This is a genomic window from Lysobacter sp. 2RAF19, from assembly GCF_052115395.1.
Taxonomy (GTDB): Bacteria; Pseudomonadota; Gammaproteobacteria; order Xanthomonadales; family Xanthomonadaceae; genus Noviluteimonas.
The window spans coordinates 676560-791902 of sequence record NZ_JBFRGO010000001.1 but is presented as its reverse complement, the minus strand read 5'-3'; the positions used below and the strand labels follow the sequence as shown (position 1 = coordinate 791902).

Sequence of the window (115343 nt, the reverse complement as noted above, 5' to 3'; positions counted from 1 at the left end):
CTGCTGCAACTGGTGTGCCTGACCGCGATGGAGCCGCCGGCGCGTTTCGAACCCACCGCCGTGCGCAACGAGAAGATCAAGGTGCTGCGTTCGCTGCGCCGCATCGGGCCGGGCGAGGTGCAGACCGAAACGGTGACGGGCCAATACACCTCCGGCGCCGTCGGCGGCAAAGTCGTGCCGGGTTATGCGGAAGAACTCGGCCGGCCCAGCCGCACCGAAACCTTCGTCGCATTGCGCGCGCACATCGACAACTGGCGCTGGTCCGGCGTGCCGTTCTACCTGCGCACGGGCAAGCGCATGCCGCGCCGCGCCACCGAGATCCACCTGCAGTTCCGCGCCGTGCCGCATTCGATCTTCGATCCGCGCGCGAAGATCGCGCCCAACGCGCTGACCATCCGCCTGCAGCCCGAGGAACGCATCGAGCTGCGCCTGATGAGCAAGACGCCGGGCCTGGATCGCGCGGGCCTGCAGTTGTCGCAGGTCGCGCTGGACCTGGACATGCACGAGGAATTCGCCGCGGCCTCGCGTCGTCCTGCCTATGAGCGCCTGTATCTCGACGCGCTCGAAGGCGTCGGCACGCTGTTCGTGCGCCGCGACGAAACCGAAGCGGCGTGGGAGTGGGTCGATGCCGTCATCGACGGTTGGCGCACGAACGACATCTCCCCGAAACCGTATCCCGCCGGCACCTGGGGCCCGGCCAGCGCCGTGGCGATGACCGAACGCCACGGACATACCTGGCGCGAGTGATGGGCTGGGTCGAACACGATTACCGCGATCCGGACGCGCTGGCCAAGGCGCTCGCGCAGACGCTGCACCTTGCGTGCCGCGATGCGATCGCCGCACGCGGCCGCGCGGTGCTCGCGCTTGCCGGCGGTCGCACGCCGTTTCCCGCGTATCGCGCGCTCGCATCGATGCCCCTGGATTGGGCGAGCGTCGTGCTGATGCCGAGCGACGAACGCTGCGTGCCGCACGATCATCCGGCGTGCAACGTCGCCGAGTTGCGCAATGCCTTCGCCGACGCACGCGGGGTCGTCATCGAATCGCTGACCACGCCCGATGGCGATCCGGCGCGTTCGGAAGCACACGCGCGCACGCGCCTGGCCGCGTATCCCGACGCGTTCGATGCGATCGTGCTCGGCATGGGCCAGGACGCGCACACTGCCTCCTTGTTTCCCGGTGCGCCGCAGTTGCACGCGGCGCTCGACCTCGACAACGCAGCCGACGCCCTACGCGTCGACCCGCACCCCCTCCCACCCGAAGCGCCCTTCCCGCGCATCAGCCTGACCCTGTCGCGCCTGCTGCGCACGCGCGCGCTGCACCTGGCGCTCACCGGCCAGGCCAAGCGCGATGTCCTGCAGGCCGCGCGCGCATCCGGCAACATGGCGCGTCATCCGGTCGCCGCGCTGGCCGAAGGGCAAGCGACCGTGCAAACGCATTGGAGTCCCTGATGATGCATCCCGTCGTCGCCCGCGTCACCGAACGCATCGTCGAACGCAGCCGCACCACGCGCGCCGATTACCTCGCGCGCATGGCGCAGGCCGCGGCCGATCGCGAAGGCGGGCCGTCGCGGCAACGCCTGAGCTGCGGCAATCTCGCGCACGGCTTCGCGGCCGCCGGCGACGACAAGCCGCGCCTGCGCGGCGGCAGCGCCGGCAATATCGGCATCGTCACCGCCTACAACGACGTGATCTCCTCGCACCAGCCGATGGAGCAGTACCCGACGCTGATCCGCATGGCCGCGCGCAATGCCGGCGGCAGCGCGCAGGTCGCCGGCGGCGTGCCGGCGATGTGCGATGGCGTGACGCAGGGCCGCACGGGCATGGAGTTGTCGCTGTTCTCGCGCGACAACATCGCGATGGCCACCGCGGTCTCCCTCTCGCACGACATGTTCGACGCGGTGCTGTGCCTGGGCGTGTGCGACAAGATCGTGCCGGGCCTGTTGATCGGCGCGCTGAGTTTCGGCCACCTGCCGGCGATCTTCGTGCCGTCCGGGCCGATGCCGCAGGGGCTGACCAACAAGGAAAAGGCCGCGGTCCGCCAGCGTTATGCGGAAGGCAAGGCCACGCGCGAAGAGTTGCTCGATGCCGAAGCCGCGTCCTACCACGCGCCGGGCACCTGCACGTTCTACGGCACCGCCAATTCCAACGAGACGATGATGGAAGCGATGGGCCTGCACATGCCGGGCACCGCGTTCGTCAATCCCGGCACGCCCTTGCGCGATGCGCTCACCGTCGCTGCGGCGGAGCAGGCGCTGCGCATTTCGAAGCTCGGCGACGACTATCGTCCGCTGTGCAAGACCGTCGACGAACGCGCGATCGTCAACGCGATGGTCGCACTGGCGGCCACGGGGGGATCGACCAACCATGCGATCCATCTGGTCGCGATGGCGCGCGCGGCCGGTGTGCGGATCGATTGGGACGATCTGGATGAACTCTCGCGCGTCACGCCGCTGATCGTCCGCGCGTATCCCAACGGCGCGGCCGACATCAATCATTTCCACGCCGCCGGCGGCATCGGGTTCGTGCTGCGCGAGTTGATCGACGCCGGCCTGGTGCACGCCGACATTCCCTGCGTGCATGGCGGCGACCTGCGGCAGCAGGCGATGGAGCCTTGGCTGGATGGCACGACGCTGCGCTGGCGCGAAGGCCCGAAGGATTCGCTCGACCTGACCGTCGTGCGCCCGGTCGCCGATCCCTTCGACAAGGAAGGCGGCCTGCGCCGCGTGCAGGGCAACCTCGGGCGCGGAATCGTGAAGATTTCCGCGGTCTCGCCCGAATACCGGAAGATCGAAGCGCCGGCGCGCATTTTCGAATCGCAGGACGATTTGTTGGTGGCCTTCAAGGCCGGCACCTTGCAGGGCGACCTGGTCGCCGTCATCCGCGGGCAGGGCCCGCGCGCCAACGGCATGCCCGAGTTGCACAAGCTCACGCCGACGCTGGCGGCGATGCAGGATCGCGGGCAGCGCGTGGCCTTGCTCACCGACGGGCGCATGTCGGGCGCATCGGGCAAGGTGCTCTCGGCCATCCACGTCACGCCCGAAGCGGCCGATGGCGGGCCGATCTCGAAACTGCGCGACGGCGACCGCATCCGCATCGATTCCGATGCCGGCACGATCGATGTCGACGTCCCCGCCGCGGAGTGGGACGCACGCGAAGTGCAACACGGCGACCTGCGCGCCAACCGCGTCGGCTTCGGCCGCGAGTTGTTCGCGATGATGCGTGCGCAGGTCGGTACGGCGGAGTCGGGCGGCAGCGCCTTGTTCCTCGATGAAGACCGGAGCGCGCGATGACGTCGGTCGCCCTGGTCGCCGACATCGGCGGCACCAACGCACGCTTCGCGCTGACCGATCTCGACGCGCCCACGCCTGCACTGCGCGAGATGCAGGCGCTGAAGGCTTCGGAATTCGCGAGCCTGGAGCATGCGATCGAGCATTACCTCGCCTCGGTCGGCGTCGCGCCCAAGCGCGGCGCACTCGCGGTCGCGAGCCCCGCCGACACCGACGAGATCCGCCTGACCAATCGCGCGTGGTCGTTTTCGCGCTCGGCATTGCAGCGCACGCTCGGGTTCGACGAATTGCGCGTCATCAACGACTTCGGCGCGATCGCGTGGGCCGTGCCCGCGCTGACGCAGGCCGATCGCGAAACCCTGCACGGGCCGGTCTCGGGCCCCTTGCATGGCCCGGTCACCGTGATGGGGCCCGGCACCGGGCTGGGCGTGGCCTTGCTCGTCGGAAGCGATGCGCATGGCTGGCATCCGGTCGAAACCGAAGGCGGGCACGTGACCTTCGCGCCCATCGGCGACGAAGAGCAGGCGATCGCGCGCTGGCTGACCGCATTGCACGGCCGCTGTTCGAACGAGCGCGTGTTGTGCGGGGCGGGCCTGGCGCAAATCGATGCGGTGTTGCGCGGCATGGCCAACGACATCGGCGCCAAGCCGGCCCTGCGCGATCCGGCGGTGATCGTCGCCGCGGCGCTGGAGGGCCACGACATGGCTGCGCGGCGTGCGTTGGCGCGTTTCTGTTCCGTGCTCGGCAGCGTGTCGGGCGATGCGGCGCTGATCCATGGCGCGCGCACGCTGGTGATCGCCGGCGGCATGGTGCCGCGCTTCGTGCCGTTCCTGCGCAGCAGCAATTTTCGCGAACGATTCCTGGCGAAAGGGCGCTTCGTCGCCTATCTGGAAGGCATCACCATCCACGTGATCACCCATCCGCAGCCGGGCTTGCTCGGCGCGGCGACCGCTTTGCGGGCGAGGGCGGGAGGCAACGCATGAACTGGACCAACGAAAAACGCATGGCCGCGGCCGACGCGATCCTCGACGCGGCCCCCGTCATGCCCGTGCTCACCATCGCGCACCTGGACGATGCCGTGCCGCTGGCGCGCGCGCTCGTCGACAACGGGTTGCCGGTGCTCGAAATCACCCTGCGCACGCCGATCGCGCTGGAAGCCATCGCACGCATCGCGCGTGAAGTGCCCGATGCGATCGTCGGCGCGGGCACGGTGTTGCGTGCCGACGACCTGCGCGCGATGGTGGATGTCGGCGCGCGTTTCGCGATCGCGCCGGGTTCGACCGATGCCTTGTACGAAGCCGCCGCGCAATCCCCGATTCCCTTCATTCCCGCGATCGCCACGGCGAGCGAGTTGATGCGCGGGCTCGAATTCGGGCATGCGCGCTTCAAGTTCTTCGCGGCCGAATCCTCGGGCGGCATCGCGGCCCTGAAGGCCTTCGCCGGGCCCTTCGGCCATGTGAAGTTCTGCCCGACCGGCGGCATCGATGCGGCGAAGGCGCCGGCCTACCTGGCCTTGCCGAACGTTTCGACCGTCGGCGGTTCCTGGATGGTGCCGAAGGCCGCACTCGACGCGCGCGACTGGACGACGATCGGGCGCCTGGCCGCCGAGTGCACGCGCCTGCGAGGCGCGTAAGTCTTCCCGAACTCCTACAGCGCGCCGCGGCATCCACCGATGCCGCGGCGTTTTCGTTTGCGCGAGGCTGGCGCCAACATCACAGGGAGCGTGACATGCGCATCGAAGCGGTCCACATCGGCATGAAGGAACCCGAACTGCGCGCCGCCCTCGGTGCGCCGTACCGCGTGCAGCTGGCAGGCGCGTCGATGATCTACCGCTGGCAGGACGCGCACGAAGAGGCGCAGGCGTGCCAATGGTTGCGCGTGCGCCTGAAACGCGTGCGCGGGCAGGGCCTGGCGAACGCGGTCGTGGATGAAGTCGTGGGCCGCTGCGATGGGGTTGCGATCGCGATGCCGTGAGCCTCGACATCGCGCGCCCAAAAAAACCCCTGCCGGAGGGCCGGCAGGGGTGGAGGGTCACACGGTCTCGCGTTTGATGCGTTGGATCAGAACTTGTAGCTCACGCCCAGCAGGTAGGTGCGGCCCCACTCGATGTTCTCGAGCGGGCGGTCCTTGGAGGTGGTGTAGGTGCGGTACGGCGCGTTGGTGAGATTGCTGGCCTGCAGGAGCATGGTGAAGCCCTTCAGTGCCGAACCCTCGCCGAACGCGTAGCTCACCTGCGCGTCGGTCTGGTCCTCGCCTTCGACGAACCGCAACGTGCGCTCGGCGGCGAAGTTGCTGATCTCGCCGATGAAGTCCGAACGCCAGCGCTGGTTGATGCGCGCTTCGAAGCCGCCGTGCGTGTAGTACGCCGTGAAGTTGTACACCTCGTCCGACAGGCCCGGCAGCGAGATGTCCTGCGAACCCACGCTCGACACGCTGCCCGGATCCGGCGGGATCGAGATGTTGCTGTCGAAGAATGACGCGCTGGCGACGACGCCGAAGCCTTCGGCCGCGTCCCAGAACAGGTCCAGCGGCAGCGAGGCCGTCAGTTCCAGGCCCTGCAGGTAGCCGCCCTTCGCGTTGTACGGCGCGGTGAAGCTGCCGATCGGCGTGGTGGGCTGCGGGGTGAGGTCGGGCGTGATGAAGGGCGTGAAGTCGTACGCGCGACGCTCGGTGTAGATGTAGGTCACCAGGTCCTTGTAGAAGGCCGCGGCGGACACGTAACCCTTGGTGCCGTCGAAGTACTTCTCGTAGGAGACGTCGTACGCGTTCGCGCGCCACGGATCGAGCAGCGGGTTGCCGCCCGAGCCGACGACCGTGCCGATGTCCGGGCCGCCGGTGGCGACGCCGAATTCGAACGAGGAGCGCAGCTGGTCGAGGCGGGCGCGCGCAACCTGGCGGGCGGCGGCGAAGCGCAGCGTCTGGTCGTGCGAGAACGAGAACGCGAGGTTCAGACTCGGCAGCCAGTCGGTGTAGGTCTTGCCATTGCCGTACGGGATGCGGTTCTGGCCGGCCGGCTGCGAGGGATCCCAGTAGTACGAATCCGACGACTGGTCGGTGTGCTGCATCTGGATGCCGACGTTGCCGCGCACCGGGATCGAGCCCCAGGTCGTGTCGATGTTGCCGCGCAGCCAACCGGAGGTGATGTCTTCGTTGATCGTCCAGGCCTTGCCGACCAGGTACGACGCGTCCTCACCCGGGTTGAAGGTCATGTAGCGCGCCACGGCGCCCGGCACGTTCCAGGACGGCACGTAGCCCACGCCGGCGAAGGTCAGGTCGACCAGGCCGTACTGCAGGTCCGGTGCGATCGTGGTGACGCCCTGCGGGCCGAGGTTGATGTTGCCTTCGGGCTGGCGCTTGTCCTTCTCGCGCGTGGCGTAGTTCGCGCCGACGTCCCAATCCGAGAACATGCTTTCGAGGAAGGGCGAGGCGAAGTTCAGGTTGAACTTGGCGCTCTTGAGTTCATCGACGACCTTCGGCGTCTTGCCGTAACCCGAACCGTAGATCGTGTTGGCGAGGAACAGGCTGTTGGAATCGGAGTAATCGCGGCCCGGATGGATCGTGGCGAAGCCCGATTCGGGGAAGTTCAGCTGCAGCGTGTCGAACGACGGGTTCGGCAACAGCTGCGTATTGTTTTCCAGGCTCAGCTCGTCGCGGTGCGACTTCGACCAGCTGATGTCGGTGGTCAGGTTCACCCGGTCGTTGAGGCGGATCGCATTGGCCCAACCCACGCCGTCGATCGTGTCTTCGCGCTTGTTGTACATGCCGCGCACGAGCGGGTAGGCGTTGGTCAGCGTGCCGCCGACGAGGGTGCCGTTGCCGTTGACGTTCGGCGTCCACACCTGCCCGACGGGATTGCCGTTGTAGTTGAAGTTCGCCTCGAACTGGTTCGCGGTGTCTTCCTGCACGGCCGAGGTGTGGAAGATGTCCAGCGTGGAGGTCCACTCGCTGATCGGCGCGAACTGCACGGTGGCCATCGCCGCGTTGCGGCGGATGTAACCGGTGCGGCGCAGCGCCTTGCCGCCGTCGGTGACGAAGGTGTTGTCCGGCACGCCGTTGCGGTTGATGTTGGCCGCCGCATTGGTGCGCGTCCACGGCTCGTACAGGCCGGTCTGCTCTTCCTGGATCGGAATGTCCGAATGCGAGAAGCCCAGCGCCAGGCCGAGGTCGCCGCCGGCCATCTGCGTGATCGCGCTGGCGTTGATGCGGTTGCCGTCGCCATCGGCGTTGGCCGCCGAGCCGAGCGAGTTGCGCTGGTAACGCGCGCTGAGCGCGTACACCGGCTTGTCGAAGTCGAGCGGGCGCACGGTGCGCATGTCGATGGTGCCCGACAGGCCCTGGCCCACCAGCGCGGCGTCCGGCGTCTTGTAGACGGTCACGCCCGCCATGAGTTCGGAGGGGTACTGGTCGAATTCGACCGAGCGGTTGTCGCCGGTGCTGACCATTTCGCGGCCGTTGAGCAGCGTGGTCGCGAAGTCGGGCGACAGGCCGCGGACGCTGATCACCTGCGCGCGTCCGCCGACGCGTTGCGCGGCAAGGCCCGGCAGGCGCGAGATCGATTCGGCGATGGAGATGTCGGGCAGCTTGCCGATGTCTTCGGCCGAGATGGCTTCGACGATCGAGGTCGATTCCTTCTTGATCGTGTTGGCTTGCTCGATACCGACGCGGATGCCCTGGACGGTGACCGTCTGGAGCTGCTTGGCCTGTTGCTTGGCGGCCAGTTGCTCCGGCGTTTCCTTTTCCTGCGGCTTGGCTGCGGTGTCGCTGGTGGTGCTGGTGGTCGACTGCGCCCAGGCGCCCGTCGCCAGCATCATCGTGGCCGACGCGAGCGCCACGCTGAGCAGGTTGCGTTTCAGATGCTGCATTTGGTCCCCTCCGAAAGATGTTTTCCCCGTGACGGATGGTAGGCGCAGGGCCGGGGCCGCCGACGTTTTCTGCATACGTATTCATTACGGCCGCTTGTCGGGCCATCCGCGCCGGTGTCGCGATGCGTGGAATAGTCCGGACCACGCCTTCCTCGCCCGACCTCGCCCCATGCATTCAGCTCCACGCTCGCCTCGCACCGCGCAGTTACGGGCCCCGGCCCGGCTCGGGGCATGGCTGGCGTGCGTGCTCGCGAGCGCGGGGACGGCCTGGGCGGCGGCGCCGCAACAGGGTCCGCAGCACATTCCCTCGCCCGACTGGCGCGACCAGGTCCTGTATCTGTTGATGATCGATCGCTTCGCCGATGGCGATCGCAGCAACGACGACCAGCACGCCGGCGAGTTCGATCCCGGGGACGGCGCCAAGTGGAGCGGTGGCGACCTGCGCGGCGTGACCGAACACATTCCCTATATCAAGGCGCTCGGCGCGACCGGCGTGTGGATCACGCCCCCGGTGGCCAACCAGTGGTGGAGCCCGCGCGCGCACTACGGCGGTTACCACGGGTATTGGGCGACGGATTTCTCGAAGGTCGACGCGCACTTCGGCACGCTCGCCGATTACCAAGCCCTCGCGCGCGCGCTGCACGGCGAGCAGATGGTGCTGGTGCAGGACATCGTGGTGAACCACACCGCGGATTTCTTCCGCTACGAAGAGGTGCCCGATCCGGCCGATCCCGCGCGTGGCCTGTCCTTCGTGCGCGACACGCAGGGGCAGGGCGCGCCGACGCAGACGCCGTTCGACCGCAACGATCCGCGCGATCCGGCGCAACGCGCGCAGGCGATCTATCACTGGACGCCCGACATCCGCGATTTCGGCAGCGACACGCAACGCCTGACCTGGCAATTGGCGGGCCTGGACGACATCGATACCGAATCGCCCGAAGTGCGCCGCGCCTTGCGTGCCACCTACGGGAACTGGATCCGCGACGTGGGCGTCGACGGGTTCCGCGTCGACACCGCGTTCTACGTGCCGCCGGCGTTCTTCGTCGATTTCCTGCACGCCGACGATCCGCAGGCGCCGGGCATCGCGCAGGTCGCGAACGCGACCGGGCGCAAGGAGTTCCATGTCTTCGGCGAAGGTTTCGCGCTCGACAAGCCTTTCGACGACACGCAATCGCGGCGCATCGATGCCTATATGCGCATGCCCGACGGGACGCGCGCGTTGCCGGGCATGATCGACTTCCCGCTCTACGGCACGGCGCTGGATGTCTTCGCGCGCGGCGCGCCGACGGCGCAACTGGGCGATCGCATCCGCCGCCGCATGCAGGTGTTCGCCGATCCGTGGCGCATGCCGACCTTCCTCGACAACCATGACGTGGACCGCTTCCTCGCCCAAGGCGACGAGACGGCGTTGAAGCAGGCGCTGTTGATGTTGATGACGCTGCCCGGCATTCCCGTGATCTGGCAGGGCACCGAGCAGGGCTTCACGGAAATGCGCGGATCGATGTTCGCGGGCGGATACGGTTCGGGTGGCCACGACAACTTCGATGTGTCCTCGCCGCTGTACCAGTACCTGCAGCGCGTGATCGCACTGCGTCGCGGCGACACGCTCTTTTCGCGCGGCACGCCGACGGTGTTGCGCGAAAACCGCGTGGGCCCGGGCCCCATCGCGTGGCGCGTGCAGGGGCCGGACGGCGCCATCGCGATCGTGGCGATCAATACCGCCAGCCACAGCGTGTTGCTCGACAACCTCGACACCGGCGCGGCGCCGGACTCGGCGCTCTCCACGGTATTCGCCGTCGATGCGGAGATCCCGTCGATCGCCGTCGACGCGCACGGCCGCGCGACCGCGCTGTTGCCGCCGCGCTCGGGCGTGGTGTGGAAGGCGCTCGGCGCATGGGCGCCGCCGTCGATCGGCATGCGCCCGCCGACGATCGATCCCTTGCCGCAGGACCTGTTCACCGACGACTTCACCGTGCGCGGCACGTCGATCGGTTCGGAGCCGGTGCGGATCGTGATCGACGACGATGCGGTCCACGGCCGCGTCGTCACGCCGAAGGACGGCCACTGGGAAGCGCTGATCGATACCACGCGCATGATCGACCCCGAAGTCGAACACGCCGTGGTCGTCTACGAGAGCGCGACGAAGAACGCGAGCGAACGCCGAACCTTCAAGGTCGCGCGCCCCTGGAAGCTGGGGGTGTTCCTCGACGATCCGCAGGGCGACGACACCGGCCCGGCTGGGCGCTACACCTATCCCACCGATGCCGGTTATGCGGACCATCCGGGCGACATCGAACATGTCGCGATTTCCACCTCGGGCGGCGCGATGCAGATCGTGCTGCGCATGCGCGCGCTATCGACGGCGTGGAATCCGCCCAACGGGTTCGACCACGTGGCGTTCTCGATCTTCATCGACCTGCCGAAAACACGCGGCGGCGCCACCGCGATGCCGCTGCAGAACGCCGTGCTTCCCGACGGGATGGAGTGGGACGTCCACCTGCGCGCGAACGGGTGGACGAACGCCGTGTTCTCCGCCAGCGGCGCGTCGCCGACCATCGAAGGCATGCCGATCACGCCGGCCGCGCGCATGCGCGTGGATGCGAAGGCGCGCACGATCACCTTCACCCTGCCGCCCACGACGCTGTTGCGCGCGAACGACCTGGAAAACGCGCGCGTGTACGTGACGACCTGGGACTACGACGGCGGCTGGCGCGCGCTCGCGCCGCAGGCCGGTCCGCATGCCTTCGGCGGTGGCGACGCGACGCGCGATCCGCGCGTGCTCGACGCCGTCGGCCCGCTCAAGATTCCGTAAGCACACCGCACACCCTGGGGGAAAGATCGAATGAATACAGCCGCACCCGCGATCGAACAGCACGCCACCATCCGCGTGTTGTTGATCTCCGCCTGCGCCGCATTGGGCGGCTTCTTGTTCGGCTACGACACCGCGGTGATCAACGGGGCGGTCGACGCGATCCGCGGTGAATTCGGATTGAGCGCGACGGCGACGGGATTCGCGGTGTCCTGCGCCCTGCTCGGTTCCGCGCTGGGCGCGTGGTACGCAGGGCCGCTGGCCGATCGCTTCGGGCGCGTGCACACCATGCGCGTGGCGGCGGCCTTCCTTGCCGTCAGCGCGCTGGGGGCGGGGCTCGCGTTCGGCGTGTGGGACCTGATCCTGTGGCGCATCGTGGGCGGTATCGGCGTTGGCGTCGCGTCGGTGATCGCGCCGACCTACATCGCCGAGGTCTCGCCGGCGCACGTGCGCGGACGCCTGGGTTCGATGCAGCAGCTCGCCATCGTGCTCGGCATCTTCGCTTCGCTGCTCACCGATGCCTGGCTGGCGAACAGTGCGGGCGGTGCGGCGCAGCCCTTGTGGTTCGGGCTGGGCGCGTGGCGGTGGATGTTCCTGGCGGCGATCGTGCCGGCGCTGATCTACGGCGTGCTCGTGTTCGGCGTGCCCGAATCGCCGCGCCATCTCGTCGCCAAGGGCCGGCTGGAGCAGGCCAAGCGCGTGTTGCGCGATGTGCTCGACATGAAGAGCGAAACGGCGCTGGAGGCGAAGGTCGCCGATATCCGCGACAGCCTGCGTTCGGAGGTCGTGCCGCGCCTGTCCGATCTGCGCGGGCCGCGCATGGGGCTGTTGCCGATCGTGTGGGTGGGGATCCTGTTGTCGGTGTTCCAGCAGTTCGTCGGCATCAACGTGATTTTCTATTACAGCGCGACGCTGTGGCATTCGGTCGGGTTCAGCGAGGCCGATTCGTTCGAGATCACGGTGGCGACGTCGGTGGTCAATGTGTTGGTGACCCTGGTGGCGATCGCGTTGGTCGACAAGGTGGGGCGCAAGCCCTTGTTGTTGGTCGGATCGGCGGGGATGGCGGTGACGTTGGGCGCGATGGCGCTGTGTTTCGCGAATGCGGTTGCGACGGCCGATGGGCTGTCGTTGCCGGCGCCCTGGAACATGGTGGCGTTGGTGTCGGCGAATTTGTACGTGGTGTGTTTCGGGTTGAGTTGGGGGCCGATGGTGTGGGTGTTGTTGGGGGAGATGTTCCCCAATCGGATTCGGGCGATTGCGTTGGCGGTCGCGGCTTCGGCGCAGTGGATCGCCAACTTTGTGATTACGGCTACGTTTCCGGGGCTGGCTGAGGTTGGGTTGGCGTTTGCCTACGGGTTGTATGCGGCGTTTGCGGTGGTGTCTTACATCTTTGTGTATCGCGCGGTTCGTGAGACCAAGGGGATGGAGTTGGAGCAGATGACGGGGTGAGTGCGTAGTAGAGCGCGCTCGAAACCGGGCTTGCGCGTCGCCCGAACGTGGGGAGTTCCAAACTTTTTTGGGAAAAAAGTTTGAAACTCCCCACGCTGGGGCATCACCTTGCGGGTCGCTTCGATCAGGAGCTTTTCGCCCGAGCGGTCATTGGGGGCTGCAAAGCTAGCTTTGCAGGTCGCCGATCATTTTCGGGGGAATGCCCACTGCAGGAACTGGGCCAGCATTTCTGCCCACGAGGATTGGCGGTGAATGCCGCCCTCCAGTTCTACGACTTTGACGTCGTTGTTGCCGCGTTTGCGCAGTAGCATGGCCACGTCTTTCGCGTCGTCGATCACGTCGATGACGCCGTTCTTGTCGCGGTCGCTGTCTTCTTCCTTGGTTCCTGCCGCGAAGTACGCGCGCAGGCCGTGCTTGGGCGGGGAAGTGGCGAGGAGGTTTTGTGCGATGCCTGCCTTGTTGTCGTTCGACAGCCAGAACGAGGGGGAGAAGGCGCCGATCTGGCCGAAGACTTCGGGGTAGTTCCAGCCGAGGGAGAAGGCGTTGATGCCGCCGAGGGACCAGCCGAGGATGGTGCGGCCGTTTGCGTTGGGCTGGGTGTTCCAGTGGGTGTCGACGTAGGGGATCAGTGTGCGGACGACCCATTCGGAATAGGCCTGTGCGTTCGCGCCGACGGGGCCGTATTTCGTGGGTGCGATGACGCTTTGTGCCTTGGCGCGGTCGGCGAGGCCGTAGCCGGCCATGCGGTCTCGCGGCATGTGGATGGCGACGAGGATGAAGGGGGCGACGTCGTTGCGCAGTTTTTCCATCGTGTCGCGGACGTGGACGTCGGGCAGGTCCTGGCCGTCGTCGAGGTAGAGGACGGGGTAGTGCTTGTTCGTGTCGTAGTCGGCGGGGCGTTGGATGTCGACGGTGATGTCTTCGTCTTCCGGCAGGTGTGCGGGGAGGTGGATGGTCAGCAGGTCGGGGAGCACCTTGCTCTCGGGCTGCACGAACACCACGGCGGTGCGCGGGGGGATCGTGAATTGGCCCGTTGCTTTGTCGAAGCGGGCGTCGCGGGCGCGTTGGTCGCCGGCGGTCGGCGAGAGGTGGACGGGGTGCAGGATCCAGGGTTCGCCGCGTGAGGCGGGCAGGATGACGGTGCGCGCTTGCGTGGCGGCGTTGAGGAAGTACTGCACGGCGGGGAAACGCGCGCCTTCCAGGCCCTTGCCGTCGATGCGGGCGGCGATGAGGTCGGGCGTGTTCGTTTGCGGGAACGTGAGTCTTGCGATGACCGCGTCGCGGGTGGGCAGGCGGAAGAGGGTCGAGCTCGCGCGGATGCGCAGCAAATCGCGGAAGGCATCGCGCATGAAGGCGATGTCCTGCGGGCGTGCGCCCTGGCCGTTGTCGCGATAAGACCAGTCGAGGTGGTTCGCCGCGTCGCCGGAGTCGAAGCTGTTTCCATCGAGTTTCTTCGAGCGCAGCACGTCGATGCCTGCGTGGAAGTAGGCGATGCCCTGGCTGAAGGCCGTGGTCGCGGTGCCGAGCAGTTGCACGCGCGCGCGTTCGTCTGGCGGCGTGTCCTTCGGCAACTTCAATTGGTCGATGTCGTACAGCGTCTGGTTGTCGTGGTTCTCGACGTAGTTGACGACTTCGCCGGGTTGCGTTGCGTAGCCCGCGGGTTGGCCGTGATAGTCGATGTTCGACAGCGGTCGTCCGTCGAGCAGGTAGTCGCGCAGCGTGCCCGCCAGGCCCACGCGCACCATGTCGACGTTCGTGGGGTTGGCGCCACCATTGATCCAGCCCTTCGATTCGACCAGTGCAGGCATCTTGTCGCCGGGGCCGCCGCCGCGCACGGCGTCGCGTGCGCGGTCGCTGAAGGTCGCGATGCCCGAGCCACCGAGCGAAAGTTGCGAGGCCTGCACGAACCGCTTGCCGTCGGCGACTTCGCCGAAGTTCCAGCCTTCGCCGATCAGCGGGACATCGTGGCCGGTCGCGGTTTTCAACGCACGCTGCAAGTCTTCCATCGCCGCGCGGGGTTGGTGGCCCATCAGGTCGAAGCGGAAGGAATCGATGCCGTATTGCGTGGCCCACAGCACGACCGAGTCGCGCATGAGCTTGGCCATCATGCGATGTTCGGTGGCGGTGTTCGCGCAACAGGTCGAGGTCGCGAGCGTGCCGTCGTCGTTGTAGCGGTGGTAATAGCCGGGCACGATGCGATCGAGCACCGACCACGGCGCCTGGCCGGCGGCCATCGTGTGGTTGTAGACCACGTCCATGCCCACGCGCAGGTTGGCGGCGTGCAGCGCCTGCACCATGCGGCGGAATTCGACGATGCGCGCGATGCCGTCCGCATCGCTCGCGTAACTGCCTTCGGGTGCGTTGAAGTGGACCGGGTCGTAGCCCCAGTTGAAGCAATCGTGCGCGGCGTCGCCATTGGGATCGCAATCGCGCTCGGGAACGGTCGCGAAGTCGAACACCGGGAGCAAGTGAATGTCGGTCACGCCCGCGTCGGCGAGTGCGCGCAGGTGGCGCATGCCGGCCGATTGCGTATCGGTGAATGCGAGGTACTTGCCGCGATGCGCGACGGGAACGGTGGCGTCGTCGCGCGAGAAATCGCGGACGTGGAGTTCGTAGATCACCAGGTCGGTTTGAGACGCGATGCGTTTGGGCGTCGCTTTCGGGTCCCAGCCTTCCGGTTTGGTGGCCGCCGAATCCAGGTCGACGTACAGGCTCCGCGTGCCGTTCGCCGCGAGCGCAACGGCGTAGGGGTCGGTGACGCGTTGGCGGACCAGGTTGTTACCGACCACGACGTCGACCAGGTACAGGTAATACGTGCCTTCGCGCAGGGGCACATCGGCGCGCCAGCCGCCGGTGCGTTCGTCGCGTTGCATCGCATGCAGGGCCGTCGATGTCGAACGCGGGCCGTCGTACACGCACACGGCCACGCTTCTCGCGGTCGGGGCCCACAGCACGACGCCCTTCCACGAAGCACCCAACGCGAGCGATTCGGCCGCATCGCCGTATTTCGCGTCCAGCTCGACAGGCGAAAGTGTTTCGTCGGCCAGCGGGTGCACGCGCGTGGCGAGCACCGTCGACGGCGCGGGATCATCGCAATCGGCGCGCGTCGGCAACGCAGCGAGCGCGGGCCCGGCGCTGCACGCGACGCAAAGCGCCGCGAGCGCTTTCAGAGCGCGGCGTACACCACGCCGCGCGGCGGCAGCAGCAGGCGCCCGTCGCGGATCGCCCCGGCCGTCGTGCCCGGGGCTTGCAACGGCGTCGCCCCGCCATGCTCGGGAAGTGTCCATTCGACCTCGGCGTCCGACAGATTGAAGGCGACCAGCATGGACTGCGCCGCGTCACGGCGGACGAAACACAGGATCGGCTCGGGCGCATCGAGGAAGGCGATGGCGCCGTCCACGAGCGCGGCCTGCTGCTTGCGCCACTGCAGGAACGCACGCGCGCCGTTGAGCACCGAGCCGGCGTCCGCCGCCTGCTTGGCGACATTGATCGCGCGATGCGCCTCCGGCACGGGCAACCACGGCTTTTCGACCGAGAACCCGCCGTTGGGCGCATCGGACCACGGCATCGGCGTGCGGCAGCCGTCGCGGCCCTTGAAGTTCGGCCAGAAGGTGATGCCGTACGGATCCTGCAGATCTTCGAAGGCGACCTCGGCTTCGGTCAGCCCGAGTTCCTCGCCCTGGTACAGACAGACCGAACCGCGCAGCGAACTCACCAGCGCAATCAATTGCCCGGCCAGCGCCGCATCGTCCTTGCCATTGCCCCAGCGCGACACCGCCCGCACGACGTCGTGGTTGGAGATCGCCCAGCACGGCCAGCCATCGGGCATCTTCGCTTCGAGCGTTTCCACGGTCATGCGGATGTAGGCCGCACTGCGATCGTCGGTCAGCAATTCGAAGCTGTAGCCCATGTGCAGGCGTTTTTCACCGACGTACTCGGCCATCGTCGCCAGCGAGTCTTCCGAAGAGATCTCGCCGAGCGAAGTCGCGCCGGGATAACGATCGAGCAGGGCGCGCAGGTCTTCGAGGAAGCGCAGGTTTTCCGGCTGCGTGTTGTTGTGCCAGTGATACTGGAACGCATACGGGTTGTCGGCGCTGAAGCCGCGGCCGGTGCGCAATTCGGCGGGCTTGGGCGGGTTGTCGCGCAGCTTTGCGTCGTGGAAGCAGAAGTTGATCGCATCCAGGCGCAGGCCGTCGACGCCGCGGTCGAGCCAGAACTTCACGTTGTCGAGCGTCGCCGCCTGCACGTCCGGGTTGTGGAAGTTCAGGTCGGGCTGCGAGGCGAGGAAGTTGTGCAGGAAGTATTGGCCGCGGCGCGGTTCCCAGCGCCATGCCACGCCGCCGAAGATCGACAGCCAGTTGTTGGGCGGCGTGCCATCGGGTTTGGCGTCGGCCCACACGTACCAATCGTGCTTCGGGTTGGCGCGCGAAGTGCGGCTTTCGGTGAACCACTGGTGCTCGATCGAGGTGTGGCTGAGCACCTGGTCGATCATCACGCGCAAACCCAGCGCATGCGCCTTGGCCAGCACGCGGTCGAAATCGGCGAGCGTGCCGAACAAGGGATCGACCGCGCGATAGTCGGCGATGTCGTAGCCGAAGTCGGCCATCGGCGATTTGAAGAACGGCGAGATCCAGATCGCGTCGACGCCGAGGCTGGCCACGTAGTCCAGTCGATCGAGGATGCCGGGGAGGTCGCCGACGCCGTCGCCGTCCGTGTCCAGGAAGCTGCGCGGGTAGATCTGGTAGATCACCGCGCCACGCCACCAGCGATTGTTGTCCATGCGTTCCCTCGAAATGCCTGCTGCGCGCGTGCGGTTCCCGACGCAGCGCCGTGCGCCATCTTCCACGGCACGGGCGGAGCCGCGCATTGAATACGTTTGCAGGCGGGCCGTCCATCCGAAGGTCGCTCGACTACCATGGGGCAACGAAAGGGGGGCGCATGGCCGGTGGGTTACCGCGGGGCTTGGCAGGAGTGGCGGGCTGCCTGGTGGCATTGCTCCCGGCGCTCGCCATGGCCGGCGCCCCGGCGATGGAAACCCGGACGGCCAGCGCGGAATTCGACCGCCTGTTCGTGCTCGCGCAGACCGAATTGGAGAAGGACAAGGTCGACGCGATCACCGACTGGTCGTTCAACGATCAGAAACCGTACCCGTGCGTGTGTTTCGAAACCGGCGAGAAGTGGCATTACGTGTGGACGCGCGATCTGTCGTATGCGGCGGACCTGGCGTTGGCGCGGCTGGATCCGGAGCGGACGAAGACCTCGTTGCGGTTCAAGCTGGGCGCGGTGCGCAACCCGAAGGTCGCCGGCTACGACAGGCCCGGGTTCCTGGAAGTCGCCCAGGACACCGGCTCGGGCGGGAGTTGGCCGGTCAGCACCGATCGCGTCGCCTGGTTCCTCGCCGCGCGCCACCTGGTGGACGACGCGGCCTTCCGGGGCGACGTCGAGCGCGCGCTCTTCGGCACGTTGATGGCCGATCGCACCTTCGCGTTCGATGCGCGGATGGGCCTGTATCGCGGCGAGACCTCCTTCCTGGACTGGCGCGAACAGAACTACCCGGCGTGGACGGCGAAGGACACGACCTTCATCGCCGAATCCTTCGCGCTGTCGACCAACGTGCTGCATTACCAGGCGCTGCGCCTGGCCGATCGCCTGGACCGCGAACGGAGCGGCCGCGCGCTCCCCGGGCATTACACCCACGAAGCCGACGCACTGCGCGATGCCATCAACCGCCACTTCTGGAATGAAGACCGCGGCATGTACATGAGCTACATCGGCACCGCGTTCCATCCGGTGCCGGTGGAGAGTTTCGACCTGTTGGGCACGTCGCTGGCGATCACCTCCGGCGTCGCGCCGTCCAATCGCGCGCAACGCGCGCTGGCGAACTACCCGGTCGCCGAACTCGGAAGCCCGGTCATCTGGCCGCAGCAGCCCGATACGCCGATCTACCACAACCGCGCGATGTGGCCCTTCGTCAGCGAGTACGCGCTGCGCGCCGCACGCACCACGCGCAACCCCGAACGCATCGTCTTCGAGATCCGTTCGCTGATGCGCGGCGCGGCGAAGGCCGGTTCGAACATGGAGAACTTCGAACTCACCACGCAAAGCGTGCATTTCGACGACGGCAAGCTAAGCGGGCCGGTGGTGAATTCGCCGCGACAACTGTGGTCGGTGGCCGCGTACCTGGACATGGTGATGCGCGGCGTGTTCGGCGTCGAAGACGACGGGTCGGTGCAGCCGATGATTCCGGCGCAGTTGGTGCCGGACCTGTTCGGCGCGAAGGACAGCATCGTGCTGGAGCTGCCCGAGCGCAGCATCGTCCTGCGCAAGCCGAAGTCGCTCGGCAATGCCACGCTCCTGGTGGGCGGAACGCAGCGCACGGAGGGACGGCAGACCATCGTCGATCTCGTGCCACGCGACGTTCCCGTGCAGCGGCTGCATCGCAACGGCGCGCAATTCGCACCCCCGCAGCCGCAGGCGCCGCAACCGGTGCGCGACGGTGATGCCTGGGCAATCGCCATGGCGGCGGGCACGGTGCTTTACGCCGACGGAAAGCGCGTCGAACGAGTCGATGGCGATACGTCGATCAAGGTGCCGGTAACGGGTGTCTCGCAGTGTTTCAGCGCGACGCGCATCGCCGACGACATCGAATCGCTGCCGTCCCGCACCACCTGCGTGGGTCCCTCGCAAACGCTGACCGGCGATTGGCCGCGGACCTGGAAGGTGCCGAAAACCGGCCGCTATCGCGTCACGCTCCGCTATCGAAACGCCAACGGCCCGATCAACACCGGCATCACCGCCGGCGTCAGAACCCTGAAGCTGTCGTGCAGCAAGAAGAGCGATTGCGATGGAGCGCGCTTCGGCAAACTCGTCCTGCCGCACAACGAAGCGCAGACCGATTCGACGTCCGCCGTCTTCGAAGCGAAGGCCGGCGCCGAATGCAGGTTCAGCATCGGGGGCGGCACGAACATGAGCGACCTGGATCACTTCATCCATTACACCGGCGGAAAGGGCGGGGCTTCGGGCCCGCTCAATCAAGCCGATATCGGCACGCTCACGATCGTGCCGCTACCCTGAGTTCCCACGAGGACACCCCGCGATGACCGCGACGCCCACCGCCAAGCCGACGCTGAGTTTCTGGCAGATCTGGAACATGTGTTTCGGGTTCCTCGGCATCCAGTTCGGCTTCGCGCTGCAGAACGCGAACGCCAGCCGCATCTTCCAGTCGCTCGGCGCGTCGATGGACGACATCCCGATGCTGTGGATCGCCGCGCCGCTGACGGGCCTGATCGTGCAGCCGATCGTCGGATATCTGTCGGACCGCACGTGGACGGGGCTCGGGCGGCGACGGCCGTATTTCCTGGTCGGCGCGGTGCTCGCGTCGATCGCGCTGTTCGCGATGCCCAACTCGCCGGTGCTGTGGATGGCCGCCGGCTTGCTGTGGGTGCTCGACGCGTCGATCAACGTTTCGATGGAACCCTTCCGCGCCTTCGTCGGCGACCAGTTGCCGGTGAAGCAACGCGCCTCCGGTTATGCGATGCAAAGCTTCTTCATCGGCGTGGGCTCGGTCGTCGCGAGTTTGCTGCCGTTCCTGCTCGCGAAGCTGGGCGTGTCGAACACGGCCGGCCCGGGTGAAGTGCCGGCGACCGTGCATTACGCGTTCTACTTCGGCGGCGCGGTGCTGCTCTTCGCGATCGGGTGGACGATCTTCAGCACGCGCGAATACCCGCCCGAGCGCCTGCAGGCATGGGATGAAGCACCGCCGATCGCCCCGCGCGTGCGCGTGGCCACGCGCATGCGCAAGTCCGCGTTGGCGTGGCTGGTCGCCGGCCTGGCGTTCATCGCCGCCGTTGCGACGCTGGGCTGGGCGCGCGAGTTGTATGTGCTCGGTGGCCTGGTCGCGGGTTACGGCCTGGCGCTGTTCGTTCGCACCACGCTGCAGCGCGGTGGCGGTTTCGCGAACATCATGGACGACCTCTACGACATGCCGCCGACGATGCGGCAGCTCGCGGTGGTGCAATTCTTCTCGTGGTTCGCCCTGTTCGCGATGTGGATCTACACCACCGGCGCGGTGACGCAGGTGCACTTCGGCAGCAGCGACACGACGTCGGCCGCCTACAACGAAGGCGCGAACTGGGTCGGGGTGTTGTTCGCGGCCTACAACGGCTTCGCGGCCCTGGCGGCGATCGTGATTCCGTGGATGGTGAAGCGCTGGGGCCTGCGCACGAGCCATTTGATCAACGCAGTGCTCGGCGGCCTGGGCTTGTTGTCGATCGCCGTGATCCGCGATCCGCACTGGTTGCTGCTGTCGATGGTCGGCGTGGGCTTCGCGTGGGCCTCGATCCTCTCGCTGCCGTACGCATTGCTGTCCGATTCCTTGCCGGCGGGAAAAATGGGCGTCTACATGGGCATTTTCAATTTCTTCATCGTCATCCCGCAGTTGGTCGCTGCGAGCCTGCTGGGCTTGATGCTGAAACTGTTCTTCGGCAACCACCCGCTGTATGCCCTGGTGATCGGAGGCGTGAGCTTGATTGTCGCCGGCGTGTGCGTCCTGCGCGTGCGCGAACCGGCACCGCGCGTGGCCGCGGCGGTGTCGCCGTGAGGCGCGCGCTGCTCGCCCTCGGAGTGATCGCGTTGGCCGGCTGCGCGCCGTCCGCGCCGCCCGCTGCGCCCGCGAAAAAGGCCGAAGCGCCCAAGCCCGTCGAGTACTACGGCACCAACGAACCCTTCGCCGCCGACGCCGTCTATTTCGTCCTCACCGATCGCTTCGTCAACGGCGACAAATCGAACGATCACCGCAACCAGGGCAAGGGCCCCGCGCTGCACACCTTCGATCGCCCGGTGCCCAACGCGCCGAAAGGCAAGTCGGACAACATCGGCTATCTCGGCGGCGACTTCCGCGGGGTGCTCGACAACGCCGACTACATCAAGGACATGGGCTTCGGCGCGGTGTGGATCTCGCCGATCGTCGACAACCCCGACGAGGCCTTCACCGGCGGCCAGCCGGTGAAGTGGGGCGGCATGTGGACCGACAAGGGCAAGACCGGTTACCACGGCTACTGGGGCGACAACTTCTACAAGCTGGACGAACACCTGCCGAGCAAGGACCTGGATTTCCGCGGCCTGACCAAGGGCTTGAGAGCGCACGGCTTGAAGACCGTGCTCGACATCGTGCTCAACCACGGCTCGCCCGCGTACACGATGCCCAAGGCACAGCCGAAATACGGGCAGATCTTCGACAAGGACGGCAAGCTGATCGCCGACCACATGAACCTGCCGCCAGAGAAGCTGGATCCCAAAAATCCGCTCAACGCCTTCTACAACACCAAGGGCGGGCTGGCGCAGTTGTCGGACATCAACGAGAACGACCCGCGCGTGCTCGAGTATTTCGTCGGCGCGTACGAACAGTGGATCGGGCAGGGCGCCGACGCGTTCCGCGTCGACACGATCGGCTGGATGCCGCATCCGTTCTGGCACAAGTTCACCACGCGCATCCGCGAGAAGCATCCGGGCTTCTTCATGTTCGGCGAGGCTTTCGACTACGACGCCAACAAGATCGCCGAACACACCCTGCCCGAGAACGCGGGCGTAAGCGTGCTCGATTTCCCCTTGCAGAAAGCGATGGGCGAAGCCTTCGGCAAGGCGCAGCTGGGGTTCGAGCGCATCGACCAGGCGCTGTACCTGACCAACGGCCCGTACGCGAATCCGTACGACCTGATGATCTTCTACGACAACCACGACATGGCGCGCCTGGACGCGACCGACGACGGCTTCGTCGACGCCAACAACGCGCTGTTCACCCTGCGCGGCACGCCCGCGGTTTACTACGGCTCGGAAACGGGCTTCGAACGCGGCACCGCCGAACACCAGGGCAATCGGAACTATTACGGCCAGGAACGCGTGGATGCCGCAGCGGGCAGCCGCATCTATCGCCAGTTGCGCCGCATCGCGAACCTGCGTGCGCAAACGCCGGCGTTGCAGCGCGGATTGCAGGTGAACGTCGAAATGCAGGGCGACCGTGCGGCGTTCTATCGGGTGCTGCAGCAGGGCGGGACGGCGCAGATCGCGCTGGTGCTGCTCAACAAGGGCAACGCACCGGCGGCGTTCAGCGTGCGCGCGTCGCTGCAGCCGGGACACTGGAAACCGGCGTTCGGCGGCACGGCGATCGAGGTTCCGCGCGGCGGAACGCTCGATGCGACGGTCGCGCCGCACGATGTCGCCGTGTTCCTGCTCGATGCCCCCGTGGACGATCCGACCTTGAAGACCGAGCTCGACCGCGCCATGTCGCGCGCGCGTCGCCACGTGGGGACGTGATCAGGATCCGCTCATGCGACGCCGCAGGACGAACTTCCTCGCGGCTTTGCGCAGGGGCCACAGCGTGGATTTGTAGAGCGCCGACAACACGCGCCGCGAGCGCGGAATGCGCCAGCCGAAGCCTTCGTCGATCGCGTTGATGCAGGGATTGCAGAGCCCGCAGGGCTGTCGGTCGCGCTTGGCGCGGTGGCAGAACCAGGTCAGGCCCATCAGCTTGTCCCAGCCGTTGCGGCGCGCGGTTTCGATCATCTGCGCGCGCGTGGTGTCGATCAGCGTGAAGGAGAACGCGCCGAACACCAGGTAAGCGTCGTGGTTCGGCGCGTCGGCGAAAATCCGCCGCGTCGGATAACCGCGCGCCGTGAGGAAGGGCTCCGACAGATTGTCGAACAGCACCACGCCCGCGCCGTGGACGTGCCGCGCCCGTTCGGCGCCGATTTCCACGTCGTCCTTTCCGTGTTGCTTGCAGTAGCGCGCAAGCCAGGGGTACTGATTGCCGACGCCATGCACCGCGCAAAGCCGGTCGCCGGCGGCCTGGATCTCGGCGTCGGGCGCGATGTCGGCGACCTCCGAGATTGCCGTGGGCCTCAACAAGGTGCGCGTTTCGGGATGCGCCTGTGCGAGGGCCTCCCGGATGCGGTCCATCGTTTCGACCTCGATCTGCGTGGACGCGCGCGTGCGGTCCAGCAGATAGATCGGCGCCACGGGCAAGCGAAGTTCGAGCAGCAGGTACAGCACGCGGAAGGTGGAATCCCATCCACCGGTCCAGAAGATTTCGACGGGCTGCTGCGTCTGCTGCATCGATCAATACCGCTGCTTGACCTTCTTCGCCGGCATGCCGCGCGGCGGCAAGGGTTTCTCTCCGCGTTCCTCGACCAGGCGGAAATCGATCTTGCGATCCTCGACGCTGGCCTTCAGCACGACGATGTCGGCGCGATCGCCCAAGCGGAACTCTCGCCCGGTGCGTTCGCCCTTGAGCGTCTTGCGGATCGGATCGAAGTGGTAATAGTCGTTGGGCAACTGCGTGACGTGGACCAGGCCGTTGACCTTGGATTCGTCGAGTTCGATGAACAGGCCGAAGCTCGTCACGCCGCTGATCGTGCCGCTGAATTGCCCACCGACGTGTTGTTCCATCCACGCGGCGCGGTAACGCTCGTCGACTTCGCGCTCGGCCTCGTCGGCACGGCGCTCGCGCTCCGAACATTGCAGGCACAGCGCCGCCATCTCGTGCTCGCTGTACTTGAAATCCACCGCCGTGCCGCCGGCCAGCGCGTGCTTGATCGCGCGATGGAGCAGCAGGTCGGGATAGCGGCGGATCGGTGAAGTGAAATGCGCGTAGGCATCCAGTGCCAGGCCGAAGTGGCCAAGGTTCTCGGCCGCGTAGACCGCCAGCGACTGGCTGCGCAGCAACACCGATTCCAGCAAGGTGGCATCGGGGCGCTCGCGGATCTTCTTCAGCAGCGCGGTGAAGTCGCGTGGTTCGACCTTCGACCACGGCGGCATCTTGAGCGCGAATTCCTTGAGGAATTCCAGCAGGTCGGTGTACTTCTGTTCCGGCGGCTTGTCGTGCACGCGGAACGGTGCCGGGATCTTTTTCTTCAGGATGTAGCGCGCGGCTTCGACGTTCGCCGCGATCATGCATTCCTCGATCAACATGTGCGCGTCGTTGCGCTGGAGCATGCCCGCTTGCGTGACTTCGCCCTGCGGGCCGAGCACGAAACGCACTTCGGAGGATTCGAACTCGATGGCGCCGCGCTTGCCGCGCGCCTTCTTCAACACCTGGAACAACTGGTGCAGGCGCTGGACCTGCGGGAGTTGTTCGCCGATCACCTGCAGGGCCTCGTCGCGCAATTCGGGCAACGCGGTTTCGTCGATCGCGTTCCAGACCTGCGTGTAGGTCAGGCGCGCGTGCGAGTTCATCACCGCTTCGTAGAACTTGGACTTGGTGACCTGGCCTTCGCGATCGATCTGCATGTCGCAGACGAAGCACATGCGGTCCACGCTCGGCTTCAGCGAGCAGATGCCGTTGGACAGGGTTTCCGGCAGCATGGGAACGACGAAGCCGGGGAAGTACACCGATGTCGCGCGCAACTTCGCTTCATCGTCGAGCGGCGTGTCGGGGCGCACGTAGTGCGAGACATCGGCGATGGCCACGACCAGGCGGAAGCCATCGCGCGTGGGTTCGCAGTACACGGCATCGTCGAAGTCTTTCGCATCTTCGCCATCGATGGTGACCAGCGGCAGCTTGCGCAGGTCGACGCGGCCCTGCGTCATCGATTCTTCGACGACGAGCGGGACGAGCGTGGCTTCGGCCAGCACTTGCGGCGGGAATTCGTGCGGGATCTCGTGCGCGTGGATCGCCGCTTCGACCGCGAGCGAGGCCGTCAGCTTGTCGCCGAGCACCGCGAGGATCTTGCCGATCGGCGGGCGTTGCGGATCGGGCGCCTGCACCAGTTCGGCGACCACCAGTTGGCCGGGCTTGGCATCGCTGGTTTCGCCCGGCGGGATGAGCACGTTGCGCTGGATGCGACGGTCGTCGGGCACGACGTAACCGATGCCGGCTTCGACCGTGTATCGGCCGATCAGGCGATTGAGGCGACGTTCGAGCACTTCGACGATCGCACCTTCGCGGCGACCGCGACGATCCATGCCGGTGACCGAGGCGAGCACGCGATCGCCGTGCATCACCTTGCGCATCTCGAAGGGCGGCAGGAACAGATCGTCGGCGCGCGCGCCCGCATCGGGGCGCAGGAAGCCGAACCCGTCGGGGTTGGCGATCACCACGCCCGGGATCAGGTCCATGCGCTGCGCCGGTGCGTAGGAACCGGTGCGGTTCTGCAGCAGCTGGCCGTCGCGCACCATTGCGCCCAGACGCTTGCTCAGCGCGTCGAAGCGGTCGGGTTCGGTGAGCGAGAGCTTTTGCGCGAGCGCATCGGCATCCATCGGGCCATCGTTGGCTTCGAGGATGCGCAGCAACATTTCGCGGCTGGCGATGGGTTGGTCGTAGCGGGCCGATTCGCGCGCGTGGTGCGGATCGCGATTGGGCGCCGGCCGTGGCGGACCGGAACGCGAAGGCGGTGCGCCACGCAGCGGCGGCGGCGGGGCGGGCATCCAGCCGGGGCGTTGCGCGGCCTTGTGTTTCGGGGCACCGGGCTTGGCGCCCTTGGGCGCACCGGCGGAATTCGGGGTCTTGCCGCGGCTGCTGCCGCGCTTGCTGGGGGGTTTGGCCATGCGCCCATGGTCGCACGCCCGTTCATGTCGGGACCGTCAACGCCCGGCCCTTCACACGACGGCCCCGGCCCTGTCATCCTCGCCCGCTATGGGGAAGAAGCCGAAAGCCACCTCCGTCGACATCGCCTACCACGCCGGCGTTTCGCAGGCGACGGTCTCTCGCGTGTTGCGCGGCAGCCCCCTGGTCAACATCGAAACGCGCAAGCGGGTGGAAGCGGTCGCGCGCGAACTCAACTACAAGGTCGATCGCCACGCCTCGAGCCTGCGCACGCAACGCGCGGGTTGCATCGCGTTGTTGCTGTTCGAAGATCCCACGCCCGACGAATCGCACATCAACCCGTTTTTCCTGTCGATGCTCGGCTCGATCACGCGCGCGTGCGCCAGGCACGGGCAGGACCTGCTGGTGTCGTTCCAGCAGTTGTCCAACGACTGGCATGCCGATTACGAAAACAGCATGAAGGCCGACGGCCTGATCCTGCTGGGCTACGGCGACTATCTGCTGTACCAGAGCACGCTGGAAAGCCTGGTGGAGCAGGGCACGCATTTCGTGCGGTGGGGCGCAGTGCTGCCGGGGCAACCGGGCGTCTCGATCGGCTGCGACAATTTCCACGGCGGGCAACTGGTCGGCGAACATCTGTATGCGGTCGGGCGGCGCAAGGTCGCCTTCCTCGGCGATGCGAGCACGCGCTATCCGGAATTCTTCGCGCGCTATCGCGGCTGCGACGTCGCCTTGCACGACCTGGGCGTGGGCATGGACCCGGCCTTGCAGGTGGATGCGGAGAGCTCGGAGGACGCCGGCTACGCAGCGGCGCGCACCTTGCTCGAACGGGGCCTGCCCTTCGATGCGGTCTTCGCGGCGAGCGACCTGATCGCGATCGGCGCGATGCGTGCATTGGCCGAGCAGCGCTTACGCATTCCGGACGATGTCTCCGTGGTCGGGTTCGACGACATCCCGATGGCGCGCTTCGCCAACCCACCGTTGACGACGGTGTACCAGAACACGCAGCGCGCCGGCGAAATGCTGGTGGAGGCGCTGCTGCGGCAGATCCGCGATGAGCCGGTCGAAAGCCAGATGATCCCGGCGAGCCTGATTGTCCGGAAGTCGAGCGGCAGTGTTGCGCTCGTGGACGAGATCACGGAATAAGGTCTTCGCGTCGCGCACGTTTCGTGCGCGCAACACAGGCAAAAGCCGTCGGATGCGTCCTTCGCGACCTTCCGCCGCAAGACGTTGCCCGTTCGGGCAACGTGATCGGAAAGGGCTCGAATGCCCCAAGTGTCAATGTCGATTCGTCCCGCGAACCCGTAGCGTCCTCGGCAATTCCCCGGGGATAGTGCGATGAATCATGTCTTCCGTGTCATCTGGTCGCGCGTGCTCGGTGCGTGGATCGTCGTTTCGGAACTGGCGCACTCGCGCACCGCAGCGCGTCGCACGCTGCGTCGCGCTGCAGTGCCCTCGCTGCTCGCATTGGCCTGCGCACAGGCGCATGCGACCGATATCTGGTGGGACGGCGGCACCGTCAACGGCGGCAACCCGGCGGCCAACGCCAACGGCGGCACGGGCACCTGGGACACCGCGCTGACCAACTGGGACAACGCACTCACTGGTGGCGCGAGTGTCGCGTGGGTCAACGGCGACAACCGTGCGTTCTTTCCTTCGAACGGCACCTATACCGTCACGCTCGGCACTGCGATCACCGCCGGCGACCTGCAGACAATCGGCGGCAACGTCACGCTGACCGGCAACACACTGACGCTGACGGGCACGCCGGTGCTGGATGGCGCGGGCACCCTGACGATCGCTTCGACGCTCGATGGCACATCGGGTCTGACGAAATCCGGTGCCGGCACTGTCGACCTGAGCGGCACGAAGACATTGTCGGGCGCGATCGATGTGTCGGCCGGCACCTTGCAAATCAGCGGCTCGGCGTGGAACGGTGCCGGTCCGGGCACCGTCACCGTCCGTAATGGCGCAGCCCTGAACCTCTCCGTCGCGAATGCGCTCGGCAGCAATACATCCGCGGCGCGACTCGTACTGGAAGGCGGTGGTCGCATCAATGCCATCGCCTCGGCGGTGTACGCGTACGACACGACCCTCACCGGCGGCGCGCCGTCGATCGCCAACAGCGCCACGTGGAACGGCAATTTCGTGCTGACGGCGCCGACGACGCTGACGTTGAGCGGCGGAACCTACGGCGGCAGCCTCGCCAATACCGGCGCCAACGTCTTGTCGCTCACGACGGGCGCCGCTGGTGCGATTCTCAACGGCAACAACACGTACAGCGGCGCGACGACCGTAACGACCCAGTTGCGTTTGGCGAGCGCGACTGCGTTGTCGCCGAACACGAACGTCGTGCTCGCCGGCAGCAGCGTCGGCAACGGCGTCATCGAACTGGCCAGCACCAATCTGTCGATCGCGCTCGGCACCGGCGCCGGGCAACTGCAGTTCACCAACACCGGCGGCTTCCGTTCGATCGGCGGCAATCGCACCGTCACGCTCAACGGCGGCGCGGGGCTGACCTGGGGCAGCGGCAGCTTCGTGCCCGCGGCCAACACCTTCTACCTCGGTACCGACGGTGCGTCGTCGCTGACCTTCGTCAATCCGATCGACCTGGGAAGCGCATCGCGCACGATCGCGCTCGGCACCGGGACCGGCCCGTTGCACGCGGTGATGTCCGGCGCGCTGTCGGGCGCAGGCGGCGGGCTCAATGTCACGCGCCAGGCGGGCAACGGCGTACTGGAACTTTCCGGCGCCAACACCTACACGGGGCAGACGAGCGTCGGCCCCTTGGTCAACCTGATCTTCGGCAACGCCAATGCCTTGCCGGGTGGGCAAGGAGCGACGGGCGGCATCAGCAATCTTTCGCTGCAGGGCGGCGTCGTGTTGCTCAAGCCGAGCGCCGGCGACTTCCTGCGCGGCACGGGCACCGGCGCCAGCCAGGTGCAGTGGACCGCCAGCGGTGGCTTCGCCGCGCTCGGCGGCGACCGCACGATCAACCTCGGCGGTGCCGGCGGCGTCGTCACCTGGAACGCGGCCAATTTCGTGCCGACGGGCAGCCAGCTGATCCTCGGTTCGACGCTCGCCGATTCGATGGTCACCTTCGTCAACCCGATCGCACTCAACGGCGCCACGCGCAGCCTCTTCATCGCCGACGGCACCGCCTCGCTCGACGCCACGATGACCGGCGCCATCTCCGGCGCCGGCGGCCTGCAGCTCGACGGATCGGGCGATGTGCGACTGTCCGGCGTGAGCGCATTCACCGGCACGGCGTTCCTGGGCGCGACGGCCGGCGCCAGTTCGAGCGACAACCAGAATGTCTTCGTTTCGACGATCGGCAACAGCGGCGTCAACGGTAACCTCGGTGCGGGATCGACCATCGCCCTGAGCGCGCACAACGGCAGCCTGACCTACACCGGTGCCGGTGAATCGACGGATCGGGCGTGGACGATCGGTGGCCGCAATACGTCGACCCTGAGCATCACCAACAACGGCACCGGTGCGCTGACGCTCACCGGTGCGTTCACGAAGGATGCCACCGGCGCGTCGAACCTGATGCGCTTCAACGGCACCTACGCGGCCGGGACCAACATCGTCGACGGCTTGATCTCCGAGTCCAGCGGGACGCTCAGCGTGATATTCAACGGCGCCTTCAACCACTGGAAGCTCACCAACGACAACACCTACAGCGGCACGACGACGCTGCAGAACATGGTCCTGGAAGTCGACGACCTTGCGAACGGCGGCATCGCCTCGAGCATCGGCGACAGCTCCAACGCCGCGACGAACCTGGTCTTCGCGAACGGCAACTTCGCCGCGCCGACGACGCTACGCTACACCGGCGCCGGAGCCACCACCGACCGCAGCTTCCGTTCGCCCATTTCGTCGGGCGCCGTCTTCGCCATCGATGCCAGCGGCACGGGCGCCTTGATCTGGAACGGTAGCCTCGATGGCAGCGGCAGCTCCGTCAACAATCTGTTCCTGCGCGGCACGAACACCGGCGGCAACACGTTCGCCGGCACGCTGACCGACAACAACGCCGCCAACGCGTGGGTCGCCGATCTGATCAAGGCCGACGCGGGAACGTGGATCCTGTCGGGCAACAACAACGCACAGGCGCTCGGTTACGCGGGCAACACGGTGCTCAACGACGGTTTGTTGCGCCTGGATTCCGCCGGTGCCATCACCGGCGGCCTGGGCACCACAAGCATCCACGGTGCGACCGGCTCTGCGCAGCGCAGCAGCCTGGTGGTCTTCGGAAACGCGGCGATGGGCCCGTCGGTCAACGGCGGCGTGCTCGGGTTGACCGCCGCGAGCGGCGATTTCCTCCGCGGCCTCTCGACGGCAAACACCGCGTTCCTCAGCAACTCCGGCACCGCCGGCAATGCCGACGACGACACCTACGTCCAGGGCGTGCGCTGGATCGGCAGCGGCGGCTTCGCCGCGTTCGGTGGCACGCGCACGGTGAACCTCGGGGGCGCAGGGGCCGGCGTGACATGGAATACCGGCGGCTTCGTTTCCACCGGCCAACGCCTGATCTTCGGCGACGCGAGCGCCGACGGAACGCTGGTATTCGCCAACGCGATCGCGCTCGCATCGGCCGTGCGCGACTTCGAAACCCGCGACGGCAGCGCCGACATCGACGCGGTGCTGGCCGGCACACTCACCGGCACGACCGTAAGCGGCGTGCACAAGACCGGCACCGGCACGCTCGCCCTGGACGCGAACAACAGCTACAACGGCGTCACCACCATCGATGCCGGCCGCCTGATGGTCGGCACCGGCGGCGCGACCGGCACGCTGGGCGCCGGCAGCGTCACCCTTGGCAATGGCGCGACCCTCGCGTTCAACCGCAACAACGCGCTGTCGGTGGCGAACACGATCACCGGCGCGAACGGCACGCTCTCGCAGATCGGGACCGGCACGACGACACTCTCCGCCGCGACCAACACCGTGGGCACCACGCAGGTCGCCGGCGGCACGCTCGCTGTCACCAACACCCTGGTGTCCGGCGCGTTGCAGATGGGCGCAGGCACGCTGACGGTGAACGGGACGATGCAGGCGACGGGCGCGACGGCGGTCGCGGTCAGCGCAACCGCAGGCACCGACAGCCGCATCAACGTCAATGGCACGCTGCGCGCCACCGGCGACCTGGGCGACGGCAACGACACGCTCGACGTCACCGGCACGCTCGACACCGGCGCCGGCATGCTCACGCTCGGCGACGGAACCGACACCCTGGTCGTGCACGACAACGCGGTGGTCGGCAACGTCGATGGCGGGCTCGGCGTCGACACCCTGAACACGAACATCGCGACGACGGCGCACGTCAACGCGCTGACCGGTTTCGAAACGCTGCTGAAGACCGGCGCGGGCGTGCTGCAAATCGGCGGCGCTTCGAACTTCGACACCGTCTTCGTCAACAACGGGCGCCTGCACGTGCAGGCGGGCGGCAGCATCGTAGGCGGCGGCTCGGGCGCGCTGCAGGCGACGGTCGCCAATGGCGCGCGATTGACCGTCGACGGCGCCTTCGGCTGCAGCGCGGGCGACGACAGCATCACGGTGTCGGGGCAGGTCGACGGGACGGGCACGCTCGACCAGTGCGGCGGCGACGATACGCTCACGCTGCGCGATGGCGCGGCGATCACGATGTCCGGCCCGATTTCCGGCGGCGGGCAAACGCTCGGCGACCGCGTCGTCCTGGACAACGCGCTTGCGGTCACGCTCGGGTCGGGCACGGTCACCGGCTATGAATTCCTGACCAAGCAGAACACCGGCACCGCGACGCTCACCGGCACGCACGTTTACGGCAACGGCGCGACGATCCTCGGCGGCACGCTCGACGTCGACGATTCGTTGACCACCGCGTCGATCGCGATGAACAACGCATCGTCGCTGCACGTGGACGGCACGGTCGGTGCGAATGCCGGTGGCGCGCTGGCGCTGACCGGCGACGGCGGCGCGCAGGCGATCACCATCGCCGCCGGCGGCACCCTGCACGCAAACGGCACGCTCGGCGATGGCGCCGACACGCTGGATGTCGCGGGCACGCTCGACACGGGTGCCGGCACGCTCGCACTGGGCAACGGCGACGATGCGCTGATCGTGCACGACGGCACCGTCATCACCGGCGGCGTCGACGCCGGCGCGGGCATCGATACGCTGACCGCGGACATCGCGACGACGGCGACGCTCGGCACCGCAGCGGGCTTCGAATCGCTCGCCAAAACCAACACCGGCACGCTGATCCTGGCGGGGCCGGGTACATCGTCGTTCAATTCCGTGTCGATCGCCTCGGGGCTCCTGCGTGTCGATGCGGGCGCGAGCGTGGTCGCGGCCAGCGGCGCACTGGCCACGACCGTGAGCGCCGGGGCGACGCTGCAGGTCGACGGCAGCTATGGCTGCGGCACGGGCGCGGACACGCTGGACATCGCAGGCGCCATCACCGGCAGCGGCAACATCAATCAATGCGGCGGGGACGACACGCTGACGCTTCACGACGGCGCGGTCCTTGCCATCGCCTCACCGATCTCGGGCGGCGCGGAGGTCACCGGCGATCGCCTCATCCTCGACAACGCGAGCGCGATGACGCTAGACGGCGCGCCCATTTCCGGCTACGAGCTACTGCGGAAGCAGGGCGCGGGTGTCGCGACCTTGACCGGCACGCATGTCTACGCCAACGGCACCACGCTCACCGGCGGCACGCTCGACGTCGATGGTGTGCTGGCGACCGCGTCGATCGACATGCAGGGCGCGACGACGCTCGACATCGATGGCACCGTCCAGGCCGGCACCAGCGGCGCAACCCCGATCGCGCTCACCGGCGACAGCGCCGTGCAGACGATCACCGTCGCGGCCGGCGGGATCCTGCGCGCGAACGGCACGCTCGGCGACGGCGACGATCGCATCGACATCGCCGGCGTGCTGGACACCGGCGCGGGCACGCTCGCGCTCGGCAACGGGAACGACACCTTCGTCGTGCACGACAACACCGGGCTGCTCGGGACCGTCGATGCCGGTACCGGCGCCGACACGCTGGAAACCGACATCGCCGGCACGGCGCAACTCGGCGCGTTGCTCGGCTTCGAAGCCCTCGACAAGCAGGGCGTCGGCACGCTGATCATCGCCGGGCCGGTTGCGTCGGCGTTCGATTCGGTCCGGGTGTCGCGCGGCACGCTGCGCGTGGGAAGCACCGCCAGCGTCGGCTCGGCGACGATGTCCGCGCAGGTCGATGCCGGCGCGACGCTGGCGGTGGATGGTGCATTCGGTTGCGGCACGGGCAGCAACACGCTCTCCATCGCAGGCACGGTGACGGGCCTGGGCACGATCGACCAATGCGGCGGCGACGATCTCCTCGTTCTGGCCGATGGCGCGGTGTTGTCCGGCGCCAATCCGATCAGCGGCGGCGGGCAGGCGCTCGCCGATACCGTGCGCCTGGATATCGCCGGCGCATACACGCTCGATGCGTCGGACATCATCGACTACGAACGCCTGGAAAAGACGGGCGCGGGCACGGCGACGCTGACCGGCTCGCAGGTGTACGCCTTCGCAGGCGTTGGCGGGGGCACGCTGCGCGTCGACGGAACGCTCGGCGCCGGGGCCATCAACCTCGCATCCAATACCGAACTCGCCGTCACCACCGGCGGTCGCGTCCAAGGCGCAAGCAGCGCGGCGACCGTGATCACCGGCAGCGCCGGTTCGGAAACGATCACCGTCGACGCCGGCGCGACCCTCGTCGCGAACGGCGACCTCGGCGATGGCGACGACGTGCTCGACGTCGCCGGCACGCTCGACACCGGTGGCGGCACGCTGCTGCTCGGCGCAGGCGACGACCGCGTGCGCATCCACGACACGACCGTGCTGGGCGCGGCGATCGTCGACGCGGGTGCGGGCAACGACATGCTCGACGTCAACGTCGCGACGACGGTGACGCTCGGCGCGACGACGGGCTTCGAATCGCTCGGCAAATCGGGCATCGGCACGCTGGATGTCCTGGGCGCCAATACCTTCTCGACCGTCGCCGTCGACGCCGGATTGCTGCACATCGCCGCCGCCGGCAGCGTGCAGGCGAATACCCTCACGGTCGCCGCCGGCGGCACGCTGGGCGTGGACGGCACCTTCCTCGGCACAACCGGCAACGACACCGCGACGATCGCGGGCACGGTGAGCGGCAACGGCACCGTCGATTTCGGCAACGGCAACGACGTCGTCACCCTGACGGACAATGCCAGCGTGCTCGCGAACGGCTTCTCCGGCGGCGCGGGGAACGACGCGTTGCTGGTGAACACCGGCGCGTCGAAGACCACGACGATCGAACGCACCTCCGGCTTCGAAACCCTGCAGAAGAACGGCACCGGCACGCTGGTCTTCGGCGACCAGGCCGAACTGGCGAACGTCGCCATCAATGCCGGCACGGTGCGCGTCGATGGCACCGTCACCGGGATCGCGGGCAACGCGTTCGACACGACGCTGGCCGCCGGCGCCACGCTCGACATCACCGGCTCCTATGGCTGCGGCGCCACCGACGACAGCGTCACCGTCGCAGGCAAGGTGACCGGCAGCGGCACCATCGACCAATGCGGCGGCAACGACACCCTGCGCATCCAGGACGGCGCGGACTTCGCGTCCTTCGCCGGCACCATCGACGGCGGCGCGGACACCCTCGGCGACACCGTGCAGTTGGACAACGCGAGCGGCCTGACCTTCGGCGCGGGCGCGGTGCTGAACTACGAAAACCTGGTCAAGACCAACACCGGCACGACCACGCTCACCGGCACGCAGACCTACAGCGGCTCCACTTCGTTGCAAGGCGGCGAGGTGGTCGTCGCGGGCACGCTGCAAACGCCGACGCTGGCGATGGGCGACGACACGACGCTCAGCATCGAAGGCATCGTCGAAGGCCTCGGCGGCATCGCCGCGGCGCTGACGGGCAGCGCGGGCGCGAACACGATCACCGTCGGTGCCGGCGCCACGCTGGTGGCCACCGGCACGCTCGGCGATGGCGACGACCTGCTCGATGTCGTCGGCACGCTCGACACGCAAGGCGGCGCGATCACCCTCGGCGATGGCGACGACACGCTGTTGATCCACGACGGCAGCGTGGTCGGCCAGGTCGACGGCGGCGCGGGCCACGACACCTTCGGCACCGACATCGGCACGAGCGCGACGCTCGGCGCGGTGAACGGCTTCGAAGGCCTGGCGAAGTCGGGCGCCGGCGTGTTGCACATCGACGGCCCGGGTGTGTCGGATTTCGCGGTCGTCGACGTCCTCGCCGGCACGCTCGACATCGGCGCGGCCGGTGGCTTGCAGGCGACTGCGGGCGGCACGCTCGAAGTCTCCGTCGCCAGCGGCGCGACGCTGCACGTCGACGGCCAGCTCCTCGGCGGCGCGGGCGACGACACGCTGGCGCTCGGCGGTACGCTCTCGGGTGCGGGCACGGTGGCGCTCGGCGCGGGCGACGATCGCCTCGTGTTGTCCGATGGCGCGTCGCTGGAGCGCATCGTCGACGGCGGCACGCAGACCACCGGCGACACGGTCGTGTTCGACAACGCGGTCGACACGAGCTGGAACCTGTCGGACGTGGTCGACTTCGAATTCCTCGACAAGCAGGGCGCCGCCACCACGACCTTGACGGGTGCGAGCGCGTTCGATGCAACGCGCGTCCTCGGCGGCACCTTGCGCATCGATGGTTCGCTCACCACCGCGAGCGTGGCGCTTGCCGATGATGCGACGCTTTCGGTCGGCGGCGGCGTCGCGGGCGCGGGCGGTGCGGCGATCGCGTTGACCGGCTCGGCCGGCGCGAACACCGTCGTCGTCGATGCCGGCGCCACGCTCGCCGCCAGCGGCGACCTCGGCGCAGGCAACGACGTGCTCGACGTCGCCGGCACGCTCGACACCGGTGCGGGCCTCGCGCTCGGCGACGGCGACGACCGCTTCGTCGTCTACGACAACACCGTGATCGTCGGCGGCGGCATCGACGCTGGCCTGGGCAACGACATGCTCGACGTGAACGTCGGCCCGGGCTTCCTCGTGCCGCTGCCGGGCCTGGCCGGGTTCGAATCGCTCGGGAAATCGGGCGCCGGTACGTTGCAGATCAATGGTCCGTCGGACTTCCTCACCATGCATGTGTTCGGCGGTGTCCTCGACATCGCGGCCGGTGGATCGGTGCAAGCCGCCACGACGCAGATCGATGCGGGCGCCACGTTGCAGATCGACGGTGCGTTCACCGGCACGGCGGGCGACGACAGCCTCGTCATCGGCGGCACGGTCGCCGGTGCGGGCACGCTGACGCTCGGCGATGGCGCCGATCGCCTCACCGTGCTCGACGGCGCGGACCTCTCCGGCCTGCTCACCGCCACCGACGGCGGCGCGGGCACCGACCTGCTCGAAACCGACATCGCGACGTCTGCATCGCTCGGCGGCATGCTGGGCTTCGAATCGCTGCTGAAGACGGGCGTCGGCACGCTGCACGTCGACGGGCCTGCAGCCTCGGCATTCGAAAGCGTCAACGTGCAGGCCGGCACGCTCGACATCGGCGCAGCGGGCGCGATCGACGGCGTCGCCAGCACGACCGTGGCGCAAGGCGCGACGCTGGTCGTCGATGGCGCGTTCACCGGCACCGCGAACAACGACACGATGGTGGTCGCGGGCACCGTCAGCGGCGGCGGCACGATCAGCCTCGGGGCGGGCGACGACACGCTGACCCTGCTGGACGGCGCGGATCTCTCGCAATTGCCGAATCCGCTCGACGGCGGCGCCGGCCTGGACACCATCGACGCACAAGTGCAGACGGGCACGGTCGCGCTCGCGCCCACGGTGAATTTCGAAGGCCTGTCGAAAACCGGCGCGGGCACCCTGGCGCTTGCGGGCACGCAGGCGTTCGATACCGTGCAACTCGTCGGCGGCACGCTCGACGTCGCCGAAGGCGGCACGCTCACCAGCGCCGATACGTTCGTCGGCACCGGCACGACGCTGGAAATCCGCGGCGCGTTCACCGGCATCGCCGGCGACGACCGCTTCTTCGCCGCGGGCACCGTGAACGGCGCGCTGGATTTCGGTGCCGGCAACGACACGGTCGAATTCGCGCAGGCGACCATCGACGCCGCGACGATCGCCGGCGGCGCAGGCAACGATCGGCTGCTGTTCCGCGGCATGACGATCGATGCGCCGATCACCGCGACCGGCTTCGAACGCACTGAACTGCTCGACGGCAGCGCGATGACCCTGTCGACGCCGATGGTCACCGGCACGCTCGCGATCGATGCGACCTCGATGCTCGACGCGCGCGCCGGCGCGCGCATCGACGGTGCGCTGGAGAACGCGGGCCACCTCCAGGTCGGCGCGAACCGCCTCGCGATTTCGGGCGACTACACCGGGTCGAGCGGCAGCCTGCTCGACGTCTTCGTCTCACCCGGCAACGGCAGCGCGGGCGGCCTGGAGATCGGCGGCAACATCATCGGCACGACCGGCGTGCGCTTCACGAGCGACGGCACGGATGCGATGACGAAGAAGCTGCGCGTCATCGACAGTCCGAATGACACGCCCGGCGACGGCGGCTTCGTCGCCGCGGAGGCCGACGCCGACGGCCTGGTGCGCCTGGATGGCACGCCGTGGCTGTGGGCCTTCGGCCAGGACCAGGCCGACCGTGCGTGGTATCTGACGACGACGCAGGAAGAAGTCGTGCCAGAGATCCCCGGCGTCGCCGTGCTGCACACCATCGGCGGCCTGCCGGTGCGCGATGCCACGCAACGCGTGTTCGGCCGCCTCGACGACGCTCGTGCGCATGACGACTGCCGCGTGCAGGACGATCGCGACGCCCGCGCCAAGGCCGAGCTCGCGACCGACTGCAACGGCTTCTGGATGGCCGTGTCCGCCGACGAAACCAACGTGACCAAGGGGCGCGGTTACGCCTTCGACGGCGACATCAACGGCGTGTACATCGGCGCCGACACGCAGATGCGCGACACGGGCGAACGCACGCTGCGTGCAGGCTGGGTGCTCGGCTACATCGACGGCAACCACTGGACCGACGGCAGCGTCGCCGGCACGGGTCCGGTGGGGAAGGGCGAAGCGAACATCCGCACGCATACGCCGATGGCCGGCTTCTACCTGGGCAACACCTGGAAGAACGATATGTGGGCCGACTTCGTGCTGTCGGCTTATCTGCACGACGCGGATGTGTTCACGGACGGCTCGCACGACGAATTGCGCGGGAATACGCTGTCGGCGTCGACCAACGTCGGGCGCAAGTTCGCGATGGGCGATACCTGGACCCTCGCGCCTGAAGTCGAAGTGGGGGTCGACGCCGTGCATTGGCAGGACCGCCATGACTTCAACGGCATGGACCTGAATCTCGCCGACGGTCTGCTCGGTCACGCGCGCACCGCGGTGCGGGTGGAGCGCGACATCGAGATGAAGTCGGGTATGTGGCGGCCGTGGGTGTTGGTGGGTGTTGCGGACACGATCGGTGAGCCGACGGTTGCTGCGTCGGTGCTGCGCATGGATACGTCGGAGACGATGCAGAGCTATGCCAACCACGATCTGGGTTTGCAGGCGACGGTGGATGTCGGTGTGTCGGCGAAGTTGCGGATGGGGGCGACGGCGTTCTTGTCGCTGTCCTATGCGCAATCGCTGGAGGGTACGCATGTCGATCGTCGCGGGGCGGACGTGGGGGTGCGGTGGACTTGGTGATTGCGGAAAGCCCGCTCGAAACCGATTAGCGCGCCGCCCGAACGTGTGAAGTTCCAGATTTTTTTGGGAAAAAAATCTGAAACTCCCCACGCTGGGGCATCACCACTCGGGTCGCTTCGATCAGGGGCTTTCGCCCGAGCCGTCATTGGGGGCTGCAAAGCAAGCTTTGCAGATGGCCGATCGTTTTCGGGAAGCGTCAGGCAACATCACCCGCCAACGCATGCTGCGAAAACCGCGCCCGGTAATCCGTGGGACCGACGCCTAGCTGCCGCTGGAATGCACGACGCAACGCTTGCTCGTCGACATAGCCGGCCTGCGCGGCGACGGCCTTCAATGGCAGCGCGGTTTCCTCCAGGGAGCGGCACGCGGCTTCCAGGCGCATCGCGTCCACTGTCTTCGCCGGTGTGCGCCCGACGTTCGCCGCATAGGTGCGCGCGAAGGTGCGCGGGCTCATGCCCATGCGTTCGGCGAGCAGTTCCACGTGCAGGTCGCCGCGGAGGTTGGCGGCCATCCATGCGTGCAGGTCGGCGAAGCGTGCGTCTTTGCTGGTCTGTGCTTTCAAGGGCACGCTGAATTGGGATTGGCCGCCGGCGCGTTTCACGAAGACCACGAGTTCGCGCGCGGTTTCGATGGCGATGCGATGTCCGTGGTCTTCTTCGATCAAGGCGAGGGTGAGGTCGATGCCTGCGCTCACGCCGGCCGAGGTCCAGATCGCGCCGTCCTTCACGAAGATGCGGTCGGCGTCGACGTCGATCGCGGGGAAGCGTTCGCCGAGTTGGTCGGCCCAATGCCAATGGGTGGCGGCGCGGCGGCCGGCGAGCAGGCCGGCTTCTGCAAGGACGAAGGCGCCGGTGCAGACCGAGGCTACGCGGCGCACGGTCGATGCGGTTTCGCCGACCCATTTGGCCAACGCGGCGGGGGCTTCGAATCGCGCACCTGCGCAGCCGCCGGGCACGATCAAGGTGTCGACGCGCAACGCGTCGAGCGATTCCACCGGATCGGACATCACCTGCAAGCCGCAGCCCGTCGTGATCGGGCCGCCATGCACCGACACGACATGCACTTCGTAACGCTGCTTCGGATCGACGAGCCGATTGGCCGTGGCGAGCGCCTGCAGGGGGCCGCTCAGGTCGAGCAGGTTCATGTGGTCGTAGGTGGTGACGGCCACCACGCGCGCGGCGCTGGACATTGCACTCTCCCGGGCAGCGCTCATTCGGCCGCCGGCGCCCAAGGGTACTCAAAGTCGATCGCAACGCCCCGTGCAGTCGAACGGCCGTAGCGGCCTTCGATCGCGGCCAGGACGGCGTCGAAGAGCGGAACGCCTGCGCTGGCGGTCGCGGCGGCGATCTCGTGCTGCATATCGCCGGGCCGCGCGCTGTCGGGCAACCAGACGAGCCCGGAACGACTCCGCACGCTTTGCGCAGCCGCAAGGCCGTAAGCCTGGCTTCGGCCCGTGCGCGACCAGGCATCGGCGGTCAAGGCGACCGCGATGTCGTCCATGCCGTCCTGCAGCGGCAGCCCGAGCTTTTCGTTGGAATGGAACCACTTGTTGGTCGCGTTGGTCTTCGCGAGGGCGACCAGGTTGCCCATGCGCGGTTTGAATGTGTCGCTGTCGTGTTCGGTCGTCCAGGCGGTCACGCCGAACTGCGCGCCGACCGCGAGGGCCTTCTCGTGGCCGGCGATCGATTCGAGCAACGCCAGCGACGCGGGAATCGCGGCGCTGATTCCCGCGCTCGACGCGACGCGCCCATCGACCACATAGCGCGTGTTCGACACCCACGTGATCTGCGGATACGTCTTCCGGCGATAGGACTCGGTGGCCCAATGCGCGGTGGCGCGGTGGCCGTTCAACAGGCCCGTGGCGGCGACGACGAGGGCGCCATCGCAGATGCTGACGATCGTTGCGCCTTTGGCGTTTTGTGCGTTGATCCAGGCGAGCAAGGTCGCGTCGTCGCGATGCACGATCGCGGGGACGATGACGTAGTCGGCGCCTTCGGGGAAACGCGCGTCGAACGCCCGCGCATCGAACTCGGGCCGCAACCGCAGGGCGGGGCGCATCTGCATCGCGCCGGGCTGCGTGGAGACCGCGAACGTATCGACCGCGCCGGAGCGTTGCAGCACGGCGTAGGGAATCACGAAATCGGTGAGCTCGGTGCCGGCGTTGTGGCCGATGACGGCGACGACGGGCTTGGCGTGGCCGTGTTGGGCGACGTAAGGCGCGAATTGCGCTTCGGCGTGGGCGGGGGCCGCGGCGAGGGCGATTGCGAGGGTCGAGGCCGTAAGGAGATTGAGGCGGGACATGGCAGGCGGGCACCTTCGGGTGGGGCCTTCAATGTGCCGCCGGGGCCTTCGCGTCGTGCGCCAACGAACTGTCAATTCCTGCCAAGGAAAACGGCAAAGCCGACGCCGCCTTGCCACGTATCGGCCTTGCCGCCCAGGCGATGACGGACACCGATGTCCAGTTGCACACGCGGTGTGGCCTGCCAAGTCAGACCAGCGCCGCCCATGCTGCCATCACCGATTCCGTCAAGGTGTTGTGCCGCCAGTTCCACGTACATCCCCAGCGCCGGGGTCAATGTCCAGCCGTCGTTGATGGCCAGCAACTGACTGTCGGTGCTTCCATGCACCGCTTCGGCATAAAGGCCGAGCGAATGCTCCGCGCTGCGCTGCCAATCGACGCTGGCGCCGAGTAGGTATTGTTGTGATTCGGCGCGAAATGCCCGCGCTCCGTCGGTGAGCTCAACGCTACCAAGCAGTCCCCAGCTGACATTGCCCGTGGTCGACGGTGCGAACTTCACCGCCAGCGAGGTATCGGAACGGCCATCGATGGTGGCGCCTGATCCTTCGAGTCGATCCCAGCCCGTGCCGAGTTGCAGTTCCAGCGAATGGCCGATGCCCAGTCGAAAAAGGGTGTCGGCGTTGTACAGGGTGATGCCGTCGGCACGACTCCAGTCGGGTAGCCCCTGTTCCAGCGTGAAATCGCCGAATTGAAGTGCGGCAGGCGTAAACCCCAGGCCAGGACGGTCGTATCCAGGGTTGTCCGAAGCCCACGCTGGTGCGGGCGTGATGACAAAGATTCCAAGAAACAGAGTCAAGGCCGAACCCAGATTGGGGGTCCGCCAACCCGTCAAGCGCATGATTCCTCCGTTCGAGCGCATCGATTCATGAGGCCCAAGTGCTGATTGGACACTGGTTATGCGCGATCCATCATGAGGCCGCTGGGTACAGCCCGCTCGAAACCGACCAGCGCGCCGCCCGAACGTGTGAAGTTCCAGATTTTTTTGGGAAAAAAATCTGAAACTCCCCACGCTGGGGCATCACCTTGCGGGTCGCTTCGATCTGGGGCTTTCGCCCGGGCGGGTATTGGGGGCTGCAAAGCGCAGCTTTGCAGGGAGCTGATCGGTTTCGGGAAGCGAAAGCGCGGGGCGCTGCGTCAGTTGAGTTTGCGGCGGTTGCGAGGTGCCGGCTTGGTTGGCCGCGGCTTCGTGCCTTCGTCGGCGAGGTAGGTGGCGTCGATGATCGCGTCGAGTTCCTTCGACAGGTTGGAGAAGCACCAGCCAAGGGAATTCGGACGGAGGATCGCGTCGTAGTTGCTGGCGTTGGTGCCGGGCTCGGTCAAGTGCGCCATCAAACGGACGAAGTAGGCGATTTGCACCAGCGAGAAGTGCGCGGGTTCGGGGATGGCGAGGACAGCGGTGCTGGTGCGCGGGTCGTGAAGATCTTTGGACATGGCAACCTCCTGGACTGGAAGGACTTGCGTCGCGAATGCGACGCAAGGTGTCGGGAGGTGGAAAACCGCTCAGAAGTCGGTGGACGTATTTCCTCTTGCAAGGTCTTGTATTGGTCCCCTCCCGACGTGGGAGGCTTGCGTCTGCACTGTTCTGAGTGGAGTTTCCAGCTCCGTCTCGAATAGTGCAGATCAACGAAGATCAACAAAATCAGACGCGAGCGCGTTACGCGTCCGACGCGTCACAAGCCTTCCATCATTGCTCGTTCGCGGTCGCGGGTTTCTTCTTGCGCCGCGCCCAGCGATAGCCCAATTCCTTGACGGCGTCGTCCAGACCGACGGCTTTGCCGAGGACTTTGAGGATTGCGTAGCAATTGTGTGAGAAGGCCATCAGATCACTGCCGAGTGCGGTGACGGTGTCCTGACACTTGTCGGCGAACAGCTTCGCCCGGTTGGCAATGCGCTGCATGCGGTCGCGGGCTTCAAGGTCGGCGTTGGCGCCGGCCAGGTTCATGTAGGGCGGGATCAGGTCAGCGTTTTGGTTCGCCAGGTCGAGGTTCAAGCGCACGTAGCGCTCGCTCTGCGGTCCCATGATGTTCATGGTCTTCCGATCACCGATGGCCAGGCTGAGCAGCCCAGGCAGGAGTTCTTCGAGGCGCGCGAACAAGGCCATGACCTCGTCCTCTGTCTCCTGCGTGATCCTGAGGGAAGCGAGGTCTTGCGTCATTGCGGTACTCCAAGGGGGAAATTTCACTTGGAGTTATCGATCTGCGAGGAGAGGGAAGGCAACAGAGGAAAGTTTGGGTGTGTCGCGGATACATTCGAAGTGGAAACGCGCCCCGGGATAGGCGTCGAGGACCTTGCGCTAGGCCCCTGTGACCGAGGGCAAGGAGGTCGCGAGCTATCCCAATAGGACTGGGATGTCGCGCGAGGACTCTGCGACGTTGCAAATAGGGCGCGGCGCGCTTATGCCAGAGTTTCCTCCACTCACCGCCAAGGTTCGCGAGCTTGCGACAACGGATCGAGAATTCGCGCCAAGGGGTCGCGACCTCGCACCAAGGTATCGCGACCTGGCACCAAGGTATCGCGACCTGGCACCAAGGTATCGCGGCCTCGCGCCAAGGTATGGCAACCGCCTGCGACAAAGGGCGGCGACGTTACCCTAGGTGCTCCCCGACCTTGGGCGAGCGTCCGAGATATGCGGTAGCTGTCCGGGCGTTTGTGCTTCGGATCAACAACCGTAAGTGACGGCCCGCAAAAGCGACTGGGAGGGGTCGTGACTCCAGCGTCAGCCCTTTGATGCCCCTGGCCCGGAGCCTGGCTCGTACACGAGGTAGCAAACATGCGATCCGTCGGTCATGACAGAACGCTCAATTGTTAAATCCAGATCAACAAGAAGAGGACTGTCACTGCGGAGTCGCACTGTTGCTTCTACCAATCGGTCGTCTGCAAATTCTCTGAAAAGTACCTTCTGGAAGATCGATTTGCTCAGAACGATCGAGCGACCGGCGGCCAGAGGCGCCGAATACACGTGAACGTTGTTGAAGTCGCACACGTAGCCGTCGCCACGTTCGTCCCGTCGAACGTTTAGGTCGCTGGGTCGCGGAAAACTGTCCTCGTCATCAGTGGGATACTGCCACTGCCAGACCCATTCGGGTCGGGTCGCATTATCCAAAATAAGAATCGGCTGCTGCCCCTCCGATGTAATCAGTGATGCCTCGCGCTTAAGCGCATTCCAATAACTCTGTGGATCAGCCGCCGAAATCTCGCGAATCTGACTCTGCCCAAGCACATCGCTGAGCACCAACGTGCCCACGAGGTTTGACATTGTGTCGGCCCAGAATTGTGATTCGTTGACCGCAAGGGGCTCAAATATCGTCCGCGTGAGCTCGCCTCTTCGCACTTGGCGCATTGTGAAAGTGTGCGGTGATAACGAGCTGACTGACTCCTCGACTGAGCCGAACAGGGCAATAGGGAACTTGGCGGTCTGCGCACTGAACGCCTTGGAAGACGCATCGTGGCTAATCGCGATAAGTCTATTTTCGTCAATCGGCGAGCTCTGAATCGCTTCAACCTGAACTTGGTCAAGATTCTTCAAAAAGTCACGCAGACTCTGACGGCTGTGATTCGTCGCATCCGCGGCGCTGGGGGACGCCTCGCCAGACTCTAAGAGGGCGGTGAGCGTTTCCTCGTACGCTTTTGAGGGCGATTCGATTTCGGCGAGCCAATCGCGGACCAAGCTCTTCGTCCGCTCCAGGTTGATGGGGCTTTGCGTCGTCCACAAATCCATTTGTCGACTTATTTCTTCCGAAACCTGCCAACGATCTCCCGAAAAAAGAGAAAGCAGAACCGCTTGCGCCGGCCGGCTTGTCTCGCTCCCAGCACTCCCGAAAGAAGTGTAGGTGCGGCCGCTGACCATGACGTCTTGCTGCAAATCGCGCGCGCGCTCAAAGAAGCGACCTATTCTCGCCTCATACTGGCCGTTGGAGTGTGAGCTGTGTTGTCGAATTTTGGCGGCAAGGAAACTGTTTGCGGAGATCTGATTCGCCGACTGAGTGCCGCCGCCTCGCCAAGGCAGGCCCCGCGCCATGCCTTTTGCAATATGGAGGGAGAGAGAGGCGTTGGTCAGTAATGGAGATGTCTCCAGGGTCCAAGTTGTCAGTATTTCCAGCACAACCAGTCTGACGTCCTCCCAATAGTTCTGAAGAGCGCCTAGAGTTACTGCGCGGTGCAAGGATCTCACCGTCGTCTGCTCCAACTGCAGGTCATCAGGAGAGATGCCTACATGCTCCTCCGTATTGGATAAATACAGGGGCAAGTCATCCAAGTTGAGAAAGGCCGTCTTGCCGTAAAGCGCGAAGGGCACATTCTCGTACCGCAGTACTCCCCACCACTTCTGTAGAACGTCAGCAAACCATTCTGCTGCCTCACGGTCGCCCCGAAACACTGCGGCGAGCAGCATTCGCGCCGTCTCGCTGACATGCGACGCGGACAGTTGCGCAAAATCCAGAAGAGTGTTCTGTGGTGCGGCACTTTCTTTACTAATGTCCCGAAAGGAGTGGCGAGCCGCTTCCCATCCCCCTACGAAAGTGACGATTTGTTCGGTGTAAACGCGACGTAGCGGCGGTGCCAGAAGCACCATCCTATGAGGGCCGCGATCCGAGGCGCCCTGCTGTTCAATCCGGTTAATCCACCATTTGCTGAGTTCAAACATCAGCGTTGTGGGGGAGGTCAGAATGTAGTCGCGAATTGCCAGGGGAGAAGCATCGATCCCCGGGTTTCGAAGGCGGCTCGCAAGGTAACAGAACCGACCAAAGGCATGGTCGTTTTTGAGAATTTCATCGACCGACGACTTGAAGATCGGGCGATAAGCGTGAACCCACTCTTTGTGAAATGGGTGTGCGAATAGCCCGGTTTCCGCTAACAGCGCACAGCTTTCGACTTCTCCGGTTTCCGAAGTGAATGTCGAAGACGCTAGTAGGGCGCCATGTACATCAGCTAACAAATCGTAGGCGCGGTCGAACGATTCGGAGTTGGCGCTAAGTACAGCATTCTGGGTGTCGTCCCTTAGTTCAGTGAGAATGTTGTCAACGGTCAAACGCAAGAAGTGGCTGGAAGGACGCCTGAAGACATATGCGTGCCTTATGAGAATTGCTTGCCACTTCGCCAGTTGCGGACCCCGCTTTGTAACCGCGTATACAGTCCTTCCTCTCGCATAAGTACGGCCTACTTCTAAGGGCAATATCAGTTCCGGCCCTCGATGTCCGCCGATTGTGCGGCTCTGCGGGGTGGGGGCGACATATTTGCGGGCCCCATGCATCCAAGAGGTTGTGACGAACTTGAGTAGCCAAAGTCGAACATCAACCAGGGTCTTTGTTCGTCTCAATTGGAATTCCGTTGCCTGCGCATCGGTTTTCAGATCGAAGGAAAGAAAGCTTATTTTGGGTGCGTTTGGCTCATCGCTGCTCTTGCCGATCCAGCCCTTCTGCGAGGAGTTTAGAAGAACGTGCTCCGCATACACTTTCGCAACGTCGCGCGGCAAAGCGACGTTGGACGTGTAACGCTCGATTATTCTCTGTTGAACTTCTGGCCGAAGAAAAACGATGGTTCGGTACAAGAAGTATGTTGTGAAAAGAGAGTTTGAAACGAACCAAATCCAGTCCACGCTCATCAGCGCCGCAGTTCCTCGGTCGTTGATCTGAGGCAAAAGAAAAGACTGGATTCCCATCGAAAATACGAGTGTCAGCGACGAGATTCCGGCCACCAGCGCGCCCGTGTCAACAACATAGAATTGGAGAATTGCTTGGCTCGCGGGTCTGCGTTGGAGAAACAGACTAATAAAGGCAATAACGATCGGGTAAACAAGCGCCGCAAGCGTCGCCTGAACTGACCAGAGAGTCGTGAAGAACGATTGCGGGGATTCAAATCCCCCAGGCCACCACTTCTCGATGCGTGGAAACCAAATGTATATGGCCCAGGTTGTTGCCGTCGTCCAAAGAAGGAGGGAGAGAACGAGCCGTCCTACGCGTTCGCTGTAAAAGATTAGTTCTCTTTCGAGGGCCGAGGGACGGAGTGTGCGAAGGGCGTCGTTTGAACGTCTCCATTCGGCGATATCGCTACGAACTCTCGACCTGATCGTCCAAGGGTTGCCAGAGGGCATGCGCGCATTCCTTCGCTACGGCTACTTTTGACATGTTAGCGTCCACGGCGATGCCTAAATGGCTTCTTGCGGTGCACAATATTGCCCATGAACAAACAATCCCAATGGATCGCCGGCATCAACGCCGTCGCTTCCGCCGTCGAGCACGACGGCGAGAACGTGCGGGAGGTCCTCCTCGACGCCAATGCCAAGAACCCGCGCATCACCGAGATCGAAACCCAGGCCCGGCGGTTGGGGATCGAGGTTCGGCGGGTGGCGCAAAACGCGCTCGACGGGGTGGCCGGCGGGCTGCGGCACCAGGGGGCGGTCGCGCGGTATGCGGCGGCCAAGACCTGGGGCGAGGATGAGTTGGAGGGGTTGGTCGAGGCGGCGGCGGGGAAGGCGCTCGTGTTGGTGCTCGACGGGGTGCAGGATCCCCACAATCTCGGCGCGTGTCTGCGCAGTGCGGCGGCCGCTGCGGTGACGGCGGTGGTGATTCCGAAGGACAAGGCGGTGCAGGTCAATGCGACGGTGCGCAAGACCTCGGCGGGTGCGGCGGACAGTATCCCGGTCGTGCGCGTGACCAATCTCGCGCGGTGCCTGCGCGATCTGCAGCAGCAGGGTGTGTGGATCTACGGGTTGGCGGGCGAGGCCGAGGCGTCGCTGTATTCGATCGACATGAAGGGCAATGTCGCGTTGGTGCTCGGTGGCGAGGCCGATGGGCTGCGCCGGTTGACGCGTGAGCATTGCGATCAGTTGGTGCGCATTCCGATGCCGGGGGAGTTCGAATCGCTCAACGTGTCGGTCGCCACCGGCGTGGCCTTGTTCGAAGCGGTGAGGCAGCGGCTGTGAATTTCGCCTGGTACGACGTCGTCGGGTTCGCGGGGACGTTGATGATCCTCGCGGCGTTCGCGGCGCAGCAGATGGGCAAGATGCGCGGGGACGGGGCGACGTATCAGTTGCTCAATCTGTTCGGCGCGCTGGGCATCCTCGTGTCGTTGATGGGTTCGTTCAACATCTCGGTGTTCGTGCTCGAGAGTACGTGGGTGCTGGTGAGTGCGTATGGGTTGTGGCGGTCGCGGAGTTTGCGGGCGCGCGCGGACGTGGCGGACAGATGAAGGGGTTGACCCCGTCGCTGGAAGTTGCGTTCTGCGTCGTCGGCGTGTTCGTGCTCGCCTCGATCGTGCTGCGCAATCGGGTCATTTCGTGGCTGCATCGGACCGGCCAATACGAAGAGGCGGGCAGGCCGCCGAGGTTCTTCTACTCGGGCATTCTTCCGACGCGCTTGTTTTGGGATTCGTGGCGTCTGGAGCGCGCTGACCGAAGGTTGATCCGCGCCTATTTCGCGACAGAGATCGCCGGGTTGGTCGGGATGCTCGTCGTGTGGCTGGTGTGGTTCTTCAGCCGGTAAGGTTCCGCGAAGTCGGCTTAGAAGCGATTCGGACCAGTCGGAGGCGATCTCTCAGCGGTCGTGAGGAGGCGCGCCATTGCCCATCTCGGTAGCGAGCGCAACGAACACGAGTTCCAGGCGATAAGCCTCGGTCGCCAGGACTGCCTTGTGCAGTGTCCTGCCGAGCCGCGCTTCCCATCGCCGCAGGTCGTCGTCTTCGACGAGGCTGATTCCAGAATGGGCGGTCGATGACCCCACGCTCCAATCGAATCCATCGCTTCCGGACGACACTTGTCGCACATCCACGGCCGACAAGTTCGCATACTCCGACGCATCGACTCGCGTCTCGACAGAGGCAGAAACGCAACCGACGAATCGATACAAGCGTTGCCCGACCAGGCGCGTTCCTTCGTACTGTGCGGCGACAATATCGTAATCGCGCATGTACGCAGTGAAGCCATGCCGGCAGATCACCATCTCGAACGCTTGGGACTGGTCCGCGATGGCGACGGTGTCATTCACGGGCGCCTTGCCCCATGCCGATCCCCCACTTGTTCGCCACGCTGCAGAACAACGCCGCGGTCTTCTCCGCGTCGTAAACCGCCGAGTGCGCTTCCTCGCCGTTCCATTCCATCCCCGCGGCCTGCACCGCGCGCGCGAGCACGGTCTGACCGAACGCCACGCCACCCAGGGTCACGGTGTCGAACACGCTGAAGGGGTGGAAGGGGTTGCGCTTGTGTTGCACGCGGGCGACGGCGGCGTTGAGGAAGTTGAGGTCGAAGTGGGCGTTGTGGCCGACGAGGATCGCGCGCTGGCAGTTGTGTTTGCGCACGGCGGCGCGCACGGCGGCGAAGACGTGGTCGAGGCCTTCTTTCTCGTGTTTGGCGAAGCGGAAGGGGTGGTCGAGGACGATGCCGGTGATTTCGAGCGACTTGGGATCGATCGCCAGGCCGGGGGCGGGGATGAAGTGGGAGCTCGCGACTTCGCCGGGGATGTAGCGGCCCTGGGCGTCGAGGTCGATCGGGATGACGGCCATTTCCAGCAGCGCGTGCTTCTGCCAGTCGAAGCCGCCGGTTTCGACGTCGACGACCACGGGCAGGTAGCCGCGGAAGCGATCGGACATGCGGCGGAAGGTGGGCGTCTCGCTGCCGGGTTCGGTGGCGGGCGGGGTGTCGGACTGCGTCATCGCGACAGCCTAGCAGCGCGGCACGGTTCCCAGCAGCACGCCTTGGGTCTGGAGGTCGCGGAGGGTGGTTTCGCCGCCTTGCAGGAAAGCGGCCGGATCGGGTGGCTGGGCTTGCGTGGCGAGGGTTTGCAGGAGGCCGCGGCCGCTTTCGCTCGCATTGGCGTCGATCATCGCGAGCAGGGCGAAGGTGACCGGCGAGAGCGTGGAGAAGTGGACGTCGCCCGCCGGGTCGCGATGGAGCAGGAGGAGGGTGGGTTCTGCCGGCCGCGCCTCGGGTTGGAAGCCGGGGCCGATGCGATGGACGGGCCAGGTGTAGGCGAGGGGCCAGGCGTTCGGGGAGGCGACGGGGATGGCGTCGAGGAGATCGCCGTACGGGTCGTGCGGGGGCATCGGTGGGTCGGAGATCGACAGCGCCAGTTCGGCGTATTCGTAGTGCGCGAGTTCGGGGAGCCAGCCGTCTCGCGGCGACAGCCACTGTACGAATTCGTTACCGACTTCGGTGAACAGCGGCGTTTGCGCGCGATGGGTTGCATAGAACTCGCGAGCGAGTGCGCGCCAGGCGTCGTCGCCGAGCGTCTTCCGGATCACCGGGAAGTTGGACGCCAGCAGACCCTGGAGGCTGTTGAAGAACAGGTCCCGGTAAATCGCCATGCGCCGGTCTTCGATGCCGTCGGGCGCGGGGTTGTTCGCGGGGTCGCGCACGTGCGCCGCGAAAGCGAGCTGCTGTTCCCGCAATGCGTCAGACATGGCGGCGTTGGATCTCGCGGATCCGCTCGACTTCCGCGAGCAACACGTCGAACGCGGGGAAGTTGAAGTCGCGTTCCAGCAGCGTCGGCCGCACGCCGTGCAAGGCATACGCGTGATCGAGCAGCGCCCACACATCGTCTTTCACCGGCGCGCCGTGCGTGTCGATCTTCAGGTCGTGCGCTTCGTCGTAATGCCCGGCGATGTGGTACTGCGTGACGCGTTCCGTCGGCATCGCCGCGAGGAAGGCGCGTGCGTCGTAGCCGTGGTTGATCGCGTTGACGTAGACGTTGTTGACGTCGAGCAGCAGGTCGCAGTCGGCGGCATCGAGGACGGCGTTGACGAAGTCCGCTTCGTCGAGTGCGCGATGCGGGGCTGCGTAGTAGCTGACGTTTTCGATCGCGATGCGGCGGCCGAGGCGATCCTGCACGTTGCGAATGCGGTCGGCGACGTGTTGCACGGCGACATCCGTGAACGGAATCGGTAGCAGGTCGTACAACTGGCCGTCGTCGCTGCAATAGCTCAGGTGTTCGCTGTAGTGCGCGATGGCGTGGCGGTCGAGGAACGTGCCGACGCGATCGACGAAGCCGGCGTCGAGTGGCGAGGGCCCGCCCAGGGACAGCGACAACCCATGACACGTGATCGGATGCCGCGACGCGAGCGAAGCGAACCCATCGCCCAATCGCCCGCCCACGCCGATCCAGTTCTCCGGCGCGCATTCGAGGAAATCGAACGCGTCCATCGGCGCGTCCTGCAGCGCGCCCATCAGGGCGCGCCGCAGGCCGAGCCCCGCGGATGCGGCAGGCAGTGCCATCAGCCGATTACGCGCTGGCGCCGCACTTCCCTTCGCCGCACTTGCCTTCTTCCATCATCTTGCCCGCGCCGCCGGAGCCGCCCATGTGGGCTTCCATTTCGTCGGCGGTGATGAAGCCGTCGCTGTTGGTGTCGTGCGAGGCGAACTTGCTGTCGTCGTTGTCGTGCGCGGCGGCGAACTCGGCCTTAGAGACCTTGCCGTCCTTGTCGCTGTCCATCTTCGCCACGCCGCACTTGCCTTCTTCGGCCTTCATGCCGCCTTCGGCCTTCATGCCGGTGTCGGCGGTCTTCTTCGCTTCGGCGGCCTTGTGTTCGGCGCCGCACGAGCCTTCGGCGACGGCCGAGTCCGAGGCCATGTAGCCGCTCGACAGCGGCTGCATCGCGAACGCCGAACCGGTCAGCACCAGTCCACCTGCGAGCGCGGCACTCAGGGCCAGGGGGGATTTGATCTTGCTGGACATACGCATCTCCATGACGCGGCTTGGCCGCAGGGGCGAGCAGGCGGGCAATGATGCCTGAGCTCGGGGGAGATACGCAGGGGGATGGGCGACGGATGCAAAAGGCGGGAATGGGGAATGGGGAATGGGGAATAAGGAGCGCCTTCCTATTCCCCATTCCCTATTCCCCATTCCCGCTCTTTTCCCTCAGCTATTCGTGGCGTCGCGCTTTTCCCGCGGCGGCAGCGGTTCTTCGCCATGCACCAGGAACCAGATGTTCTCGGCGATGTTGGTCGCGTGGTCGCCGATGCGTTCCAGGTTCTTCGCCATGAACAGCAGGTGCGTGCACGGGGTGATCGCGCGCGCGTCTTCCATCATGTAGGTCAGCAGTTCGCGGAACAGGCCGGTGTACTGCGTATCCAGTTCGGCGTCGCGGTTGCGGACGCGCTGGGCGGCGTCGCTGTCGCTGTCGCGGTAGGCGACGATGACATCGCGCACTTGTTCCAGCGCCAAGCGGCCGAGTGCATCCAGCCCGCGGGTATGCGGCAGCGGCGGCGAGAGGTTCAGCGCGCACGAGCGCTTGGCGACGTTGGCGGCGTAGTCGCCGATGCGTTCGATATCGGAGGAGACCTTGAGCGCGGCGAGGATCGTGCGCAGGTCGCGCGCCATCGGCCCGCGCAGCGCGAGCTTCATCACGCCGTGGTCGATTTCGCGCTCGATGGCGTCGATCGCTTCGTCGTTGGCGACGATGCGTTCGGCGGCCTTGTCGTCGCGGCGTTCCACCACGTCGAGCGCGGCTTCCAGCTGCGCCGCGGCCATCGTGCCCATGCGCACGATTTCGTCGAGCAGGCGGCGTTGTTCTTCGTCGTAGCTCTTGACGATGTGGTCGTGGACCTGGTTCATCCGAAACGCCCCGTGATGTAGTCCTCGGTCTGTTGCTTCGAGGGGTTGGAGAAGATGACTTCCGTCGTGTCGTGTTCGATCAGGTCGCCCAGGTACATGAAGGCGGTGTAGTCCGAAACGCGCGCGGCCTGCTGCATGTTGTGGGTCACGATGAGGATGGTGTAGCGCTGCTTGAGTTCTTCCACCAGCTGTTCGATGCGGCTGGTGGAAATCGGGTCGAGCGCGGACGTCGGCTCGTCGAGCAGCAACACATCGGGGCGCAGGGCCACGGCGCGCGCGATGCACAGGCGCTGCTGCTGGCCGCCGGACAGGCCTAGCGCGCTCTGCTTCAACTTGTCTTTCACCTCGTCCCACAGCGCGGCCTGGCGCAGCGCTTCCTCGACCCGCGCGTCCATGTCGGACTTCGACAGGCGTTCGTGGTGGCGGATGCCGTAGGCGACGTTCTCGTAGATCGTCATCGGGAACGGCACGGGCTTCTGGAACACCATGCCGACCTTGCTGCGCAGGCGGTTGAGCGGGTACTTCGGGTCGAGCACGTTCTGCCCGTCCAGCAGCACTTCGCCCGTCGCGGTCTGCTTCGGATACAGCGCGTAGATGCGGTTGAAGATGCGCAGCAGCGTCGACTTGCCGCAGCCCGACGGCCCGATCAGCGCGGTCACGCGATTCTCGGGGACCTCGAGGTGGATGTTCTTCACCGCGTGGAATTTGTCGTAGTGGAAGTTCAAACCACGCGCGGCGAGCTTGATCGGCGAGATCGTCGCCAGGGTGTTGTCGCGTTGCGGGGTGGCGACGGCGATGCGTGCGTCGTTCATGTCCGGGATCCGCTGGAGGAGCGTCATAAGGGGAAGATCAGTCGTGGACCATGCGCGAACGGGAGACGATCGCGCGGGCGGCAAGGGAAACGAGCAGGACGAACACCGTCAGCACGAAGGCGCCGGCCCAGGCGAGCGTGTGCCACGCTTCGAAGGGGCTCATGGCGTACTGGAAGATCACGACCGGCACGTTGGCCATGGGCTGCGAGAGGTCGGTGGTCCAGTACTGGTTGTTGAGCGCGGTGAACAGCAGCGGCGCGGTTTCGCCGGAGATGCGGGCCAGGGCGAGCAGGATGCCCGTGACGATGCCCGGCAACGAGGCGCGATAGAGCACCTGCACGGTCACCTTCCACTGCGGCACGCCGAGCGAGAGCGCGGCTTCGCGCATTTGCGCGGGCACCAGGCGCAGCATTTCGTCGGTGGTGCGCACCACGACCGGCAGCACGATGAAGGCGAGCGCGATCGCACCGGCCAGCGCGGAGAAGTGCCCCATCGGCGCGACGACGAGCGTGTACACGAACAGGCCCAGCACGATCGACGGCGCCGACAGCAGGATGTCGTTGACGAAGCGGATCGTTTCGCCCAGGCGCGCGGTGAAGCGCGTGCGGGCGAACTCGGCGAGGTAGGTACCGGCGAGCACGCCGATCGGCGCACCGAACAACACGCCGAGCAGGCTCATCGCCACGCTGCCGAAGATCGCGTTGAGCAGGCCGCCGTCGTCGCCCGGCGGGGGCGTCATCTTGGTGAAGAGGTCGAGGTCGAGTGCGGCGATGCCGTTGGTCAGCGTCGTCCACACGATCCACGCCAGCCAGAACAGGCCGAAGATCGTCGCGAAGGTGGCGAGCACCTGCGCGACGAGGTTCTTCGCGCGACGGAACTTGTAGAGGGCTTCCATGCTGGCCATCAGTTGCCTTCCTTGCGCGAGAGCTGGCGGAGCATCAGGCGCGCGATGGTCAGCACGGTGAAGGTGACCAGGAACAACACGAAGCCCAGCGCGATCAGCGCGCTGCGATACATCTCCGAATCGGCTTCGGCGAATTCGTTGGCGATGGTCGCGGCGATCGAGTTGCCCGGCATCAGCAACGAGGCGGTGAGTTCATGCGCGTTGCCGAGCACGAAGGTGACCGCCATCGTTTCGCCGAGTGCGCGGCCCAGGCCGAGGAAGATGCCGCCGATGACCGCCGAGCGCGTGTAGGGCAGCACCACGTCCCACACCACTTCCCAGCGCGTGGCGCCGAGGGCGTATGCCGATTCCTTCAAACGCCCCGGCACGGTGAGGAACACTTCGCGCATGACCGACGCGATGAAGGGAATCACCATGATCGCGAGCACCAGGCCCGCGGTCCCCATGCCCAAACCGAGCGGCGGGCCGGAGAAGAAGCGGCCGACGAGCGGCCACGTACCCATGTGTTCGTCGACCCACGGATAGACGTGTTCGGACAGCACGGGCACCAGGACGAACAGGCCCCACATGCCGTAGATGATCGACGGGATGCCGGCGAGCAATTCGATGCCGGCGCCGACCGGGCCGCGCAACCACTTCGGCGCGATCTCGGTAAGGAACATCGCGATGCCGAAACTCACCGGTACGGCGATGAGCATCGCGACGAAGGCGGTGACCAGCGTGCCGTAGATCGGAACCAGCGCACCGAACACCTGGTTCACCGGATCCCAGGCATCGGTCCACAGGAATTTCAGGCCGAAGGTCTGGAAGGCCAGGCGGCCGCCCCAGAACATCGAGAAGGCCGCCGCGATGAGCGCGACGAGCACGAACACACCGGCCGTGCCGACGATCCAGGCGAAGGCGCGGTCGTTGCGGACGTCGCGCGAAGAGCGCGCATCGGTGTGGTCCAGGGGCAGGGCGATCGAATTCATGGCGTTAGCGTGTGGCAGTTCCGTGACACGCGGATGACAGGGCGCCGGACAAAAAGAACGCGGGCATTGCGCCCGCGTTCTGGAAGGTCCGGGAGGAGGGGTCGGACCTTGTTCAGTACTTCAGGTTCGTCGACCAATACGCCTCGATCTGCTTCACCAGGTCATCCGGCAGCGGCACGTAGTCCAGCTTCGTCGCCGACGCATCGCCATTGGTGTAGGCCCACTCGAAGAACTCCTTGGCGTTCTTCGCACCGGCCGCATTCTTCGGCTGCTTGTACATCAGGATGAAATTGGTCGCGGTGATCGGCCAGGACTGCGCGCCCGGCGCGTTGGTCATCACCAGGTAGAAGTCCTTCGCGTTCGCCCAGTCGGCGCTCGCGGCGGCGGCCTGGAAGCTGTCGTTGCTCGGGTTGATGAAGTTGCCCGCGGCATTCTTCATGCGCGAGTAGGTCATCTTGTTCTGCAACGCGTAGGACATCTCGACATAGCCGATGCCGCCGTTGATCTGCTTGACGTACGCAGCGACGCCTTCGTTGCCCTTGCCGCCGATGCCGCCCGGCCACTTCACGGCCGTGCCTTCACCGACCTTGGTCTTCCACTCCGGGCTGACCTTGGACAGGTAGTTGACGAAGTTGAACGTCGTACCCGAACCATCGGAGCGATGCACGATCGTGATCTTCTTCGCCGGCAACTTCAGGCCGCCGTTGATCTCGACGATGCGCGGGTCGTTCCACATCGTGACCTTGCCGAGGAAGATATCGGCCAGCAGCGGACCGTCGAGCTTCATCGCACCGGCCGCAACACCCGGCACGTTGACCACCGGCACCACGCCGCCGATCACCGAGGGAAACTGCGCCAGCCCGAACTTCGCCAACTCTTCCGGCTTCAACGGCGCATCCGACGAACCGAAGTCCACCGTACCGGCCTTGATCTGCGCGATACCGCCGCCCGAACCGATCGACTGGTAATTCACTTTCTTCTGGGTGGCGGCGGCGTAATCGGCCGACCACTTCGACATGATGGGATAGACGAAGGACGCACCCGCGCCCGTGACGTCGGCGGCGTGGGCGGACGCGGCGAACCCGCCGGCCAGGACGATTGCCAGCGACAGTGCGGTGGTGCGGAGCGGAGCGAAGTAGGACACGGATGTCTCCTGAAGGGATATGCACGAGCGACGTCGCCCGGATGCGTGCATTCCATAACCGTTGCGTGACACTCGGATGTTGGGGATATGACAGCGGCGTGACATGGGGTTCGCGATTCAGGGCAGGCTGAAAAGCGGGAATGGGGAATGGGGAATAAGGTGCAACTCCCATTTCCCTATTCCCCATTCCCCATTCCCCGGACCAAAAGAAAAGGCGCGACCTCCCGGCCGCGCCTTCCATAGCCCCGTGGGGGAGCCGGTATTACCAGTAGAACTGAATGCGCGCTTCCAGGATGTTCGGCTTGTCGTCGACAACCCGGTTGAAGGCGCGATTGTTGCTGATCGGATCCTCGGCGTACGTCGACGACGTCGTGCCGATGTACTTCGAGCTGTCGACGATCACGTAGTCCAGCATGAACTTGAAGTTCGAACGCCAGTACCAGTTCACCCCGAGCGTCCAGGAATCCATCTCACCGCCGAGCGCACCCACCACCTTCGGACTCGAAGTCGGCGTCGAACCCGGAACCACCGACCCATCGTTCAGATCGATCGTGTCGTAGCGCAGACCAACCTGCCACATACCGCCGGCCGGATTGTTCGGCAGCGGAGTGGTCGGCACGCCGTTCTTGTAACCGAACGACTCACCCGTGATGTTCCAGAGACCCGAGATGTACGCACCGTCGGCCGAATAGGTTTCCGCATTCGGGCCCAGGCCGTAGCGATCGGTTTCCGTCTTCATGTACTCGCCCTGGATCTTGAACGGGCCATGCGCCCAGAACGATTCCAGGCCGAGCGTCTTGTTGCGGTCGGTGTTCTTCAGGTCGCCCGTGTCGATGATGCGGTTCGACAGGTCGGCCAGCGGACGCGCGCGCCAACGAGCGGTGTCGCCGAAGGTGTCGTACTCGTTCCACGAAGCGCCGACGTGGAAGATGTTGCCGTTGCCGTTGATCGGCGCCCAGTAACCGCGGATGCCCCAACCCGGGCCGTGCGGCGTCGGCGACGGATGCTCGGTCAATTCGCGCGTGAACATGCTCGCCGCGATCGCCCAGTTGTTGTCGCCGTAGGAGTACATGCCGCCGAGGCGACGCGCGACGCCGAAGGTGTTGGTGATCGAGGCCTTGGCGATGAAGTCGTTGTTCTTCGTCGAGGACAGCTCTTCCAGCGACATCAGCTGCTTGTACTGACCGAACTGCACGTAGTGGTTCGGGTTGCCGCCGAACTTGTACTTGGCGTTGACGTCGAGCCACTTGTCGGCCTTGGCGTCGTAGCCCATGACCCACTCGATGTTGCCCGGGCCCTTGCCTTTCAGCACGAGCTCGGCGCGGCGCATTTCATAGTCGCCGTCGCGGCCGTCCGGGCCGTCGTTGTTGAGCAGCGCGAAGTCGGCGTCGTACCAGTACAGGTCGGCCTGGACGAGGCCTTCGAAGGTCACTTCGGAGTCGCCGATCACGTCGATCGCGACCTGGGCCTTCGCGGCCGGGGCGGCGAAACAACCGATGGCGCCGAGCAGCGCGAGGGCAAGGGTGCTGCGGGTCAGATTCATGGCGGGCCCTTCTGGGCGGGTGGTGGATGAATGCCGCGCAGCGTAGGGCGTGAATCTTTCGTTATTGTGACAAGTTGCGCCTACATGACATCCGGGCGTCATTCCAGCTCGGTTGTCTTCTCCCTGTAGCGACAGATGTCGCGGATGGGGCAGGCCGGGCAACGCGGCTTGCGCGCGATGCAGGTGTAACGCCCGTGGAGGATCAGCCAGTGGTGTGCGTCGTGCAGGAATTCGGGCGGCACCACGTGCAACAAATTGTCCTCGACTTCGCGCACGTCCTTGCCCGGCGCCAGGCCGGTGCGGTTGGACACGCGGAAGATGTGCGTGTCCACGGCCATTGTCGGTTCGCCGAAGGCGGTGTTGAGGACGACGTTCGCCGTCTTGCGGCCCACGCCCGGCAGCGCTTCCAGCGCGGCGCGGTCGCGCGGCACCTGGCCGTCGTGTTCTTCCAGCAAGCGGTGGCTCAGCGCGACGACGTTGGCGGCCTTGGTGTTGAACAGGCCGATGGTCGCGATGTAACGCTTGAGTTTTTCTTCACCGAGTTTCGCGATCGCGGCCGGCGTGTTGGCGACGGGGAAGAGTTTGCGCGTGGCCTTGTTCACGCCCACGTCGGTGGATTGCGCGGAGAGCACGACGGCGACAAGGAGCTCGAACGGCGTCTTGAACTCGAGTTCGGTGGTGGGGTGCGGGTTGAGTTCGCGCAGGCGCGAGAACAGTTCGACGATCTGGGGTTTGGTGAGGAGCGTTCGGCGGGCGCGCCGCTTCTTCACGACGGCCACGCGTCAATCCTTTTTCTGGGCAGCGCGTGCCTTTGCACGCTCGAGCGCGGCCGCTGCGGCGGCTGGCAATGCGGGCGCACCGGTTGGCGTCTGCACCGGCGCGCGCTGCGCGTCGCGTTCGCGTTGCAGGCGGGCCAGGCGCAATGCGCGGTCGCGGAAGCGCTCGCGGGCGGCGAGGGCGCGACGTCGCGTGTCGCGCGCATCGGCGAGTGCATGCGCGCATTCGGCGCTGCATCGCGGGCAGGCGATGTCGTCGAGCAGGCCGAGCGCGATCGCGCGATCCAGATCATCTTCGCGCAAGGCCGCATTGATGCGATGCGCGGCCTCGCCCTCGGGCGAGGCGCACGCGCAGGCGACGCACGCTTCCATCAGCGGCCGGCGAAGGTGGGCTTGCGGCGCTCGAGGAACGCCGTGGTGCCTTCGCGCATGTCGTCGGTGGCGAACATCAGGCCGAACTGTGCGCTTTCGTATTCCAGGCCTTCTTCGATGCCGCACTCACCGCCGACGTTGATGCAGTCCAGGATGCCGCGCAGGGCGAGCGGCGCGGCGTTGGCCAGTTGGTCGGCGAGCGCCATCGTCTGCGCTTCAAGCTCCGCCGCGGGCACGACGCGATTGACGATGCCCAGTTGCATGGCGCGCTGCGCATCGATCGGTGCGCCGGCAAGGCACAGTTCCAGCGTCGCCGCGCGGCCGGCCAGGCGCAACAGGCGCTGCGTGCCGCCGAAGCCGGGGATGAGGCCGAGGTTGATTTCGGGCTGGCCGACCTTGGCGGTGTCGGCGGCGATGCGCAGATGGCAGCTCATGGCCAGTTCGAGGCCGCCGCCGAGCGCGAAGCCGTTGACCATCGCGATGACCGGCTTGGGCATCTTTTCGATGCCCCGCATCATGCGTTGGCCGCGCAGGGAGAAGTCGCGACCCTGCACCGGCGTGAGCGCATTCATTTCGCTGATGTCGGCACCGGCCACGAAGGCCTTCGGGCCACTGCCGGTGAGGACCACGCAACGGACGCTTGCGTCCTCGGCGGCCGCGCGGAAGGCCACGTGCAGGGCATCCAGGGTGTCGGCATTGAGGGCGTTGAGCTTGTCGGGGCGGTGCACGGTGAGGGTGCGAACGGCGCCGCGGTCGGCGGTCAGCAGGACGGAATCGGGCATGCTCGGGGCTCGTGAAGTGTGGGGGCGAGTGAGGGGCGAACAAGGATTTGGGCGGCTTTCGCCGGGCGCGGAACTTCTCACGCCGGGCCCGGTCACAGGGCCCGGTCGTCAGTGGCGATTCAGCGCTCGCGCCGCTATCCTAGCGCGCCCATCCGGGACCGACGGACGGGCATTCCCATTCCAAGAGGTACGTTCCGAATGAAGTTGCGTCTGCTTGCCGCCACCGTCGCGGCTTTGACCCTGTTCGCGGGCTTCGCCCACGCCCAGGAGACCACGAGTGAAAAGGGCAAGCTCAGTTACTACTTCGGCTACCGCTTCGGCAGCGATCTGGCTGCAAGCGGCGAGCAGGTCGACATGGCCACTGTGTACAAGGCCATGCAGGACGCTTACGCCAAGAAGCAGCCCGCTGTCGCGGAGAAGGACCTCGAACCGGTGATCGCCGGCCTGCAGAAGCGCCAGCAGGCGCGCGCCGAACAGCGCAAGGCCGAGTTCACCAAGGCTTCGGCCGACAACAAGGCCCAGTCCGACCAGTTCCTGGCCGCCAACAAGGCCAAGGCCGGCGTGAAGACCCTGCCCAGCGGCGTCCAGTACCGCGTGCTCGAAACCGGCACCGGCGCCAAGCCGACCGCTTCCAGCACGGTCGACCTGGAAGTCACCGGTCCGTTCCCGCTCAACAAGCGCCCCGAAGCGGCCCCGGCCGCCGAGAAGCTCACGGGCATCAAGATGAGCGCGGTGGAAATGAAGGGCATGCGCGAAGCGCTGACCAACATGCCTGCCGGTTCCAAGTGGGAAATCGCCCTCCCGCCGGACCAAGGCTTCGGCGCCGATCCGCGCAGCCCGTACCCGCCGAATGTCGCGGTGGTGTTCGAGGTGAAGCTGGTTTCGGCGAAGTAATCGCACAACGCAGCAAGGACGAACGCCGGCCCAGCGCCGGCGTTCTCTTTTTCCGGCAACGCAATCCGTCAAAATCGCACCGTGCACCCAGCGCCCACCTCCCGCCCGATCCTCAGCCCCTGCATCGGCATCTGCGAGCTCGACACGCAGGACCTGTGCTCGGGTTGCCGACGCACGACCAACGAGATCGCGCGCTGGAGCCTGATGAGCGACGAAGAGCGCCTGCACGTCATGGACGTCGTGCTGCCCGCGCGCCCGCCTTACGCGCCGAAATGAGCGTCGGCCTGGACCTGGTGCACCTGCGCGCGGTGCTGCATCCCATCGACGCGCCCCCTGTCGGCCCCGGATGGAACCACGAGGACCTCGTCGATCTGTTGCCCCAGGCGCCCCTGCGCGAAGCCGCGGTGCTCGTCGGCCTGGTCACGCGCAGCGAAGGCTGGCAGGTGTTGCTCACGCGCCGCACCGACGAACTGCGCCACCACGCGGGGCAGGTGAGTTTCCCGGGCGGGCGCATCGAACCCGACGATCGCGACGCCATCGCCGCCGCGCTGCGCGAAAGCCGCGAGGAAATCGGGTTGCAGGCCGCGCAGGCCGCGCCGCTCGGCTTCCTCGATCCGCTTTGCACGATCACCGGTTTCCGGGTGCTTCCGCTGGTGGCGATGGTCGATCCGGAATTCGTGCCGCGGCCCGATCCGGGCGAAGTGGCCGAAGTCTTCGAAGTCCCGCTCGACTACCTGCTGGACCCCGCCAACCTCAACGCGACCGATGTGGCGACCCTGCTGGGTCGGCCGATTCCGGGAGGACGGCCGCGCCGGGTGCTGGAATTCGTGGATAGGGGTAACCCGCGGCAACGGATCTGGGGCGCCACCGCCTCGATCCTCTTCAACTTGCGCGAACGCATCGCTGCGGCAAGCTAGACCCATCAGGACCGCGGGCCCCCGCCCGCACCGGAGGAACCGATGTCCGGCTGGAACACCCTCGTGCAGGCCGAAACGCTCGCGATCGCGATCGGCAGGCCCGACGTCAAGATCGTCGATTGTCGCTTTTCCCTGACCAACCCGACGGCGGGCGAGAGCGCGTATCTCGTCGGCCACGTGCCGGGCGCCGTGTATGCGCACCTGGACCGCGACCTGTCGGACATGAAGCGCACGGGCGCCGGTCGCCATCCGTGGCCCGACGCGGCCCGCTTCACGCAACGCCTGGGCGAATGGGGCATCGGTCCCGACGACCAGGTCGTCGCCTACGACGACGGCGACGGCGCGCACGCCTCGCGCTTCTGGTTCCTGATGCGCGCGCTCGGGCACGAGAAGGTCGCCGTGCTCGATGGGGGCTGGTCGCGCTGGTCCTCGCTGGGCTTGCCGGTGGATTCGTCGCCGAAGAAGCCGATCACCACGCGTTACAGCGGCACGTTCGATACCACGCGCCTGCTCGATGCCGAGCAGGTGCAGGAAAGCCTCGACGCCGGTTACATCCTGATCGACGCGCGCGCGGCCGATCGCTTCCGCGGCGAGAACGAGATGATCGACCGCATCGCCGGCCACGTGCCGGGTGCGATCAATCGCCATTTCGCGATGAACCTCGACCACGGCAAGTTCAAGCCGCCGGCGGACCTTGCCGACGAATTCCGCGCCTTGCTGCACGGCAAGCCCGCAGGCGAAGCGATCGTGATGTGCGGCTCGGGCGTGACCGCATGCCACCACCTGCTGGCGATGGAGCGCGCCGGCTTGCGCGGCGCGCGTTTGTTCACCGGCTCGTGGAGCGGATGGATCTCCGATCCATCGCGCCCGATCGCCGAAGGCGCCTGACTATTTCCCGAGGCGCGCGATCAACGCGCGCAAACCCTGCTGCGTATCGGGCGCCGTCCACGCATCGATGAAGCTTTCGAGCTGGATGCGCTCGGGCTGCATCGCGGCCACGACATCGGCGCGCGAGATCGAACGCGTGCGCAGCATCGGCTCGCGCGGCAAGGCGACGAGCCCTTCGAGCCACAGGCGCGCGCGCGTGGCGACCTCGTCGATCGCCGCGAGTTCGTCGACCAGGCCGATCGCATGCGCCTGCGCGCTGTCGAGCATCTGGCCACTGACAAGTAACCGTTCGGCGCGATGCAGGCCGACGATGCGCCGCATCAGCCACTGGATGCCTTCGGGCGCGACCAGGCCCACCTGGGTTTCGTTGAGGCCCAGCCGATACGGCCCTTCGGCCATGACGCGATAGTCGCAACACAGTGCGAGCACGCAGCCACCGGCGGGTGCATGGCCGGCGACGGCGGCCGCAACGGGAACCGGCGATTCGGCGAGCGCGCGCGCGGCATCGAAGAACGCGGACCACGCGCTCAGCAGCGCCGCGCGATCGTCCCCGAGCGACAGCAAATACGGAACGTCGAGGCCGGCGGAAAACACCTTCGGCCCACCCGACAACACGATGCCTTGCGCGCCGCCTTTGATCGCGTCTGCGAGTGCGGTGCGCAGGTCGTTGCAGAGCGCGGGGTCGAGCGCATTGACCGGCGCACGCGCCAGCTTGAGTTCGACGATGGGGCCGTGCGGAATGCGTTCGACGAGCATGCGGGGGAGTCCGGGGTGGGGGCGGCGCTATCATAGGCGCATGAAGACTTTCCGCTCCATCGCCGTCCTGGCGCTCGTTTCGGTCTTGTTTGCGACGCCCGCTTGCGCGAAAGGCAAGCCCGATACCTGTGCGCCGGTCGTGCGCGATGGGTGGATTCGCCTGGTGCCGGGCGGCATGCCGATGCATGCGGGTTTCGGGCGGATCGAGAATGCGTGCAAGACGCCCGCGACGATCGGCAGTGCGAAGAGCGCAAGTTACGGGAGTGTCGAGATGCACGAGACGACGCTCGTGGATGGGGTGAGTCGGATGCGTGCCGTGCCTTCGTTGCCGATTGCGCCGGAGGGCAGTGTGGAGTTCAAGCCGGGTGGCTTGCATCTGATGTTGATGGGTCCGAAGTCTCCGCTGAAGGCGGGCGACACGGTGAGGATCGATTTCTCGCTGCAGGATGGGCGGGTGGTGCGGGGGGCGTTTGTGGTGCGCAATCCCTGAGGGTGCGTTGGTCCGAAAGGGCTACACCCTCCGCTTTCGCGCCGCCCGAACGTCGTGAGTTCCAAATTTTTTTGGGAAAAAAATTTGAAACTCACAACGCTGGGGCATCACCTTTCGCGCGCTGGCTCTCGATCGGGGGCTTCGCTCGAGCCTTCGTTCTGCCGGTGCGAAGCTCGCTTCGCACTGCGCCGATCGTTGTCGGAAAAAGCAATGCGTTCCGAAGTCGAGGTGCTTACGCGCGGGAAGCAGCCATCTCGCGCACACCATCCGGCAACGGAATCGGCCGTCCGCTCTTGGGGTCGATCCAGACCAATACGACATGCCCGTCGGAATACAACGTCGCGCCATCGATTGATTCGATGCGGTGGCCGACTGTCACGCTCGTATTACCGACGCGATCGGCGAACAACGCGATCGCGATCTTCGACGGGTACGGAATCGGCGCGCGATAGTTCAGTTGCACCGCCGCGAGCAGGGGCATCATCGTGTCGCTGAGCCACTCGCGACCCAGCGATGCGAACCACTGGATGCGGGCCTCTTCCAGGTAGGTCAGGAAGTTGCTGTTGTTGACGTGGTTGAACGCGTCCAGGTCGCGCCAGCGCGGCGCGATCTCCATTCGGAACAGCGCATCGCCGCTCACGCCGCGGACTTCCGCGTCGTCTTGGCCGCCTTTTTCGCGGCCTTCTTGGCGGCGACCTTTTCGGCCTTCGACGGCGGGCGCGGTGCTTCGGGGCGCGGTGCCGGCGCGGGTTTCGTCGGCTTGGCGTCCGTGCCGAGCACCTTCGCGAGGAAGCGGCCGGTGTGCGAGTGGCCGATGCCGGCGATGTCTTCCGGCGTGCCGGTCGCGAGGATCGTGCCGCCGCGGTGGCCGCCTTCGGGGCCCAGGTCGATCACCCAATCCGCCGTCTTGATCACGTCGAGGTTGTGTTCGATCACCACGATCGTGTTGCCGTCGTCGCGCAGCTTGTGCAGCACGGCGAGCAGATGTTCGATGTCGTGGAAGTGCAGGCCGGTGGTCGGTTCGTCGAGGATGTACAGCGTGCGCCCGGTGTCGCGGCGCGAGAGTTCCTTCGACAGCTTCACGCGCTGCGCTTCGCCGCCCGACAGGGTGGTCGCCGGTTGGCCGAGCTTGACGTAGGTCAAACCGACATCGACGAGCGTTTCGAGCTTGCGCGCGATCGCGGGCACGGGTTCGAACAGCGACAACGCGTCTTCGACGGTCATCTCCAACACGTCGTGGATGCTGTAGCCCTTGTAGAGGATTTCCAGCGTCTCGCGGTTGTAGCGCTTGCCGTGGCAGACGTCACAGGGCACGTACACGTCGGGCAGGAAGTGCATTTCGACCTTGATCAGGCCGTCGCCCTGGCACGCTTCGCAACGGCCGCCGCGCACGTTGAAGCTGAAACGCCCCGGCGAATAACCGCGTGCACGCGATTCGGGCACCGACGCGAACAATTCACGCAGCGGCGTGAACAAGCCCGTGTACGTGGCCGGATTCGAACGCGGCGTGCGGCCGATCGGCGACTGGTCGATGTCGACGACCTTGTCGAACAGATCCAGGCCATGCACTTCGCGATGGGCCGCCGGCTTGTGCGAGGCGCCGTTGATCTCGTTGGCCGCCAGCGCGTACAGCGTGTCGTTGATCAGCGTGGATTTGCCCGAGCCGGAAACGCCGGTGATCGCGGTGAACAAACCCGCCGGGATTTCCAGGTCGACGTTCTTGAGGTTGTGGCCGCTGGCGCCGAGCAGGCGCAGCGACATCTTCTTGTTCGGCTTGTGGCGGTGCGCGGGAATCTCGATGCGCTTCTTGCCGCTCATGTACTGGCCGGTGAGCGAGCGCGGTGCCTTGAGCACGTCGGCGAATACGCCCTGCGCCACGATTTCACCACCATGCACGCCCGCACCGGGCCCGATGTCGACGATGTGGTCGGCCAGGCGGATCGCATCTTCATCGTGTTCGACGACGATGACCGTGTTGCCCAGGTCGCGAAGGCGCGTGAGCGTGCCGAGCAGGCGTTCGTTGTCGCGCTGGTGCAGGCCGATCGAGGGTTCGTCGAGCACGTACATCACGCCGACCAGGCCCGCGCCGATTTGCGACGCCAGGCGGATGCGCTGCGCTTCGCCACCGGACAGCGTGTCGGCCTTGCGTTCGAGCGTGAGGTAATCCAGGCCCACGTCGACGAGGAAGCGCAGGCGTTCGCCGATTTCCTTGACGATCTTGACCGCGATCTCGCCGCGCCAGCCCGGCAGTTCCAGGTGCTGGAAGAAGGTGAGCGCTTCGTCGACCGGCAGCACCACGATGTCCGACAGCGGGCGATCGGCGACGAACACGTTGCGCGCGCTGCGGTTCAAACGCGCGCCGCCGCATTCCACGCAGGGGCGCTCGCTGATGTACTTCGCCAGTTCTTCGCGCACCGCGGCGCTTTCGGTTTCCTGGTAGCGGCGTTCGAGGTTGGGCAGGATGCCTTCGAACTTGTGCTTGCGCGAGGTGCGCCCGCCCGCCTCGGTGAGGTAGGAGAAGGTCACGACGTTGTTGCCGCTGCCGTACAGCACCGCCTGGCGCTGGTCTTCGCCCAGGTCCTGCCACGCGGTGTCGACGCTGAAGCCGTAGTGCTTGGCGAGCGAGGCGATCAGTTGGAAGTAGTAAACGTTGCGACGGTCCCAGCCGCGCACGGCGCCGGCCGCGAGCGAGAGCTCGGGATGCACGACCACGCGCGAGGGATCGAAGAACTGGCTCACGCCCAGGCCGTCGCAGGTCGGGCAGGCGCCGACGGGCGAGTTGAAGGAGAACAGGCGCGGTTCGAGTTCGGGCAGCGAGTAATCGCAGACCGGGCAGCTGTACTTCGAAGAAAACAGTTGCGGCGCGAGCGAGGCATCGTCGATGGCCTGCACGATCGCCATGCCGTCGCCGAGCTTGAGCGCGGTCTCGAAGGATTCGGCCAGGCGCTGCTTGAGATCGTCGCGCACCTTGAAGCGGTCGATGACCGCGTCGATCGTGTGCTTCTGGCGCAGCGCGAGCGGCGGCACGGCGTCGATTTCGTGCAGCACGCCATCCACGCGCACGCGCACGAAACCCTGCGCGCGCAGTTGTTCGAAGACCTGCGCGTGCTCGCCCTTGCGTTCGCGGATCACGGGTGCCAGCAGCATCCAGCGTTGCTCGGCAAGCTTCTCGTCCTTCGCCAGCGCCATGACCTGGTCGACCATCTGGCTGACGGTCTGCGCTTCCAGCGGGAAGCCGTGGTCGGGGCAGCGCGGGGTGCCCACGCGCGCGTAGAGCAGGCGCAGGTAGTCGTAGATTTCGGTGATCGTGCCGACGGTCGAACGCGGGTTGTGCGAGGTGGCCTTCTGCTCGATCGCGATCGCGGGGCTGAGGCCCTCGATGTGGTCGACGTCGGGCTTCTCCATCACGCTGAGGAACTGGCGCGCGTAGGCCGAGAGCGACTCGACGTAGCGGCGCTGGCCTTCGGCGTAGATGGTGTCGAAGGCGAGCGACGACTTGCCCGAACCGGAGAGGCCGGTGATGACGATCAACTTCTCCCTCGGCAGGTCGAGGTCGATGTTCTTGAGGTTGTGCGTCCGCGCGCCGCGGATGCGGATGAAGTCCATCGCCATCGAGTAGGGAGTCCGGTGCGGGAGCCGAGGTCGAACAGGGGAGCGTAACGAGCCGAATAGGTGGGGGCAAATCCGCGCAACGCCAGCCTGTGCGCGCGAGGGCGCACAGGCTGCGACTCAGGCTCCTGAACGGGCCTGCCCGTCAGTGAAGGACCGTGAACTCCATCCGCCGGTTCTTCGCGCGACCGGCGTCGGTGGTGTTGTCGGCGACCGGACGGTCCTGTCCGTAACCCTGGCTGGTGAGGTTGGCCGGGTCCACGCCGTCGCGGGTCAGTTCCGCCACCACGGCGGCGGCGCGCTCGCGCGAGAGTGTCATGTTGGCGGCCGCATCGCCGGTGTTGTCGGTGTGGCCCCCGACTTCGATGCGGGTGCCGGCCGGGGCTTTCTTGATGACGCTCGCGGCCTTGGCCAGCAACGCCGTGCTGTCGGCGGAGATGCGGGCGCTGCCGGTGTCGAAGTGGATCGTCATCAGGTTCAGTGCCTTCACCAGTTCGTCGGCGCTGAACGTGCGCCCGAGCAGCGCATCCAGCGCGGCGCCGGCGTCGGGCAATGCCATCGACGGGGCGGCGGCCGTCGGGGCGCCCGGCATGGCTTCGCGCTTGCAACTGCGGAAGGCGAAGATGGCGATCAGCGCCAGGGCGATGATCGCGATCCACGGCAACCACCGGCCCATGCCGCCGCCTGCCGCGCGGACCACCTCGCCGCCGGTCGCAGCCGCTGCGCGCGCGCCGGTGCCCAGCGCGGCGGCACCGCCGCCGAGCAGGCCCGCGAGGCTGGCCGGGATCGAAGTGGGGATGCGGCCGCCTTCGGTCAGCCCGTTCACCATGTCGGGCAACAGGCCGCTGAGCGCGCCGGAGACCGCGTTGCGATCGGCGCCGACCTTGCTGGCCATCTCGTTGACGGCCGAGGGGCCGAGCGCGCTTTCGACCTGCCCGGGCGAAATCGGCTGGTTGGGCCCCGTGCCCACCCACGATTGGACGACATCCCCCAGTCCCTGCTGGCGGAATCGGTCGAGGAATCCGGCGAAACCGCCGGACTGGTTGAACATCAGGCCGGCCAGCAGGGGAAGCAGTTGGCGGACTTTGTCGGGGCCGATGCCGAAGCGTGCGGCGACCTGGTCGATGAGACCCTCGAACATGGGACGACCTCCCTGAGCGTGGTGGGGGAGCGCCGCGCCCCTCTCGCGGGCCCGGGAATCAGGCGCCAAGGCCGGTTAAGCCGGCATCACACCGGCAGCAAGCGGCCTCAGTTGACCGTAAATCGCTGAAACCCCTACAATTCCGCTTCTGTCCGCCCTCGAAGGCGTTCAGGCGACCACAATAACTACAGAGGAATGCCTGGTCATGTACGCAGTACTGGTCACCGGCGGTAAGCAATACCGCGTGATGCAAGGCGAGACGCTCCGCGTCGAGCTGCTCGATGTCGAAGCCGGCAAGTCGATCACGTTCGACAACGTGCTCATGCTCGGCGACGGCGAAGGCGTCAAGCTCGGCGACGCGCTCAAGGGCGCGAGCGTCACCGCCACCGTCAAGGGTCACGGCCGCGCCGACAAGGTGCGCATCGTGAAGTTCCGCCGCCGCAAGCACCATCGCAAGCAGATGGGCCACCGGCAGCACTACACCGAAATCGAGATCACCGGCATCGCCGGTGGCGACAAGAAGTAAGGAGAAGCAGCCATGGCACACAAAAAGGGCGTAGGTTCCTCGCGCAACGGCCGCGACTCCAATCCGAAGTACCTGGGCGTGAAGCTCTACGGCGGCCAGGCCGTCGAAGCCGGCAACATCATCGTTCGCCAGCGCGGCACGCAGTTCCACCCGGGTTCGGGCGTCGGCCTCGGCCGCGACCACACCCTGTTCGCGCTGGTCGATGGCAAGGTCGATTTCTCGACCAAGGGCCCGAACAAGCGCCGCACCGTCAGCGTCGTCGAGTAACCTCGGCGCGCCGGTGTCCGACGAGCCCCGCTCCGGCGGGGTTCGTCGTTTCTGCAGCAAGGAATGCAAGTGAAATGAAACTCGTCGACGAAGCAGACATCACCGTGATCGCCGGCAACGGCGGCGATGGATCCATCAGTTTCCGGCGCGAGAAGTTCATTCCGCTGGGCGGCCCCAATGGCGGCGACGGCGGCAGCGGCGGCAACGTCTGGCTGCAGGCCGACGAAAACCTCAACACGCTCGTCGACTTCCGCCACGAGAAGACCTTCCGCGCACAGCGCGGCGAGAACGGACGGGGCAGCGAGATGTACGGCAAGGGCGGCGAGGATCACACGATCACGGTTCCGGTCGGCACGGTCGTGCACAACATCGAGACCGACGAGATCATCGGCGACCTCACGCGGCACGGCGATCGCCTGCTCGTCGCCAAGGGCGGCAAGGGCGGCCTGGGCAACATGCATTTCAAGAGCTCGACCAATCGTTCGCCGCGTCGTTCGACGCCGGGCGACGAAGGCGAGCAACGCACGTTGCGCCTGGAACTCAAGCTGCTCGCCGACGTGGGCCTGCTCGGCTTCCCGAACGCGGGCAAGTCGACGTTCATCCGCGCGGTTTCCGCCGCGACGCCGAAGGTCGCCGACTATCCTTTCACCACGCTCTATCCGAACTTGGGCGTGGTTTCGGTCGAACACCATCGCAGCTTCGTGATCGCCGACATCCCGGGGATCATCGAAGGCGCGGCCGAAGGCGCGGGGCTGGGCAGCCTGTTCCTTCGACACGTCCAGCGCACGCGTTTGCTGCTGCACCTGGTCGACATGGCGCCGATGGAAGGCGGCGTGGAAGCCTCGCCCGCAGAACAAGTGCGCGCGATCGAACACGAGTTGCGCAAGTACGATCCGGCGATGCTGGAAAAACCGCGCTGGCTGGTGCTCAACAAGGCCGACCTGATGTTCGAGGACGAAGCGCGCGCGCAAGCCGAAGCGGTCGTGCAGGAACTGGGTTGGACGCAGCCCTGGTACATGGTGTCCGCGCTCGCGCGCGAAGGCACGTGGCCGATCATGCTCGCCGTGCAGACCTTCTTCGATCGCCTGCGCGAAGAACAGCTGGAGCAGGGGCAGGCCGATGCGTGAGGCCTGCGCACAGGCAACAAAAAACCCGGCCGAGGCCGGGTTTTTCTGGACCGCAACTGCGCTGATCGAATCAGGCAGCCTGCAGCGCCTTGATGCGCGCCGTGAGGCGGCTCTTGTGGCGGGCGGCCTTGTTCTTGTGGATCAGGCCACGCGCGCTGAAGCGGTCGAGAATGGGCTGCGCCACGACGAACGCGGCCTGGGCGGCGGCGGCGTCATTGGCGTCGAGCGCCTTCAGCACCTTCTTGACGGCGGTGCGCAGCATCGAGCGCTGAGCGGCGTTGCGAGCGTTGCGCACGACGGTCTGCTTGGCGCGCTTCTTGGCGGACTTGATATTGGCCACGACGGGAATCCTGGGAACGAAACGATGAGGGTGGAAATGGATCGGTACCAGGGCTTTCCCGGCACAACGAAGCGCGGAAGTATGGGCGTTTCAACCACTTGCGTCAACCACGGGGCCCACGCCGCATGAGTGGTCCCGGTCCGTCCGCCCCGCGCCCCCGGATGCTGCGGGGCCTGCTCTCCTTCGGCAGCATGACCATGGTCAGCCGGGTCTTCGGCCTGGTCCGGGACATGGTGATCAACAGCGTCTTCGGCGCCAACGCCATGACCGACGCCTTCTGGGTCGCCTTCCGCATCCCGAATTTCATGCGGCGGCTGTTCGCCGAAGGGTCGTTTTCGACCGCCTTCGTCCCGGTGTTCACGGAGATCAAGGAAAAGCGGACCCACGCCGAGCTGAAGGAACTGGTCTCCCGCACGGCCGGCACGCTGGGCGGGGTGCTCCTGGTGATCGTTGCCCTCGGGGTGTTCTTCGCGCCGCAGGTGACCTTGCTGTTCTCGCCCGGCGCGGCCGACGAGCCGCAGAAGTTCGCCCTCACGGTCACGCTGCTGCAGCTCACCTTCCCGTTCCTGTTGTTTGTCTCGCTGACGGCGCTGGCGGCCGGCGCGCTCAACAGCTTCCATCGCTTCGGCATGCCGGCGCTCACGCCGGTGATCCTCAATGTCTGCATGATCGCCGGCGCGCTGTGGCTCTCGCCCTTGCTGCAGGTGCCGATACTCGCGCTGGGCTGGGCGATCCTGGCGGCGGGCGTGCTGCAGTTGCTGTTCCAGGTGCCGCAGTTGGCGAAGCTGGACCTGCTCTCGTGGCCGCGCTGGGGCGCGCGCCATCCGGACGTGCGCAAGGTGATGCGCCTGATGGTGCCGACGCTGTTCGGCTCCTCTGTCGCGCAGATCAACCTGTTGCTCGATACGGTGATCGCCTCCTTGTTGATCGCCGGTTCGCAGACCTGGTTGTCGCAGGCCGATCGCTTCCTGGAGCTGCCGCTGGGCGTGTTCGGCGTTGCGCTCGGCACGGTGATCCTGCCGGCGCTCGCGCGGCACCACGTCAACACCGATCGCGCGGGATTTTCGGCGGCGCTGGACTGGGGCCTGCGCACCACGCTGATGATCGCCACCCCCGCGATGCTCGGCCTGATGCTGCTGTGCGTGCCGCTGGTGTCCACGCTGTTCCAGCATGGCCACTTCACCGCATTCGACACGAAGATGGCGGCGCTGTCGGTGTTCGGCCTGAGCTTCGGCCTGCCGGCCTTCGCGCTGGTGAAGGTCGTGTTGCCCGCGTTCTACGCCCGCCAGGACACGAAGACGCCGGTGCGCGCGGGCGTGGCCTCGCTGGTGGCGAACATGGTGTTCAACGGCCTGTTCCTCGCGATCCTCTACGTGGTCTGGGTCTCGCCGGCGATGAAGCAGGGCCCGGTGCTGGTCGCGCTGTCGCACACGCCCGGCCTGCATTTCGCGCTGGGCATGGCCTCGGCCGCCGCGAGTTACCTCAATTTGCTGCTGCTGTGGCGCTGGCTGCGGCAAGCGGGCGTTTACGAACGCAAGCCCGGTTGGGGCAAGTTCCTGGTGCGCCTGGCCGTGGCCTGCGGGGCGATGACGGTGGCGCTGATCCTCGGCCTGCGCATCGCGCCGGATTTCACGACCGTCGCGGTGACGACGCGGATCCTGTGGCTCGGCCTGCTGGTGGGCGGCGGCGTCGCGGTGTACGGGGCGGCGATGGTCGCGATGGGCTTCCGCCTCTCGGACCTGAAGGAACATTGAGATCGCTGTGTTCCGCGGGGCGGAGGGCAGGGCGGCAGCTATACTCCCGCGTTCCATGAGCAGGCTGTTCCGTGACGTCGAAGGCGGGCCCTTGTGCCCCCAAGGCAGCGTGGTCTGCATCGGCGCATTCGACGGCCTCCATCTCGGCCATCGCGCGCTGGTGCGCCGCGCCGTCGAGCGTGCGCGTGCGCTGGGCGTGCCCGCGGTCGCGCTGAGCTTCGAACCGCTGCCGCGCGAATTCTTCGCACCGGCCGAACCACCGCCGCGCCTCACGCTCGCCCGCGCGAAGTTCGAAGGCCTGCGCGATCTCGGCATCGACGTCGTGGGCCTGCTGCGTTTCGATGCAAAGCTCGTCGCGATGTCCGCCGAACGTTTCGTCCGCGAAGTCCTGATCGATCGCCTGCAAGCGCGCGAAGTGTGGATCGGCCCCGATTTCCGTTTCGGCAAGGGTCGCGCCGGCGACCTTGCGTTGCTGCGCACCTTCGGCGAATTCGAAGCGCATGCGATCCATCCGGTCGTCGTCGACGGCGAACGTGTCTCGAGCACGCGCATCCGCGCCGCGCTGACCGCCGGCGATTTCGACACCGCGCGACGCCTGCTGGGTCGCCCTTACGCGATCGCCGGCCGCGTCGTGCGCGGCAAGCAACTCGGTCGCACGCTCGGTTATCCCACCGCGAATTTGCGTTACGGCCGTCGCCGTCCGCCGCTGCAGGGCATCTTCGCCACGCGCGTGCATGGCCTGGGCGATGCGCCGATCGATTCGGTCGCGAGCTTCGGCACGCGCCCGACCGTCGCCGGCGTGGAGCCCTTGCTCGAGGCGCACCTGTTCGACTTCGACGGCGACCTGTACGGTCGGCACATCGCAGTCGAATTCGTGGCGCATCTGCGCGACGAGGCGACCTTCACCGATTTGCCCGCGATGGTCGAACAGATCCATCGCGACGCGCGCCAGGCGCGCGACCTCCTCTCTTCCCTCTCGCAACAGGCTTGCGCGTGACCCAGGATTACAAGCCCACCATCCACCTGCCCGCGACGGACTTCCCGATGCGCGGCGACCTGCCCAAGCGCGAGCCCGAAACGCTCAAGCGTTGGGAGGCCGACGGCCTTTACGCGCAGATCCGCGCGAAGGCGCAGGGCCGCCCGCGTTTCGTGCTGCACGACGGCCCGCCGTACGCCAACGGGCCGATCCACATCGGCCACGCGGTCAACAAGGTCCTCAAGGACATCGTGGTGAAGTCCAAGCTGATGGCCGGCTTCGATGCGCCCTACGTGCCCGGTTGGGATTGCCACGGCCTGCCGATCGAACTGGTCGTCGAGAAAAAGCACGGCAAGGTCGGGGTGAATCTCGACGCCGAAGCCTTCCGCGCGAAGTGCCGCGAATACGCCGCCGAGCAGATCGACGAACAACGCAAGGGCTTCAAACGCCTGGGCGTGGTCGGCGAATGGGAGCGTCCGTATCGCACGATGGACTTCCGCTACGAAGCCGACATGTTGCGTTCGCTGGCGAAGATCATCGACCGCGGTCATCTGGCGCGCGGCGTGAAGCCGGTGCATTGGTGCTTCGACTGCGGTTCGGCACTGGCCGAAGCGGAGATCGAATACCAGGACAAGGCCTCGCCGGCGATCGATGTCGCGTATCGCGCGCGCCAGCCGCAAGCGCTCGCCACGGCGTTCGGCGTCGCGTTGCCTGATGGCGTCGACGTCGCCGTGCCGATCTGGACGACCACGCCCTGGACGCTGCCCGCGAGCCTTGCGGTCACGCTCGGCCCGGAACTGGACTACGTGCTGGTCGAAGGCCCGCAACGCGACGGCAAGCGCACGTGGCTCGTACTCGCCGAAGCGCTCGCCGAAAAGGCCCTCGCGCGTTACGGCGTCGAGGATTACCTCGTGCATGGCCGTGCGCAGGGCGTCGAACTCGAAGGCCAGCGTCTGCAGCATCCCTTTTACGAACGCGAGATCCCGCTGATCCTCGGCGAACACGTGTCCGCCGAAGACGGCACCGGCGCCGTGCACACCGCGCCGGGCCACGGCCAGGAAGACTTCGCGGTCGGCCTGCGTTACGGGCTCACCGATGCCTACACGGCGGCGCAGGTGAATCCGGTCGATGGGCGCGGCGTTTATCTGCCGTCGACGCCCGCGGCGGATGGCACGCAACTCGCGGGCCTGCACATCTGGAAGGCGAACGACGCGATCGTCGAAGTGCTGCGTGCGAACGGCGCGTTGCTCGCGCATTCCACGCTCGTGCACAGCTATCCGCATTGCTGGCGCCACAAGACGCCGGTGGCTTTCCGCGCGACGCCGCAGTGGTTCATCTCGATGGAGCAGGCCGGCCTGCGTCGCGATGCGCTCGCGGCGATCGGCCGCGTGCAGTTCTTCCCCGACTGGGGCGAGGCGCGCATCTTCGCGATGGTCGAAGGCCGCCCCGACTGGTGCATCTCGCGCCAGCGCACCTGGGGCGTGCCCATCGCGCTGTTCATCGATCGCGAAACCGGCGAACCGCATCCGGATTCGCCGGCGCTCATGCGCCAGGTCGCCGATCGCGTCGAGCAATCGGGCGTCGATGCGTGGTACGCGCTGGACGCCGCCGAGCTGCTCGGCGCCGATGCGTCGAAATACGAAAAGGTGCGCGACATCCTCGATGTGTGGTTCGACTCCGGCGTGAGCCACGAATGCGTGCTCGCGCAGCGTCCCGACGACATGTTGGCAAAACCTGCCGATCTCTACCTCGAAGGCTCCGACCAGCATCGCGGCTGGTTCCAGTCCTCGTTGCTGACCGGCGTGGCGATGGATGGCGATGCGCCGTATCGCCAGGTGCTGACGCACGGCTTCACGGTCGACCAGAACGGCCGCAAGATGTCCAAGTCGCTCGGCAACGTGATCGATCCGCACAAGGTCATCGACCAGATGGGCGCTGACGTGCTGCGCCTGTGGATCGCCTCGACCGACTACCGCAACGAGATTTCGGTGTCCGACGAAATCCTCAAGCGCAACGGCGATGTGTATCGCCGCATCCGCAACACCGCGCGGTTCCTGCTCGGCAACCTGCATGGCTTCGATCCGGCGCGCGACCTCGCGCCGCTGGATGCGATGGTCGCGCTGGACCGCTGGATCGTGCATCGCGCCTTCGAAGTGCAGCAGAAGATCGCGGACGCCTATGCGCGCTACGACTTCGCGGAGATCGTGCAGGCGCTGGTCAATTTCTGCAGCGTGGACCTCGGCGCGTTGTACCTGGACGTGACGAAGGACCGTTTGTACACGCTGCGCGAAGACGCGCCCGCGCGCCGTTCGGCGCAGTCGGCGATGTATCGCATCGCCGAAGCCTTCGTGCGCTGGATCGCACCGATCCTCTCGTTCACCGCCGATGAGATGTGGACGCAGATCCCCGGCCAGCGCGAGGGCAACGTGTTGTTCGCCACGTGGTACGACGGCCTGGCGCCGCTCGACGATCGCGCGGTGCTCAGCGTCGAAGACATGGATCGGTTGCTGGCGCTGCGCGACAACGTGGCGAAGGTGCTCGAACCGATGCGCGCCAATGGCCAGATCGGTGCCGCACTGGAAGCCGAGATCGGCATTCGTTGCGGCGTCGCCGACCAGAATTGGCTTGCGCCGCTCGTCGACGAGTTGCGCTTCCTGCTGATCAGCGGCGACGTGCATCTGAACGCCGACAACACCGACGAAATGCAGATCACCGCCGCACCCACGCAGAAGACCAAGTGCGTGCGTTGCTGGCAGCATCGCGGCGATGTCGGCGCGGTCGCGGCGCATCCGCAGTTGTGCGGGCGTTGCGTCAGCAACGTCGAAGGCCCCGGCGAAACAAGGATGTATTTCTGATGCGCACTTCCCCGAACGCAACCCCGTGGTTGCTGCTCTCCGCCGCGATCATCGTGCTGGACCAGCTCTCGAAAAGCTGGGTGCTCAACACGCTTCCCGAATACCAGCCCGTGGTCGTCGTCGACGGCTTCTGGAACTGGTACCGCAGCTACAACACCGGCGCGGCCTTCAGTTTCCTGAGCGACGCCGGCGGCTGGCAGAAGTGGATGTTCACCGCGCTGGCCTTCGTGATCAGCGGCCTGCTGGCCTTCTGGCTGGCGCGCACGCCGCGGCGCGACTGGCGCACCGCGGTGCCCTTCGCGCTGGTGATCGGCGGCGCGCTGGGCAACGTGATCGACCGCCTGCGCCATGGCCACGTGGTCGATTTCATCCAGTGGCATTGGCGCGACCACGCCTGGCCGGCCTTCAACGTGGCCGACTCGGCGATCGTGGTCGGGGCCATCGGCATCGCCCTGTTCGGGTTGCTGCAAGGCAAGCGGGCGCCGGAAGCGCGATAATCGGTCCCATGGACATCCTGCTGGCCAATCCGCGCGGTTTCTGCGCCGGCGTCGACCGCGCGATCGAGATCGTCAAGCGCGCCCTCGAATTGCTGGGCGCGCCGATCTACGTCCGCCATGAAGTGGTGCACAACCGCTTCGTGGTCGACGACCTCAAGCATCGCGGCGCGATCTTCGTCGAGGAGCTCGACGAGGTGCCCGACAACGCGACGGTCATCTTCTCCGCACACGGTGTTTCGCAGGCCGTGCGCCAGGAAGCCGCGCGCCGCGGGTTGAAAGTCTTCGACGCCACGTGCCCGCTGGTGACCAAGGTCCACCTGGAAGTCGCGCGCCAGTGCCGCGCCGGCCGCGACATGGTGCTGATCGGCCACGCTGGACACCCCGAAGTGGAAGGCACGATGGGGCAGTGGAACATGCAGGCCGGCGGCGGCCGGATCTACCTTGTCGAAGACATCGACGATGTCGCCACGCTCGACATCGCACAGCCCACCAACTGCGCGTACACGACGCAGACCACGCTCTCGGTCGACGACACGCGCAGCATCATCGATGCCTTGCGCGTGCGTTTTCCGCAGATCCAGGGCCCGAAGAACGACGACATCTGCTACGCCACGCAAAACCGCCAGGACGCGGTGCGCGAACTCACGCAGGCCGCGTGCGACCTGGTGCTCGTCGTCGGTTCGCCCAACAGCTCCAACTCCAACCGCCTGCGCGAACTGGCCGAACGCGAGGGCGTGGAAGCCCACCTGATCGACGGCGCGAGCGAAATCGACCCGCGCTGGGTGGTCGGCCGGCGCCACATCGGCGTGACCGCGGGCGCCTCGGCCCCCGACGTGCTGGTCCGGGGCGTGATCGCGCGCCTGCGCGAGCTCGGCGCCGGTGGCGTGCGCGAGCTGGACGGAAAACCCGAGGACATGGTGTTCGCGCTGCCGAAGGAATTGCGGCTGACGCTGGTCGAGTGACCGGAGCGACGCTTCAGTCGCTCCCCGCCCTCATCGCTGGATCCGACGCATCGCGCTCGCTTTCGCAGGTGCCGATGCCACCGCGCGCGGCATGCGCACGGCCTTGCCGCAGTTGTGGCCCTGCATCACCTGCAGGCCGTAGTACGAGTAGGACATGACGGCATCCGGGCAGCCATCGCCGTTGATGTCGCCGACCGCCAGGCCGGTCTGCGAGACACGGCCGTCCGTGCCGCCGTTTTCCTTCATCTGCGACGCCAGGAGCGCGCCGCCGGATTGCAGGAGCCACGACGAACGGGCCCAGCCATCGTGCGCGAGGATCAGGTCGTCGGCCCCGTTGCGGTCCAGATCGGCGGTGCGGATCACGTTGCCGATGGGCTCGCCCAGGCGCGAGACCGGCGTGGTGTCGAACTTGCCGGCCGCGGATTGGTGCACGACCCACGTGCGGGTGTTCATCGCGGCGCCGGCGCCGTCGGCGGCGGCGATGTCGGTGCGCCCGTCGCCGTTGAAGTCGCCGAGCGCAAGGAAGTCCATCGACGAGGTGTTGCTCCCGGTCTCCATTATCGGATTCATTTCGAACCCGGGAACCAGGCGCCCGGATCCGTTCGTGAACCAGGTGCGGAGCACTTGGCGCTGGGCCCCGTTGAATTGTTCGACGCGCACGATCAGGTCCCGTCGGCCGTCGTTGTTCAGGTCGCCTGTCGCAAGCGAGATGGCCTTCTCGACATCGTGGGCCTCGGTGGTGCCGAAGGTCACCGTGGACCAGCGCGTCGGGAATTGACCATGGCCATCGCCGTACCAGACGACCAGGCGGCTGAAAGTGTTGACGTTGGGGCCGATCGGGGCGCTGCCGCCGGCATGCGTGCGCGAGAGATGGAACACGACGTCCAGATGGCCGTCCCAGTTGACGTCCATGAGCGCCGCGGGCGTGAGCGTGGCCAGTTCGACGGGATCCCAGATCTGCCTGGTGTAGGAATCGAAACCGCCGGCAGCCTTCGAGACATAGACCTGCATGCTCTTGTCGCCGATCACCAGGACATCGCCGCGCCCGTCCTCGTTGAAATCGCCGATCTGCAGGTGGTACGCACTGACCAGGCCCATCTTGTACCGCGCCGGCTGCGCGAGCAGGCCGCTGGGCTGCTGCCTGTAGACCAGCAATTCGCTGTCGGTGTCGGGATACAACTCGCCGGAGGCGACGCCGTTGCCCAGGGCAACCACGTCGGCGCGGCCATCGCCGGTGACATCGCCGATGTCGACCGCCCCAAAGGAGGAGGCCCAGTTCTGCTGGTCCGGCCCGAACCATGGCGCCGGGATCGCACCGGCGACATCGAACGAATAGCCGGGCGTCGCCGGCGGCGCGACGGCCGCGGCGGACGCGATGGGGGCGAGCGGCCTGGGAGCGGGGCGTTTGATCGCGGACCGTTGCGTCGTGGCCACCGTCACCTGCGCCGACGCGATCTTCGGCGCCTGCGGTTCATCGCGGCGGACGGAAACCCACACGAGCGACGCGAGGCTCACCCAGAGCCAGACCCATTTCCACGAAAACATGAAACCCCCGATTGCGATGAAGCTCGATTCGATGCGTTTCCAACGTTTGACCTGCGCCCCCGCCGGCCCCTAGAATTCACGGCTCAGCCGGAATAGCTCAGTTGGTAGAGCGGCGCATTCGTAATGCGTAGGTCGTAGGTTCGATTCCTATTTCCGGCACCACGTCATGGAACAAGCCCCGCCCGAAAAGGCGGGGCTTTTTCTTTACGGCGTCCCCGGCTTGGCGACGGTCTGCTTCCACCCCGAATCGGTCGCGAGGAACCGCTTCTTGCTGTGGCAGCGGAGCGCATACAACACGCGTTCGCTCGCGTACTGGTCGGGGAAGGCGGCGTCGATGCATCCGTCGCCATTGAGATCGCCGAGCGACATGCCATGCATGTTGTGCGGGCTATAGCCGTACCAACCCCAATCCACGCCATTCGCCCAGTCGCCGCCCGAGTAGATCGTGACTGCGCCCCATCCGGAGTGTTCGACCGCCAGGTCCACGCGTCCGTCGCCGTCGACGTCGCGGGCGATCAGCGTGTTCGGAATATCCAGCGCGGGGATGCGCGTGGAGCGCACCCAGTTCCCGGTCGCGTCGCGCTTGACGATCTGCACGACCGAGGAGGGCATGTTGCCGTTCATGCCGACCGCGATTTCCTTGACGCCATCGCTGTCGAAGTCGCCGGCGGCCACGCCGTTCGGGCTGTCCACCAGAGGCAGGTCGAAGGTTTGTACCGGAGCGAATTGCGTCGTGCCGTCGTTCAAGTAGATCGCGAGCTTCGCCGGAATGGACTCCGATGGCAGGCCAGAGAGGACGAACAGCAGGTCCTCGTAACCGTCGCCATTGAGATCCACCGCCTTGCCATCGAATGCGTTGCCGGACATCGACAGAGGCGTTGCAGGCAGGAAGCCGCCCGCACCGTCGCCCAGGAAGAGCGACTTCCCGTTCGGCGAGTGCGTCACCGCATCGGTGAACCCATCCCGGTTCGCATCGAGCAGGAGCAGGACGCGGGCCCCACCGGGCACGGTGTACGAGGTCGCGGGGTAGTTTGCGATGGCGTCGTTCTTCACGACGAACAGGCCGGGGCTCGCGCCGCTGACGATGAAATCCAGGTCGCCGTCGTGGTCCAGGTCGTTGAGCAACAACCACGCTTCGGCGCTCATGGAAAAACGCGGGTTGTGCGTCGGCCGGTAGCGGATGGCGCGCGCCGGCATCTTCAGGGTGCCGTCGGGCTTCTGTTCGTAGATGAAGATCCGATTGGAAACCAGATCGCCGGGGTCAAGGGGCGTTTCGACCGACAAGGACACCAGGTCGTCGCGGCCGTCGCCCGTCACGTCGCCGATGGCGTTGGCGTAGACGTCGCCGTCGTCGTCCATCTGCGGAGGCTGCTGGCTATAGACCTTGCTCTGCGGAACGAACGCGAAGCCTTCGGGATTGCGCATGTGCGCAGTGACCGTCTGCCCGAGCGTGCGCACCGGCGCCGTCGACGCGGGTCGCGCGATCAGCCGTTGCTGCTGCGCGCGCGTCGAAGCGGCGGCGACGGGCTGCGCGATCGGTTTGCGTGCCGGCACCGGTTCGGCGACCACCCAGCGCACGAGCACGACGAACGCGGTGAACGTGAGCACCGGCGCCCACCAGAACCATTTCGACATCGACGATTTCCCCCTGATCGGGGGCGAGTATACGGGCCGGTGTACGCCCGCGCGGAAGGCGTCCGAGAGTCACCCGGTGACCTGTTGGAAGCGCATTGCCCAGTCGTCGAAAAGAAAGTTGGAACGCATCAGACCGCCGTACCGAACAAGCGTCCCACGCCCGCCGTCAACGCCATCGCCATCGCCCCCCAGAAGGCGACGCGGATCGCGCCCTTGGTGACCGGCGCGCCGCCGGCATACGCCGCGAGTCCGCCCAAGCCGAGCAGTGCGACGACGGTGGTCGACGTGATCCAGATGGAGGTGTTCGCCCTCGCGGCGAGCGCCGTTGCGATCGGCAGCGCGGCGCCGACGGCGAACGACGCCGCCGATGCGATCGCCGCCTGCACCGGACGCGCGCGCAGCGTTTCGGTGATGCCCAATTCGTCGCGCACGTGCGCACCGAGTGCATCGTGCGCCATCAACTGCGCGGCCACTTGCGTCGCCAGGTCGTCGTCCAGTCCACGTTTGCGATAGATCGCAATCAGTTCGGCGCGCTCCAGCTCCGGTTGCGTCTCCAACTCGTGGGTCTCGCGCGAGATGTCCGCGCGCTCGGTATCGGCCTGCGACTGGACCGACACGTATTCGCCCGCCGCCATCGACATCGCACCCGCGGCGAGCCCGGCGACCCCGGCCGTCAGGACGGTCGCCGGCGTGGCGCCGGTGGCGGCGACGCCGACCATCAGGCTGGCGGTCGAAATGACGCCATCGTTCGCGCCCAGGACCGCCGCGCGCAGCCATCCGATGCGCGAGGCCTTGTGCCATTCGGTGTGGAGATGCGGCATGGGGGCGCGCCTGTGGGTCGGGTGCTGCGGACGATACCGCGTCGGCGCCGACGCGCGTGGCGGGAGTCGATTTGCTGGGCGCCCATTGCACGGGCATCGAGGCGGCGTGGCCGTCGTTGCGACCGTGGTCCACAGGAACCAGTGCGTCCATCGCGGCATCGCTTGCGATGCAAGCAGGCCTCGGGCGACGACCAGCCCCGCCAGGATGGCGATCAGGCTGAGCGCGACGTGGGCCAGTGTCAGCGGGTGGGTCAAGGGCAGGACGGGTTGCATCGGGAGTCCTCGCTAAGGCCTTAGACTGCGCGGATCATGATCCATCGCATCCTCATCGTCTGCGTCGGCAACATTTGCCGCTCCCCCATGGCCGAAGTGGTGCTGCGCAAGCACCTCGGTGGCGGCGACCAGGTGCGCGTGGAATCGGCGGGGCTCGCCGCGCTCGTGGGCAATCCGATCGACCCGCTCGCGCAACGCGTGTTGATCGAGCATGGGCTGTCGGGGGAGGGGCATTCTGCGCGGCAGGTCACCGAAGCGATGATTTCGCAGTCCGATCTCGTGCTCGCGATGCAGAGACGTCATATCGGCGCGATCCATGCGATCGCCCCGCAGGCACGGGGCAAGACCTTCCTGGTGGGAAAGTGGGAAGGCGACGACGAAGTGCCCGACCCCTATGGCAAGACCATGCCGGTTTTCGAGGAGGCCTACCGCCGCATCGACCGCATGCTGTACGCCTGGCGAATGCACCTTTAGGGCTGCTCAGTGCGGTAAACGGACGTCGGCAATGGCACCGGCCAAGCAGACGAACGTTGCTGAACGATTCGACGATCGGCACCCCTTGATCGGCATTTAACTGTTTTTCTTCATCTTTTCGTCAAGTCCTCATCCATAGCCTTTTCGAACCTGTCGCGTTGCACCCGGCGTTAACGGAGTGCTTGCGGCAGGGAAGGGGGCGGACGACGAAGTTCGGCGCCCCATGACCCGGTCATCGAGAGGCGCACATGGAAGAAGCAAAACTGGTGGCCGCGAGTGCGATTGCATTGGCTGTCACCCTCTTCGCGATCTTTTCGCTTCGCCCCGTGGCGAAGCGACTCGGTCTCGTCGACAAGCCGGGCGGACGCAAGGCGCACAAGGGCCGCGTGCCCCTGATCGGCGGGCTGTGCTTCTTCCTCGGCACGGTGGCGGGCCTGACCTACCTCGGATACGTGGACGCCTTCGTCGCGAGCCTGCTCGTGCCCTGCGCACTGATCGTCATGACCGGCGCGGTCGACGATTTGAACAACATGAGCGTCAAGTCGCGCCTGATCATCCAGGCGAGCACGGCGTGGCTGGTCATCGGCGCCACCGGCATCTACCTGGATAGCGCGGGCCACCTGCTCGGCGACGGCATCGACCTGCAGCTCGGCCTGCTCGGCATTCCGATCACGATCGTCGCGGTCATCGGCCTGGTCAACGCGTTCAACATGATGGACGGCATCGACGGCCTCGCCGCGGGCATGGCCATGGTGAGCATCGGTTCGATCCTGTTGTTCGCCGCTTCCGGCTGGCCGGCGCTCGGCGTGGTGTTGTTGCTGCAGGTGTTGTTCGCGGCGCTCGTGCCGTACCTGGCCGTCAACCTCGGTTGGCCCGACGGCCGCAAGATCTTCATGGGCGATGCGGGCAGTACGCTCATCGGCTTCCTGATGGCGTGGTCGCTGATCTACCTGAGCCACGGCAAGGTCGGTGTGCTCGCGCCGGTCGACACGCTGTGGTGCGTCGCGATCCCGGTGATGGATACCCTCGGTGTCATGCATCGCCGCCGGAAGCTGGGGCGCTCGCCGTTCGAGCCCGATCGCCAGCATTTGCATCATCTGTTGTGCGACGCCGGTTTCTCCGCGCGCGCCACGCTCGGCATCATCGTCGCCGCGGGCCTGACGCTCGGCTGCATCGGCTACCTGCTGCGCGGGTTGCCGGAGATGGCGAGCCTGGGCGCCTTCGTCTTCGTCTTCGCGCTGTACCTGTCGAAGTTGCAGCAGGCGATCAACGCGCTGGCCACGCTCCTGCCGCAGCGCGTCGTGCCGGTGGCCGTCGCACCGCAAGCCACGGTGGAAGACCGTGCGCCGATCTACGCCCAGGCCGCTGGCTCGGGCGTCACCAAGGCGCTCTACGTGCTCAGCGCTTCGATCGATGCCGCGCAGATCGCCCCGATCGTCGAACAGATGTCGCGCGATGCGCGCTTCGAAACACGCGTGTGCGTCGCCGCGCAGGCCGACAGCCATTCCGAAGGCGTGCTCGACCTGTTCGACCTGTCCGCCGACGTGCGCATCACGCTGTCGGAAGACGATGACGTCGCGCAAGTGACTTCCGCCGCGCTCGGCACGCTCGACCGCGTGCTCAGCGACTTCCATCCCGACATCGTGGTCGTGCCCGCCGGTGCGCCGACCAGCGTGGCGACCATGCTCGCGGCGACCTACCAGCACATCCCCGTTGCCTGCGTCGAACCGGCGGGCGCGGTGTTGCGTGCCTCACACGACGCCGGCCGCAAGGTGATGAGCTCGCTCGCCGCGATGCACTTCACCGCGACCGAGTCGATGAGCCGCTCCCTCGTGGCCGACGGCGTGCCCTTCGACCGCGTGCTGATGACCGGCGATCCGGCCGCGCGCACGCTGCACACGGCGGTCGATCGCCTCCACGAAAACGGCGTTTTGAATCGCGAACTCACCCAGCGCTTCGGGTTCCTGCGCGAGAACGCGCCGATGCTGCTGGTCCTGGGCCGCGAAAAGATGGGCGAACGCATGGAGCCGCTGGCCCGCGCGCTGCGCCGCATCGCCCTGCGCCGGCCGGACCTGGACGTGGTCTGCCTGATGCCGCCCTCGCGGAACATGGACGGCATCGACGGCATGCTCGGCGCCTTCGCCAACATCCATCTGGTCGCCCCGGGCGATTACCTCGGGTTTGCCTACCTGGCCGACGCGGCCTATCTCTCGCTGGCCGTCTCCGGGGAGTGCGCGTCGGAGGTGGCCCCGCTCGGGAAGCCTGTCCTGCTGCTGAATGCCGCGGGGGAGCCCAGCCTCGCCGGACCGCTCACCAGCGAGGTTCCCAACGTCCGCCGGATCGACGTTCACGAGCAGACGATCTCCGATGTCGTACTCAACCTCCTCTCCGATCGCCGTGCGTGGGAAACCCTGCGCAACGACGAGCGGCCGCGCGTGGATGCGTGCGAGCGGATCGTGGAAGCGCTGGCCGCCATGCGGCCCAGCCCGGCCGCGGTCGTGCCGTTGTTGCCGGCAGGCGAGCTGCCGCGCTTCGCGGCCGGCGCCGAACGGGTCCGCGAGGTTTCCTGACCGCCCGCCAATGAGGGCCGGCAGGGGGCCGGCAACGACGCGGGGCGGCGGCACGAAGCGGCCGTACCCGCGGAGCAAGGATGTTCCAACGTCGATGCCTGCGCACCGATGCCTTTCATTTTCCTGAGCGAGATTTATGGCGACCTACCTCTCCAACCGCACGACGCCGCCTCCCCACATCGCGCCCACCTCGGTGCGTGACGAGGAGATCGACCTGCGCACGCTGTTCACGACGGTGGGCGACCACAAGAAAGCGATCCTCTTCGGCACATTGATGTTCTTCCTGGCGAGCGTGTTGTATTGCGTCCTGGCCACGCCGAAGTACGAAGCCAATGCGACGGTGCAGGTCGAGCGGCGCACGCCGACCTTCCCGGGCCTGTCGGCGAATTCGGCCGCGCAGTCCACCGCCGCCGAATCCCCGGCCGCCACCGAAATCCAGTTGCTCACCTCGCGCAGCGTGCTCAGCGAAGCGCTCGACAACCTGGACCTGGACGTGCAGGTCAAGCCCGCGCGCTTCCCGGTGTTCGGCAATTACATCGCGCGCAACTTCTCCTCCGACCGCCCGAACGACGTCAACGCGCCGTGGTTCGGCCTCTCGCGTTACGGCTGGGGCGGCGACAGCGTGTCGATCTCGCGCCTGGACGTGCCGGCCGAACTGGTCGACCAGCCTCTCAAGCTCGTGGCCGGCGACTCGAACCGCTACACGCTCTATGACCCCGACGGCGACATCCTGGTCAACGGCATCGTCGGCAAGCCGGCGCAGGCCGCGGGCGTCAACGTGCTGGTGCGCGGCATGGCCGCCAACCCCGGCATGCGTTTCGACGTCACGCGCTTGAACACGCTGGCGATCCTCTCGCAACTGCGCAAGGACATCAGCGCGAGCGAGCAGGGCCGCGATTCGGGCGTGATCGCGCTGAGCTACCAGAGCGAAGACCCGATCCTCGCCCGCTCGGTGCTCGAGCAGATCAGCCGCGCGTACGTGCACCAGAACGTGGCGCGCAACTCGGCCGAAGCGGCCAAGCGCCTGCAGTTCGTCAAGCGCCAGCTGCCCATCGTGCGCAAGGAATTGGACAAGGCGCAGGCCGCGCTGACCGATTACCAGACGCGCACGCAGACGCTCGATGTCACCGTGCAGAACCAGTCGCTGCTCAACCAGACGGTGTCGATCGACTCGGCGATCAGCCAGTTGCGCATCCAGCAGGCGGACCTGGCGAGCCGCTTCACCCCGAACCACCCGACCTACAAGGCGCTGCTCGCGCAGATCGGCCAGTTCGAAGCGCAGAAGGGCCAGTTGCGCGGACAGATCGCCGCCTTGCCGGAAACGCAGCAGAACCTGTTCCGCCTGACGCGCGACGTGGAAGTCACCAACCAGACCTACGCCAGCCTGCTCGACCAGGCGCAGCAGCTCGACATCGCGCGCGCCAGCGCGATCGGCAATGCGCGCGTCATCGATCCGGCCGCCGTCGACTACGAAAGCCCCGCGTGGCCCAAGCCGATCCCGGTGATCGCCGGCGGCACGCTGCTCGGCGCGCTGCTGATGTTCGCCTTCGTGTTGCTGCGCCAGATGATGCGTCGCGGCGTGGAAGACCCGGCCGACATCGAACTGCTCGGCCTGCCGGTCTATGCGTCGATCCCCTACAGCGAACGCGGCCGCGAGCTCACGGTCAATCCGCAGCGTTTCGCCCAGGGCCACCAGCGCTTGCTCGCACTGAGCTCGCCGACGGATCTTGCGATGGAAGCCTTGCGCAGCCTGCGCACGAGCCTGCACTTCGCGCGCTTCAAGACGAAGAACAATCTGCTGATGATTTCCGCGCCCAGCCCGGGTGTCGGCAAGACCTTCGTCTGCGCCAACCTCGCGGTGACGATGGCGCAGGCCGGCCAGCGCGTGTTGCTGATCGACGCCGACATGCGCCGCGGCACCTTGCACCATGCGGTGGGCGTGCGTTCGGAAGGCGGCCTGTCGGAATTGATCGCCGGCCAGATTCCGCTGGAGGAAGCCATCCGCAAGGTCGCGGGCGCCGACAACATGTCGTTCATTTCGCGCGGTGCGATTCCGCCGAATCCCTCCGAGTTGCTGATGAACCCGGCGTTCAACGAATTGCTGGAACAGGTCGGCCCGAACTACGACATCGTGATCATCGATACGCCGCCGGTGCTGGCGGTGACCGATGCGGCGGTGATCGGCCACATGGTCGGCACCTGCCTGATGGTGGTGCGCTTCGGCCTGAACCAGCAGCGCGAGATCGCGCTGGCCAAGCAGCGCCTGGAACAGAACGGCGTGGAAGTGAAGGGCGCCATCTTCAACGGTGTGCAGAAGCGCAGCGGTGGCCACTACGCCTACACCTATTACGAATATCTCCCGAGCCAGCAGACCGGAACGCACAAGGCCTATCGCTGACCCCATGAACGCCACGACCACGCTCGACGCGCGCACCTTCTCCTCCCCGGTGGGAACCCACCGGGGACCGCTGCAGATCACCATGTCGCCTTACTACGGGCGCCCGGATTTCTCGGGCGTGTCCCGGAGCGATGCGCCGACACGCAACATCGACATGGTTTCCGTCGCAGACATCCTGCGCAACGCCTTCGTCTATCCGCCGCACTCGATCTTCGAAGACATCAAGCTGGTGACCTTCGGCTTCTCGCCCTCGCAGGACATGCAGGCCTCGCCGGAGTTCCACTTCAAGTTCCGCGATTCGGGCAAGCGCGCCGACACCGAAGGCCATCCCGACCACGACATGGATTGGGTCGGCACTTACCACCGCCTGCTGTGCGAAGCGGTTTCCGAATCCACGCGCGATGTCGGTTCGCCCTGGCTGCTGCAGAGCGGCGGCAAGGATTCCACGACGCTCGCCATCGCGGTGGCCGACGCGCGCCCCGACACCACGTGCATCACCTATCTGGGCGGTCGCGAGGAAAACGAAATCGATTCGGCCACCTTCGTCGCGCGCACGCTCGGCCTGCGCCACGAAACGCTGCAGTGCGATCCGGGCCGCGCGTACGACCGGTACCTTGCGATCGCCGATCGCATGCCCTTGCTGACCGCCGACTTCGCGTTGCTGTCCTACGTGGACCTGGCGACCGAAATCGCCGGCCATGGCGGCCACGGCGTGATCGACGGGCTCGGTGCGGACAGCTACTTCGGCACGCCGATGTCGCGCCAGCAAAAGACGCTGATGCGCCTGGCCCGCGGCGTGCGCCTGCCATCCACGCTCTCCGAGCTACCGCTGGTCTCCAGCAGTTTCGAACTCTGCTTCCTGCTCGGCACCTTGCAGATGAACTCCATCGAACGGGTGTTCCCCGGTTCGCGGTTCACCGACGCGGAAACCGACGAAATCTTCGGAAGGCCGGTTTCGCAGGCTTCGCGGGCGCGCCTGAAGCCGTTCATGGCGGAAATCGCCTCGGCCACCAGCCTGGACGAGTGGCGCGACATGTCGACGTCGATCGCCGGTTCGGCCGGTGCATTCGCCAAGGGCCTGTACACCTGCAGCGCGCTCGGCATGCACGCGTCCTATCCGTTCTGCGATGTGCGTTTCAGGGAGTGGGTGTATCGGGAAGTACCCCCACACCAGATGATCGACCCGCAGACCAGGATGAACAAGGTGCTCGTCCGTAACCATATCGCCACGCGTTTCCCCGAATTGCCGTACGTGAAGAAGAAGGGCAGCTTCCGCTTCGACGTGCGCGGCCTTGCGGAAAAACGTTTCGACACCGTCCACGATTTCGCCGTGCAGGCGCGCGACGTGTTGCCCGGCGCGGTGACGTGGCTCGAACGCAATCGCCATCGCCTGGGCAACAAGTACCACGCCTCGAAGTTCTACCTGCTGGCCGTGGTGCTCCCCTGGATCCAGTTGCATCGCACCCGCCCGACGCTGCCGTGAGCCTCGTGATCCCGCAACCCATGCAGGCGACGCTCGCGCCGCCGCCACCGGCGCATTCGACGGCCCGGCCGATCGACGCGGTCTCGGTGGCCGACGTGTTGCGCAATGGCTTCGTGTATCCGCCGCATTCGATCTTCGAAGGGCAGGACATGGATTCGCTGTCGGCGAACCTGGCCGGTCGCGATCCGCAAGGGTCGACGGCCTACGGTTTCCGTTGGCGCGACAGCGGCAAGCGGCGCGATGCCAAGGCCACGCCGAGCAAGCATTGGGTCGATGCCTACCATTCGCACCTGTGCCAGGCGATCGAATCCAGTTGCGCGACGATGCGCGGCCCGTGGTCGCTGCAGAGCGGCGGCAAGGATTCGACGACGCTGGCGATCGCGCTCGCCGATGCGAGGCCCGACACAACGTGCATCACCTATCTCGGCGGCGTGGAAGAGAACGAAGTCGAATCGGCGAAAGTCGTCGCGACGACGCTCGGCCTGCGGCACGAATCCATGGTGTGCGATCCGGCGCGCGCGTACGACCGCTATCTGTCCATCGTCCAGCACATGCCGTCGCTGACGGCGGACTTCGCGTTGCTGTCGTATGTCGACCTGGCCTTCGAAATCCAGGCCGGCGGCGGCGACGGGATGGTCGACGGGCTGGGATCGGACACGTACTTCGGCATTCCGGTCAATTCGCAATACAAGGTGCTCAAGTGGCTCGCGCGCGGGATCCGCCTGCCGCGCATGGCCACCGAACTGCCGTGGGTGAGCAACAACTTCGAGTTGTGCTTCGCGCTCGGCACCTTGCAGATGAACGCCGTGGAGCGCGTGTTCCCGGGTTCGCGCTTCACCGACGGTGAAGTCGACGAATTGTTCGGGCACGGCATCTCGCGGCGCTCGCGCGACCGGCTGGTGCCGTTCCTGTCGGAAATCCAGTCGGCGACCAGCGACGAGGAGTATCGCGTCATCTCGCTGTCGATCGCCGCGGCCGCGGGCGGCTTCGCCAAGGGCATCTATACCGCCGAAGCGACGGGGCTGAAGATCGCCTATCCCTTCTGCGATGCGCACTTCTGCGATTGGGTCTACAACGAAGTGCCGGCCGAATTGCAGATGGATCCGGTCACCGGCATGAGCAAGGTGCTGGTGCGGCAACACATCGCGACGCGGTTTTCGAACCTGCCGTACGTCGCGCACAAGGGCAGCTTCCGCTTCGACGTGCGCGGCCTGGCCAAGACGCGCTTCGACGCGGTGCATGCGCAGTCGCGCGAAGCGCGCTACATGCTGCCGGGTGCGACGCACTGGCTCGAACGCAATCGTTCGCGCATGGACAACAAGTATCACGCCTCCAAGTTCTACCTGCTCGCGGTGTTGCTGCCGTGGCTGACAGGCCGGGCGGCGCGTTGATTTCGCGACGTTCGTTGCTCGCGCGCCTGGCGGGCACCGGCACGATGCTCGCGCTTGGGCGCGAGGCGTTCGCGAAATCCGCCCGCAAGGTGAGCGTCCGCGACTTCGGTGCGCACGGCGATGGTGCCAACGACGACACGCAAGCCTTCCAGCAGGCGATCGATGCGCTGCCCGATGGCGGCACCGTCAATGTCCCCAGCGGCATCTACCGCATCGATCCCCTCCACAGCGTGCGCCTGCGCAGCGGCATCCATCTGAAGATGGCGCGCGGCGCCGAGTTGCATGCGATCCCCAACGCCGCGCCGCGCGCCTACGTGCTGCTGGTGCAGGCGGTGACCGACGTGCGCATCAGCGGCGGCCGCATCGTCGGCGATCGCGACCGCCACCTCGGCACGGACGGCGAGTGGGGGCACGGCATCGCGATCTACGACGGCGTGCGCGTGGTCGTGCGCGACATGCAGATCTCGCGCTGCTGGGGCGACGGGATTTCGATCGGCGGCAAGAAGCGCAGTCGCGACGACCTGCGCCCGAGCACGGACATCGAAATCGCCAACGTCAAATTCATCGGCAATCGCAGGCAGGGCCTCACCGTCGGCCGATCGCGCCGCGTGTGGGTGCACGATTGCGAGATGGCCGACACCGGCGGCACCGCGCCCATGGCCGGCATCGACGTGGAGCCCGACAAGGGCGACATGGCGAAGGACGTGCGCATCGAACGGTGCCTGGTCCGCCGCAATCTCGGCCCGGGCATCCAGGTGTGGCACGACACGCAGGATGTGTTGATCCGCGATTGCACGATCGAGGACAACCGTAATCCGGGGATCCTCGCGGTGGGCACGCAGGGCCTGTCGATCCGCGGCAACCGCATCCGCGGCAATGCGAAGGTCGGCATCGCGCTGCGCAAGCAGGCCCGCAACGTCGATATCTCCGGCAACACCTTCTCCGACAACGCGCCTGGCCGCCCGCGCAAGCCGACCTTCGGCACCGATCCGCGCTGGGCGCACAACCTGGAAGTGGCCGAAGACGCCTCCCTGCCCAAGGTCTCGGGCGACAACCGCCTCGACTAGACCCCCGATTTCCCCCAGTCAGCTGGGTGAATTGGAGGCGGCGTCCACGTTTCGCGCATTTGGTGCGTGTATTCACGCCAACCGACGACCAAGATCGGCCCGCAACGCCTTGTTAGCAGGGCGTGAAGGGGAGGGTCGGGGATGGACGGACTCGGTGAGGCGAAGCTTGCGCGGCGTGCCTTCCTGCGCAATGCGTTGATGGTGGCGGCGCCGGTCGTGCTGGGGAGCACGGCGTTCGGTGCCGCGGCGATGTCCAACGCGGTGTATCTGCCGATCGCGCGCGTTCGGGGAAGCGCCGCGCTCGACGTGCGCGACTTCGGCGCGAAGGGCGACGGCACGCGCGACGACACCGCGGCGATCAACGCCGCGATCCAGGCATTGCCCGCCGAGGGGGGCACGGTGTTCGTGCCGGCGGGGCGTTACCTGATCGATGCGGCCAGGTCGATCAACCTGCGCAGCAACATGCACCTGCAACTGGATCCCAAGGCGATCCTGGTCTGCAAGCCGAACACCCTGGACAAGGCCTACGTGGTCTACGCCTACAAGGTGACCGACGTGGAGATCTCGGGCGGGCAGGTCATCGGCGACCGCTACGGGCACCTGGGGTCGACGGGCGAGTGGGGGCACGGCGTGTTCGTGCGCGGCTGCCAGCGCGTCACGGTGCGCGACATGCGCCTGTCCGATTGTTGGGGCGACGGCATGTCGATCGGTGCCGCGCTGGTGTTCGGTGCCGCGCCCATCCCCTGCGAAGACATCGTGGTGTCCAACATCGTTTCCACGAACAACCGCCGGCAAGGCCTGTCCATCGGCCGCGGCACCAACATCACCATCCGCGACAGCGAGTTCTCCTACAGCAACGGCACGGCGCCGGAGTGCGGCATCGACATCGAACCCGACGACCCGGGCATCGCCGACCACGTCTCGATCGAGAACTGCGTGTTGCGCGGCAACCGCAAGTACGGCCTGCTGGCCTACAAGCGCTCGCAGAACACCACCGTCCGCCGCTGCACGGTGGCGAACAACGGCAGTTGCGGCATCGTGACCGTCGGCAGTACTGCGATGGCCATCACGCAGTGCACCGTCCGCATGAATTCGGCGACCGGGATCTATCTCCAGGACGGCACGAGCGGGTGCGAGATCAGCGAGAATGTTTTCTACGGTAACTATGCCCGCAACGGCATCGTCGACCGGGTCGACTTCTCGATGTCGGGGTATTCGCAGAAGGTCGAACGCGACATCCTGGTGCGGGGGATCACCTCGAACATCAGCGTGGGCGTCAACCGCTACAAATAAGTTTCAAGGGACGGAAGGGTTCCGCGCATCGCGCGGGCCCGCCGCGGGGGGAAGCGCTGGGGGGCGCTTCCCCCTTTTTTTGCCCTGTCCAACCCGGTCTTCACGTCTCTGGCGATAAGGTCCCGCGAATTCGCAGGGGGCAATCGCGTTCTCATGGATTCGGAACAGGCAGGCGCCGTCACGATGGAAAGCCCGTCGCGCGTCGCGCAATGGCTCATGCCCGGTTGGAAGCGGGCGTTGAAGACGATCTCGATGCTGGGCGCGGCGACCGCGATCGGCGCGGTGTGCGTGTTCCTGACGCAAACGCTGCTCGCGCGCGAACTCGGGCCGAACGACTACGGTCTGTTCGCCTCCTCGCTGGCCACCATCACGATGATCGCGCCGCTCGCGGGCTTCGGCCTCGCGCAGTTCCGCCTGCGCGTGTACGGCGTGGAAGGGTGGGCGGCGCGGCGATGGATCGGCCCCTCCCTGCGCTTCACCGTCGGCACCTGCGGGCTGGCGATCGCGATCATCGTGTGCTGGGCCTTGTTCGTCGCGCCCGATGCGGACACGCGCTTCGACTTGCTCGTGCTCGTTCCCATCGTGCTGCACATCCTGACCATCGAGATGTTGAGCACGAAGTACCGCCTGGAAGATCGCTACGCGCGCATGGCCAGTTGGCAGCTCGCGATCCCGGCGAGTCGTTTGCTCGTCGCGCTCGCGTTGTTGCTCGTGCCGCAGCTCACGGGCCGCTTCGTCGCGACCAGCTACGCGGTGATCTCGCTGGCGATGGTCGTCTGGGCGTTGCCGTTGTTGCGCTCGGTGATGCGCGGGGAGATCGACCTGCGCGGCCACGGCCCCGAGCCGGTGGCGCAGGCGCCCGTGCAGGAACCGCGCGTGGCCGAACTGTGGTCGCAGGCCTGGCCCTTCGGCATGGTCGCGATCCTCTACCCGGTGTTCTTCCAGGTCAGCACGATCCTGCTCAAGTACCTGGGCGGCGACAAACAGGCGGGCTTCTGGGCGATCGGCCTTGCGGTGATGACCGCCATCTATCTGATCCCCGCGACGATCTACCAGAAATTCCTGTTGTCGAAGTTGCATCGCTGGGCCGCGCACGACCCGGTGAAATTCTGGATGGTCTACAAGCGCGGCAACATCGGCATGTTCGCGATGGGCGTGATGGTGAGCATCGGGCTCGCCGTGGTGTCGCCCTTCGTGATTCCGATCGTGTTCGGGCAGGCCTATCGCGGTGTCGTGGTCATCCTGCTGATCCTGTCGCTGTGCCCGCCGATCCGGTTCCTCTCCACGGCGATGGGCTCGGCGCTGCTCACCGACAAGCACATGCGTTACCGCGTCTACGCGATGGCCTGGGCGACCGGCGTGGCGATTTTGCTGAACGCCGCCTTGATCCCGGCGTACGGCGTGGTCGGCGCCGCGTGGGCGACTGTCACCGCGGAACTGGTCCTGCTGGCGGGCACCTGGCACGGCGTGCGGCAGTTGCGCCGGGCCAAGGGCGTCCATTCATGACCTCCCTCTCACGCCCCAATCGTTATCAGAATGTCATGACCGAAGTGCCCTATGCCGACCTCGCGGCAGAACACCAGGCGCCGCCGGCCCGCAACCGGCTCGGCAAGGCGAGCGTGTACGCGATCTTCGTGGGATGGACGCTGTTCGCCGTGTTCATCTACAGCCGTTTCAGCCAGTTGGGCGATGCGCGTTCGTATCTGACCGGCGCTTACGACGATGAAGCGTCGGCGCGCACGTATTTCGTCACCCAACTCGCCACGACGGTGGTCGGGCTGCTCAAGGTCGACGTGTTGGCGCACTTGGTGTTCTCGCTGTTCGCCGCCAGCGGCGTGGCCTACCTGGTCGGGCAGGCGCGCGTGCACGGGCCGTATCGCTGGCCGCTGCTCGCCATCCTGCTGATCCCCAGCTTCGGCGTGTGGGCCTCGGTGGTGGGGCGCGAGTCCCTGTACATCGGCCTGCTGGGCTACTTCATGGGCGCGATGGCGGGGTATTTCCGAAAACCGTCGTGGAGCAAATGGTGGTTCGCCGTGTTGTGCATCGCCGGCATGGTGTTCATCCGCGCGCCCTTCGGTGGCGCCATGGGCCTGTTCTTCCTGATGGCCTGGATGTTGCAACGCGGGCCGCGCGTCGGTTTGAGCCTGGGCGTGCAGGCCTTCCTGATGGTGTTGATCGCCGGCGTGGCGTGCATCGTGTTGTGGCCGCAAATCGACGATTACATCGCCAACGAAGTGCTGCCCAAGGCGCGACTGTATTTCACGATCGACTCGGGCACCACGCGCCTGTGGATCAACATCGAAACCACGCAGGCCTACCTGACGAGCCTGTGGTGGACCTTGCCGCTTGCGATCGTCGGGCCGACGCCGGCCGAAGTGTTCGCACGGCCGGTGATGCTGCCGTTCATGGTGTCGGGACTTACAGTGTTCTTCCTGCTGCTCTATGCCATCCAGCAGGCGTTCCGCATTCCCGACACCACCGGTCGAAAGATCCTCGTGCTCGCGTGGCTGCCGGCGGTGCTGGTCACCCTCGTCGCCTACGTCCCCTTCGGCATGTACAACCCCGGGTCGGGCATTCGTTACGCGTCCTGTTTCCTGTTGTTCCTCGTCTTCCCGTGGATGCTGCGTTCGGTCGTGGCGTCGCGTGCAACCGAGATCGCCACGGCAAAGCCCTACGTGCCGTACCTGCACCACCATCGTCTGGCGGAGTCCACCCGATGAAGTTCGTCTTCTATGCCAATACGGATTGGTATCTCTACAACTTCCGACTGTCCACGGCCCTGAAATTGAAGGCCGAGGGCCACGATGTCGTCATGCTCTCGCCACCGGGCGAGTTCGGCGAACGGTTCCAGGCGCACGAGCTGCGCTGGATCCAGTTGACGATGGATCGCGCGAGCCTCAATCCCTGGCGCGAAGCGCAAACCATCAGTGCGCTCACGCGCATCCTGCGCGCCGAGCGTCCCGACCTGTTGCACAACTTCACGGTGAAGTGCGCGATCTACGGTGCGATCGCCGCGCGTGCGGCGCGCGTGCCGGCGGTGGTCAATGCCGTGGCCGGCATGGGCTACGTGTTCGCCAGCGATGCCGTGCTCGCGCGCACGCTGCGCCCGATGGTGAAGCTGCTGATGCGCGGCACGCTCGGCGGCAAGCAGTCGCGCCTGATCCTGCAGAACCCCGACGATGCCGATGCCTTCGTGCGCGCGCGACTGGTGCCGCAGCAACACATCCGCGTGATCCGCAGTTCCGGCGTCAACCTCGAACGCTTCCTGCCCGTCGACCCCATCGGCGAAGCGCGCCCGCTGCGCGTGCTGATGGCCGCGCGCCTGTTGTGGGAAAAGGGCATCGGCGAGTTCATCGAAGCCGCGCGCCTGTTGCATGCGCAGGGACGCAACATCGAGTTCGTGATCGCCGGTTCGCCCGATCCGGGCAATCCGCGTTCGGCCAGCCGCGAACAGGCGCAAGCCTGGGTCGCCGAAGGGCTCGTGGACTGGCGCGGCCACGTCGACGACATGCCGACGCTGATGCGTTCGATGGACGTCATCGCCTTGCCGAGTTATTACCGCGAAGGCGTGCCCAAGAGCCTGATCGAAGCCGCCGCCTGCGGGCTCGCGGTGGTGACGACCAATCTGCCGGGCTGCCGCGAAGTGGTGAGCGAAGACGGCGTCGATGGACTGCATGTCGAACCGCGTTGCGCGCGCTCGCTCGCCGAGCGCCTGGCGATGCTCGACGATGATCGCGTGCTCGTGCGTCGCCTCGGCGACGAAGCGCGCCGCAAGGCGATGGAACACTTCGACGAGCAGATGGTCATCCGCCGCACGATCGAGGTGTATGACGAGTTGCTGCCGTCGCGTCGCATGCCGAAGCGGGCGGCGGCCTGATTTGCAGTTCCTGCGCGACATCGTCGTCGGACTGACGTTTCCGCTCGCGTTGACGCTGGTGCTGCTCGCGCTGGCCGGCGCGATGTACGCGCTGCTGAAGTTCAAGCGCGTGGCGATCGCCTTGGCGGTCTTGGCGATCGGCTGGTCGGCGTTCTGGTCCTTGCCGGGCAACGCCGAATGGTTGCGTCTGTCGCTGGAGGACCGGTACGCCGTCGAATCGCCGAATGTCCTGCCCAACGCCGATGCCATTGTCGTGCTCGGAGGTGGCGGTTACACCTGGATCAACCGGCCGGGCGTGACGCTCGAGGATCTGAAATACAGCCGGCTCGCACAGGGCGCGCGCCTGTACATCGCCGGCCGCGCGCCGCGCATCATCCTCTCCGGCGGCGGCGAAGGCGGGCATACCGAAGCGCGCAACATGGCGCGCGGCATGCGCAAGTTCGGCGTGCCCGGCGATGCCTTGCTGCTGGAAGAACGCAGCACCGACACCACCACCAACGCGCGTTACTCCGCGCAGATCGCTCGCGCCAACGGCGTGCGTTCGGTCCTGCTGGTCACCTCGGCGATCCACATGCCGCGCGCGAGCGTGCTCTTCCGCGGCGCGGGGCTGCAGGTCATCGAAGTGCCCGTGGCCGAGCCGCCGTCCGTCCGCGGCGACCGCTGGGTCGACCGGTGGCTGCCGAGCGGCCGTGCCCTGTGGCGCAGCGGCCGTGCGTTGAAAGAGTACGCAGGCCTGATGGCCGCTTGTTTCGAGAGAAAAACGGCGTGAACCCGGCAGGGCCGGTGTAGCCCGGCAATTTCACGCGACGCCGATAACCCTGTCCGTAGGCTGCCGCCGACAACCTGAATTCGGCTCGCCGGACGTCCGCGGGGCCGGATCGCGGTATCCAAAACATCGGCGCGCAGGTGCGCGCTTCCCAGCTAGGAGGGCTCCACCTTGAACACCCAACTGACGCGCGTCGCCACACTCGCGATCGCACTGGCACTGACCGGCTGCATCCCGGGCCAGAAGATGTCGGCGCGGGGCCCGTCGACCATCGTCGACAACGGCCAGGAACTCGCGGTGACCCCGATCACGGCCGACCTGGTGGCCGCCAAGCGGCAGCCCGTCGTGTTGCCGGCCGAGCTCACGGCGTTCCAGCCGACCTCCTATGAAGTCGCCCCGGGCGACACGCTGATCATCACCGTGTGGGACCACCCGGAACTGACCACGCCGGCCGGTTCGCAGCAGCAGGCGATCACCAACGGCCGCCAGGTGCAGTCCGACGGTACGTTGTTCTATCCCTACGCCGGCAAGTTCAAGGTCGGCGGGCTGACGGTCGAGCAGGTGCGCAACACGCTCGAGAAGCGCCTGGCGCGTTACCTCAAGGACCCGCAGGTCGACGTCAACGTCGTCGGCTTCGGTGGCCGCGTGTCGCTGCAGGGCGCCTTCACCAACACCGCGCCGCAGGACACGACGACCGTGCCGCAGACGCTGGCGCAGGTGATCGGTCGCGCGGGTGTCGACGTCGCCAACGCCAATCTCTCCGGCCTGGTGCTCACGCGCGATGGCCGCAACTACCCGATCGACTTCGACGCGATCAATCGCGATGGCGTCGCGCAGGACATCTACCTCAAGCCCGGCGACCGTGTGTACCTGCCGTACAACGATCGCAACGAGGTCTACGTGGTGGGCGAAGCGCGCGACCCGAAGGCGATTCCGTTCAAGACCAGCGACATGACGCTGGCGCAGGCCCTCGGGCGTGCCGGCGGCCTGAACCCGGAAACCTCGAAGGGCAGCGCGGTCTACGTGGTGCGCGGCATGGACGACAAGGGCAATCCGGCGGCGGTCTTCAATCTCGATGCGACCTCGCCGGCGGCCTTCGCCGTCGCCTCGCGCTTCACGCTCAAGGCGGGCGACGTGGTGTGGATCGGCCCGGCCGGTATCACCCGCTGGAACCGTTACATCACGCAGTTGCTGCCGTTCTCGGGCTTGATCCGCAACGCGGCCGCGGCCGGGAGCGACTTGTAAGGAACAACGTGGGGAAAAACAGTTCGACCAACGCTCGCGCGGCGTAAGGGACGGCGCTCGCGAGCCTCCGGGCAGGGAAGCCCGGACGGATTCAGACAGGGACGCACGCCAGGGATGGCGTCGCAGGCCGGGGACCGCCCCGGCCTTTTTTTCTGCGCGATCCATGCGTTTGCCGACGCGGTGTCGCACGTCGTGGGATTGCAGCGGCTACAGTGCTGCATCGTCCAAGCACGTGCGTTGCCCATGTCCAAGCTCGCCGCCGGCAAGAAACTCAGGAATTCCGCCTACGTCTGCAACGAATGCGGCGCCGACCACGCCAAGTGGCAAGGGCAGTGCGACGCCTGCGGTGCGTGGAATTCGTTGGGCGAAGTCGTGTTGGAATCGGCATCGGCGGCAGCGCCGGCCGCGCGGCGTGGCGGTTGGGCGGGCAAGGTCGACGCCCCGCAGGTCACCGCCCTGCGCGAAGTGCGCCACAGCGAAGAAGCGCGCGTGTCCACCGGCATCGGCGAGTTCGATCGCGTGCTCGGCGGCGGCTTGGTCGAAGGGGCGGTGGTGTTGGTCGGCGGCGATCCGGGCATCGGCAAATCCACCCTGTTGTTGCAGGCGCTCGCGCAAATGGGCGCGACGCTGCCGGGCCTGTATGTCACCGGCGAGGAATCCCTTGCGCAGGTGGCCGGGCGCGCGGTGCGCCTCGGACTGCCGATCGATCACCTGCACGCGCTCGCCGAAACCGGCGTGGAGCGCATCCTCGAACAAGCCGTCGCGATGCGCCCGAAGGTGATCGTCGCCGACTCGGTGCAGACGCTGTGGACCGAATCCCTGGGCGCGGCGCCCGGTTCGGTCAGCCAGGTGCGCGAGAGTGCAGCGCGCCTGGTGCGCTACGCGAAGGAAACAGGAACGACGGTCTTCCTCGTCGGCCACGTCACCAAGGAAGGCGGCATCGCCGGCCCGCGCGTGCTCGAACACATGGTCGACGCGGTGCTGTACTTCGAAGGCGAAAGCGGCAGTCGCTTCCGCGTGCTGCGCGCGTTCAAGAATCGCTTCGGCGCCGTCAACGAACTGGGCGTATTCGCGATGGGCGAGAAGGGCCTGCGCGAAGTGCCCAATCCTTCGGCGATCTTCCTCTCCGGCGGCAGCACGCCGCAGCCGGGCAGCGCGGTGATGGTCACGCGCGAAGGCACGCGGCCGTTGTTGGTCGAAGTGCAGGCGCTGGTGGATTCCTCGCCGCTTTCCAATCCCCGCCGCGTCGCCGTCGGCCTCGAACAGAATCGCCTCGCGATGTTGCTTGCCGTGCTGCATCGCCACGGCGGCGTGGGCGTCGGCGACCAGGACGTGTTCGTCAACGTCGTCGGCGGCATCCGCTTGCAGGAAACCGCCGCGGACCTGCCGGTGCTGCTCGCGGTGTTGTCGTCCCTGCGCGACCGCCCGCTTGCCGAGAAGACCGTCGCCTTCGGCGAAATCGGCCTCTCCGGCGAAATCCGCCCGGTGCCCAACGGCGAAGAACGTTTGCGCGAAGCGGCGACGCACGGCTTCAAGCGCGCCATCGTGCCGAAGGCGAATGCGCCGAAGGCCGGCGCCTACAAGGGCCTGGAAGTGATCGCGGTGGAGCGCTTGTCGGATGCGTTGTCGGCGGCGAGTTGATCGCCGCCGCGCAAAGCCCTAATGCCCGGCCGCAGCCTCCGGCCCGGCCTTCGCCTGGAACGGCGGCTTGGCGATCCACACGAACGCGATCACGATCAGGAACACGATCCCGAGCAGGTGGAAGATCTCGTTGAAGCCGATCTGCGCGGCCTGGTTGGAGATCAGCCGTTCCAATACCGCCGCGCCGCGTTGCAGGTCGCCGTTGCCCAGGCGCGTGGTCGCTTCGATCGTCGCCGGGTCGTAAGCCGACAACTTCTCGGTCAGGTGCGCGTGGTGCACCGCGCCGCGCTCGCTCCACGCATACGTGGTGAGCGAAGCGGCGAATGAACCGCCCAGCGTTCGCATGAACGTCGCCAGGCCCGAGCCCGCCGCGATCTCGTGCGGCTGCAGGTCCGACAGCAGGATCTGCAACACCGGCATGAAGAACAGCGCCACGCCGAAGCCCTGCAGCAGCTGGATCATCGCGATGTGGTTGAAGTCGACGTCGAGGTTGAAGCCTGCGCGCGCGAAACTTGTCAGCGACAGCGCGATGAACGCCGTGGTCGCCAGCGCGCGCAGGTCGAACTTGTGCGCGTACTTGCCCACGAAGGGTGTCAGGATCACCGGCAGGATGCCGATCGGCGCCGTGGCGAAGCCCGCCCAGATCGCCGTGTAGCCGAGGTTGCGCTGCAACCACAGCGGCACCAGGATGCTGGCGCTGAAGAACGAGGCGTAGGCCAGCACCAGCGCCGCGGTGCCCGCGCTGAAATTGCGGTGGCGGAACAGGCGCAGGTTCACGATCGGGTCCTTGTCCGTCATCTCCCAGATGACGAACACCGCGAGCGAGATCGCCGAAAGGATCGCCAGGCCGACGATCAGGTTGGAGCGGAACCAGTCTTCGTCGTTGCCCAGGTCGAGCAGGATCTGCAGCGCGCCCACGCCCAGCACCAGCGTGATCAGGCCGACGTAATCCATCTTCGGGCTTTCGAGCTTTTCCGGCCGCCCCTTCAACTGCCGGCCAACCACGAACGAGCAGAACAGCCCGATCGGCACGTTGATGAAGAAGATCCATTCCCACGAATAGTTGTCGGTGATCCAGCCGCCGAGGATCGGCCCCGCGATGGGCGCGACGACCGTGACCATCGCCAGCAAGGCGATCGCCTGTCCCCGTTTGTGCGCGGGATAGATCGAAATCAACAAGGCCTGCGTGATCGGATACATCGGGCCTGCGACGAAGCCCTGCAGCGCGCGCGCGGCCACCAGCAGGCCCATGCTGTTGGCCAGGCCGCACAGGAAGGAGGCCACGACGAACAGCGCGGTGGCCCAGACGAACAACTTGCGCTCGCCGAAATGCCGCGTCAGCCAGCCGGTGAGCGGCAGGGCGATCGCGTTGCTCACCGCGAAGGAGGTGATCACCCACGTCGCCTGGTTCGCGCTGCCGCCGAGGTTGCCGGAGATCGTCGGCAACGAGACGTTCGCGATCGTCAGGTCCAGCACCTGCATGAACGATGCGAGCGCCAGGCCGATCGTGGTGAGCGCCATGTTCGGCGGGCGGAAGCCGGCCTGCGGCATCGGCGCCGCGTTTGCGGTCGTTGCGGACATGGGCGTGGCTTAGCCGCGACGGCCCAGATTCGCCTCGACGATCTTCGCGATGCGCGCGTTGGCGTCGGCCAATTGCTTGGCGTACGCGTTCGTCGTCAGCAGCGGTTTGGCGGGCGGCGCATCGGCGAGCAGCGGACCACTGCGATCGCGGATGCTGACATCGGTATGCATCGACAGGCCCAGGCGCAAGGGATGTTCCTTCAGCTGCTGCGTGTCGACCGAGATGCGCACCGGCACGCGCTGCACGATCTTGATCCAGTTGCCGCTCGCGTTCTGCGCCGGCAGCAGCGCGAAGGCGCTACCCGTGCCCAGGCCGAGGCTCACCAGGTGGCCGTCGAAGCGCACGTCCTTGCCGTACAGATCCGAATGCAGTTCCACCGGCTGGCCGATGCGCATGTTGGCCAGCTGCGTTTCCTTGAAGTTCGCCTCCACCCACACCTGTTCCAGCGGCACGACGGTCATCAGCGTGACGCCCGGCTGCACGCGCTGGCCGAGCTGCGTCGAACGCTTGGCGACATAACCGGTCACCGGCGCGACGATCGCCATGCGCTGCAGGTTGAGATACGCCTGGCGCACCTGCGCGGCGGCGGCGGCGACCTGCGGCTGCGTCTGCACGGTGGTCGCATCGACGAGCGCACGGTTGCGCGAGAGGTTCTCGTTCGAACCGGCCAGCGCGGCTTGCGCCGCCGCCAGTTCGTCGCGCGCATGCGCGAGTTCTTCGGCGGCCACCGCGCCGGTGGCGACCAGGCCCGCGCGGCGCGCGACGTCCTGCTTGGCCTGCTCCACTGCGACGCGACGGGCGGCGATGTCGGCCTGGTTGGCTTCCACCGCGCTGTACAGGCCGCGCGCCTGGCGCACCGCGTTGGCGAGGTTGGCTTCGGCCTGCTCGTAGGCCACGCGCGCGTCGTTGGGATCCAGTTGCACGAGCACCTGGCCGGCGACGACCTTCATGCCATCGTCGGCACCGATGCTGACGACCGTGCCCTGGGTCTGCGGCGTGATCGAAACCACGTTGCCCAGGACGTAGGCATCGTCGGTGTCTTCGTGCCAACGGGCGACGAGGAAGTAGTACGCGGCCCACGCGATGGCGGCGACCACGACCACGAGGGCGAGGATCGTGAGCGCGCGCTTGCGCTTGTTCACCGTTGCGCCGGCCGGCGCTGCGGCATTGGGATTGATTTGCTGGGTCATGGTTGGGCGCGGGAGAAAGTGGGAGAGGGGATCAGTGCGTGGAGGCTTGGGCGTTCGCGGCGTCGAGCGCGACCGGATGGGCGATCTGCAATCCGCCGCCGAGCGCGCCCTGCAGGTCGACCGTGGCCTGCAGGCGTTGCGCGCGCAGCGCGTCGATCTGCTGGTCGAACTGCAACAACGGGGCTTGCGCGGCCAGCACGTCGAGTTGCGTGCCCAGGCCTGCCTTGTAACGTTGCGAAGCGACCGAGTACGCCGATTGCGCCGCTTCGCGCGCCTGCGCGAGCGTTGCCAGTTGCGATTCGAGCGCGCGCGCCGATTGCACGGCATCGGCGACTTCGCGCACCGCGCCGACCAGCGTCTGGTCGTAATCGGCCACCGCCAGGTCGTACGCAGCGTCGCTCTTGGCGAGCGAGTTGCGCAGGCGGCCGCCGTCGAAGATCGGCAGGCTCAACGCAGGACCGCCGTTGACGAGCGCGGCGTCGCCGGAAAACAGATCGGACAGATGGCCGGATGCGAGCCCGACGAGCGCGTTGAGGTTCACCGCCGGATAGAACGCGGCCTTCGCGACGTGGATGGATTCGCCCGCCGCTTCCACGCGCCAGCGCGCGGCGACGACGTCGGGGCGATGGCCCAGCAGGTCGCTCGGCAACACATCGGGCACGCCGGGGGCGGGTGCCTGCAGCAGCGCAGGCTTGGTGATCGCAAGGCCGCGATCGGGGCCCTTGCCCAGCAGTGCGGCGATTGCATTGCGCGCGAGCTGCGCCTGGTGTTCGGCGGCTTGCGCCTGTTGTTTCGCCGCGCCGACGTTCGCTTCGGCGTTGCGTAATTGCAGTTGGTTGTCGATGCCGGCGTCGACGCGCTGCTTCGACAGCGACGCCAGGCGCGACCCGCGCGCCGCCTCGGCATTCGCCGTTTCTGCCGCGTCGTGCGCGAGCGCCAGGGCGATGTAGGTGCGGGCGATGTTGGCCGCCAGCATCAGGCGCGCGGCTTGTGCGTCCACTTCGGTGGCGCGCGCCTGGTCGAGTGCGCCGCGCCATTGCGCCGCGTGCGCGCCCCACAGGTCGATGCTCCACTTGAAGTTGAGCCCGAGCAGGAAGATGCCCTGGTATTTGCCGCCGAAGTTTTCCGGCGCGATCGTTTCGGGAACCAACAGGCCGAGGTATTGCGCGCTCGCGCCGAGCGTCGGCTTGCGTTCGGCATCGGCCAGGCCCGCCTGCGCGGCGGCCTGGCGCACGCGCGCATCGGCGGCGGCCAGCGACGGCGTGCCGGCCAGCGCTTCGTCGATCAGTGCGTTCAATTGCGGATCGCCGTACGCGGTCCACCAATCGTGCGCGGGGAACTGCGCGTCGGAGGCGGCGCCGAAGGACTGCTTCGTGGCGAGCGTGGCGTTCGCGTCGCGCGGCTGCGTTTCCGGGGCCAGGCCGTGCGAACTGGCGCAACCGGCGATGAAGACGGTGGCGGCGAGGGCGAGGGGGATCAGGGGCAAGCGCATGTCAGTCCTGTGCCGCGAGGTTGTCGCGGACCTGGGAAAGGAGTCGGAGGAGTTCGTCGCGTTCGGTGGGGCTCAGGTGCGCCATCGCGAGGTCGTGCACGCGTTGCGCGGAGGGCGCGATGTCGTTCCACATCGCGCGGCCGGCGTCGGTCAGCATGATCGTCAGCGCGCGGCGGTCGCCGGGGACCGCTTCACGGGCGAGCAGGCCGCGCTCTTCGAGCTTGTCGAGCAGGCGCGTCATCGCGCCGGGATGCAGGTAGGCCGCGCGCGCCAGTTCGGTCGCGCCCGCCGGCCCGTGGGCCAGCGTCTTGAGGGTGATGTACTGGGTGAAGTTCAGGTCGTGGCCGTTGGCCGCGAGTTCGGCTTCCATCCGCGCCCACATGGCGTCGCGCACCTGGCGGAAAAGCAGGCCCAGGGAGGAGCCGTTGCAGGGAGGGGTCGTCGACATGGGGCGGCATGATGCGTGCCCCTGCAATAGTTGTCAATGCAATTATTGTGAAAGCAGCCTTCCCATGCCACCGGCCGCTTAGACGCGCTTTAGCACCATCTCAAGCACGAACTGGCTGCCGAAGAAGGCCAGCATCAGCAGGACCATGGCCACCAGGGTCCACCGGACCGCCTTGGCCCCGCGCCAGCCCCAGCGCCAGCGGCCGAGCAGGAGCACGCCGAAGGCCAGCCACGACAGGACGCTCAACACCGTCTTGTGCACCAGGTGCTGGGCGAACAGGTTTTCGACGAAGAGCACGCCCGTCAGCAGGGTGGCCGTCAGCAATGCGAAGCCGACGGCGATCGTGCGGAACAGCAGCGACTCCAGTTGCGTCAGTGGCGGCATCGCGCGCAGCCAGCCGTGGAATTCGCGGCGGCGCAGTGCGCGTTCCTGCGCCCAGAGCAGGACTGCGATCAGGGCCGCGATCCCGAGCGTGGCGTAGGCGAGCAACGCGCACCACGCATGCAATTGCAGGCGCCAGTCCAGTTGCGTGGTGTTGACGTGCCCGCGCGATGCGTAGGCGATTGCGACCACCGATGCGATCGGAAACACGATCACGCCCAGGGCCGCCATCCGCCCGCTCGCGCCGAACGCGGTCGTCAGCACGGCCATGCCCAGGCCGACCAGCGACAAGGCGGAGAAGAAGTGCAGGTCCAGCGCGCCGGCGCCATGCCAGGTGCTCGCATGCAGGGCGACGTGCAGGGCCAACGCGATCAACGCGGGCAACAGCCACGCACGTCCGCGCGCATCGCGCGCGACGTCGCGGGCAAGCAAGCCGGCGGCGCAGAGGTAGGCCAGGGCGGTGATGAATGCGAGCGTCATGCCGGAAGTGTGCCACGGCCCAAGGGCTATACTGCGCGGCCTGGTTTTCGCCGCATTTCAAGACCCCCATGTTCGAATCCCTGACCCAGCGCCTCTCCGGCACCATCGAGCGCCTGCGCGGCCGTGGCCGCCTGACCGAGGAGAACATCCGCGAGGCGCTGCGCGAAGTGCGCATCGCGCTGCTCGAAGCGGACGTCGCGCTGCCGGTGGTGCAGGCGCTGGTCGAACGCATCAAGGTGCGCGCGGTCGGGCAGGAAGTCCTGAAGTCGCTGACGCCCGGCCAGGCGCTGATCAAGATCGTGCGCGACGAGCTCACGTCGGTCATGGGCGCCGCGGCCGCCGATTTGAACCTCAACGTTCCCGCACCGGCCGTGATCCTGATGGCCGGCCTGCAGGGCGCGGGCAAGACGACTACCGTCGCCAAGCTCGCTAAGCACCTGAAGGAACGCCGCAAGAAGAAGGTGATGGTGGTGTCGGCCGACGTGTATCGCCCGGCCGCGATCGAACAGTTGAAGACCCTCGCGCAGCAGGTCGACGTGCTGTGGTTCCCGTCCGATCCCTCGCAGAAGCCCGAGGCGATCGTGCGCGCGGCGATCGACGATGCGCGCAAGTCCTTCGCCGACGTGCTCATCGTCGACACCGCCGGCCGCACGAGCATCGACGAAGCGATGATGCGCGAGATCCAGGCGCTGCATGCCGCGGTCGCGCCGGTCGAAACGCTGTTCGTCGTCGACTCGATGACCGGCCAGGACGCCGCCGTCACCGCGAAACATTTCGGCGATGCGCTGCCGCTCACCGGCGTGGTGCTCACCAAGACCGACGGCGACGCGCGCGGTGGCGCCGCATTGTCGGTGCGTTACATCACCGGCAAGCCGATCAAGTTCATCGGCACCGGCGAAAAGCCCGACGGCCTGGATGTCTTCCATCCCGATCGCGTCGCCAGCCGCATCCTCGACATGGGCGACGTGCTCTCGCTGGTCGAGCAGGTCGAGCAGCAGGTCGACAAGGACAAGGCCGCCAAGCTCGCCGAGAAGGTCGCCAAGGGCAAGCGCTTCAACCTCGAGGACATGCGCGACCAGCTCGAGCAGATGCAGAACATGGGCGGCCTGCACGGGCTCATGGACAAGCTGCCGGGCATGGGCCAGGTGCCCGAACATTTGAAGAACCAGGTCACCGGCAAGGAAGTGCCGCGGATGATGGCGATCATCGGTTCGATGACGCCGAAGGAACGCCGCAACCCGCACCTGCTCAACGGCTCGCGCCGCGCGCGCATCGCGAAGGGCTCGGGCACCTCGCCGGCCGACGTCAACAAGCTGCTCAAGCAATTCCAGCAAATGGAAAAGATGATGGGCAAGCTCGCCGGCGGCGGCATGAAGGGCCTCATGCGCGGGATGAAGGGGATGATGGGCGGCCGCGGCGGGATGCCGTTCCGCTGAGGATCGTCGGCCGGGTAGGGCGGCCACGGCCGCCTTCACGCGCGGCTTGGCCCGGTGCGGGCGAATGGTCTACAATCGCCGGCTTACCTCGGCACGTCCGCCGACTGGGCAACACAGGAAACTCCGCACCATGGTCAAGATTCGCCTTACCCGCGGCGGCGCGAAGAAGCGCCCCTTCTACCACATCATCGTCACCGACAGCCGCAGCGCGCGCGACGGCCGCAACATCGAGCGCCTGGGTTACTACAACCCGATCGCGTCGGGCGCCGAGAAGTCGGTCGAACTGAACACCGAACGCCTGAATTTCTGGGTCGGCCAGGGCGCGCAGATGAGCGACAAGGTCGCCAATCTCGCCAGGCAGGCCGCCAAGGCCGCTCCGGCTGCCTGAGTTCCGCAGTCGCGCCAACGCGCGACGCGTATCTCATGAGTGAACAAGACGCCCCGCAGAAGGATCTTCTGGCGGGGCGTCTGCTTTTGGTCGGCAAGCTGCATGGCGGCTTCGGCATCAAGGGCGAAGTGAAACTCGAAAGTTTCACCGACCCGCCGGAACGCATCTTCAAATACCAACCGTGGACCTTGCGCGATGCGCAGGGCCGCGAGCGCACCTGCACCGGCGCGAAAGGCCGCGTCACGCCGAAAGGCGTCGTCGCCGTGCTTCCGGACATCGCCGACCGCGACGCCGCCGACGCACTGCGCGGCACCGAACTCTACGTCCCGCGCTCCACGCTGCCGCCACCGGCGCCCGGCGAGTATTACTGGGTCGACCTCGAGGGCCTGCGCGTGGTGAACCTGGAAGGCGTGGCGTTCGGCACCGTTTCCCACCTGTTTTCCACCGGCGCCAACGACGTGCTCGTAGCGCAGGGCGATCGCGAACGCATGATTCCGTTCGTCGAACCGGACTACGTCAAATCCGTCGATTTCGATGCCGGCGTGGTCACCGTCGACTGGGACGCGGACTTCTGAGCATGCGCGTCGACATCGTCAGCCTGTTCCCGGAATTCGTCGCGCAATGCGCGGCCTTCGGTGTGGTCGGGCGGGCGCAGGAACGCGGCTTGCTGTCGCTGCATGGGTGGAACCCGCGCGATTACGCGCCCGGCAATTACCGCCGCGTGGACGACCGCCCGTTCGGCGGTGGCCCCGGCATGGTGATGCTGATCGATCCGCTGCGCGATGCCATCGCCGCCGCGCGCGCCGCCGATCCGCTCGAGGCGCACGTGGTTTACCTCACCCCGCAGGGCACGCGCCTGACGCAGGCGAAGGTGCGCGAGCTCGGGGCGCTGCCGCGTTTGGTCCTGTTGTGCGGCCGCTATGAAGGCGTCGATGAGCGCCTGATCGAAGCCGAAGTCGACGAAGAGTTGTCCATCGGCGATTACGTGCTCTCCGGTGGCGAGCTCGCCGCGGCGGTCCTCGTCGACGCCGTCGCCCGGCTCCAGGAGGGCGCGCTGAACGACGCCGAATCGGCGCTGCAGGACAGTTTCGAAGGGGGCCTGCTCGATTGCCCGCACTACACGCGGCCGGTCGAACACCCGCTCGGGAAGGTCCCGGACGTGCTGCTCTCGGGCAACCACGCCCAGATCGCCCGCTGGCGGCGGATGGAAAGCCTCGGCCGCACCTGGCTGCGCCGGCCGGACCTGCTGGATGAACAGGCCCTGCCCAAGGCCGACCGCGGCCTGCTCGAGGACTTCCGGGCCCGTTACATGCGGGGCATCGAAGAACCCGACGGCGACGCGTAACTCCCGGCTTCTCAAAAGAAAAGCTGGCATTGGGCCCCAATGGCCCGCTAGAATGTGCGGCTTCGCTCCAACAGCCCCGGTACCGGCCCTCCGCTGGTGCCCGATAACAAGCGTCGCGCAGCTGCGCGAACACCAACAGGCCGTCCCATGAACAAGCCCTCGCTCAATACGCTGCTGCAGAACTTCGAAACCGACCAGATCCAGCGCCAGCTGCCCGATTTCGGCCCCGGCGACACCGTCGTGGTGAACGTCAAGGTCAAGGAAGGCAACCGCGAACGCATCCAGGCCTATGAAGGCGTGGTCATCGGCAAGAAGAACGCCGGCCTGAACTCCGCTTTCACCGTGCGCAAGATCTCGCACGGCTACGGCGTCGAGCGCGTGTTCCAGACCCACAGCGCCGCCATCGACTCGGTCGAAGTCAAGCGCCGCGGCGACGTCCGCTCGGGCAAGCTGTATTACCTCCGTGGCCTGGAAGGCAAGGCTGCGCGCATCAAGGAAGACCTGGCCGGCAACGCGAAGGCCAAGGCCGCTGCGGCCGCCGCCGCTGCTGCCCAGCAGTAAGCTTCCCCGCACGATGCACCCGAAACGACCGCCTTTTGGCGGTCGTTTTGTTTATATAGACCCGTGACGACCGAACACACCGCCACCGCGCCGCAACCCGGCGTCCGCATCGACGTCTGGCTTTGGGCCGCGCGCTTCTACAAGACGCGCAGCCTGGCCAAGCAGGCCATCGAGAACGGCAAGGTCGAGATCGCCGGACAACGGGCGAAAGCCTCGCGGCAAGTGCACGTCGACGAAGCGATGACGATCGTGCGCGGCGAGGAACGCTTCGAGATCCACGTGCGCGGTTTGTCCGATACGCGCGGGCCGGCGAAGGTCGCGCAGGCCTTGTACGAAGAAAGCGTTCAATCGCGCGAACGCCGCGCGGCCGAACGTGCAACGCGCGCGGCCGAACGCGCCGGTTACAAGGCGCCGGAAACCAAACCCGACAAGCGCGCGCGACGTTTGATCCGCGCGCTCGGCGACATCGACGCGTTGTAGCCTTACACCAGCCCCTTCAACCGATACAGCGCTTCCAGCGCCTGCCGCGGCGTGAGCTCGTCCGGTTCGATTCCCGCCAGGGCTTCCAGCGCCGCCGACGAAGGCGCGAACAAACCGAACTGCTGCGGCGATTCCAGCGCTTCGACCGTTAGCGGCATCGTCGGCGCGTCGCGTCCCTGTTGTTCGAGTTCCGCCAAGCGCCCGCGCGCCTGCCGCACCACCGACTTGGGCAAGCCCGCGAGCGCGGCGACCTGCAAACCGAAACTGCGATTGGCCGGCCCGTCCTTGACCGCGTGCATGAAGACCAGCGTGTCGCCATGTTCGACGGCGTCGAGGTGCACGTTGGCGATGCCGCTCCCCGGTTCGGCGAGTGCGGTCAGTTCGAAGTAATGCGTCGCGAACAAGGTGTAGCTGCGATTGACCGCCGCCAGATGGCGCGCGCACGCATCGGCCAACGCGAGGCCGTCGTAGGTCGACGTCCCGCGCCCGATTTCGTCCATCAGCACCAGCGACTCGCTCGTCGCGTGGTGGAGGATGTAGCTGGTCTCCGCCATTTCGACCATGAAGGTCGACTGCCCGCGCGCGAGGTCGTCGCCGGCGCCGATGCGCGTGAGGATGCGGTCGATCGGCCCGATCTGCGCGCGCGATGCCGGCACGAAGCTGCCGATGTGCGCGAGCAGCACGATCAACGCGTTCTGCCGCATGTACGTGGACTTGCCGCCCATGTTCGGTCCGGTGATCACGCGCATGCGCACCGCGTCGTCGAACACCAGGTCGTTGGGTTCGAACGGTTCGTTGCGCACCGCTTCGACCACCGGATGGCGGCCGCGTTCGATGCACAGGCCCGGTGCGTCGCGCAGTTCCGGGCGCGACCAGTCCAGCACCTGCGCGCGGTCGGCGAAACACGCGAGCACGTCGAGTTCGGACAATGCCGAAGCGCAACGCTTGAGCGCTTCCAGGTCCTGGTTCAAGGCATCGAGCAAGCCTTCGTACAACAGCTTCTCGCGCGCGAGCGAACGTTCGCGCGCGGAGAGCACCTTGTCCTCGAATTGCTTGAGTTCCTCGGTGATGTAGCGCTCGGCGCCGGTCAGCGTCTGGCGGCGCGTGTAGTGCGTCGGCGCCTTGTCGGCCTGGCCCTTGCTGATCTCGATGAAATAACCGTGGACGCGGTTGTAGCCGACCTTCAGCGTCGCGATGCCGCTGGCGGCGCGCTCGCGGGCTTCGAGGTCGACGAGGAATTGATCGGCGTTCGTCGACAGGCGCCGCAGTTCGTCGAGTTCGGCGTCGTAGCCTTCGGCGAAGATGCCGCCGTCGCGTGCGAGCACCGGCGGTTGCGGGACGATCGCCGAAGCGAGCAGGGCCGCATGCGCGGCGTGCTCGCCCAGCGCGTCGGCGAGTGCCTGCAGACGCGGGGAATCCAGCGGCGCGAGGACGCCGCGGACGTCGGGCAGCAGGTTCAGGCCGTCGCGCAAGGTCGACAGGTCGCGCGGGCGCGCACTGCGCAGCGCCACGCGCGTCAGGATGCGTTCGAGGTCGCCGAGTGCGCGGAAGCGTTCGCGCAGGGCAACATCGCCGCGCTGGTCGATCAGCGTCGCGACCGCGTGGTGGCGCTCGCCGACGATGCGCCGGTCGCGCAGGGGACGATGCAGCCAGCGGCGCAACAGGCGGCCACCCATCGGCGTGATCGTCGAATCCAGCACGCCGAGCAGGGTGGTGCGCACGTCGCCGTCGACGCGCGTATCCAGTTCCAGATGTCGGCGCGTGGCGGCGTTCATCGCGATCGCGCCGTCGCTGGCTTCCAGCGCGATCGACGACAGGTGCGGCAGTCGTTGCTTCTGCGTTTCCTCTACGTAACCCAGCAGCGCGCCGGCGGCGGCGATCGCGCGCGGACGGTCTTCGATGCCGAAGCCGGTGAGGTCGTGCAGGCCGAAGAATTGCAGGAGTTGTCGGCGGCCGCTGTCGGCGTCGAACAACCACGGTGGGCGGCGTCGCACGCCGGTGCGCGCCAGGAGCGAAGCGGGGACGCCGTCTTCGTCGGGCACGAGGACTTCGGCCGGTTCGAGGCGCGCGATTTCCGCGTCGAGCGCGTCGTCGCCGTCGACTTCGTTGACCAGGAAGCGGCCGCTCGACAGATCCATCCAGGCAAGCCCGTAACCGCGCTTGTCGCGCGAGAGGGCGAGCAGGAGCGTGTCGCGGCGTTCGGACAACAAGGCTTCGTCGGTGACTGTGCCCGGCGTGACGATGCGGACGACCTTGCGTTCGACCAGGCCCTTCGACGTGGCCGGATCGCCGATCTGTTCGCAGATCGCGACCGACTCGCCCAATGCGACCAGCCGCGCGAGATAGCCCTCGTACGCATGCACCGGCACGCCCGCCATCGGGATCGGCTGGCCCGCGGACGAACCGCGCTGGGTCAGCGTGATGTCGAGCAGGCGCGCGGCCTTGCGTGCGTCGTCGAAGAACAGTTCGTAGAAGTCGCCCATGCGGAAGAACAGCAGCACGTCCGGGTGCTCCGCCTTGGCGGCGAAGAACTGGCGCATGAGCGGCGTATGGGCGTCGTTGCGCGCGGCGGCGCGCGGGTCGATCGATTCGTGGAGGGACACGGCGTCGGGCAGGGCGGGATGCCACCGCAGTATGACAGCGCGCCGTCGGACAGCGGCATCGGGCGCACGATCCCTGCGCGCGTCGCCGAATTGCGCTACAAGACGCGACTTCCCCCACGGCCGCCCCGATGACCGTCCCCGACGACCGCGCGCTGCACGCGCTTTCGCAAGATCTCGGCGAGCGCCTGCGCGCCGCACGCCACCGCCTGGTCACCGCGGAGAGCTGCACCGGCGGCTGGATCGCAAAGGCGGTGACCGACATCGCCGGTTCGTCGGATTGGTTCGACTGCGGCCTGGCTGCCTACAGTTACGAGGCCAAGCAGGGGTTGCTCGGCGTGCGACCCGAGACACTCGAGCGCTTCGGCGCCGTGAGCCGCGAGACCGTGATCGAAATGGTGTCCGGTGCGCTCGTGACCTCGGGCGCGACGCTCGCCGTGGCCGTGACGGGGATCGCGGGGCCGGGCGGTGCCACGCCCGGCAAGCCGGTCGGCACCGTGTGGCTGGCCTGGAAACGCCGGGGCGGCTACCCGAAGGCCGAGGTCTTCCACTTCGACGGCGATCGCGAGGCGGTGCGGCGGCAGACCGTCGAAGCCGCGCTCCAGGGCTTGGGCGCACTGCTGGATTGAGAAAGTGTTGACGGCCACCCGTGGTTAGCAGTAATACTACTAACCATGGACCTGACCGATACGCAGCAAGCCATCCTCGCCCTGATCGCCGAGCGCATCGAGCGCGACGGGCTCCCGCCGTCCCAGACGGAGATCGCCCACGCCTGCGGCTTCAAGGGCGTGCGCGCGGCGCAGTATCACCTCGAGGCGCTCGAGCAGGCAGGCGCCATCCAGCGCATCCCGGGCGTGGCGCGCGGCATCCGCATCGTCGATGCGGGCCATGCCAGGTCGGCCATGCCCGCCGCCAACGAGGACATGCTCCGGCTGCCGGTGCTCGGCCGCGTTGCCGCGGGCGTGCCCATCGGCGCGGATGTCGGCGGCGACAGCTATGTGTTGCTGGATCGCGTGTTCTTCTCGCCCACGCCCAACTACCTGCTGAAGGTGAAGGGCGATTCGATGATCGACGAAGGCATCTTCGACGGCGACCTGATCGGCGTGCATCGCACGCGCGACGCGCGCTCGGGCCAAATCGTGGTCGCGCGCGTGGACGACGCGATCACCGTCAAGCTCCTCAAGCTCTCGGCCGATCGCATCCGCCTGTTGCCCCGCAATCCGGACTACGCACCCATCGAAGTGCAGCCCGGCCAGGATTTCGAGATCGAAGGCCTGTACTGCGGCCTGGTGCGACCCAATCGATGACCCCCATGACAGCTTCGTATCGGTGTTTTCCTGACACGCGCGCGCGGCATTCCCTGATACCGCTGACCAGCGCGAAGGAAAAAAATACCAACCCATGCGAACTCGTCTCAATCCGCGCGACCGCCGCTCCGTAACGTCGCCGCCAACGCAAAGCCATCCCAAACAGGACACGACCATGGACGAGAACAAGAAGCGCGCCCTATCCGCCGCCCTCGGGCAGATCGAGAAGCAGTTCGGCAAGGGCTCGGTCATGCGCATGGGCGACAAGGCCGTGGAGCCGGCGGAAGTCATCGGCACCGGCTCGCTCATGCTCGACATCGCGCTCGGCATCGGCGGCCTGCCCAAGGGGCGCGTCGTCGAAATCTATGGTCCGGAATCCTCCGGTAAAACCACGCTGACGCTGCAGACCATCGCGCAGTGCCAGAAGGCCGGCGGCACCGCGGCCTTCATCGACGCCGAGCACGCGCTGGATCCGATCTACGCGCAGAAGCTGGGCGTCAACATCGACGACATGCTCGTCTCGCAGCCCGACACCGGCGAACAGGCCCTGGAAATCGCCGACATGCTCGTGCGGTCCGGTGCGGTGGACATGGTGGTCGTCGACTCCGTCGCCGCGCTCACGCCGAAGGCCGAAATCGAAGGCGAAATGGGCGACCAGTTGCCCGGTCTCCAGGCGCGCCTCATGAGCCAGGCGCTGCGCAAGCTCACCGGCAACATCAAGCGCAGCAACTGCATGGTCATCTTCATCAACCAGTTGCGCATGAAGATCGGCGTGATGATGCCGGGCCAGAGCCCGGAAGTGACCACCGGCGGCAACGCGCTGAAGTTCTATGCCTCCGTGCGCCTGGATATCCGTCGCATCGGTTCGGTGAAGAAGGGCGACGAAATCATCGGTAACGAAACGCGCATCAAGGTCGTCAAGAACAAGATGGCGCCGCCGTTCAAGCAGGTCATCACCGAAATCCTCTACGGCGAAGGCATCAGCCGCGAAGGCGAGCTGATCGAAATGGGCGTCAACGCCAAGCTCGTGGAGAAGTCGGGTGCCTGGTACAGCGCGTACGACGAGCGCATCGGCCAGGGCAAGGAGAACGCCCGCCAGTTCCTCAAGGACAATCCGCAGATCGCCGTCCGCCTGGAATCGGAACTGCGCGCGAAACTCGCGCCGGCACCGGACGCACCGCGCGATGCAACGGAAAGCAGCGCCGAAGCCTGACCCATCGTCCTCCCCGCTGGCTATGGGATGGCGCAGCGGGGAGGACGATCGGGTCTCCGATGAGGGCGTGTCGGTCGGCGGCACGTCGGGTGCGGGCAGCGATTCGCCCGCGCCAAAACCGCGTCGAAAGAGACCCGAACCCACACCGGCGCAGCGCGCGCTCGGCTTGCTGGTTCGTCGCGAACACTC

89 protein-coding genes, 1 tRNA gene and 1 pseudogene (2 of these 91 cut by a window edge) are annotated in these 115343 nt (G+C 66.6%); 52 read left to right on the top strand and 39 right to left on the bottom strand.

All coding sequences use genetic code 11. The features are described from left to right. The 6 genes from zwf to AB4059_RS03815 form a co-directional block, all read left to right on the top strand. Nucleotides 1-747, top strand: partial view of a glucose-6-phosphate dehydrogenase gene (zwf, locus tag AB4059_RS03840; RefSeq protein ID WP_498976738.1) — the 3' portion only. It extends 714 nt beyond the left edge of the window; 747 of the gene's 1461 nt are visible here — the last part of the coding sequence; its start codon lies off the left edge, out of view; the stop codon is at nt 745-747. Then, nucleotides 747-1448, top strand: a complete 702-nt coding sequence (gene pgl, locus AB4059_RS03835) for a 6-phosphogluconolactonase (RefSeq protein ID WP_498976736.1) — start codon at nt 747-749, stop codon at nt 1446-1448. Before zwf ends, pgl begins: the two co-directional genes overlap by 1 nt. Next, nucleotides 1445-3289, top strand: a complete 1845-nt coding sequence (gene edd / locus AB4059_RS03830) for a phosphogluconate dehydratase (protein ID WP_498977830.1) — start codon at nt 1445-1447, stop codon at nt 3287-3289. Before pgl ends, edd begins: the two co-directional genes overlap by 4 nt. Next, nucleotides 3286-4269 carry a glucokinase gene (gene glk, locus AB4059_RS03825; RefSeq protein WP_498976734.1) on the top strand — a complete coding sequence of 328 codons (984 nt, stop codon included), beginning with the start codon at nt 3286-3288 and terminating at the stop codon, nt 4267-4269. Before edd ends, glk begins: the two co-directional genes overlap by 4 nt. Nucleotides 4270-4289: 20 nt before the next feature. Further along, nucleotides 4290-4919, top strand: coding sequence for a bifunctional 4-hydroxy-2-oxoglutarate aldolase/2-dehydro-3-deoxy-phosphogluconate aldolase (gene eda, locus AB4059_RS03820; RefSeq protein WP_498977828.1), 630 nt, complete (start codon nt 4290-4292; stop codon nt 4917-4919). A gap of 95 nt (nt 4920-5014) precedes the next feature. Further along, the gene (locus AB4059_RS03815; protein WP_498976732.1) at nt 5015-5260 is read left to right on the top strand and encodes a hypothetical protein; all 246 of its coding nucleotides are present in this window, start codon (nt 5015-5017) and stop codon (nt 5258-5260) included. An 86-nt stretch (nt 5261-5346) separates the two neighbouring features. On the opposite strand, the gene AB4059_RS03810 is transcribed toward AB4059_RS03815, so the two are convergent. Further along, nucleotides 5347-8148 (bottom strand): TonB-dependent receptor, encoded by a 2802-nt coding sequence (locus tag AB4059_RS03810; RefSeq protein ID WP_498976730.1) that lies wholly within the window; start codon nt 8146-8148, stop codon nt 5347-5349. Between the two features lie 244 nt (nt 8149-8392). Here AB4059_RS03810 and AB4059_RS03805 point away from each other — a divergent pair, with 244 nt between their 5' ends. Both AB4059_RS03805 and AB4059_RS03800 read left to right on the top strand, forming a co-directional pair. Then, the gene (locus AB4059_RS03805; RefSeq protein WP_498976728.1) at nt 8393-10960 is read left to right on the top strand and encodes an alpha-amylase family glycosyl hydrolase; all 2568 of its coding nucleotides are present in this window, start codon (nt 8393-8395) and stop codon (nt 10958-10960) included. Between the two features lie 30 nt (nt 10961-10990). Then, a complete protein-coding gene (locus AB4059_RS03800; RefSeq protein ID WP_498976726.1) occupies nt 10991-12406 on the top strand; it encodes a sugar porter family MFS transporter in 1416 nt (471 codons plus the stop codon). Between the two features lie 185 nt (nt 12407-12591). On the opposite strand, the gene AB4059_RS03795 is transcribed toward AB4059_RS03800, so the two are convergent. Next, entirely contained in the window at nt 12592-15519 is a 2928-nt protein-coding gene (locus tag AB4059_RS03795; protein ID WP_498976724.1) for an alpha-1,6-glucosidase domain-containing protein, read from the bottom strand. Nucleotides 15520-15572: 53 nt separating this feature from the next. Next, a complete protein-coding gene (locus AB4059_RS03790; protein WP_498976722.1) occupies nt 15573-17186 on the bottom strand; it encodes an alpha-glucosidase family protein in 1614 nt (537 codons plus the stop codon). Between the two features lie 206 nt (nt 17187-17392). On the opposite strand from AB4059_RS03790, the gene AB4059_RS03785 reads away from it, so the two are divergent. The 3 genes from AB4059_RS03785 to AB4059_RS03775 are packed head-to-tail and all read left to right on the top strand — an operon-like array spanning nt 17393 to nt 22717. Continuing rightward, complete coding sequence (locus tag AB4059_RS03785) at nt 17393-19480, top strand: glucosidase family protein (RefSeq protein WP_498976720.1); 2088 nt, start codon at nt 17393-17395, stop codon at nt 19478-19480. A gap of 22 nt (nt 19481-19502) precedes the next feature. Beyond that, the gene (locus AB4059_RS03780) at nt 19503-21005 is read left to right on the top strand and encodes an MFS transporter (protein ID WP_498976718.1); all 1503 of its coding nucleotides are present in this window, start codon (nt 19503-19505) and stop codon (nt 21003-21005) included. A gap of 32 nt (nt 21006-21037) precedes the next feature. Next, on the top strand, nt 21038-22717 hold the full coding sequence (locus tag AB4059_RS03775; protein WP_498977826.1) for an alpha-amylase family glycosyl hydrolase: 1680 nt from the start codon (nt 21038-21040) through the stop codon (nt 22715-22717). Here the strand turns inward: AB4059_RS03775 and AB4059_RS03770 are convergent, their stop codons facing one another. Further along, the gene (locus tag AB4059_RS03770; protein WP_498976716.1) at nt 22718-23515 is read right to left on the bottom strand and encodes an adenine nucleotide alpha hydrolase family protein; all 798 of its coding nucleotides are present in this window, start codon (nt 23513-23515) and stop codon (nt 22718-22720) included. 3 nt (nt 23516-23518) lie between these two features. Next, nucleotides 23519-25945 carry a ribonuclease R gene (gene rnr / locus AB4059_RS03765; RefSeq protein ID WP_498976714.1) on the bottom strand — a complete coding sequence of 809 codons (2427 nt, stop codon included), beginning with the start codon at nt 25943-25945 and terminating at the stop codon, nt 23519-23521. Nucleotides 25946-26033: 88 nt separating this feature from the next. Between rnr and AB4059_RS03760 the strand changes: the two genes are divergently transcribed. Next, nucleotides 26034-27089, top strand: coding sequence for a LacI family DNA-binding transcriptional regulator (locus AB4059_RS03760; RefSeq protein WP_498976712.1), 1056 nt, complete (start codon nt 26034-26036; stop codon nt 27087-27089). 192 nt (nt 27090-27281) lie between these two features. Further along, nucleotides 27282-38630: an autotransporter-associated beta strand repeat-containing protein gene (locus tag AB4059_RS03755; protein ID WP_498976710.1), complete on the top strand. Its 11349-nt coding sequence runs from the start codon at nt 27282-27284 to the stop codon at nt 38628-38630. A 196-nt stretch (nt 38631-38826) separates the two neighbouring features. Here the strand turns inward: AB4059_RS03755 and AB4059_RS03750 are convergent, their stop codons facing one another. From AB4059_RS03750 to AB4059_RS03725, 6 genes are all read right to left on the bottom strand, one after another. Then, on the bottom strand, nt 38827-39819 hold the full coding sequence (locus AB4059_RS03750) for a GlxA family transcriptional regulator (protein WP_498976708.1): 993 nt from the start codon (nt 39817-39819) through the stop codon (nt 38827-38829). Nucleotides 39820-39839: 20 nt separating this feature from the next. After that, entirely contained in the window at nt 39840-40931 is a 1092-nt protein-coding gene (locus tag AB4059_RS03745) for a DJ-1/PfpI family protein (RefSeq protein ID WP_498976706.1), read from the bottom strand. Between the two features lie 71 nt (nt 40932-41002). Beyond that, nucleotides 41003-41767 carry a transporter gene (locus AB4059_RS03740; RefSeq protein WP_498976704.1) on the bottom strand — a complete coding sequence of 255 codons (765 nt, stop codon included), beginning with the start codon at nt 41765-41767 and terminating at the stop codon, nt 41003-41005. A 296-nt stretch (nt 41768-42063) separates the two neighbouring features. Further along, on the bottom strand, nt 42064-42360 hold the full coding sequence (locus AB4059_RS03735) for an XAC0095 family protein (RefSeq protein ID WP_498976702.1): 297 nt from the start codon (nt 42358-42360) through the stop codon (nt 42064-42066). A gap of 253 nt (nt 42361-42613) precedes the next feature. Next, on the bottom strand, nt 42614-43084 hold the full coding sequence (locus tag AB4059_RS03730; protein WP_498976700.1) for a hypothetical protein: 471 nt from the start codon (nt 43082-43084) through the stop codon (nt 42614-42616). Nucleotides 43085-43645: 561 nt separating this feature from the next. Beyond that, nucleotides 43646-47017, bottom strand: a complete 3372-nt coding sequence (locus tag AB4059_RS03725; RefSeq protein ID WP_498976698.1) for a hypothetical protein — start codon at nt 47015-47017, stop codon at nt 43646-43648. 87 nt (nt 47018-47104) lie between these two features. On the opposite strand from AB4059_RS03725, the gene rlmB reads away from it, so the two are divergent. From rlmB to AB4059_RS03710, 3 genes are read left to right on the top strand one after another with little or no spacing between them, the layout of a single operon-like run. Then, nucleotides 47105-47848, top strand: a complete 744-nt coding sequence (gene rlmB / locus AB4059_RS03720) for a 23S rRNA (guanosine(2251)-2'-O)-methyltransferase RlmB (RefSeq protein WP_498976696.1) — start codon at nt 47105-47107, stop codon at nt 47846-47848. Further along, nucleotides 47845-48114, top strand: a complete 270-nt coding sequence (locus AB4059_RS03715; protein WP_498976694.1) for a CBU_0592 family membrane protein — start codon at nt 47845-47847, stop codon at nt 48112-48114. The genes rlmB and AB4059_RS03715 overlap by 4 nt, the downstream gene beginning before the upstream one ends. Beyond that, nucleotides 48111-48407, top strand: a complete 297-nt coding sequence (locus tag AB4059_RS03710; RefSeq protein WP_498976692.1) for a hypothetical protein — start codon at nt 48111-48113, stop codon at nt 48405-48407. Before AB4059_RS03715 ends, AB4059_RS03710 begins: the two co-directional genes overlap by 4 nt. A gap of 51 nt (nt 48408-48458) precedes the next feature. On the opposite strand, the gene AB4059_RS03705 is transcribed toward AB4059_RS03710, so the two are convergent. From AB4059_RS03705 to AB4059_RS03640, 14 genes are all read right to left on the bottom strand, one after another. Then, the gene (locus AB4059_RS03705; RefSeq protein ID WP_498976690.1) at nt 48459-48908 is read right to left on the bottom strand and encodes a YxiG-like protein; all 450 of its coding nucleotides are present in this window, start codon (nt 48906-48908) and stop codon (nt 48459-48461) included. Beyond that, a complete protein-coding gene (rnt, locus tag AB4059_RS03700; RefSeq protein ID WP_498977824.1) occupies nt 48901-49509 on the bottom strand; it encodes a ribonuclease T in 609 nt (202 codons plus the stop codon). The genes AB4059_RS03705 and rnt overlap by 8 nt, the downstream gene beginning before the upstream one ends. A 72-nt stretch (nt 49510-49581) precedes the next feature. After that, a complete protein-coding gene (locus AB4059_RS03695; protein ID WP_498976688.1) occupies nt 49582-50319 on the bottom strand; it encodes an HvfC family RiPP maturation protein in 738 nt (245 codons plus the stop codon). Next, a complete protein-coding gene (locus AB4059_RS03690) occupies nt 50312-51130 on the bottom strand; it encodes an HvfB family MNIO-type RiPP peptide maturase (RefSeq protein WP_498976686.1) in 819 nt (272 codons plus the stop codon). The genes AB4059_RS03695 and AB4059_RS03690 overlap by 8 nt, the downstream gene beginning before the upstream one ends. Before the next feature lie 7 nt (nt 51131-51137). Beyond that, on the bottom strand, nt 51138-51590 hold the full coding sequence (locus AB4059_RS03685) for an EF-hand domain-containing protein (RefSeq protein ID WP_498976684.1): 453 nt from the start codon (nt 51588-51590) through the stop codon (nt 51138-51140). Between the two features lie 183 nt (nt 51591-51773). Continuing rightward, nucleotides 51774-52469 (bottom strand): phosphate signaling complex protein PhoU, encoded by a 696-nt coding sequence (gene phoU, locus AB4059_RS03680; RefSeq protein WP_498976682.1) that lies wholly within the window; start codon nt 52467-52469, stop codon nt 51774-51776. Next, nucleotides 52466-53281 (bottom strand): phosphate ABC transporter ATP-binding protein PstB, encoded by an 816-nt coding sequence (gene pstB / locus AB4059_RS03675; protein ID WP_498976680.1) that lies wholly within the window; start codon nt 53279-53281, stop codon nt 52466-52468. The genes phoU and pstB overlap by 4 nt, the downstream gene beginning before the upstream one ends. Before the next feature lie 37 nt (nt 53282-53318). After that, nucleotides 53319-54185, bottom strand: a complete 867-nt coding sequence (gene pstA, locus AB4059_RS03670; protein ID WP_498976678.1) for a phosphate ABC transporter permease PstA — start codon at nt 54183-54185, stop codon at nt 53319-53321. Beyond that, entirely contained in the window at nt 54185-55156 is a 972-nt protein-coding gene (gene pstC, locus AB4059_RS03665) for a phosphate ABC transporter permease subunit PstC (RefSeq protein ID WP_498976676.1), read from the bottom strand. The genes pstA and pstC overlap by 1 nt, the downstream gene beginning before the upstream one ends. Nucleotides 55157-55268: 112 nt before the next feature. Further along, nucleotides 55269-56405: a phosphate ABC transporter substrate-binding protein PstS gene (pstS, locus tag AB4059_RS03660; RefSeq protein WP_498976674.1), complete on the bottom strand. Its 1137-nt coding sequence runs from the start codon at nt 56403-56405 to the stop codon at nt 55269-55271. A gap of 157 nt (nt 56406-56562) precedes the next feature. Continuing rightward, on the bottom strand, nt 56563-57843 hold the full coding sequence (locus AB4059_RS03655; protein ID WP_498976672.1) for an OprO/OprP family phosphate-selective porin: 1281 nt from the start codon (nt 57841-57843) through the stop codon (nt 56563-56565). Nucleotides 57844-57941: 98 nt separating this feature from the next. Further along, on the bottom strand, nt 57942-58622 hold the full coding sequence (gene nth, locus AB4059_RS03650) for an endonuclease III (protein WP_498976670.1): 681 nt from the start codon (nt 58620-58622) through the stop codon (nt 57942-57944). Nucleotides 58623-58625: 3 nt separating this feature from the next. Further along, on the bottom strand, nt 58626-58991 hold the full coding sequence (locus AB4059_RS03645) for a hypothetical protein (protein WP_498976668.1): 366 nt from the start codon (nt 58989-58991) through the stop codon (nt 58626-58628). Further along, on the bottom strand, nt 58991-59773 hold the full coding sequence (locus tag AB4059_RS03640) for an enoyl-CoA hydratase/isomerase family protein (protein WP_498976666.1): 783 nt from the start codon (nt 59771-59773) through the stop codon (nt 58991-58993). The genes AB4059_RS03645 and AB4059_RS03640 overlap by 1 nt, the downstream gene beginning before the upstream one ends. A gap of 198 nt (nt 59774-59971) precedes the next feature. On the opposite strand from AB4059_RS03640, the gene AB4059_RS03635 reads away from it, so the two are divergent. The 3 genes and pseudogenes from AB4059_RS03635 (at nt 59972) to AB4059_RS03625 (ending at nt 62472) form a co-directional block, all read left to right on the top strand. Further along, nucleotides 59972-60667: an FKBP-type peptidyl-prolyl cis-trans isomerase gene (locus AB4059_RS03635; protein WP_498976664.1), complete on the top strand. Its 696-nt coding sequence runs from the start codon at nt 59972-59974 to the stop codon at nt 60665-60667. Between the two features lie 81 nt (nt 60668-60748). After that, nucleotides 60749-61584 (top strand): annotated as a pseudogene (locus AB4059_RS03630) (NUDIX hydrolase). Between the two features lie 42 nt (nt 61585-61626). After that, a complete protein-coding gene (locus tag AB4059_RS03625) occupies nt 61627-62472 on the top strand; it encodes a sulfurtransferase (RefSeq protein ID WP_498976662.1) in 846 nt (281 codons plus the stop codon). Here AB4059_RS03625 and AB4059_RS03620 read toward each other — a convergent pair whose 3' ends face one another. Further along, nucleotides 62473-63228, bottom strand: coding sequence for an enoyl-CoA hydratase/isomerase family protein (locus tag AB4059_RS03620; RefSeq protein ID WP_498976660.1), 756 nt, complete (start codon nt 63226-63228; stop codon nt 62473-62475). Nucleotides 63229-63268: 40 nt separating this feature from the next. Here AB4059_RS03620 and AB4059_RS03615 point away from each other — a divergent pair, with 40 nt between their 5' ends. After that, nucleotides 63269-63718 (top strand): copper chaperone PCu(A)C, encoded by a 450-nt coding sequence (locus tag AB4059_RS03615; RefSeq protein ID WP_498976658.1) that lies wholly within the window; start codon nt 63269-63271, stop codon nt 63716-63718. A 232-nt stretch (nt 63719-63950) separates the two neighbouring features. Here AB4059_RS03615 and AB4059_RS03610 read toward each other — a convergent pair whose 3' ends face one another. From AB4059_RS03610 to AB4059_RS03600, 3 genes are all read right to left on the bottom strand, one after another. After that, nucleotides 63951-64358, bottom strand: a complete 408-nt coding sequence (locus AB4059_RS03610; protein WP_498976656.1) for an acyl-CoA thioesterase — start codon at nt 64356-64358, stop codon at nt 63951-63953. Beyond that, a complete protein-coding gene (gene uvrA / locus AB4059_RS03605) occupies nt 64355-67330 on the bottom strand; it encodes an excinuclease ABC subunit UvrA (protein WP_498976654.1) in 2976 nt (991 codons plus the stop codon). Before uvrA ends, AB4059_RS03610 begins: the two co-directional genes overlap by 4 nt. Before the next feature lie 142 nt (nt 67331-67472). Then, complete coding sequence (locus tag AB4059_RS03600) at nt 67473-68468, bottom strand: YidB family protein (RefSeq protein ID WP_498976652.1); 996 nt, start codon at nt 68466-68468, stop codon at nt 67473-67475. 205 nt (nt 68469-68673) lie between these two features. Between AB4059_RS03600 and rplU the strand changes: the two genes are divergently transcribed. From rplU to obgE, 3 genes are all read left to right on the top strand, one after another. Further along, on the top strand, nt 68674-68994 hold the full coding sequence (gene rplU / locus AB4059_RS03595; RefSeq protein WP_498961731.1) for a 50S ribosomal protein L21: 321 nt from the start codon (nt 68674-68676) through the stop codon (nt 68992-68994). 12 nt (nt 68995-69006) lie between these two features. Next, complete coding sequence (gene rpmA, locus AB4059_RS03590; protein ID WP_498961733.1) at nt 69007-69261, top strand: 50S ribosomal protein L27; 255 nt, start codon at nt 69007-69009, stop codon at nt 69259-69261. Between the two features lie 74 nt (nt 69262-69335). Further along, the gene (gene obgE, locus AB4059_RS03585; RefSeq protein WP_498976650.1) at nt 69336-70388 is read left to right on the top strand and encodes a GTPase ObgE; all 1053 of its coding nucleotides are present in this window, start codon (nt 69336-69338) and stop codon (nt 70386-70388) included. A 70-nt stretch (nt 70389-70458) separates the two neighbouring features. Here obgE and rpsT read toward each other — a convergent pair whose 3' ends face one another. Beyond that, complete coding sequence (gene rpsT, locus AB4059_RS03580; RefSeq protein WP_232897862.1) at nt 70459-70728, bottom strand: 30S ribosomal protein S20; 270 nt, start codon at nt 70726-70728, stop codon at nt 70459-70461. Between the two features lie 161 nt (nt 70729-70889). On the opposite strand from rpsT, the gene murJ reads away from it, so the two are divergent. The 5 genes from murJ to ispH are packed head-to-tail and all read left to right on the top strand — an operon-like array spanning nt 70890 to nt 77772. Further along, complete coding sequence (murJ, locus tag AB4059_RS03575; RefSeq protein ID WP_498976648.1) at nt 70890-72482, top strand: murein biosynthesis integral membrane protein MurJ; 1593 nt, start codon at nt 70890-70892, stop codon at nt 72480-72482. 55 nt (nt 72483-72537) lie between these two features. Then, nucleotides 72538-73479 carry a bifunctional riboflavin kinase/FAD synthetase gene (locus tag AB4059_RS03570; RefSeq protein ID WP_498976646.1) on the top strand — a complete coding sequence of 314 codons (942 nt, stop codon included), beginning with the start codon at nt 72538-72540 and terminating at the stop codon, nt 73477-73479. Next, nucleotides 73476-76313: an isoleucine--tRNA ligase gene (gene ileS / locus AB4059_RS03565; protein ID WP_498976644.1), complete on the top strand. Its 2838-nt coding sequence runs from the start codon at nt 73476-73478 to the stop codon at nt 76311-76313. The genes AB4059_RS03570 and ileS overlap by 4 nt, the downstream gene beginning before the upstream one ends. Beyond that, entirely contained in the window at nt 76313-76810 is a 498-nt protein-coding gene (gene lspA / locus AB4059_RS03560) for a signal peptidase II (protein WP_498976642.1), read from the top strand. The genes ileS and lspA overlap by 1 nt, the downstream gene beginning before the upstream one ends. An 8-nt stretch (nt 76811-76818) precedes the next feature. After that, nucleotides 76819-77772 carry a 4-hydroxy-3-methylbut-2-enyl diphosphate reductase gene (gene ispH, locus AB4059_RS03555; RefSeq protein WP_498961744.1) on the top strand — a complete coding sequence of 318 codons (954 nt, stop codon included), beginning with the start codon at nt 76819-76821 and terminating at the stop codon, nt 77770-77772. A 30-nt stretch (nt 77773-77802) separates the two neighbouring features. On the opposite strand, the gene AB4059_RS03550 is transcribed toward ispH, so the two are convergent. Next, a complete protein-coding gene (locus AB4059_RS03550; RefSeq protein WP_498976640.1) occupies nt 77803-79317 on the bottom strand; it encodes an FG-GAP repeat domain-containing protein in 1515 nt (504 codons plus the stop codon). An 86-nt stretch (nt 79318-79403) separates the two neighbouring features. On the opposite strand from AB4059_RS03550, the gene AB4059_RS03545 reads away from it, so the two are divergent. After that, a tRNA-Thr gene (locus AB4059_RS03545) sits at nt 79404-79479 on the top strand. A gap of 42 nt (nt 79480-79521) precedes the next feature. On the opposite strand, the gene AB4059_RS03540 is transcribed toward AB4059_RS03545, so the two are convergent. Then, a complete protein-coding gene (locus AB4059_RS03540; protein ID WP_498976638.1) occupies nt 79522-80952 on the bottom strand; it encodes an FG-GAP repeat domain-containing protein in 1431 nt (476 codons plus the stop codon). A 128-nt stretch (nt 80953-81080) separates the two neighbouring features. Then, nucleotides 81081-81773, bottom strand: a complete 693-nt coding sequence (locus AB4059_RS03535) for a VIT1/CCC1 transporter family protein (protein ID WP_498976636.1) — start codon at nt 81771-81773, stop codon at nt 81081-81083. A gap of 309 nt (nt 81774-82082) precedes the next feature. Here AB4059_RS03535 and AB4059_RS03530 point away from each other — a divergent pair, with 309 nt between their 5' ends. The 13 genes from AB4059_RS03530 (at nt 82083) to radA (ending at nt 100251) form a co-directional block, all read left to right on the top strand. Continuing rightward, nucleotides 82083-82520, top strand: coding sequence for a low molecular weight protein-tyrosine-phosphatase (locus tag AB4059_RS03530; protein ID WP_498976634.1), 438 nt, complete (start codon nt 82083-82085; stop codon nt 82518-82520). 248 nt (nt 82521-82768) lie between these two features. Continuing rightward, nucleotides 82769-85090: a UDP-N-acetylglucosamine 2-epimerase gene (locus tag AB4059_RS03525; RefSeq protein ID WP_498976632.1), complete on the top strand. Its 2322-nt coding sequence runs from the start codon at nt 82769-82771 to the stop codon at nt 85088-85090. 136 nt (nt 85091-85226) lie between these two features. Next, entirely contained in the window at nt 85227-87488 is a 2262-nt protein-coding gene (locus AB4059_RS03520; protein ID WP_498976630.1) for a polysaccharide biosynthesis tyrosine autokinase, read from the top strand. A 4-nt stretch (nt 87489-87492) separates the two neighbouring features. After that, nucleotides 87493-88971 (top strand): asparagine synthase-related protein, encoded by a 1479-nt coding sequence (locus AB4059_RS03515; protein ID WP_498976628.1) that lies wholly within the window; start codon nt 87493-87495, stop codon nt 88969-88971. Beyond that, nucleotides 88968-90362, top strand: a complete 1395-nt coding sequence (locus AB4059_RS03510) for an asparagine synthase-related protein (RefSeq protein WP_498976626.1) — start codon at nt 88968-88970, stop codon at nt 90360-90362. Before AB4059_RS03515 ends, AB4059_RS03510 begins: the two co-directional genes overlap by 4 nt. After that, nucleotides 90335-91429: a right-handed parallel beta-helix repeat-containing protein gene (locus tag AB4059_RS03505; protein ID WP_498976625.1), complete on the top strand. Its 1095-nt coding sequence runs from the start codon at nt 90335-90337 to the stop codon at nt 91427-91429. The genes AB4059_RS03510 and AB4059_RS03505 overlap by 28 nt, the downstream gene beginning before the upstream one ends. A gap of 141 nt (nt 91430-91570) precedes the next feature. Then, nucleotides 91571-92722: a glycosyl hydrolase family 28-related protein gene (locus AB4059_RS03500; protein ID WP_498976623.1), complete on the top strand. Its 1152-nt coding sequence runs from the start codon at nt 91571-91573 to the stop codon at nt 92720-92722. Nucleotides 92723-92875: 153 nt separating this feature from the next. Then, nucleotides 92876-94228, top strand: coding sequence for a lipopolysaccharide biosynthesis protein (locus tag AB4059_RS03495; protein ID WP_498976621.1), 1353 nt, complete (start codon nt 92876-92878; stop codon nt 94226-94228). A 35-nt stretch (nt 94229-94263) separates the two neighbouring features. Then, nucleotides 94264-95442 (top strand): hypothetical protein, encoded by a 1179-nt coding sequence (locus AB4059_RS03490; RefSeq protein WP_498976619.1) that lies wholly within the window; start codon nt 94264-94266, stop codon nt 95440-95442. Continuing rightward, on the top strand, nt 95439-96599 hold the full coding sequence (locus AB4059_RS03485) for a glycosyltransferase family 4 protein (RefSeq protein WP_498976617.1): 1161 nt from the start codon (nt 95439-95441) through the stop codon (nt 96597-96599). Before AB4059_RS03490 ends, AB4059_RS03485 begins: the two co-directional genes overlap by 4 nt. A 1-nt stretch (nt 96600) precedes the next feature. Next, complete coding sequence (locus tag AB4059_RS03480; protein ID WP_498976615.1) at nt 96601-97368, top strand: YdcF family protein; 768 nt, start codon at nt 96601-96603, stop codon at nt 97366-97368. 168 nt (nt 97369-97536) lie between these two features. Next, nucleotides 97537-98610 carry a polysaccharide biosynthesis/export family protein gene (locus AB4059_RS03475; protein WP_498976613.1) on the top strand — a complete coding sequence of 358 codons (1074 nt, stop codon included), beginning with the start codon at nt 97537-97539 and terminating at the stop codon, nt 98608-98610. 243 nt (nt 98611-98853) lie between these two features. After that, on the top strand, nt 98854-100251 hold the full coding sequence (radA, locus tag AB4059_RS03470) for a DNA repair protein RadA (RefSeq protein WP_498976611.1): 1398 nt from the start codon (nt 98854-98856) through the stop codon (nt 100249-100251). A gap of 18 nt (nt 100252-100269) precedes the next feature. On the opposite strand, the gene AB4059_RS03465 is transcribed toward radA, so the two are convergent. The 5 genes from AB4059_RS03465 to AB4059_RS03445 form a co-directional block, all read right to left on the bottom strand. After that, complete coding sequence (locus tag AB4059_RS03465) at nt 100270-101832, bottom strand: DHA2 family efflux MFS transporter permease subunit (RefSeq protein ID WP_498976609.1); 1563 nt, start codon at nt 101830-101832, stop codon at nt 100270-100272. A 9-nt stretch (nt 101833-101841) separates the two neighbouring features. After that, nucleotides 101842-103023 (bottom strand): HlyD family secretion protein, encoded by a 1182-nt coding sequence (locus AB4059_RS03460; RefSeq protein ID WP_498976607.1) that lies wholly within the window; start codon nt 103021-103023, stop codon nt 101842-101844. A gap of 31 nt (nt 103024-103054) precedes the next feature. Further along, nucleotides 103055-104515, bottom strand: a complete 1461-nt coding sequence (locus AB4059_RS03455; RefSeq protein ID WP_498976605.1) for an efflux transporter outer membrane subunit — start codon at nt 104513-104515, stop codon at nt 103055-103057. A 1-nt stretch (nt 104516) separates the two neighbouring features. Beyond that, on the bottom strand, nt 104517-104963 hold the full coding sequence (locus AB4059_RS03450) for a MarR family winged helix-turn-helix transcriptional regulator (RefSeq protein WP_498976603.1): 447 nt from the start codon (nt 104961-104963) through the stop codon (nt 104517-104519). Between the two features lie 78 nt (nt 104964-105041). Beyond that, nucleotides 105042-105824, bottom strand: coding sequence for a cytochrome C assembly family protein (locus AB4059_RS03445; RefSeq protein ID WP_498976601.1), 783 nt, complete (start codon nt 105822-105824; stop codon nt 105042-105044). A 68-nt stretch (nt 105825-105892) separates the two neighbouring features. Between AB4059_RS03445 and ffh the strand changes: the two genes are divergently transcribed. The 6 genes from ffh to AB4059_RS03415 all read left to right on the top strand — a co-directional run bounded on the left by ffh (nt 105893) and on the right by AB4059_RS03415 (nt 110034). Further along, nucleotides 105893-107260, top strand: a complete 1368-nt coding sequence (gene ffh / locus AB4059_RS03440) for a signal recognition particle protein (RefSeq protein ID WP_498976599.1) — start codon at nt 105893-105895, stop codon at nt 107258-107260. A 130-nt stretch (nt 107261-107390) separates the two neighbouring features. Further along, on the top strand, nt 107391-107648 hold the full coding sequence (gene rpsP / locus AB4059_RS03435; protein WP_498976597.1) for a 30S ribosomal protein S16: 258 nt from the start codon (nt 107391-107393) through the stop codon (nt 107646-107648). Nucleotides 107649-107683: 35 nt separating this feature from the next. Further along, a complete protein-coding gene (gene rimM / locus AB4059_RS03430; protein ID WP_498976595.1) occupies nt 107684-108223 on the top strand; it encodes a ribosome maturation factor RimM in 540 nt (179 codons plus the stop codon). A 2-nt stretch (nt 108224-108225) separates the two neighbouring features. Then, on the top strand, nt 108226-108993 hold the full coding sequence (gene trmD, locus AB4059_RS03425; protein WP_498976593.1) for a tRNA (guanosine(37)-N1)-methyltransferase TrmD: 768 nt from the start codon (nt 108226-108228) through the stop codon (nt 108991-108993). A 147-nt stretch (nt 108994-109140) separates the two neighbouring features. Next, nucleotides 109141-109554 (top strand): 50S ribosomal protein L19, encoded by a 414-nt coding sequence (gene rplS / locus AB4059_RS03420; protein WP_498976591.1) that lies wholly within the window; start codon nt 109141-109143, stop codon nt 109552-109554. Between the two features lie 63 nt (nt 109555-109617). Next, complete coding sequence (locus tag AB4059_RS03415; RefSeq protein WP_498976588.1) at nt 109618-110034, top strand: RNA-binding S4 domain-containing protein; 417 nt, start codon at nt 109618-109620, stop codon at nt 110032-110034. A gap of 2 nt (nt 110035-110036) precedes the next feature. Here AB4059_RS03415 and mutS read toward each other — a convergent pair whose 3' ends face one another. Beyond that, nucleotides 110037-112574 (bottom strand): DNA mismatch repair protein MutS, encoded by a 2538-nt coding sequence (gene mutS, locus AB4059_RS03410; RefSeq protein ID WP_498977822.1) that lies wholly within the window; start codon nt 112572-112574, stop codon nt 110037-110039. Between the two features lie 191 nt (nt 112575-112765). Between mutS and AB4059_RS03405 the strand changes: the two genes are divergently transcribed. The 4 genes from AB4059_RS03405 to recX form a co-directional block, all read left to right on the top strand. Beyond that, nucleotides 112766-113263, top strand: a complete 498-nt coding sequence (locus AB4059_RS03405) for a CinA family protein (protein ID WP_498976586.1) — start codon at nt 112766-112768, stop codon at nt 113261-113263. A 45-nt stretch (nt 113264-113308) separates the two neighbouring features. After that, entirely contained in the window at nt 113309-113941 is a 633-nt protein-coding gene (gene lexA / locus AB4059_RS03400; RefSeq protein WP_498976584.1) for a transcriptional repressor LexA, read from the top strand. A gap of 175 nt (nt 113942-114116) precedes the next feature. Continuing rightward, entirely contained in the window at nt 114117-115154 is a 1038-nt protein-coding gene (recA, locus tag AB4059_RS03395) for a recombinase RecA (RefSeq protein WP_498976582.1), read from the top strand. A gap of 67 nt (nt 115155-115221) precedes the next feature. Then, on the top strand, nt 115222-115343 hold the 5' end (the start) of the coding sequence (recX, locus tag AB4059_RS03390) for a recombination regulator RecX (RefSeq protein ID WP_498976580.1). 391 nt of this gene lie beyond the right edge of the window; 122 of the gene's 513 nt are visible here — the first part of the coding sequence; the start codon lies at nt 115222-115224; the stop codon falls past the right edge of the window.

Coding starts and splice junctions, on each gene's coding strand:
- AB4059_RS03500 (WP_498976623.1), top strand. CDS start 91,571: ATGGACGGACTCGGTGAGGCGAAGCTTGCGCGGCGTGCCTTCCTGCGC.
- pstC (WP_498976676.1), bottom strand. CDS start 55,156: ATGAATTCGATCGCCCTGCCCCTGGACCACACCGATGCGCGCTCTTCG.
- mutS (WP_498977822.1), bottom strand. CDS start 112,574: ATGCGCCAGTTCTTCGCCGCCAAGGCGGAGCACCCGGACGTGCTGCTG.
- rlmB (WP_498976696.1), top strand. CDS start 47,105: ATGAACAAACAATCCCAATGGATCGCCGGCATCAACGCCGTCGCTTCC.
- rplU (WP_498961731.1), top strand. CDS start 68,674: ATGTACGCAGTACTGGTCACCGGCGGTAAGCAATACCGCGTGATGCAA.
- trmD (WP_498976593.1), top strand. CDS start 108,226: ATGCGCGTCGACATCGTCAGCCTGTTCCCGGAATTCGTCGCGCAATGC.
- lspA (WP_498976642.1), top strand. CDS start 76,313: ATGCGCACTTCCCCGAACGCAACCCCGTGGTTGCTGCTCTCCGCCGCG.
- AB4059_RS03815 (WP_498976732.1), top strand. CDS start 5,015: ATGCGCATCGAAGCGGTCCACATCGGCATGAAGGAACCCGAACTGCGC.
- AB4059_RS03800 (WP_498976726.1), top strand. CDS start 10,991: ATGAATACAGCCGCACCCGCGATCGAACAGCACGCCACCATCCGCGTG.
- AB4059_RS03730 (WP_498976700.1), bottom strand. CDS start 43,084: ATGACGCAAGACCTCGCTTCCCTCAGGATCACGCAGGAGACAGAGGAC.
- AB4059_RS03615 (WP_498976658.1), top strand. CDS start 63,269: ATGAAGACTTTCCGCTCCATCGCCGTCCTGGCGCTCGTTTCGGTCTTG.
- AB4059_RS03745 (WP_498976706.1), bottom strand. CDS start 40,931: ATGTCCCGCCTCAATCTCCTTACGGCCTCGACCCTCGCAATCGCCCTC.
- rpmA (WP_498961733.1), top strand. CDS start 69,007: ATGGCACACAAAAAGGGCGTAGGTTCCTCGCGCAACGGCCGCGACTCC.
- AB4059_RS03530 (WP_498976634.1), top strand. CDS start 82,083: ATGATCCATCGCATCCTCATCGTCTGCGTCGGCAACATTTGCCGCTCC.
- AB4059_RS03620 (WP_498976660.1), bottom strand. CDS start 63,228: ATGCTCGTCGAACGCATTCCGCACGGCCCCATCGTCGAACTCAAGCTG.
- AB4059_RS03495 (WP_498976621.1), top strand. CDS start 92,876: ATGGATTCGGAACAGGCAGGCGCCGTCACGATGGAAAGCCCGTCGCGC.
- ffh (WP_498976599.1), top strand. CDS start 105,893: ATGTTCGAATCCCTGACCCAGCGCCTCTCCGGCACCATCGAGCGCCTG.
- obgE (WP_498976650.1), top strand. CDS start 69,336: ATGAAACTCGTCGACGAAGCAGACATCACCGTGATCGCCGGCAACGGC.
- AB4059_RS03600 (WP_498976652.1), bottom strand. CDS start 68,468: ATGTTCGAGGGTCTCATCGACCAGGTCGCCGCACGCTTCGGCATCGGC.
- AB4059_RS03755 (WP_498976710.1), top strand. CDS start 27,282: ATGAATCATGTCTTCCGTGTCATCTGGTCGCGCGTGCTCGGTGCGTGG.
- AB4059_RS03455 (WP_498976605.1), bottom strand. CDS start 104,515: ATGCGCTTGCCCCTGATCCCCCTCGCCCTCGCCGCCACCGTCTTCATC.
- AB4059_RS03645 (WP_498976668.1), bottom strand. CDS start 58,991: ATGGAAGCGTGCGTCGCCTGCGCGTGCGCCTCGCCCGAGGGCGAGGCC.
- glk (WP_498976734.1), top strand. CDS start 3,286: ATGACGTCGGTCGCCCTGGTCGCCGACATCGGCGGCACCAACGCACGC.
- AB4059_RS03690 (WP_498976686.1), bottom strand. CDS start 51,130: ATGGCACTGCCTGCCGCATCCGCGGGGCTCGGCCTGCGGCGCGCCCTG.
- AB4059_RS03525 (WP_498976632.1), top strand. CDS start 82,769: ATGGAAGAAGCAAAACTGGTGGCCGCGAGTGCGATTGCATTGGCTGTC.
- AB4059_RS03725 (WP_498976698.1), bottom strand. CDS start 47,017: ATGCCCTCTGGCAACCCTTGGACGATCAGGTCGAGAGTTCGTAGCGAT.
- recA (WP_498976582.1), top strand. CDS start 114,117: ATGGACGAGAACAAGAAGCGCGCCCTATCCGCCGCCCTCGGGCAGATC.
- AB4059_RS03550 (WP_498976640.1), bottom strand. CDS start 79,317: ATGTTTTCGTGGAAATGGGTCTGGCTCTGGGTGAGCCTCGCGTCGCTC.
- AB4059_RS03790 (WP_498976722.1), bottom strand. CDS start 17,186: ATGGACAACAATCGCTGGTGGCGTGGCGCGGTGATCTACCAGATCTAC.
- murJ (WP_498976648.1), top strand. CDS start 70,890: ATGCTGCGGGGCCTGCTCTCCTTCGGCAGCATGACCATGGTCAGCCGG.
- lexA (WP_498976584.1), top strand. CDS start 113,309: ATGGACCTGACCGATACGCAGCAAGCCATCCTCGCCCTGATCGCCGAG.
- AB4059_RS03635 (WP_498976664.1), top strand. CDS start 59,972: ATGAAGTTGCGTCTGCTTGCCGCCACCGTCGCGGCTTTGACCCTGTTC.
- pstA (WP_498976678.1), bottom strand. CDS start 54,185: ATGGCCAGCATGGAAGCCCTCTACAAGTTCCGTCGCGCGAAGAACCTC.
- AB4059_RS03655 (WP_498976672.1), bottom strand. CDS start 57,843: ATGAATCTGACCCGCAGCACCCTTGCCCTCGCGCTGCTCGGCGCCATC.
- AB4059_RS03780 (WP_498976718.1), top strand. CDS start 19,503: ATGACCGCGACGCCCACCGCCAAGCCGACGCTGAGTTTCTGGCAGATC.
- rpsP (WP_498976597.1), top strand. CDS start 107,391: ATGGTCAAGATTCGCCTTACCCGCGGCGGCGCGAAGAAGCGCCCCTTC.
- AB4059_RS03810 (WP_498976730.1), bottom strand. CDS start 8,148: ATGCAGCATCTGAAACGCAACCTGCTCAGCGTGGCGCTCGCGTCGGCC.
- AB4059_RS03640 (WP_498976666.1), bottom strand. CDS start 59,773: ATGCCCGATTCCGTCCTGCTGACCGCCGACCGCGGCGCCGTTCGCACC.
- AB4059_RS03695 (WP_498976688.1), bottom strand. CDS start 50,319: ATGTCTGACGCATTGCGGGAACAGCAGCTCGCTTTCGCGGCGCACGTG.
- AB4059_RS03520 (WP_498976630.1), top strand. CDS start 85,227: ATGGCGACCTACCTCTCCAACCGCACGACGCCGCCTCCCCACATCGCG.
- pstB (WP_498976680.1), bottom strand. CDS start 53,281: ATGAACGACGCACGCATCGCCGTCGCCACCCCGCAACGCGACAACACC.
- AB4059_RS03760 (WP_498976712.1), top strand. CDS start 26,034: ATGGGGAAGAAGCCGAAAGCCACCTCCGTCGACATCGCCTACCACGCC.
- ispH (WP_498961744.1), top strand. CDS start 76,819: ATGGACATCCTGCTGGCCAATCCGCGCGGTTTCTGCGCCGGCGTCGAC.
- AB4059_RS03490 (WP_498976619.1), top strand. CDS start 94,264: ATGACCGAAGTGCCCTATGCCGACCTCGCGGCAGAACACCAGGCGCCG.
- AB4059_RS03625 (WP_498976662.1), top strand. CDS start 61,627: ATGTCCGGCTGGAACACCCTCGTGCAGGCCGAAACGCTCGCGATCGCG.
- AB4059_RS03750 (WP_498976708.1), bottom strand. CDS start 39,819: ATGTCCAGCGCCGCGCGCGTGGTGGCCGTCACCACCTACGACCACATG.
- radA (WP_498976611.1), top strand. CDS start 98,854: ATGTCCAAGCTCGCCGCCGGCAAGAAACTCAGGAATTCCGCCTACGTC.
- AB4059_RS03740 (WP_498976704.1), bottom strand. CDS start 41,767: ATGCGCTTGACGGGTTGGCGGACCCCCAATCTGGGTTCGGCCTTGACT.
- AB4059_RS03570 (WP_498976646.1), top strand. CDS start 72,538: ATGAGCAGGCTGTTCCGTGACGTCGAAGGCGGGCCCTTGTGCCCCCAA.
- uvrA (WP_498976654.1), bottom strand. CDS start 67,330: ATGGCGATGGACTTCATCCGCATCCGCGGCGCGCGGACGCACAACCTC.
- eda (WP_498977828.1), top strand. CDS start 4,290: ATGGCCGCGGCCGACGCGATCCTCGACGCGGCCCCCGTCATGCCCGTG.
- AB4059_RS03735 (WP_498976702.1), bottom strand. CDS start 42,360: ATGTCCAAAGATCTTCACGACCCGCGCACCAGCACCGCTGTCCTCGCC.
- rplS (WP_498976591.1), top strand. CDS start 109,141: ATGAACAAGCCCTCGCTCAATACGCTGCTGCAGAACTTCGAAACCGAC.
- AB4059_RS03450 (WP_498976603.1), bottom strand. CDS start 104,963: ATGTCGACGACCCCTCCCTGCAACGGCTCCTCCCTGGGCCTGCTTTTC.
- AB4059_RS03515 (WP_498976628.1), top strand. CDS start 87,493: ATGAACGCCACGACCACGCTCGACGCGCGCACCTTCTCCTCCCCGGTG.
- AB4059_RS03685 (WP_498976684.1), bottom strand. CDS start 51,590: ATGTCCAGCAAGATCAAATCCCCCCTGGCCCTGAGTGCCGCGCTCGCA.
- phoU (WP_498976682.1), bottom strand. CDS start 52,469: ATGAACCAGGTCCACGACCACATCGTCAAGAGCTACGACGAAGAACAA.
- AB4059_RS03460 (WP_498976607.1), bottom strand. CDS start 103,023: ATGACCCAGCAAATCAATCCCAATGCCGCAGCGCCGGCCGGCGCAACG.
- AB4059_RS03710 (WP_498976692.1), top strand. CDS start 48,111: ATGAAGGGGTTGACCCCGTCGCTGGAAGTTGCGTTCTGCGTCGTCGGC.
- AB4059_RS03540 (WP_498976638.1), bottom strand. CDS start 80,952: ATGTCGAAATGGTTCTGGTGGGCGCCGGTGCTCACGTTCACCGCGTTC.
- AB4059_RS03770 (WP_498976716.1), bottom strand. CDS start 23,515: ATGCAGCAGACGCAGCAGCCCGTCGAAATCTTCTGGACCGGTGGATGG.
- rnr (WP_498976714.1), bottom strand. CDS start 25,945: ATGGCCAAACCCCCCAGCAAGCGCGGCAGCAGCCGCGGCAAGACCCCG.
- AB4059_RS03535 (WP_498976636.1), bottom strand. CDS start 81,773: ATGCCGCATCTCCACACCGAATGGCACAAGGCCTCGCGCATCGGATGG.
- AB4059_RS03445 (WP_498976601.1), bottom strand. CDS start 105,824: ATGACGCTCGCATTCATCACCGCCCTGGCCTACCTCTGCGCCGCCGGC.
- rimM (WP_498976595.1), top strand. CDS start 107,684: ATGAGTGAACAAGACGCCCCGCAGAAGGATCTTCTGGCGGGGCGTCTG.
- pgl (WP_498976736.1), top strand. CDS start 747: ATGGGCTGGGTCGAACACGATTACCGCGATCCGGACGCGCTGGCCAAG.
- pstS (WP_498976674.1), bottom strand. CDS start 56,405: ATGTCACGCCGCTGTCATATCCCCAACATCCGAGTGTCACGCAACGGT.
- AB4059_RS03465 (WP_498976609.1), bottom strand. CDS start 101,832: ATGTCCGCAACGACCGCAAACGCGGCGCCGATGCCGCAGGCCGGCTTC.
- rnt (WP_498977824.1), bottom strand. CDS start 49,509: ATGTCCGATCGCTTCCGCGGCTACCTGCCCGTGGTCGTCGACGTCGAA.
- AB4059_RS03405 (WP_498976586.1), top strand. CDS start 112,766: ATGACCGTCCCCGACGACCGCGCGCTGCACGCGCTTTCGCAAGATCTC.
- AB4059_RS03485 (WP_498976617.1), top strand. CDS start 95,439: ATGAAGTTCGTCTTCTATGCCAATACGGATTGGTATCTCTACAACTTC.